At 65.0% G+C, this 115,343-nt stretch carries 99 protein-coding genes and 1 tRNA gene (1 of these 100 running past the window's edge); 49 read left to right on the forward strand and 51 right to left on the reverse strand.

From position 1 onward, the window contains the following. Nucleotides 1-531 precede the first annotated feature (531 nt). Nucleotides 532-1,017, forward strand: coding sequence for a hypothetical protein (locus RTI28_RS25480; RefSeq protein ID WP_316923051.1), 486 nt, complete (start codon nt 532-534; stop codon nt 1,015-1,017). A gap of 36 nt (nt 1,018-1,053) precedes the next feature. Here RTI28_RS25480 and RTI28_RS25485 read toward each other — a convergent pair whose 3' ends face one another. From RTI28_RS25485 to RTI28_RS25510, 6 genes are all read right to left on the reverse strand, one after another. Then, the gene (locus RTI28_RS25485; RefSeq protein ID WP_316923052.1) at nt 1,054-1,686 is read right to left on the reverse strand and encodes an XRE family transcriptional regulator; all 633 of its coding nucleotides are present in this window, start codon (nt 1,684-1,686) and stop codon (nt 1,054-1,056) included. A 7-nt stretch (nt 1,687-1,693) separates the two neighbouring features. Further along, the gene (locus RTI28_RS25490) at nt 1,694-1,858 is read right to left on the reverse strand and encodes a hypothetical protein (protein WP_316923053.1); all 165 of its coding nucleotides are present in this window, start codon (nt 1,856-1,858) and stop codon (nt 1,694-1,696) included. A gap of 170 nt (nt 1,859-2,028) precedes the next feature. Then, complete coding sequence (locus RTI28_RS25495) at nt 2,029-3,006, reverse strand: DUF6166 domain-containing protein (protein ID WP_316923054.1); 978 nt, start codon at nt 3,004-3,006, stop codon at nt 2,029-2,031. A gap of 113 nt (nt 3,007-3,119) precedes the next feature. Beyond that, the gene (locus RTI28_RS25500; RefSeq protein WP_316923055.1) at nt 3,120-4,178 is read right to left on the reverse strand and encodes an ABC transporter substrate-binding protein; all 1,059 of its coding nucleotides are present in this window, start codon (nt 4,176-4,178) and stop codon (nt 3,120-3,122) included. Nucleotides 4,179-4,253: 75 nt separating this feature from the next. Then, the gene (locus tag RTI28_RS25505) at nt 4,254-5,402 is read right to left on the reverse strand and encodes an LLM class flavin-dependent oxidoreductase (RefSeq protein WP_316923056.1); all 1,149 of its coding nucleotides are present in this window, start codon (nt 5,400-5,402) and stop codon (nt 4,254-4,256) included. Between the two features lie 532 nt (nt 5,403-5,934). Then, the gene (locus tag RTI28_RS25510; RefSeq protein WP_316923057.1) at nt 5,935-6,117 is read right to left on the reverse strand and encodes a hypothetical protein; all 183 of its coding nucleotides are present in this window, start codon (nt 6,115-6,117) and stop codon (nt 5,935-5,937) included. On the opposite strand from RTI28_RS25510, the gene RTI28_RS25515 reads away from it, so the two are divergent. From RTI28_RS25515 to RTI28_RS25525, 3 genes are all read left to right on the forward strand, one after another. Next, nucleotides 6,116-8,530 (forward strand): hypothetical protein, encoded by a 2,415-nt coding sequence (locus tag RTI28_RS25515; RefSeq protein ID WP_316923058.1) that lies wholly within the window; start codon nt 6,116-6,118, stop codon nt 8,528-8,530. The two genes, RTI28_RS25510 and RTI28_RS25515, sit on opposite strands and share 2 nt — an antisense overlap. A 3-nt stretch (nt 8,531-8,533) precedes the next feature. Then, the gene (locus RTI28_RS25520) at nt 8,534-9,229 is read left to right on the forward strand and encodes a hypothetical protein (protein ID WP_316923059.1); all 696 of its coding nucleotides are present in this window, start codon (nt 8,534-8,536) and stop codon (nt 9,227-9,229) included. A 419-nt stretch (nt 9,230-9,648) separates the two neighbouring features. Then, on the forward strand, nt 9,649-9,969 hold the full coding sequence (locus RTI28_RS25525) for a hypothetical protein (protein ID WP_316923060.1): 321 nt from the start codon (nt 9,649-9,651) through the stop codon (nt 9,967-9,969). Between the two features lie 69 nt (nt 9,970-10,038). Here RTI28_RS25525 and RTI28_RS25530 read toward each other — a convergent pair whose 3' ends face one another. From RTI28_RS25530 to RTI28_RS25540, 3 genes are read right to left on the reverse strand one after another with little or no spacing between them, the layout of a single operon-like run. After that, complete coding sequence (locus RTI28_RS25530) at nt 10,039-11,877, reverse strand: ABC transporter ATP-binding protein (protein WP_316923061.1); 1,839 nt, start codon at nt 11,875-11,877, stop codon at nt 10,039-10,041. After that, a complete protein-coding gene (locus RTI28_RS25535) occupies nt 11,870-13,636 on the reverse strand; it encodes an ABC transporter ATP-binding protein (protein WP_316923062.1) in 1,767 nt (588 codons plus the stop codon). Before RTI28_RS25535 ends, RTI28_RS25530 begins: the two co-directional genes overlap by 8 nt. A gap of 50 nt (nt 13,637-13,686) precedes the next feature. Continuing rightward, nucleotides 13,687-14,904, reverse strand: coding sequence for an acyl-CoA dehydrogenase family protein (locus RTI28_RS25540; protein WP_316923063.1), 1,218 nt, complete (start codon nt 14,902-14,904; stop codon nt 13,687-13,689). A 307-nt stretch (nt 14,905-15,211) separates the two neighbouring features. Here RTI28_RS25540 and RTI28_RS25545 point away from each other — a divergent pair, with 307 nt between their 5' ends. From RTI28_RS25545 to RTI28_RS25580, 8 genes are all read left to right on the forward strand, one after another. Next, nucleotides 15,212-16,276, forward strand: a complete 1,065-nt coding sequence (locus RTI28_RS25545; protein ID WP_316923064.1) for an ABC transporter substrate-binding protein — start codon at nt 15,212-15,214, stop codon at nt 16,274-16,276. A gap of 1 nt (nt 16,277) precedes the next feature. Next, complete coding sequence (locus RTI28_RS25550; protein WP_316923065.1) at nt 16,278-17,012, forward strand: class II aldolase/adducin family protein; 735 nt, start codon at nt 16,278-16,280, stop codon at nt 17,010-17,012. Nucleotides 17,013-17,024: 12 nt separating this feature from the next. Further along, nucleotides 17,025-18,200 (forward strand): LLM class flavin-dependent oxidoreductase, encoded by a 1,176-nt coding sequence (locus tag RTI28_RS25555; protein WP_316923066.1) that lies wholly within the window; start codon nt 17,025-17,027, stop codon nt 18,198-18,200. An 11-nt stretch (nt 18,201-18,211) separates the two neighbouring features. Next, the gene (locus RTI28_RS25560; RefSeq protein WP_316923067.1) at nt 18,212-19,780 is read left to right on the forward strand and encodes an ABC transporter substrate-binding protein; all 1,569 of its coding nucleotides are present in this window, start codon (nt 18,212-18,214) and stop codon (nt 19,778-19,780) included. Further along, the gene (locus RTI28_RS25565) at nt 19,773-20,831 is read left to right on the forward strand and encodes an ABC transporter permease (RefSeq protein ID WP_316923068.1); all 1,059 of its coding nucleotides are present in this window, start codon (nt 19,773-19,775) and stop codon (nt 20,829-20,831) included. The genes RTI28_RS25560 and RTI28_RS25565 overlap by 8 nt, the downstream gene beginning before the upstream one ends. A gap of 13 nt (nt 20,832-20,844) precedes the next feature. Then, entirely contained in the window at nt 20,845-21,663 is an 819-nt protein-coding gene (locus RTI28_RS25570) for an ABC transporter permease (protein WP_316923069.1), read from the forward strand. Beyond that, nucleotides 21,660-23,450: an ABC transporter ATP-binding protein gene (locus RTI28_RS25575; RefSeq protein ID WP_316923070.1), complete on the forward strand. Its 1,791-nt coding sequence runs from the start codon at nt 21,660-21,662 to the stop codon at nt 23,448-23,450. Before RTI28_RS25570 ends, RTI28_RS25575 begins: the two co-directional genes overlap by 4 nt. 446 nt (nt 23,451-23,896) lie before the next feature. Next, nucleotides 23,897-24,892: a methionine ABC transporter ATP-binding protein gene (locus tag RTI28_RS25580; RefSeq protein ID WP_316923071.1), complete on the forward strand. Its 996-nt coding sequence runs from the start codon at nt 23,897-23,899 to the stop codon at nt 24,890-24,892. On the opposite strand, the gene zapE is transcribed toward RTI28_RS25580, so the two are convergent. Continuing rightward, the gene (gene zapE, locus RTI28_RS25585) at nt 24,885-25,991 is read right to left on the reverse strand and encodes a cell division protein ZapE (protein WP_316923072.1); all 1,107 of its coding nucleotides are present in this window, start codon (nt 25,989-25,991) and stop codon (nt 24,885-24,887) included. The two genes, RTI28_RS25580 and zapE, sit on opposite strands and share 8 nt — an antisense overlap. Before the next feature lie 195 nt (nt 25,992-26,186). Here zapE and RTI28_RS25590 point away from each other — a divergent pair, with 195 nt between their 5' ends. From RTI28_RS25590 to RTI28_RS25620, 7 genes are all read left to right on the forward strand, one after another. Further along, a complete protein-coding gene (locus RTI28_RS25590; protein WP_316923073.1) occupies nt 26,187-26,714 on the forward strand; it encodes a spore coat U domain-containing protein in 528 nt (175 codons plus the stop codon). A 32-nt stretch (nt 26,715-26,746) separates the two neighbouring features. Further along, on the forward strand, nt 26,747-27,274 hold the full coding sequence (locus RTI28_RS25595; protein ID WP_316923074.1) for a spore coat U domain-containing protein: 528 nt from the start codon (nt 26,747-26,749) through the stop codon (nt 27,272-27,274). Nucleotides 27,275-27,292: 18 nt separating this feature from the next. Beyond that, the gene (locus RTI28_RS25600; RefSeq protein ID WP_316923075.1) at nt 27,293-27,826 is read left to right on the forward strand and encodes a spore coat U domain-containing protein; all 534 of its coding nucleotides are present in this window, start codon (nt 27,293-27,295) and stop codon (nt 27,824-27,826) included. Nucleotides 27,827-27,829: 3 nt separating this feature from the next. Next, nucleotides 27,830-28,330, forward strand: coding sequence for a spore coat U domain-containing protein (locus RTI28_RS25605; protein ID WP_316923076.1), 501 nt, complete (start codon nt 27,830-27,832; stop codon nt 28,328-28,330). Nucleotides 28,331-28,370: 40 nt separating this feature from the next. Beyond that, the gene (locus tag RTI28_RS25610) at nt 28,371-29,159 is read left to right on the forward strand and encodes a molecular chaperone (protein WP_401257468.1); all 789 of its coding nucleotides are present in this window, start codon (nt 28,371-28,373) and stop codon (nt 29,157-29,159) included. A gap of 109 nt (nt 29,160-29,268) precedes the next feature. Further along, nucleotides 29,269-31,569: a fimbria/pilus outer membrane usher protein gene (locus RTI28_RS25615; RefSeq protein ID WP_316923153.1), complete on the forward strand. Its 2,301-nt coding sequence runs from the start codon at nt 29,269-29,271 to the stop codon at nt 31,567-31,569. Further along, nucleotides 31,560-32,537, forward strand: coding sequence for a spore coat U domain-containing protein (locus tag RTI28_RS25620; protein ID WP_316923077.1), 978 nt, complete (start codon nt 31,560-31,562; stop codon nt 32,535-32,537). Before RTI28_RS25615 ends, RTI28_RS25620 begins: the two co-directional genes overlap by 10 nt. Before the next feature lie 261 nt (nt 32,538-32,798). On the opposite strand, the gene RTI28_RS25625 is transcribed toward RTI28_RS25620, so the two are convergent. The 3 genes from RTI28_RS25625 to RTI28_RS25635 all read right to left on the reverse strand — a co-directional run bounded on the left by RTI28_RS25625 (nt 32,799) and on the right by RTI28_RS25635 (nt 35,284). Next, the gene (locus RTI28_RS25625) at nt 32,799-33,935 is read right to left on the reverse strand and encodes a M14-type cytosolic carboxypeptidase (RefSeq protein ID WP_316923078.1); all 1,137 of its coding nucleotides are present in this window, start codon (nt 33,933-33,935) and stop codon (nt 32,799-32,801) included. 55 nt (nt 33,936-33,990) lie between these two features. Continuing rightward, nucleotides 33,991-34,500, reverse strand: coding sequence for a sigma factor-like helix-turn-helix DNA-binding protein (locus RTI28_RS25630; RefSeq protein WP_316923079.1), 510 nt, complete (start codon nt 34,498-34,500; stop codon nt 33,991-33,993). Between the two features lie 451 nt (nt 34,501-34,951). Further along, nucleotides 34,952-35,284: a hypothetical protein gene (locus RTI28_RS25635; protein ID WP_316923080.1), complete on the reverse strand. Its 333-nt coding sequence runs from the start codon at nt 35,282-35,284 to the stop codon at nt 34,952-34,954. 161 nt (nt 35,285-35,445) lie between these two features. Between RTI28_RS25635 and RTI28_RS25640 the strand changes: the two genes are divergently transcribed. Then, nucleotides 35,446-36,027 (forward strand): LexA family protein, encoded by a 582-nt coding sequence (locus RTI28_RS25640; protein WP_316923081.1) that lies wholly within the window; start codon nt 35,446-35,448, stop codon nt 36,025-36,027. Between the two features lie 162 nt (nt 36,028-36,189). On the opposite strand, the gene RTI28_RS25645 is transcribed toward RTI28_RS25640, so the two are convergent. From RTI28_RS25645 to RTI28_RS25660, 4 genes are read right to left on the reverse strand one after another with little or no spacing between them, the layout of a single operon-like run. After that, complete coding sequence (locus RTI28_RS25645; protein WP_316923082.1) at nt 36,190-38,151, reverse strand: acetyl/propionyl/methylcrotonyl-CoA carboxylase subunit alpha; 1,962 nt, start codon at nt 38,149-38,151, stop codon at nt 36,190-36,192. Beyond that, the gene (locus RTI28_RS25650) at nt 38,148-38,966 is read right to left on the reverse strand and encodes a gamma-carboxygeranoyl-CoA hydratase (RefSeq protein WP_316923083.1); all 819 of its coding nucleotides are present in this window, start codon (nt 38,964-38,966) and stop codon (nt 38,148-38,150) included. The genes RTI28_RS25645 and RTI28_RS25650 overlap by 4 nt, the downstream gene beginning before the upstream one ends. Nucleotides 38,967-38,969: 3 nt before the next feature. Beyond that, nucleotides 38,970-40,574, reverse strand: a complete 1,605-nt coding sequence (locus tag RTI28_RS25655) for a carboxyl transferase domain-containing protein (RefSeq protein WP_316923084.1) — start codon at nt 40,572-40,574, stop codon at nt 38,970-38,972. Between the two features lie 11 nt (nt 40,575-40,585). After that, a complete protein-coding gene (locus tag RTI28_RS25660) occupies nt 40,586-41,749 on the reverse strand; it encodes an isovaleryl-CoA dehydrogenase (protein ID WP_316923085.1) in 1,164 nt (387 codons plus the stop codon). A 199-nt stretch (nt 41,750-41,948) separates the two neighbouring features. Between RTI28_RS25660 and RTI28_RS25665 the strand changes: the two genes are divergently transcribed. Further along, nucleotides 41,949-43,622, forward strand: a complete 1,674-nt coding sequence (locus RTI28_RS25665; RefSeq protein WP_316923086.1) for an AMP-binding protein — start codon at nt 41,949-41,951, stop codon at nt 43,620-43,622. Between the two features lie 434 nt (nt 43,623-44,056). On the opposite strand, the gene RTI28_RS25670 is transcribed toward RTI28_RS25665, so the two are convergent. Next, complete coding sequence (locus RTI28_RS25670; RefSeq protein WP_316923087.1) at nt 44,057-44,224, reverse strand: hypothetical protein; 168 nt, start codon at nt 44,222-44,224, stop codon at nt 44,057-44,059. Between the two features lie 135 nt (nt 44,225-44,359). Between RTI28_RS25670 and RTI28_RS25675 the strand changes: the two genes are divergently transcribed. The 6 genes from RTI28_RS25675 (at nt 44,360) to RTI28_RS25700 (ending at nt 56,083) form a co-directional block, all read left to right on the forward strand. Continuing rightward, complete coding sequence (locus RTI28_RS25675; protein WP_316923088.1) at nt 44,360-46,384, forward strand: alpha-1,4-glucan--maltose-1-phosphate maltosyltransferase; 2,025 nt, start codon at nt 44,360-44,362, stop codon at nt 46,382-46,384. 14 nt (nt 46,385-46,398) lie between these two features. Beyond that, entirely contained in the window at nt 46,399-49,713 is a 3,315-nt protein-coding gene (gene treS / locus RTI28_RS25680; RefSeq protein ID WP_316923089.1) for a maltose alpha-D-glucosyltransferase, read from the forward strand. Further along, the gene (gene glgB / locus RTI28_RS25685; protein ID WP_316923090.1) at nt 49,714-51,930 is read left to right on the forward strand and encodes a 1,4-alpha-glucan branching protein GlgB; all 2,217 of its coding nucleotides are present in this window, start codon (nt 49,714-49,716) and stop codon (nt 51,928-51,930) included. A 139-nt stretch (nt 51,931-52,069) separates the two neighbouring features. Then, nucleotides 52,070-52,558, forward strand: a complete 489-nt coding sequence (locus RTI28_RS25690; RefSeq protein WP_316923154.1) for a sigma-70 family RNA polymerase sigma factor — start codon at nt 52,070-52,072, stop codon at nt 52,556-52,558. Then, the gene (locus tag RTI28_RS25695) at nt 52,555-53,544 is read left to right on the forward strand and encodes a FecR family protein (RefSeq protein WP_316923091.1); all 990 of its coding nucleotides are present in this window, start codon (nt 52,555-52,557) and stop codon (nt 53,542-53,544) included. Before RTI28_RS25690 ends, RTI28_RS25695 begins: the two co-directional genes overlap by 4 nt. A gap of 67 nt (nt 53,545-53,611) precedes the next feature. Further along, a complete protein-coding gene (locus RTI28_RS25700) occupies nt 53,612-56,083 on the forward strand; it encodes a TonB-dependent siderophore receptor (RefSeq protein ID WP_316923092.1) in 2,472 nt (823 codons plus the stop codon). 63 nt (nt 56,084-56,146) lie between these two features. Here the strand turns inward: RTI28_RS25700 and RTI28_RS25705 are convergent, their stop codons facing one another. From RTI28_RS25705 to RTI28_RS25735, 6 genes are all read right to left on the reverse strand, one after another. Further along, nucleotides 56,147-56,575 carry a hypothetical protein gene (locus RTI28_RS25705; RefSeq protein ID WP_316923093.1) on the reverse strand — a complete coding sequence of 143 codons (429 nt, stop codon included), beginning with the start codon at nt 56,573-56,575 and terminating at the stop codon, nt 56,147-56,149. A gap of 80 nt (nt 56,576-56,655) precedes the next feature. Then, nucleotides 56,656-57,060 carry a hypothetical protein gene (locus RTI28_RS25710; protein WP_316923155.1) on the reverse strand — a complete coding sequence of 135 codons (405 nt, stop codon included), beginning with the start codon at nt 57,058-57,060 and terminating at the stop codon, nt 56,656-56,658. A gap of 111 nt (nt 57,061-57,171) precedes the next feature. Continuing rightward, a complete protein-coding gene (locus tag RTI28_RS25715) occupies nt 57,172-57,582 on the reverse strand; it encodes a hypothetical protein (protein ID WP_410479044.1) in 411 nt (136 codons plus the stop codon). A gap of 128 nt (nt 57,583-57,710) precedes the next feature. Then, the gene (locus tag RTI28_RS25720; protein ID WP_316923094.1) at nt 57,711-58,139 is read right to left on the reverse strand and encodes a hypothetical protein; all 429 of its coding nucleotides are present in this window, start codon (nt 58,137-58,139) and stop codon (nt 57,711-57,713) included. Nucleotides 58,140-58,637: 498 nt separating this feature from the next. After that, nucleotides 58,638-59,564 (reverse strand): DUF6402 family protein, encoded by a 927-nt coding sequence (locus RTI28_RS25730; protein WP_316923095.1) that lies wholly within the window; start codon nt 59,562-59,564, stop codon nt 58,638-58,640. A 5-nt stretch (nt 59,565-59,569) separates the two neighbouring features. Then, nucleotides 59,570-60,181 (reverse strand): PAAR domain-containing protein, encoded by a 612-nt coding sequence (locus RTI28_RS25735; protein ID WP_316923096.1) that lies wholly within the window; start codon nt 60,179-60,181, stop codon nt 59,570-59,572. 602 nt (nt 60,182-60,783) lie between these two features. Here RTI28_RS25735 and RTI28_RS25740 point away from each other — a divergent pair. Then, complete coding sequence (locus RTI28_RS25740; protein WP_316923097.1) at nt 60,784-63,222, forward strand: hypothetical protein; 2,439 nt, start codon at nt 60,784-60,786, stop codon at nt 63,220-63,222. A 78-nt stretch (nt 63,223-63,300) separates the two neighbouring features. On the opposite strand, the gene RTI28_RS25745 is transcribed toward RTI28_RS25740, so the two are convergent. After that, nucleotides 63,301-65,007: an amidase gene (locus RTI28_RS25745; protein ID WP_316923098.1), complete on the reverse strand. Its 1,707-nt coding sequence runs from the start codon at nt 65,005-65,007 to the stop codon at nt 63,301-63,303. A 305-nt stretch (nt 65,008-65,312) separates the two neighbouring features. Beyond that, nucleotides 65,313-65,387 (reverse strand) — tRNA-Gln (locus RTI28_RS25750). Between the two features lie 382 nt (nt 65,388-65,769). Between RTI28_RS25750 and RTI28_RS25755 the strand changes: the two genes are divergently transcribed. Together RTI28_RS25755 and RTI28_RS25760 are read left to right on the forward strand one after the other, a co-directional pair. After that, nucleotides 65,770-66,396, forward strand: coding sequence for a LysE family translocator (locus RTI28_RS25755; protein WP_316923099.1), 627 nt, complete (start codon nt 65,770-65,772; stop codon nt 66,394-66,396). A gap of 126 nt (nt 66,397-66,522) precedes the next feature. Next, nucleotides 66,523-67,392, forward strand: a complete 870-nt coding sequence (locus RTI28_RS25760) for a helix-turn-helix domain-containing protein (protein ID WP_316923100.1) — start codon at nt 66,523-66,525, stop codon at nt 67,390-67,392. Between the two features lie 217 nt (nt 67,393-67,609). Here RTI28_RS25760 and RTI28_RS25765 read toward each other — a convergent pair whose 3' ends face one another. The 3 genes from RTI28_RS25765 to RTI28_RS25775 are packed head-to-tail and all read right to left on the reverse strand — an operon-like array spanning nt 67,610 to nt 71,412. Then, a complete protein-coding gene (locus tag RTI28_RS25765) occupies nt 67,610-68,905 on the reverse strand; it encodes an FAD-binding oxidoreductase (RefSeq protein WP_316923101.1) in 1,296 nt (431 codons plus the stop codon). Nucleotides 68,906-68,919: 14 nt separating this feature from the next. Further along, the gene (locus RTI28_RS25770) at nt 68,920-70,005 is read right to left on the reverse strand and encodes a polyamine ABC transporter substrate-binding protein (RefSeq protein WP_316923102.1); all 1,086 of its coding nucleotides are present in this window, start codon (nt 70,003-70,005) and stop codon (nt 68,920-68,922) included. 48 nt (nt 70,006-70,053) lie between these two features. Then, nucleotides 70,054-71,412, reverse strand: a complete 1,359-nt coding sequence (locus tag RTI28_RS25775; RefSeq protein ID WP_316923103.1) for a glutamine synthetase family protein — start codon at nt 71,410-71,412, stop codon at nt 70,054-70,056. Nucleotides 71,413-71,635: 223 nt separating this feature from the next. Between RTI28_RS25775 and RTI28_RS25780 the strand changes: the two genes are divergently transcribed. Then, entirely contained in the window at nt 71,636-72,262 is a 627-nt protein-coding gene (locus RTI28_RS25780) for a hypothetical protein (RefSeq protein WP_316923104.1), read from the forward strand. 93 nt (nt 72,263-72,355) lie between these two features. Here the strand turns inward: RTI28_RS25780 and RTI28_RS25785 are convergent, their stop codons facing one another. From RTI28_RS25785 to RTI28_RS25815, 7 genes are all read right to left on the reverse strand, one after another. Then, on the reverse strand, nt 72,356-74,551 hold the full coding sequence (locus RTI28_RS25785; protein ID WP_316923105.1) for an OsmC domain/YcaO domain-containing protein: 2,196 nt from the start codon (nt 74,549-74,551) through the stop codon (nt 72,356-72,358). A 99-nt stretch (nt 74,552-74,650) separates the two neighbouring features. Further along, the gene (locus tag RTI28_RS25790; protein WP_316923106.1) at nt 74,651-75,229 is read right to left on the reverse strand and encodes an HD domain-containing protein; all 579 of its coding nucleotides are present in this window, start codon (nt 75,227-75,229) and stop codon (nt 74,651-74,653) included. A gap of 83 nt (nt 75,230-75,312) precedes the next feature. Continuing rightward, nucleotides 75,313-75,870, reverse strand: coding sequence for a helix-turn-helix transcriptional regulator (locus tag RTI28_RS25795; RefSeq protein WP_316923107.1), 558 nt, complete (start codon nt 75,868-75,870; stop codon nt 75,313-75,315). Between the two features lie 18 nt (nt 75,871-75,888). Beyond that, entirely contained in the window at nt 75,889-76,359 is a 471-nt protein-coding gene (locus RTI28_RS25800; RefSeq protein WP_316923108.1) for an arsenate reductase ArsC, read from the reverse strand. A 16-nt stretch (nt 76,360-76,375) separates the two neighbouring features. Beyond that, nucleotides 76,376-77,659 carry an arsenic transporter gene (locus RTI28_RS25805; RefSeq protein WP_316923109.1) on the reverse strand — a complete coding sequence of 428 codons (1,284 nt, stop codon included), beginning with the start codon at nt 77,657-77,659 and terminating at the stop codon, nt 76,376-76,378. Nucleotides 77,660-77,674: 15 nt separating this feature from the next. Beyond that, nucleotides 77,675-78,019 (reverse strand): metalloregulator ArsR/SmtB family transcription factor, encoded by a 345-nt coding sequence (locus RTI28_RS25810; RefSeq protein ID WP_042126726.1) that lies wholly within the window; start codon nt 78,017-78,019, stop codon nt 77,675-77,677. 113 nt (nt 78,020-78,132) lie between these two features. Continuing rightward, a complete protein-coding gene (locus RTI28_RS25815) occupies nt 78,133-78,546 on the reverse strand; it encodes an NUDIX hydrolase (RefSeq protein ID WP_316923110.1) in 414 nt (137 codons plus the stop codon). Between the two features lie 89 nt (nt 78,547-78,635). Between RTI28_RS25815 and RTI28_RS25820 the strand changes: the two genes are divergently transcribed. Next, nucleotides 78,636-79,718 carry an XAC2610-related protein gene (locus RTI28_RS25820; RefSeq protein WP_316923111.1) on the forward strand — a complete coding sequence of 361 codons (1,083 nt, stop codon included), beginning with the start codon at nt 78,636-78,638 and terminating at the stop codon, nt 79,716-79,718. On the opposite strand, the gene RTI28_RS25825 is transcribed toward RTI28_RS25820, so the two are convergent. The 4 genes from RTI28_RS25825 to RTI28_RS25840 form a co-directional block, all read right to left on the reverse strand. Beyond that, nucleotides 79,712-82,138, reverse strand: coding sequence for a TonB-dependent siderophore receptor (locus RTI28_RS25825; protein ID WP_316923112.1), 2,427 nt, complete (start codon nt 82,136-82,138; stop codon nt 79,712-79,714). The two genes, RTI28_RS25820 and RTI28_RS25825, sit on opposite strands and share 7 nt — an antisense overlap. A gap of 103 nt (nt 82,139-82,241) precedes the next feature. After that, entirely contained in the window at nt 82,242-83,180 is a 939-nt protein-coding gene (locus RTI28_RS25830) for a FecR domain-containing protein (protein ID WP_316923113.1), read from the reverse strand. Nucleotides 83,181-83,183: 3 nt separating this feature from the next. Continuing rightward, nucleotides 83,184-83,684: a sigma-70 family RNA polymerase sigma factor gene (locus RTI28_RS25835; RefSeq protein WP_316923114.1), complete on the reverse strand. Its 501-nt coding sequence runs from the start codon at nt 83,682-83,684 to the stop codon at nt 83,184-83,186. A gap of 536 nt (nt 83,685-84,220) precedes the next feature. Further along, complete coding sequence (locus RTI28_RS25840) at nt 84,221-84,664, reverse strand: MaoC family dehydratase (RefSeq protein WP_316923115.1); 444 nt, start codon at nt 84,662-84,664, stop codon at nt 84,221-84,223. A gap of 112 nt (nt 84,665-84,776) precedes the next feature. On the opposite strand from RTI28_RS25840, the gene RTI28_RS25845 reads away from it, so the two are divergent. From RTI28_RS25845 to RTI28_RS25855, 3 genes are all read left to right on the forward strand, one after another. Beyond that, on the forward strand, nt 84,777-85,307 hold the full coding sequence (locus RTI28_RS25845; protein ID WP_316923116.1) for an RNA polymerase sigma factor: 531 nt from the start codon (nt 84,777-84,779) through the stop codon (nt 85,305-85,307). Further along, nucleotides 85,304-86,134: a FecR family protein gene (locus tag RTI28_RS25850; RefSeq protein ID WP_316923117.1), complete on the forward strand. Its 831-nt coding sequence runs from the start codon at nt 85,304-85,306 to the stop codon at nt 86,132-86,134. Before RTI28_RS25845 ends, RTI28_RS25850 begins: the two co-directional genes overlap by 4 nt. Before the next feature lie 100 nt (nt 86,135-86,234). Then, on the forward strand, nt 86,235-88,634 hold the full coding sequence (locus tag RTI28_RS25855) for a TonB-dependent siderophore receptor (protein WP_316923118.1): 2,400 nt from the start codon (nt 86,235-86,237) through the stop codon (nt 88,632-88,634). Nucleotides 88,635-88,778: 144 nt separating this feature from the next. Here the strand turns inward: RTI28_RS25855 and RTI28_RS25860 are convergent, their stop codons facing one another. The 3 genes from RTI28_RS25860 to RTI28_RS25870 form a co-directional block, all read right to left on the reverse strand. Further along, nucleotides 88,779-89,927: a GGDEF domain-containing protein gene (locus RTI28_RS25860; RefSeq protein ID WP_316923119.1), complete on the reverse strand. Its 1,149-nt coding sequence runs from the start codon at nt 89,925-89,927 to the stop codon at nt 88,779-88,781. A 225-nt stretch (nt 89,928-90,152) separates the two neighbouring features. Further along, a complete protein-coding gene (locus tag RTI28_RS25865; RefSeq protein WP_042126753.1) occupies nt 90,153-91,388 on the reverse strand; it encodes a saccharopine dehydrogenase family protein in 1,236 nt (411 codons plus the stop codon). Between the two features lie 26 nt (nt 91,389-91,414). Next, complete coding sequence (locus RTI28_RS25870) at nt 91,415-92,512, reverse strand: carboxynorspermidine decarboxylase (protein ID WP_316923120.1); 1,098 nt, start codon at nt 92,510-92,512, stop codon at nt 91,415-91,417. Nucleotides 92,513-92,889: 377 nt separating this feature from the next. Here RTI28_RS25870 and RTI28_RS25875 point away from each other — a divergent pair, with 377 nt between their 5' ends. From RTI28_RS25875 to RTI28_RS25905, 7 genes are all read left to right on the forward strand, one after another. Continuing rightward, on the forward strand, nt 92,890-93,333 hold the full coding sequence (locus tag RTI28_RS25875; RefSeq protein ID WP_316923121.1) for a hypothetical protein: 444 nt from the start codon (nt 92,890-92,892) through the stop codon (nt 93,331-93,333). Between the two features lie 16 nt (nt 93,334-93,349). Continuing rightward, complete coding sequence (locus RTI28_RS25880) at nt 93,350-94,537, forward strand: NnrS family protein (RefSeq protein WP_316923122.1); 1,188 nt, start codon at nt 93,350-93,352, stop codon at nt 94,535-94,537. 157 nt (nt 94,538-94,694) lie between these two features. Next, nucleotides 94,695-96,167: a DUF262 domain-containing protein gene (locus tag RTI28_RS25885; RefSeq protein WP_316923123.1), complete on the forward strand. Its 1,473-nt coding sequence runs from the start codon at nt 94,695-94,697 to the stop codon at nt 96,165-96,167. Continuing rightward, nucleotides 96,164-98,116, forward strand: a complete 1,953-nt coding sequence (locus RTI28_RS25890; RefSeq protein WP_316923124.1) for a DUF262 domain-containing HNH endonuclease family protein — start codon at nt 96,164-96,166, stop codon at nt 98,114-98,116. The genes RTI28_RS25885 and RTI28_RS25890 overlap by 4 nt, the downstream gene beginning before the upstream one ends. 171 nt (nt 98,117-98,287) lie before the next feature. Next, nucleotides 98,288-99,508 carry a putative DNA modification/repair radical SAM protein gene (locus RTI28_RS25895; protein WP_316923125.1) on the forward strand — a complete coding sequence of 407 codons (1,221 nt, stop codon included), beginning with the start codon at nt 98,288-98,290 and terminating at the stop codon, nt 99,506-99,508. Then, on the forward strand, nt 99,499-100,353 hold the full coding sequence (locus RTI28_RS25900) for a TIGR03915 family putative DNA repair protein (protein WP_316923126.1): 855 nt from the start codon (nt 99,499-99,501) through the stop codon (nt 100,351-100,353). Before RTI28_RS25895 ends, RTI28_RS25900 begins: the two co-directional genes overlap by 10 nt. A gap of 144 nt (nt 100,354-100,497) precedes the next feature. Then, nucleotides 100,498-101,199 (forward strand): YafY family protein, encoded by a 702-nt coding sequence (locus RTI28_RS25905; RefSeq protein WP_316923127.1) that lies wholly within the window; start codon nt 100,498-100,500, stop codon nt 101,197-101,199. 8 nt (nt 101,200-101,207) lie between these two features. Here RTI28_RS25905 and RTI28_RS25910 read toward each other — a convergent pair whose 3' ends face one another. Both RTI28_RS25910 and RTI28_RS25915 read right to left on the reverse strand, forming a co-directional pair. Continuing rightward, nucleotides 101,208-101,954 (reverse strand): sulfite exporter TauE/SafE family protein, encoded by a 747-nt coding sequence (locus RTI28_RS25910; RefSeq protein ID WP_316923128.1) that lies wholly within the window; start codon nt 101,952-101,954, stop codon nt 101,208-101,210. Between the two features lie 216 nt (nt 101,955-102,170). Further along, on the reverse strand, nt 102,171-102,440 hold the full coding sequence (locus tag RTI28_RS25915; protein ID WP_316923129.1) for a hypothetical protein: 270 nt from the start codon (nt 102,438-102,440) through the stop codon (nt 102,171-102,173). A gap of 241 nt (nt 102,441-102,681) precedes the next feature. Between RTI28_RS25915 and RTI28_RS25920 the strand changes: the two genes are divergently transcribed. Continuing rightward, nucleotides 102,682-103,131, forward strand: a complete 450-nt coding sequence (locus RTI28_RS25920) for an NUDIX hydrolase (RefSeq protein ID WP_316923130.1) — start codon at nt 102,682-102,684, stop codon at nt 103,129-103,131. Then, nucleotides 103,124-103,666 carry a cysteine hydrolase family protein gene (locus RTI28_RS25925; RefSeq protein ID WP_316923158.1) on the forward strand — a complete coding sequence of 181 codons (543 nt, stop codon included), beginning with the start codon at nt 103,124-103,126 and terminating at the stop codon, nt 103,664-103,666. The genes RTI28_RS25920 and RTI28_RS25925 overlap by 8 nt, the downstream gene beginning before the upstream one ends. 162 nt (nt 103,667-103,828) lie before the next feature. On the opposite strand, the gene RTI28_RS25930 is transcribed toward RTI28_RS25925, so the two are convergent. Then, on the reverse strand, nt 103,829-104,698 hold the full coding sequence (locus RTI28_RS25930; RefSeq protein WP_316923131.1) for a LysR family transcriptional regulator: 870 nt from the start codon (nt 104,696-104,698) through the stop codon (nt 103,829-103,831). Between the two features lie 147 nt (nt 104,699-104,845). Here RTI28_RS25930 and RTI28_RS25935 point away from each other — a divergent pair, with 147 nt between their 5' ends. From RTI28_RS25935 to RTI28_RS25945, 3 genes are all read left to right on the forward strand, one after another. After that, nucleotides 104,846-105,565 (forward strand): AzlC family ABC transporter permease, encoded by a 720-nt coding sequence (locus RTI28_RS25935; protein WP_316923132.1) that lies wholly within the window; start codon nt 104,846-104,848, stop codon nt 105,563-105,565. After that, entirely contained in the window at nt 105,555-105,863 is a 309-nt protein-coding gene (locus RTI28_RS25940) for an AzlD family protein (protein WP_316923133.1), read from the forward strand. Before RTI28_RS25935 ends, RTI28_RS25940 begins: the two co-directional genes overlap by 11 nt. Nucleotides 105,864-106,090: 227 nt before the next feature. After that, the gene (locus RTI28_RS25945) at nt 106,091-107,770 is read left to right on the forward strand and encodes an MFS transporter (RefSeq protein WP_316923134.1); all 1,680 of its coding nucleotides are present in this window, start codon (nt 106,091-106,093) and stop codon (nt 107,768-107,770) included. A gap of 123 nt (nt 107,771-107,893) precedes the next feature. Here RTI28_RS25945 and RTI28_RS25950 read toward each other — a convergent pair whose 3' ends face one another. Further along, on the reverse strand, nt 107,894-109,114 hold the full coding sequence (locus RTI28_RS25950; protein ID WP_316923135.1) for an MFS transporter: 1,221 nt from the start codon (nt 109,112-109,114) through the stop codon (nt 107,894-107,896). A gap of 144 nt (nt 109,115-109,258) precedes the next feature. Here RTI28_RS25950 and RTI28_RS25955 point away from each other — a divergent pair, with 144 nt between their 5' ends. Continuing rightward, nucleotides 109,259-110,032, forward strand: a complete 774-nt coding sequence (locus RTI28_RS25955; RefSeq protein ID WP_316923136.1) for a helix-turn-helix transcriptional regulator — start codon at nt 109,259-109,261, stop codon at nt 110,030-110,032. A 109-nt stretch (nt 110,033-110,141) separates the two neighbouring features. Next, nucleotides 110,142-110,774, forward strand: a complete 633-nt coding sequence (locus RTI28_RS25960) for a hypothetical protein (RefSeq protein WP_316923137.1) — start codon at nt 110,142-110,144, stop codon at nt 110,772-110,774. A 37-nt stretch (nt 110,775-110,811) separates the two neighbouring features. Here RTI28_RS25960 and RTI28_RS25965 read toward each other — a convergent pair whose 3' ends face one another. From RTI28_RS25965 to RTI28_RS25980, 4 genes are all read right to left on the reverse strand, one after another. Next, the gene (locus RTI28_RS25965; protein WP_316923138.1) at nt 110,812-111,354 is read right to left on the reverse strand and encodes a hypothetical protein; all 543 of its coding nucleotides are present in this window, start codon (nt 111,352-111,354) and stop codon (nt 110,812-110,814) included. Nucleotides 111,355-111,520: 166 nt separating this feature from the next. After that, nucleotides 111,521-112,801, reverse strand: a complete 1,281-nt coding sequence (locus RTI28_RS25970; RefSeq protein WP_316923139.1) for a di-heme oxidoredictase family protein — start codon at nt 112,799-112,801, stop codon at nt 111,521-111,523. Beyond that, nucleotides 112,798-114,084 carry an ABC transporter substrate-binding protein gene (locus RTI28_RS25975; RefSeq protein ID WP_316923140.1) on the reverse strand — a complete coding sequence of 429 codons (1,287 nt, stop codon included), beginning with the start codon at nt 114,082-114,084 and terminating at the stop codon, nt 112,798-112,800. The genes RTI28_RS25970 and RTI28_RS25975 overlap by 4 nt, the downstream gene beginning before the upstream one ends. Beyond that, a protein-coding gene (locus RTI28_RS25980) for a TonB-dependent receptor (protein ID WP_316923141.1) crosses the window boundary here: on the reverse strand, nt 114,071-115,343 show its 3' portion. 770 nt of this gene lie beyond the right edge of the window; only the last 1,273 of its 2,043 coding nucleotides appear in the window; its start codon lies beyond the right edge, outside the window — the gene reads right to left on this strand; its stop codon occupies nt 114,071-114,073. The genes RTI28_RS25975 and RTI28_RS25980 overlap by 14 nt, the downstream gene beginning before the upstream one ends.

The raw sequence follows: 115,343 nt of genomic DNA on the forward strand, positions 1-115,343 counted from the left end.
GGGCTTCGGGTCAGAGTGAGAGGTGGATGGCGACTATGCTCCCACACGTGCTCTAGGGCACCGCCGGCATCCAGTCTGCCATCCACCGCTCTCACACCTTGATTTTAAGAGGTCCTGAAGACACAAGCGGGCATTGCCCGCGATGGCGTCCGCCCGGACAACACTTTCGCCAGTGCCGTCCTCATCGCTGGCAACGCCAGCTCCCACAGGTCTTTGGGGCTGCCCAGGCCGACGTTGAGCGGCGTACTCGGCGTTTATTTGCCGGCCGCTTAGATCGAATATGCATCCAGGTTATGAGCTTGGATTTTCCAGCGATATCCATCCTGTGGTTTTCACCGTCAAGCTGGCCTCGGCGTCTTCGATTGCTTCGCTATCGTCGTCATTGCATCCGTTAGTCCTGTCATCTGCCCCTGAAGACTGTCACGACAGCCCCGCCCGCTGCTGTTTCGCCATCTTGCCGCCATCCGGGCCGGCCCTAGAATCGCCCCCATCGAATCCACCCCCTCTCGTCAACTTGTAAAGGACTTCACCATGATGAACGCAATGCAGATGCCGATGAACACCACCATGCCGATGATGCCAATGACCGGCATGCCGATGATGATGGCCACCATGACCTGCGAAATGGTCGAGGACGGCATGCTCTGCACCATGAAGCCAGCCGCCGGCATGGACATGGCGATGTTCCGCAACAGCGCGGACATGATGGGCATGATGATGAACTGCGGCATGCCGATGATGATGCAGTGCGGCAACCTGATGCTGATGGGCATGAACCAGATGACCCAGCCGATGATGAGCATGCCCATGAACGGCATGATGATGCCGATGATGAAGTGCATGATGGAATGCAACGTCATGGCTGACCGCATGACCTGCAAGATGATGCCGATGGCCGGCATGAGCATGGAGATGATGAACAACTGCTGCATGCTGATGATGAAGATGATGAGCGACTGCAGCATGCCGATGATGATGAGCTGCAACGGCATGCCGGTAATGTGCTGCACCTGCTGATCCGTGTGCCGCGGGGACCGCTTTGCGGTCCTTGCGCTATTCCGGGTGGGTCACCACCAGGTAGGCCACCGCCTCGCTGTCCACCGGGTTCCGGTAGCGGTGGGGCTGGTCGGCATAGAAGACGATCGAATCACCGGTCGCCAGCAGAAAACGCTCGTCGTTGACGCTGATCTCCAGCGCCCCCTGGGCCACCACCAGATTCTCCCGCACCCCCGGCGCATGCCCGGCGGAGTGCTCCTCGGCCAGCGGGCTCAGCCGCAACTCGTAGAATTCCGCCTGATGCGCGGCATCCACCGGATACAGCGCGCGGCTGACGAAGGCGCCACTGGCGCTGACCAGGCGTTTGCTGTCGCGGGCCGGCAGCACCGTCACGCCGGCACATTCGTTGTGGTCGAGAAACGCCGCCACCGACACCTTCAGCCCGCTGGCGATCTTGCACAGCACGCGGATCGACGGCACGCTGCGGCCCGACTCGATCTGCGCCAGCATCGCCCGGCTCACTCCGCTGGCGCGGCCCAGGGCATCCAGGGACAGCTGGCGCTTGCCGCGCAGGCGTTGCAGATTGCGCGCGACCCGCTGGCCGATACCGTCATCATCGGCACCGGCGGCTTCCGGCAGGGTCAGGGGCGGCTCGTCGGAGGTCACGAGAAAGCTGGTCGGGGTATTCATCTTCGTCTCACGCCTGGCGCGGCGTTTTCGTCGCGGATGCCGCGACACTCCCGGGCTGCCCGGCGAAACCGGCCTGTTGCGCGTACATCGCCCACAGCAGACGACCCTGTTGCTGGGCTTGCTTGCGTTTGCGGTGGAGGGTGAAGTCGATGACGGTGGCGGCGTGGCTCATGGTGGATTCCTTGTCTAAGACCGGAGACATGGGCTGAGACTACGGACTTCCTTTTAGAACCAGAAATAATGATTTTTTATTTGGTAATTCTTTTCGGGAATTAGTGCTGTGCGGCGGCGAGCACGCTGGCTCGCTCCGTTGTTCGATCGCACCCGGCCTGCTTCTCCTGCTCAGGCCGTGTCTGCATCCGCAGTCGATGGCAGGTACCTGGCGTACTTCTTCAAGGTCTCCTCGTAGAGCGATTTCAGAGGCCCATCCAGGTCTGTCTCCCTCACCGGATAGGGGATGTAGCTCAGCGCGCAGAGGATCATCGGTGTGTCGATCACATGGTCGGAGGTATTGAATCGTTCGAGGCGATCGATGAGATAGTCCGTCACGGCATTGATTTCATCGCGCGTGGGGATATCCCCGGCCATGAAATGGGTGAGGATCGAGGCGGCGAGCAGCATCGGCCCGGAGCCGGAGTAGCCCCATTCGAAATAGCTCAGGGTGGGTACCACATCCTTTCTCGGCTCCAGGGGCCTGGCTTCTTCACCGACCTTGTAGATCACCGTCGGGCAGCCATGGGGGCGGGTCAGGATATAGCTTCCCGCCGTGTCGCCGAGCATCCGCGTATCCGAGCGGCTGGCGATGAATCCGCGCCAGATCAGGTTCTCGATGGAACCGCGCAGTTCCCTGATGCCCTCGACGATCTTCTCCTTGATGTGCTTTCGCCCCAGGTTGCGGAAATCCGCGTAGGACCGCTCCTCGGTCAGTGAAAAGCAGTAGTGGTCCTGCTGGCGGTCCTTGTACCAGTGCTTCTGGATCTCCTCGGCGCTGAAGAAATAGTGGACGTGCTCCTCCTGCTCATCGTTGCTGTGCAGAAAGGCGAAGTAACCCTTGCGGTAGGGGTGTTGCGGATCGTCCACATAGCTCCTGTGGATCCTGACCTGGTGCTTTCCCTCGAAGTACTTGGACTGTATGTAGCCCAGTTCGACGGTACGGTCCCTCCTGGCAATGGCCTCCGCGCTCGACGCCATGCGCTGCTGCACGATCAGATCGGCCGAGTCGGCATCCACCGAGCGGGTGAGAATCCAGAAGTGATCCGAGAGAAAAGCCCTGGTGCGTGCTTCTCCCTTGTAGCCATTTTCGTCTTGTTTGTAGGACATGCGCCTCCCGAACTCCCTATCGACGTGGGGGGCACAGGGTAAGGCGCAATGTCCGGGATGGAAACCGGGTCAGCGACTTTCCGGCTCGCGCACGGCCCGGGCCGGTGCCTGCTTCAGGTCGCCACCCGCGACGTCGAGCCGATCACCGCCTCCAGCACCCTGAAGTCGATCCACTCACGCACATCGAAATGCCGCGGAATGAACTGCCAGCGATAGAGAAAATCGGTGAAGTCCTGCAGTGCGCCGATCGAGCGGCTGTCCAGCGTCGTGCGCAGCCGTCGATGGGCATCCTCGCCATAGGCTGCCGCCACCCAGTATTCGCTGGTGTTCAGCTCCCGCGCCAGGTAGCGGCGGGTTTCGTCGGGGTTGGCCCAGGCCCATTGCTCGGTACGCAGGAGCACGTCGACGATGCGTTTGCAGGCACCGAAATGGTGGTTCAGCAGGTTGGTGTCCACCGTCAACGTGCGCGGCGTGCCGTTGTTGGCGCGCACCAGCGGGTCGGGGTGCGAGCCGGTGTCGATGACCACGTGCAGGCCCAGTTCGTAGGCCAGTTGCAGCGCCGTGGCGCCCTTGAGGAAGATCGCGTCGATATCGCCGCGCAGCAGGCCGATCAGCTCGTTGTTGCGTCGGCTGATGCGGGTGCCGCCGAGGTAGACCCCGGAACCATGCACCTGGGTGATCTGTTCGTCGCTGTGGGTGCCGCCGTAGGGGTAGTCCACCAGTTCGACGTCGGCGACGCTCAGGCCTTCCAGGCGCAGGGCGTTTTCCAGGCCGCGCAGGGCCTGGGCGCGGGTGAAGTCGATCTGCACGTTGGCCCACTTCGGCAGGCCGAAACGGCGGTTCTTCAGGTCGCGGACGTTCTTCACGCCGCTCTCGGCGGTGGTCAGGATCAACTGCACTTCATCCGCCCAGCTCAGGCCCAGCACGCGGGTCTGTACCCCGGCGGAGTAGGCCCAGATCGCCGGGATATTGCCGCCGTGACGCACTGAGTTGGGCAGGTGATGGTCGTAGTGGGCCTCGCGAACTTCCCGTTCGCTGGATTCGCGCAGCGACTGGATCGAAGTGCCCAGCGGCGCGAAGGCTTCGGCCAGGCGCCCGCTCTGCACGGCGATGCCGAGGCCGGTGGGCACCGGGCTGTGGGTGTACCAGAGGGTGTCGAGGGGATTGCTCATGGGGTGATCGTGTCCTTGAGAGATGGCCGTCTGTGCGGCCAGCTGGAATGGCGGCCCGTCCGTGCTGGGCCGAGGTCAGGCGCTGGCCTTGAGCGCCGGGGCAGGCCGTTCGCGCAGCAGCGGCAGCACTTCCTGGCCGATGCGCAGGGCCTCTTCCAGGTGCGGGTTGCCGGCGAGGATGAAGGTGGAGAAGCCGGCATCGCGGTACTCGGCCAGGCGTTCGGCGATGTTCTGGTGACTGCCCACCAGGCCGACGGTGGGCCCGGGCTTGGCCTTGGCGAAGCCGGCCCAGAGGTTGGGCCCGAGGATCAGTTCGTCGAAGCCCTGGATATTCTGGTGGTAGGCGCTCTGGCGTGCGGCGCCGACCGAATCGCTGGCCCGGGTGAAGGCGCTCGAGACTGCGCTGGGCTTGCCTTCCAGGCGCTCGAACTGGCGGCGCAGGTCGGCCCAGGCGGCTTCTTCGGTTTCGCGGGCGAACAGGTCGACGCGCAGCCCGAAGCGCACGCTGCGGCCTTGCTTGTCGGCCAGTTCGCGGACCCGCTCGATATGCGGCCTGAGCTTTTCCACCGGCTCGGCCCAGTTCAGGTAGACGTCGGCGTGGCGCGCGGCGACGTCCAGCGCGGGGTCGGAGAAGCCGGAGAAATACACCGCCGGCTTGCGCTCGTTGCCCAGGCCCGGCGGCAGGGCGCCGTTCTCCAGGCGGTAGATGTCGCCTTCGTAGCTGAAGCGCTCGTTGCGCCACAGGCCGTCGATGATGTCGAGGAATTCGCCGGTGCGTCGGTAGCGCTGGTCGTGTTCGAGGAAGTCGCCCTGGGCGCGCTGGCTGGTGGGGTTGCCGCCGGTGATGATGTTCCAGTCCAGGCGGCCATGGCTCAGGTGCTGGAGGATCGCGGCCTGCTGCGCGGCGTAGGCGGGCAGGGTCCAGGTCGCCTGGAACGCCACCAGGAAACGCAGGCGCCGGGTTTCCCGGGCCAGCGCCGCGGCGACGATCCACGGCTCGGGGCCGGTGGGCAGCAGCGCGCCTTCGAAACCGGCCAGTTCGGCGGCCTTGGCCACCTGGGCGATGTAGTCGATGTAGGTGAAACCGTCAGGTGTGCCGTCGGCCAGCAGGCCCGGGGCGATATGCCCGTGGCGGGCGGCGAAGCTGCCGCGGTTGTGCTTGTCGGTGGTGAGTTGCGGGCCGTCGGTGCCCAGGGGCAGACGCCAGAAGAATTCGGTGGTCATGGCGGGTCCTCGGTGAAAGTGAAAAGGGGGTTTGCAACCGGCATGCCACGCTGCTTTCGCCGGCCTCATCGCTGGCAAGCCAGCTCCCACAAGGTCCGTTGCAGGCCCGAAATACGGGCACGACGCGGTCCCTGTAGGAGCTGGCTTGCCAGCGATGAGCCCCTCAGGATCGACACATCGTTCAGCCAGGTGCTGCCACAGCAGCAACTGATACGCAGCTAAATGTCCCCAGTGCAACACTGGCACACGGATATATCTTGGATATATGTAGGAAATTACTTATTTACCCAAGGGCGTTTCTGAAAGTTGGTTTTCAGCTCTGCAGCTACTTGAATTTTATTGTTTGGATAGTTCAAGTTTCGCCGCTGTTCATGGGTAAAGACTTCCTTCGCAGGCTGAGAAGCCGGGGCGGAGCGTTCGCTCTTTCGCCTGCCGGTGGTTCCGAAGAAGGAGGGTTGCTTACATGCTGGATCGCTTGTCTGATTTTTTCTTTGGTAAAACAAGAAAGGAAACTTGTATCGAAGAAGTTTCCTCATTCCCGCAGCAAGGCCCTTTCCTGACCGACTTCCCCAGTCCGCTCAAGCCCGAACCACAAGCCGAACCCGAACTGCTGACCCGCAACTGGAGCCATCCGTTCGGCGATCGTTCCAACCCGTTGCAGCAACTGACGCACCTGGCCAAGGCCGCCGATGGTTATTACCCGATCGGTGTCCATGGCAGTTGGCACGGCGGCGTGCATTTTCGATGGTGGTACGGCCGGGGCGCTGGACCAATCGCGGGTGCTGTGCCTGGCGGACGGCGAAGTCGTTGCCTATCGCATCCCCACGCAGACACCGACCACCCGCTATTTCCCCATCCCCAATACCCCGCTCGACGCACCGTCCGCCTCCGGTTTCGTCCTGGTGCGCCACCGCATCCAGGCCCCCGCCATCGAGGGCTGCGACGAGACCCCGCCGGCGCTGACGTTCTACAGCCTGTACATGCACCTGCAGGACTGGGCGGCGTATGAGGACCGCGCGCTGGAGCGACCGGCGTTCTGGGTGGAGAGCGAGGCCAAGTGGGTCAAGGAGGGGAAGGACGCACCCGATATCAATCGTAAAAACCAGCGTGGTGTCTGGGTAGCGCATCGCATGACGGAATGGCGGATCCTCGATTTCCTGCCAGCGGGCACTCAGGTCGAAATTTCCGGCAACGGCCACTACCGAGAGTTGAAGGGGACCCTGGGGCCGAGCTCCCTGCTAGACGAAAACGGTGCGTTGCAGGGGTATGTGGCTGCTGCCTATCTCGGGCAGCGTGCCGGCGACATGCTGGAAATCACCAGAACACTCAATGTCCGCGCCGAGCCCCACGCGGGAGGAGCGGTACTGGGCCAGTTACCGGCGAGGACGCTGGTGGAGATCAGTGGTTCGGGCGATTTCGTCAAGCTGGAGCGCATCGAGCAATATGTTCCGATCACGGCACTGCGCAGCGAATACATCCCGGCCCTGCGCGACCAGGTCTTCGTCCCGGAGAAGCCGATACCGATCAAGGCGGGCGAGCTGATCGGCCATATCGGCCCTTACCAGCACGCCAAGGACAGCCAGCCGCGGCACAAGCTGCACCTGGAGGTGTTCTGCACCGACTACTTGCCCAAGTTCCTCTACGCCAGCCGCGCGTGGGCCGAGCGTCTGCCGGCCAAGGAACGTACCTGGCTGAAGATCGCCAAGGGCTCCCTCGCGATCATTCGCAAGCCCGAGCACGGCAGGCGTTTTCCCGCCTTCGTCGAACCGCACCACGTCGTCGATGCCGATCTGCTGGTACCGAAAAGCCTGATCGACAACCTGCCTGCGGCCAACAAGATCCATCAGCCTGAACCCGGTGGTGGCAAGAAGCGCAACTGGTACTACCTCGAAGGCCTGCTCAACGATGAGCAAGGCAATATCGTCGATGGCTGGGTCGCGGAAATCATCGGCGAAACCCCGTGGGTCAGCCCATGGCACTGGGATGGCTACGAGGTCATCCACAACAGTCCTTCGCAGACCCTGGGTATGGCCTATCGCCTGTCGCTGGACAAGAAAACCAGCGAGGAAGACCTCGCCCGGCTGAAACCGAGTGCGGACCAGTGGGAGCAGGGCGAACTGCAAAGCCGCCTCTACGCCATCATCGACCGCAATCGTGATCGCAAGCTATCCACCGAGGAAATCCGCACTGCCCTGAGCATTCCCGCCCATGCCCAGGCGCTGTCGAGAATCGTGCTGGAGTGTGAAAGCGAGTGGTATTACCGCCAGGAGAAGTGGGATGCCCTGGATCAGATCTTCGGGCATACCACGTCGGCGCCGATCTTGAACTGGATGGCGGAGAAGGAGCGGATCAAGGCGTTGAGTTGGTGGGGGGATGTGGCGCAGGTGCTGAAGTTTCCGATGGACGCGGTGCACTTTCTGCATCCGATTGGTTTGTTTGGGCATCTTTCATCAATAGGTCCCAGTACCGCCGTTTACTATATTTATCATGACGGACTTATCGAGCGAACACCTCCCGCCGACTTTGAAACGGATAAGGCGGGTGCGCATTATATTTATATTGATAGTGCAGGGCAAAAACATGATTTCGGCAGGTTCTCGGGAGTGAAAGCTACCCGCTGGATCAGGAGCGGTCTGAAGGGCAGTGAAGAAGTTTACTTGGTCGATGCATCGAGCCTGGGTGACAATCCGGCGAGGAAATTTGGCTTTCGTTTTGTGGATACTCAGCGCCGTTATCTCAGTCAGTCAGCTTTGGCAAGCTTGATTGGAGCTTTGATGGATGTTGGATATCAAGATGTAGCGTCGACCGGATTCAGTATGTCTGATGGTTCGTCTGGGGTTAGTAAGTCTCACATTAACGGTGAAAATGGAGATTTCAGATTTTTGCGAACGGACGGAGATTGGCGCGTGCCGACTCACCTTAATAGAATCGCTGGTGTCAATGCTTTGGATGAAACCAGGCAGGCAGCTTTCAATAATGCGCTGTACAAATTTGGATGGCATACACAACTGGCCTGGAAGTACTTGAAGAACGGTGAGTACAGGCTGCTCTCAAGGACTCAGCACTTTCCCAATCATCAGCATCATTTGCACGTGGGTAAGTACAGTCCTAACATTAGGGAGCGATGAGTCGTGCGGTCTTGTGTCGTGGTTTTAATTTTTGCTCTTTTTTCTGGTCTGGCGGATGCTCAATCGCAGAGAGAGTACGGCAAAAATTACAAAAATGAAGGCTCGTCGCATATTGAAGATAAAACGGATTGCGTAAGAAATATAGAGTCTAGGTTCAGCCCCAGAGCGCCTGCTCGGCTCAGTGCATTTAGGGTTTTCAACCGATATCCCCCAGTGGCTTCCATATTGCGACCGGATACAGTGAGCTTCTTGGGGAAAAGGATTGTTGGTCTGGACGGTGCTTGCCTTGAAAGACCCTCCATAAAATTTAATGTCCTAGAGCAGGATGGAAATCTTCGAGAGGGTACACCTGATGATTTAAGTGTTTATAAGTTGTGGCGGGTCGAGAAAGGCTTCTTTGCAGCTTATATGTACAAAAAATACGAGGTCGGTGATGGTGAGGGCGAGTCAATCGTGCTCGCTCTTGTTCGTTATGATTCGTTTGGCATGATCGTCAATTTAATTGAAGAAGTTTCGTCGTGGTACGAGTACGAGGGTGCGATACGCTTGCGTGACGCGCTCCTTGGCGATGATTCGTTGCGCCTTTTTGAGACTGTCTATGATGTTGAAGAAGTGGATGAGCAAGGAAATGTGGTTAAGTACTCGAACAATCGCCCCTCGATCTCGCTGGAGATCACTTTGGTCGAACCTGATCGTTGAGTTCGACTTTATCTAGATAACCTGGCTAAGTGTGTATAGCTATTCGGGGCGCCGATCTGCACCGTATACCGTGGTGTGCATGATTTGAGCGGAATATCGGAGGGAACCATGAAGGCAGTAGCTTTTCTTTTGGCACTTCTAACCTTGCTATTTGCAGGGTTAATACACTCAGATCCCGTAACGCAATATGAATAGAATGAGGGGCACCGCTACGCCGTTTTGAAAATACTGGACTCTGGTAGACTGGTCAGATTGTTTCGAGGGAGAGACGATGATGGCGGAACGTTCGAAAAAATAGAACCTCCCCATTTCTCAGAGGACCACAAGTACCTTCTCTTTAGCCAGGTTGACTCAGGCGAAGTCATCGGACCGGATGACCTGCCGCTGTACACGAGGTTGCCTACTGCGGAATCGTCAACATGCGTACAGGATGCTTGATAGCAAGAGAAACGGGTGAGTTTTGCGGTGGGTCATTTACGAAAGAAGGCGGGTGGGATAACCCAACTTACCCTGACTTTGATCTGGAGGCGCAATCGCCACGAGCGTGGGACTACGCAAAGGGAAGGTCGGTACCCCATGGAGGAACACTCGCATCGCTGGAAAATCTTTTGCTGTGTGATCCGCCTGATCGAGAGAATCTCGACGCTTATAAAGCCATTTCAGAAAAAAACATTTTCGGTGCGGACGCCGAAACCCTTGATAGTTTAAGAACCATTTTGGAGAAGCTCGGAGGTTCGTGAAAACGATGGTCATACTGTGCAACTGCAGTGAATACACGTCAGTTGCACAGTTGGCATGGCCGCTCTCCCTCAGGTCACCATCAACTCCCCCCGCTGCTCATAACTCCGATACAACCCCGCATAAGCGCCATCCGCCGCCAGCAACTGCGCATGCGCCCCTTGCTCCTGCACCTGCCCCTGGCGAATCACCACGATGCGGTCGGCATCGCGGATGGTCGCCAGCCGATGGGCGATGATGATCGCCGTGCGCCCCTCGCACAGCCGCCGCAGCGCCTGCTGGATGCGCCGCTCGGTATGCACGTCGACCGCCGAGGTGGCTTCGTCCAGCACCAGCACGGCGGGGTTGGCGAGGTAGGCGCGGACCAGGCAGACCAGCTGGCGCTGCCCATGACTGAGATGACTGCCCAGGGTGCCCACCTGCGTCGCGTACTGATGCGGCAGGCGCTCCAGCACTTCGTCCGCGCCCAGTTCCCGCGCCGCGGCGATCAGGCTGGCATCGTCCGCCCCCGGCGCGGCCAGGCGCAGGTTGTCGAGGATGCTGCCGGCGAACAGCACGTTGTCCTGCAGCACTACGCCGACATGCCGGCGCAGTTGCTGCTGGCTGAGGTGGCGGATATCGACGCCGTCCAGCTTCACCGCGCCTTCGTCGACTTCGTAGAAGCGCGTCAGCAACTGCACCAGGGTGCTCTTGCCGTGCCCGGACGCGCCGACGATGGCCAGCACCTCGCCGGCGCGAATGCGCAGGTCCAGGCCGTCGATCACCGGCCGCGCGGCATCGCGCTGGTAGGCAAAGCGCACCCGCTCGAAATGCACCTCGCCCTGCACCCGTGGCAGCGGTAGCGGGCGCGGTGGGTCGAGGATCTCCGGCGCGGTGTCGAGCAGCAGGAAGATCCGCTGCGCCGAGGCCGAGCCGGTGGCATAGCGTTCGAACAGGTCGGTCAGCTCCTGCAACGGCCCGAGGAACAGCATCACGTAGAACAGGCTCTCGCCGATCTGCCCCACGCTCACCTTGCCCTCGGCCAGCGAGTAGCCACCCACCAGCACCAGCACGGCCATGCCGGCGGCGGCGAGCAGCGCGGTGAACGGGGCGAACCAGCCGGAGCGCAGGCTGCCGGTGATCAGGGCGCTGTTGAAGTCGTCGAGCAATTGCCGGTAACGCCGCTGGTTGTCGCCTTCGCGCCCGCTCTGCTGCAACAGGCGCACGCCGCTGACGCTTTCCACCAGGTGCGCGGTGAAGCGGCTGCGCTGTTCGGCGACTTTCGCCCAGTTGCGCTGGGCCACGCGCTTGAACGCCCAGGTGGCGAGAAACAGCAGCGGCACGCTGCCGATCAGGGCGAAGAAGAACAGCGGCTCGATCAGCCACAGCATCAGCGCCGCCAGGCTGCAGCGCAGCAAGGCCCCGAGCAGTTCCGGCGGGCCCTGGATCAGCAGCGGTTCGAGGGCGTCGACGTCGCGATCGGCACGGGACAGGATGCGCCCGGCGCGGGTGCGGTCGAAGTAGCCGATGCTCAGCGCCTGGACATGGGCGAACACACGCACGCGCAACTGGTTCAGCACCTCGATGGCGGCGCTGCCGGCGAGGTACTGCGATACGCCGGCGAGGAGGAAGCGCCCGAGCCAGCTGGCGGCCAGCCCGGCGCCGAGCCAGAGCACCAGCGGCAGGTCGAGCAGCCAGGCATTGCCGTCGTGGATCAGGCCGCGGTCGAGCAGTTCGCGGACGAACCACGGGCGCAGGAACACGGTGAATACCAGCAGCAGTTCCAGGCCGATGACCCAGGCCACCTGGCGGCGCACCGGCCTCAGCAGCGGCAGCAGGCGTTGCAGCATGCCGCGGTCGAGGGCCTTTTTCGCCAGGCGCTCTTCGATCTCGATATCGCTCATGGCGGTGTTGCCGGCGTTTTTAGTCATGCTCGATCCCCAGCAGGTCACGGTAGGCCGGGTTGCGTCGCAGCAGTTCGCGGTGCGGGCCGCTGTCGACGATGCGACCCTGGTCGAGCAGCAGCACGCGGTCGGCGCGCTGCACGGTGGAGGCCTTGCTGGCGATCAGCAGCAGGGTCGGCCCGCCGGGGCGGCGCAGGTTGTCCAGGACATGCCGCTCGCTGATGGCGTCGAGGGCGCTGGTGGCGTCGTCCAGGCACAGCAGGTCCGGCGCGGCGAGCAGCGCGCGGGCCAGGCACAGGCGCTGGCGCTGGCCGCCGGAGAGGGTCACGCCGCGGTCGCCCAGCGGGCTGTCCAGGCCTTGCGGCAGGCGTTCGAGGATGTCGTCGGCGCTGGCCCGGTGCAGGGCGTCGAGCAGTTCGGCATCGCTGGCCTGCGGCGCGCCGAGGCGCAGGTTGGCGGCCAGGCTGTCGGCGAACAGGAAGCTCTCCTGGGGCAGCACGTGCACGCGCCGGCGCAGGTCGGCGAGGTCGACACCGCGCACATCCTGCCAGCCACCGCGGCCATTGCCGATCAGCACCTGCCCGCTGTCGGCGTCGCTCAGGCGCGGCAGCAGGCTGGCCAGCAGGCTCTTGCCGGTGCCGGTGGCGCCGACCAGGGCGACCACTTCACCCGGTGCCAGGCTGAGCGAGCACTGGCGCAGGATGTCGCGCTGGCTGCCGGGGGCGGCGACGCTGACGTTGTCCAGCTTCAGCCCCAGCGGCCCTGGCGGCAGGCGCCGCGGGCCGCTCTCGATCAGCGCCGGGGCGTCCAGCAACTGCCAGATGCGCCCGGCCGAGGCGCGGGCGTCGGCGAAGGTCTGCATGACCCGGCCGATGCCCTCGATGCGAAACACCAGGGTGGTGGCGATCAGCAGCGAGGTGACCAGTTCGCCGATGCCGATGTGCCCGGCGGCCACCAGTTGCGCGCCGATCACCAGGATCCACACGTGCCCCAGGGCCACCACCGCCTGTGGCAGCGGAATCCGCGAGCTGGACCATCTCAGGGCCTGGCGGGCGAGGCCGGTGAATTCGCCGACCTGGGCGGCGAAGCCGTCGATGCGCTGCTGTTGCAGGCCGAACGACTTGATCACCCGCACCGCGCCGATGCCTTCGGCCAGGTCCTGGTTGACCCGGTCGTAGGCGCCACCGACGGCGCGGTCCAGTTCCACCAGGCGTTCGGTCTGCAGGACGAAGATGTACAGGCCGAGCAGAGTCAGCAGCAGCGGACCGAGGGCCAGCAGCGGGTGATACCAGCCGAGCAGGCCGACCGTGGCCAGCACCACCAGCGGGGTTTCCACCAGCTGGCGCCAGAAACTGACCAGGGCATCGCGGACCTTGTCGGCGTCGCGGGTGGTGCGGGTGACGATCTCGCCCATGCCGTGCTGCCAGTGGTAGCCCAGGTGCAGGCGCAGGACCTGTTCGAGGATGCGCGCGCGCAGGCGGGTCAGCAGTTCCTGACCGAGGATCAGCGAACCCAGGGCCGCCGCGTACTGCAGCACGGCGCGGGCGAAGGCGACGGCGAGAATGGCCCAGAACCACTGCCAGGCCACCCGGGCGTCGAGGCCGCCGTCGTCGAGACGGCGTACCGCGACCCCGGCGGTGACGTCGTTGAGGGCGTGGCCGATCAGCCATTGCTGCCAGACCAGGCCCAGGTTGATAAGCACGAAAAGCCCGGCGACCAGGGCGAAACGCCAGGGCATTTCGCGGTAGATCGCCAGGCTGCGCAGCAGCGGATATCGATGGCTCATGAAGGACTCGAAACGGGACGAAGAAGCGCGGGCAGCCCCGCGCGATGGAGTCAGCGGCTGGCACCGGCCTTCTGCTTGGCGGTGAGGATGGCGGTGTATTCGCCCGGATCGACGCCGTTGAGGTAGTAGTTGCCGACATGGTGCAGGCGCCAGCGGATCGGGTCGTGGGTGGTGTGCACCCGGGCGTTGCGCCAGAAGCGGTCGAGGTTCCACTTGCTCAGCGAGGCACTGGCGCCGAGCAGGGAGAAGATGTCGCTGGAGATCTTCAGCGAGGCGCCGTCGGAGTGGGCGCGGGCGGTGGCCACGGCGAGGATCAGTTCGTCCTGCAGGGCCTTGTTGTCCGGGTCGCGCTCGTGGGCGTCGAAGGTCCGCGCGGCATCGCGCAGCAGCGATTCGGCGGCGCGCAGGGCCACCGCGTACTCGCCGATCTGGCGGATGATGTGCGGTTCGTCGCTGGCCCGTTCCACCTCGCTCTCGACCCATGGCCGCGCGTGCTGGTTGAGGTAGTCGATGCCGGCCTGCAGGGCGCCGGCGGCGATGCCGGTGTCGATTGCGGCGTGGAGGATCTGCGGGAAGGTCAGCCCGGTGCGCTTCATCGGCCCCTGGCGGCGCAGGACGTAGCGTTCGTCCAGCTCGATATTGTCGAAACGCACGGTGCCGCTCACCGAGTTGTGCTGGCCGAAGGCGTCCCAGTCGTCGACCAGGGTCAGGCCCGGGGTGTCGCGGTGCAGCAGCACGCCGGCGCCGCCGTCGTCGCTGGCGGCGGTGAGGGAAATCCATTCGGCCAGGTACGAGCCGGTGGAGTAGAACTTGCTGCCGTTGAGCACCAGCACGCCGTCCTCGCGGCGCTCGACCCGGGTCTTGAGGGCGAACTTGTTCTTCCCGCCGACTTCGGCCAGGGCGTTGCCCAGGCGCTTGCCGGCCAGCACGTCGGCGAGCAGGCGCTGGCGCACCTCGTCGGGGTAGCCGCTGAGCACGCCGCGCAGCATTACGTTGTGGATCTGCAGCAACTGGCCGACGCCGCCATCGGCGCGGGAAATGATGCGCACCGTCTCGACGATGGTTTCCACCGAGGCGCCAAGACCACCATCGGCCTCGGGTACGCCGATGGCGGTCAGGCCGCTGCTGGACAGCAGTTCGGCCTGGCGGCGCGGCAGGCTGCGGTTGTTCCGCGGATCGGCGGCGATGGCGGCGATCTCGCCGGCCACTTCATGAGCGACGGTAATGGCCTGGGCTTGGCTTTCCAGGCGGCGGGGCAGGGTAGTCACGATCAACGCTTCCTTGAATGAACAGGTGCGCGGACTTGAGCAGGTTCTGTGCCAGTGCCCTGCAAGCCTTGCCGGCCGTGGCCTGCAGCGATTTTGCGAAATGCCGTTGCTGCTCCAGCAGCAGTTCACGGGTGGTTGTTGCTCAGGCAGCAGCAGTGACGCTGCGCGGGTGTTGGCAGATCAGCAATCGGCTTCCGACGAGAATGTAAAACCCAATGAAATCAATGGTTTGACGAGTTGGCACGGGCGCTGCAATAGCCCAGGCAAAGGCCACCCGGCCCGTTCGATCCCCTGATGGAGCCTGTTCATGTCACTTGCCGCTACCTTGCCGTCGCTCACCCCGGCGCCCCTGGAGCAACTCTGGTTCACCCGCTGCCCGGTGCCTACCGCATCCGGCATCGCCTACACCCTCGGCTGGCTCGGCGAGGAGTTCGCCGCCGACGGCCTGCCGCTGCTGACCCTGCAGGAAGCCCGCCAGCTCGGGCATCACCACTACGATCACCAGTTGCCCGGGCTGTTTCGCGAGGGCGGCAACGTCCCGGCCCTGGCCGCCCGCGCTGCCGGTTCGCCGAGCCGGCTGATCGGCCTGACCTGGATCGAGGAATGGCAGACCATCCTGGTCCGTCCCGGCTCCGGCATCCGCAGCGCCGCCGACCTCAAGGGCAAGCGCCTGGCCCTGCCGGCCTGGGGCGCCAATCGCCCCGGCAGCATCGCCCGGGCCATGAGCCTGCATGGCTACAAGGGCGCGTTGAGCCTGGCCGGCCTCGGCTTCGACGACGTGACCCTGGTGGAAGTGCCGCTGCACGACCAGGAGCAGGCGCCGAATCCGAACGAAGGCCTGCAGCGCCTGTGGTCGGGCCTGGATTATCTGGTGCGCGGCGAGGTCGACGCGGTCTACGTCAAGGGCGCCTCGGCCGCCGACGCGGCGCGCCGCCTGGGCCTGGAAGTGGGCATCGACCTCGACCAGATCGAAGACCCGCGCTACCGCATCAACAACGGCACGCCGCGGCCGATCACCGTGCACCAGAACCTGCTCGACGAGCACTTCGACCTGGTGGTGCGCTTCCTCGCCCAGACCCTGCGCGCCGCCGACTGGGCGCGGGACAACCGTGACGGCGTGCTGCGCATCCTGCAGGACGAGACCCGCGCCGGCGCCGCCGGGGTCGACCAGGCCTACCGCGGCGACTTCCACACCACCCTGGCCCCGGACCTGTCCGAACAGCGCCTGGCCTTCCTCGACCTGCAGAAGACCTTCCTCAACCTGCATGGCTTCCTCGAAGCCGACTTCGACCTGGCCGACTGGGTCGACCACCGCCCGCTGCAGGCCGCCCGTGAACTGCTCGCGCAACGCAACCAAGACAAGGACCGCTGAGATGACCGTACTGACCACCGAATCGCTGATCGATGCCGAGCTCAAGGACTTCGTCGAGGAAGTCACCCGTGAGGCCGGCGAGGCCTTCCGCGTCTACCGCGAGACCAACACCATCACCGCCAACGGCACCGTCGGCTTCATCGAGCGCGTGCCGGGCCGCGAGCTGCTGGTCTCGGTCAACTACCCGGGCCCGTGGAACTACCACAAGCCACTGAAGGCCAGCGTCACCGACTTCGCCGGCAACCTGCTGCTGGGCCAGGGCAAGGGCGGCCTCAATCGCTATACCCGACTGTTCCAGCAGCAGCCGCAGATCACCACCGTGTCCCATGTGCACAGCCCCTACCTCGGCGCCTGGGCCCAGACCCAGCGCACCCTGCCGTTCCACTACGTGCCGGTGCAGCGCTTCCAGCTGGCCCGCGAACTGCCGGTGTACATCGACCGGCGCCAGGACGAAGTGGACTTCATCCTCGACAGCCTGGCCGAAAACCCCTTCACCCCGGCCATTCTCGAAGCCAACGGCGGCGCCACCGTGTGGGGCAACCAGGGCCTGCGCCAGACCGCCGAGTTCATCCTGCTGCTGGAGGAGGGCGCGCAACTGCAACTGCTCGCCGAATCCCTCGGCGGCTCGCGCCCCTACGGGCCGGGGGTGCTGACCCAGCAATGGACCATGAGCAAGCTGCTCGACCAGGCCCGTGAACTGGGCCTGGTGCCCGCCAACGACAGCCCCCGCGGATAAGGACATTCGATCATGGCAGTGAAGATTCTCTGGTACCTCACCAGCCCCGACGGCCCCTATCCGTGGGAAGAGAAAGGCCGCTGGAGCACCGATTTCAACCACCTCAAGCACCTCGCGACCAGCGCCGATCGCCTGGGTTACTACGGCTCGCTGCTGGGCACCAGCCCCAACGAGAGCCTGGCCGTGGCCGCGGCGCTGATCGACGCCACCGAGCGCCTGCGCTTCCTGGTGGCGCAGCACCCCGGCGAGGTGTCGCCGGCGGTGCTGGCCAAGTGGGCGCTGACCTTCGACGAGTTCTCTGGCGGGCGCCTGCTGTTCAACGTGGTCAACGGCAGCGATGCCGGGCTGGCGACCCTCGGCGTGCATTACCCGCATGACGAGCGCTATCAGTTCAGTCTCGAATACTGGCGCGCGTTCCAGGCCATCTACGCCGGCAGCACCGAGGGTTACGACGGCCAGTTCGTCAAGCTGGCGCCGCGTCCGGCCGCTGCCGCGCGCCATCCGCTGGGGGGCTGGCATCCGCCGAAGCGTCTTTCCGTACCGTTGTGGGGTGCCGGCACCTCCGACCCGGGCGTGGCCCATTCGGTGCAGTTGCTCGACGTCTACCTGAGCTTCGCCGACACCCCGCCCAGGCTCGGCGCCAAGTTCCGCAAGGTTGCCGCCGAGGCGGCGAAGATCGGTCGCGAGCTGACCTATGGCACGCGCCTGCAGATCATCGTCCGGGAAACCGAGGAAGAAGCCTGGGCCCACGCGCAGAAGCTGCTGGACAACACCTCGCTGGCCACCGCCCGCGCTGCCATCGAGCGCCAGTTGCCGCCGGGGCAGACCCTGGACAGCTTCCACAGCGACGACCCGCGCATCCAGGCCAACGTCGAGGCGATTCGCCAGGGCCGCCTGCCGAGCGCCCGCGACCTGGAGATCTACCCCAACGTCTGGACCGGTCCGAGCCTGTTCGGCTTCAACCTGCTGGGCCCGGCTGCCGGTACCTACCTGGTGGGCAGCGCCGAGCAGGTCGCCGAGCGCATTCGCGAGTACGAGGCCCAGGGCACCAGCGCTTTCATTCTTTCCGGCTTCCCGCTGATCGATGAAGCGCACCGGGTCGCCGACCTGCTGTTCCCCCTGCTCGATCTGGACCACGGCTTCGAGGTTCCGCGCCTCAACGCCCGCACGGCCGCCGAACCGGCCTGAGGAAGTACCCCATGCGCAACGAATTTTCCCGCCGGGTGTTCCTCGGCAACAGCCTTGCCGTCGGCGGCGGCCTGCTCCTCGGTTCCAGCCTGCTCAGCGGCTGCGGTGGCGGTGATCCGGCCGCCGTGGTGTCCACCGCCGTACCCGGTACCCCGGTGCGCGGCGGGCGCCTGCGGGTCGGCATCATCGACGGCGACCAGGCCGGCAACCTCGACGCGCACAAGCCGTCCGGCGGCGGGATCATTCGCGGCTGGGCGCTGTACAGCAAGTTCTGGGAATGGAACGACGACGTCAGCACGCGCCTGGGCCTGGCCGAGTTCGCCGAGCCGAATGCCGATGCCAGCGCCTGGACCATCCGTATCCGTCCGGGCCTGGAGTTCCACAACGGCAAGACCATCAGCTCCGACGACATGCTGTTCTCGATCCTGCGCCTGACCGACCCGAAACTGGCCTCGCCCTTTGCCGGGCTGGTCGGCGCCATCGACCGCCAGGCCCTGCGCAAGCTGGACGAGCGGACCATCGAGATCCGCTTCAAGGAAGGCCGCAGCTTCTTCCCCCTGGACGAAACCCTGATCGCCTTCGGCGGCATCGTGCCCACCGATTACGACCCGAACAACCCGGTGGGGGCGGGGCCGTACCGGCTCAAGCGCTTCGTGCCGGGCCAGCGGGCGCTGTTCACCCGCTTCGAAAACTACTTCAAGCCCAACCAGCCCTATGCCGACGAGCTGGAAATCATCGAATTCAAGGACCAGGTGTCGCGGGTCGCGGCCCTGCGCGCCGGGCAGATCGACATTGCCAGCGGCATCCAGGCCGAGCACAGCGCGCTGATCAAGGCCGATCCGCGCCTGCAACTGGTAGCGTCGCCGACCACCTCGTTCAGCGGCTTCAACCTCAACACCGCCAAGGCGCCGTTCCAGGACGAACGGGTGCGCCAGGCCTTCCGCCTGCTGGCCGACCGCCAGGAACTGGTGGGCCGTGGCCTCAACGGCTTCGGCCGGGTCGCCAACGACCTGTATTCGCCCCAGGACCCGACCTACAACCACGCCATCGCCCAGCGTCCCTACGACCTCGACCAGGCCCGTTCGCTGCTGCGCCAGGCCGGCGCCAGCGACCTGCGCCTGGAGCTGACCACCACCGCCAATGAAGTCAACGCCGCCCTGGTCTTCGCCCAGCAGGCGAAGAAGGCCGGCATCGAGATCAAGGTCACCCCGGTGGACAATTCGGTGTTCAACGGCCCGCAGAAGGAGCAGTGGCTGGTGTCGCCGTGCTCGACCCCGGCCCGCGGCTTCCTCGCCACTGGCCTGCACAACGACGCGCCGCTGGCGATCTACAACCGCAGCAATTTCCGCGACGAGCGTTTCTCCCAGCTGTTCACCCAGGCCCTCGGCCAGCCCGACCTGGCCCTGCGCCGCGAGCTGGTGCACGAAGCGCAGACCATCCAGCACCAGCGCGGCGGCCTGCTGATCTGGGGCTTCACCGACGTGCTCGACGCCGCCTCGAACAAGGTCGGCGGCCTGCACGGCGAACAGACCACCTTCGCCTCCTGGCGCTTCGACAGCCTGTGGTTGAACCATGCCTGAACCTATCCGCACCTCCCGTCTGCCCGCCTGGCTGCCGTGGTTCCTCGGGCGCCTGGGCTATGGCCTGCTCACCGCCTGGGTCATCAGCCTGGTGGTGTTCGTCGCCACCCAGGCGCTGCCGTCGGATCCTGCGCGGGTGATCCTCGGTCCCGAGGCGCCGCTGGAGAGCATCCTCACCCTGCGCCAGCAACTGGGCCTGGACCGGCCGATCCTGGTGCAGTACCTGAGCTGGCTGGCCCAGGTGCTGCGTGGCGATCTCGGTGTCTCGCTGGACTCCGCGCAGCCGGTGGCCGACCTGCTGTTGATCCGCTTCGGCAATACCCTGGCGCTGCTGCTCGGGGTGTTGCTGCTGGTGGTGCCGCTGGCCCTGGTGATCGGCGTCGGCCTGGCCCTGCGCCGCGACTCGCGCCTGGACCGCTGGGGCCTGGCGAGCCTGATCGTGCTCAAGGCCACCCCGGGCTACCTGATCGCCATCGGCCTGGTGCTGCTGTTCTCCATGCCGCATTTCGACCTGCTGCCGGCGGTGTCGCTGATCGACCCGGACCGCCCGCTGTGGCGGCAACTGGATTACCTGGCCCTGCCGACCCTGGCCCTGAGCCTGTCGGCGCTGCCGTACCTGGCGCGGCTGGTGCGCGCGTCGATGATCGAGACCCTGGATTCCGACTACGTCGGCGCCGCACGCCTGCGCGGCATCCCGGAACGGCGCCTGGTCTGGTGCCACACCTTGCCCAACGCCCTGGTACCGGCGATCCAGGGCGTGGCCCTGACCCTGCGGGTCTTGATCGGCGGCGCGCTGCTGGCGGAAGTGGTGTTCAGCTACCCCGGTGTCGGCACCTTGCTCAACAGCGCGATCCAGATGCGCGACCTGCCGCTGATCCAGGGCGCGGTGCTGGTCATCACCCTCGGGGTGGTGGCGATCAACCTGCTGGCCGACCTGCTCACCGTGCTGCTCACCCCGAAACTGCGCACGGCGCGCCGCGCCGGGCTGATCCAGCGCAATCGCCGTGGCATCCAGAGCTGGTGGCGGCGTCCCGCGGCCAAGGCCCCTTGATAAGGAATGTTCTATGTTCAGCGCACGATTCTGGCGTGAACCCTCGATTCGCCGTGGCGCCCTGGTGACCCTGGCGGTGGTCTTGCTGGCCCTGTTCGGGCCCTGGCTGGCGCCCCATGCGCCGACCGACATGTTCGGCGGCGTGTATGGCGCGCCGGCGGCCGGGGCGCCGCTGGGGCATGATTTCCTCGGTCATGATGTCTGGTCGCGGCTGCTGGCCGGTGGCCTGTCGATCCTCTGGATGTCGGTGGCCGCCGCCGCCCTGGCCCTGCTGGTGGGCAGCGCCCTGGGCATGCTCGCCGGGCTGTCGCGCCAGCGCCTGGACCAGGCGATCACCTGGCTGGCGGATATCTGGCTGGCCTTTCCCGACCTGATCCTGGTGCTGCTGATCGTCTCCATGCTCGGCCGCGAACCGTGGCTGATCGTGCTCACCGTAGCCATCGCCTTCACCCCCGGGGTGATCCGCCTGGCCCGTGGCAGCGCGGTGGCGGTGGCCAGCCAGGAGTTCGTCGAGGCGGCGCAGATGATGGGCTTTTCGCGCACGCGCATCCTCCTGCGCGAGATCCTGCCCAACGTGCTGACCCCGCTGCTGGTGCACTTCGGCAACATGCTCACCTGGGGCATCGGCATGCTCTCGGGTCTGAGCTTCCTCGGCTACGGCGTCGCGCCACCGGCGGCGGACTGGGGCCTGATGATCAATGAAAACCAGGCCGGCCTGCTGATCCAGCCCTGGGCCGTGCTGGCCCCGGCGCTGCTGATCGCGGTGTTCGCCTATGGCACCAACCTGCTGGCCGAAGGCATCGCCCGGTACAGCGCGGGAGCGCGCACATGAATGCATTCGTTCTTTCCACGCCGGCGCAGGCGGGCATCGCGGCCTTGCAGGTCGAACGGCTGCGGGTCGAGCTGGACAGCGGCGCCGATGTCATCGAGCACATCGACTTCAGCCTGGCGCCGGGGGAGATCCTCGGCCTGGTGGGCGAGTCGGGTTCCGGCAAGACCACCCTGGCCACGGCCTTGCTCGCCCATGCGCGCCGCGGCGCACGGATCAGCGGCGGGCAGGTACGGGTGGCGGGGACCGACCTGCTGGCCCTCGGCGGCGAAGCCTTGCGGCGTGCCCGCGGTGGGTTGATCGGCTATGTCGCGCAGGACCCGGCGCTGGCCCTGAACCCGGCGATCCGCATCGGCAAGCTGCTGCTGGAAACCCTGCAGGCCCATGAGCCGGGGCTGGACCGCCAGGCACGGGAGCTGCGCCTGCAGCAGACCCTGGTGGATGTCGGCCTGCCGGGGGAGCGCGAGTTCCTCCGGCGCTTCGCCCATCAACTGTCCGGTGGTCAGCAGCAGCGGGTGATGCTGGCCCTGGCCTTCGTCCTGCGGCCGAAACTGATCGTCCTCGACGAGCCGACCACCGCGCTGGACGTCGGCACCCGCGCGCACATCCTGCAAACCGTGCGCAGGCTGTGCAAGGAGCAGGGCGTGGCGGCGGTGTACGTGTCCCATGACCTGGGCGTGATCAAGGACCTGGTGGACCGGGTGATGGTCATGTACGCCGGGCGCATCGTCGAAGTCGCCAGTCGCGAGCGGCTGTTCGAGCGCCCGGCGCATCCGTACACCCTCGGCCTGCTCGCGGCGATTCCGGAAGTGGGGCGCCAGCGGGTGCTGCGGGCGATCGCCGGGCATGCACCGGCGCCTGGCCAGCGGCCGTCCGGCTGCAGCTTCGCGCCACGTTGCTCGCGGCGCACGGCGGCGTGCGCGACGGCCGAGCCGGCATTGCAGGTGCTGGAAGGCACGCAGCAGGTGGCGTGCGTGCATCCGCAACTGACCGCCTTGCCGGCGCCGGAGGCGGTGCCGCTGCGCGTGCTGGCGCCGGCGCGCGAGCCCTTGCTGGAACTGCGCGAGCTGAACCTGAGCTATGACCGCCAGGTGCTGTTCGACCTGTCGCTGCAGGTGCATCGCGGCGAGTGCCTGGCGGTGGTCGGCGAGTCCGGGTCGGGCAAGACCAGCCTGGCGCGGACCCTGGCCGGGCTGGGCGATGGCGGCATCGGCCAGCTGCGTTTCGCCGGTCAGCCGCTGAGCCTGCTGGCGCGCAAGCGCGCAGCGGCGACCCGGCACCGCATCCAGTACATCTTCCAGAATCCCTACCGTGCCTTGAACCCGCGGCAGTCGGTGTTCCAGTGCCTGCAGGCACCGCTGGAGCATTTCTTCGGGCTCAAGGGTGCGGCCTGCCGCGAGCGGATCGAGGCCGCGTTGACGCGGGTGGCGTTGCCGGTGGAAACGGCGGGCAAGTATCCCCATCAGTTGTCCGGCGGCGAGCGTCAGCGCGTGGCGATCGCCCGGGCGCTGGTGTGCGAGCCGGAGGTGCTGATCTGCGACGAAGTGACCTCGGCGCTGGACGTGTCGGTGCAGGCGGCGATCCTGGCGTTGCTGCGTGAGCTGCAGGAGGAGGGCATGACCCTGGTGTTCGTCACCCATGATCTTGGCGTGGTGCGGGCGATTGCCGACCGGATTGTGGTGGTCAAGGACGGGCGGATCATCGAGGAGGGCGGCAGTGCCGAGGTGCTGGATCGGCCTGGTAGCGACTATGTGAAAGGGCTGGTGGCGCAGGCGAAGTTCCAGCGGTGATTCCTTGTGAATCGCGTCAGGGCTGCCAGGTGCCTGTCGTGAGGTTTGCAGCGCTCTTGAGATCGAGCGCCGCCCGCGCGGCGCATCGCGGATGAATCCGCTCCCACATTTGTTGCAACGTGCCATGGCCTGTGGGATTTGGGTTGTCAGCCTTTGTTTTTTCGGCGATGTATCGCGGGGAGGCTGTTGGGCACGACTCGGTATCGAGACGAACCAACAAGGCGGTCAACCATGGCCTGACAGACATAGGTACGTTGCAACAAATGTGGGAGCGGATTCATCCGCGATGCGCCGCGCGGGCGGCGCTCGATCTTGAGGGCGCTGCAAGACTCAAGGCCGGCACCTGGTGGCCTTGATGCGGTTCCCCGACAAGCCTTCGAAGATGTGTAGATACCCATGCAGCGATAGGGCCGGTACCGGCTACATCTACCTGGAAACATGCCCCCATGACCCGCTTCACCCCCGAACTGCAAACCGCCACCCCCCTGCACCTGCGCGGCATCGGCAAACGCTACGGCGATCTGGTCGCCCTCGAGGACATCGACCTGCAGGTCCAGCGCGGCGAGATCTTCGGCATCATCGGCCGCAGCGGTGCCGGCAAGTCCTCGCTGCTGCGCCTGATCAACCGCCTGGAAAGCCCCAGCGCCGGCCAGGTGCTGATCAACGGCGAGGACATCGCCCGTCTGGATGCCGGGCAACTGCGCCCCCTGCGGCGCCAGGTGGCGATGATCTTCCAGCACTTCAACCTGATGGCTACCCGCAGCGTCGCCGAAAACATCGAACTGCCCCTGCGCATGGCCGGCGTGCCGGCGGCCGAACGGGCGCGGCGGGTGGAGGAGCTGCTGCAACTGGTGGGCCTGAGCGAGCGCCGCGCGGCGTACCCCGCGCAACTCTCCGGCGGGCAGAAACAGCGGGTCGGCATCGCCCGGGCGCTGGTCCTCGAACCGCAGATCCTGTTGTGCGACGAAGCCACCTCGGCGCTGGACCCGGAAAGCACCCAGGCCATCCTGCAACTGCTGCGCGATATCAACCGCCGCCTGGGCCTGACCATCGTGCTGATCACCCACGAGATGGAAGTCATCCGCGACCTCTGCCACCGCGTCGCGGTGCTGGAGCGCGGGCGGGTGGTGGAGCAGGGCGAGGTGTGGCGGGTTTTCGGCGATCCGCAACATGCCGTCAGCCGCATCCTGCTGGCGCCCTCGCAGCACGAGGAAGCGATCGACGTGGCCGGCGAGCAGGTGCTGGACCTGCACTACACCGGCGCGCGCGGGCTGGAACCGGACCTGGCGGCACTCACTGCGGCGCTACCCGGCGTGCGCTTGTTGCAGGGCGGGGTGGAACGGATTCAGGGCCGCGCGCTGGGACGCCTGCGGGTGGCGGTGCCGGGGGACGGGCTGGCGCGGGCCCAGGGCCTGGCGGATCGGGTCGAAGCGGTCAGCTGATCGCAGTGCCCGGCGGCGGTCCGATCTGTCGCAACTGGCCCAGGCGACTGCGCGTTCGCGCCAGGTCCGCGACGCTGCCCCCCAGGCTCTCGGCCAGGGGCCGCGCGCCGATCAGCAGCAATGGCCGGTCGCGGTCATACAGCACGTCCACCAGGTTGATGAAGCGCTGCTGCGCCGCGATGCTGCAATCCTCCAGGTTCGGCAGGCCCTCGATGGTCCAGTGCTCGAAGCGCGGGATCAGTTCCAGGTAGTCGATCACCGCCGTGGCCTGCTCGCAGAGGCCGGCGAAATCGAAGACCACGCTGCGTTCATCGCGCACCCGCGCGGGCAGCCGGCGTTTGTTCACCTCCAGCACCAGCGCCTGCGCAGGTTCGGCGAAACCGAGCGCGTCCAACTGCTGCACAGTGCCGGGCCAGACGTAATGCCCCTGGCTGAAGCGCTGCTGCCGGCCCGCGTCGGGGAGGGCGCGATAGTCCTGCTCGCCGCCCACTTCGAGGACCTGCATGCGCGCCTCGATCAAGCGGATCACCGGCTCGAAACGCTGGTGATACAGCGGGTTGGGCAGCAGCCCCGCAGGCGGGTAGTTGGAGGTCACCAGGACCAGGATGCCGCGGGCGAACAGCGCCTGGTACAGGCGCGTGAGAAGCATGGCGTCGCCGATATCGTGGACATGGAATTCGTCGAAGCACAGCACCCGGCAATCGCCGAGCAGGTGGTCGAGGCTCAGCGCCAGGGCATCGTCCTGGTGACGGTGGTCGAACATGCCCTGGTGCAGGCGGGCGAAGAAATCATGGAAATGCAGGCGGCGCCTGGGCACCTCGCCGAGGGCGCTGTAGAAGCCGTCGAGCAGCCAGCTCTTGCCGCGCCCGACCTGGCCATACAGGTACAGGCTGCGCGCCTGGCCGCTGGCAAGCCGGGTGGCCTGTTCCGCCATCGCCGCGATCACGCCTTGCTGACCCGGGCTCAGGGTATAGCCCTGCTCGCGCGCCTTCTCGGCGAAGAAGCGCCGGACTGCGCTGCCCGCGGCCTGTTCGGGCGCGGCGCGGGAGGTCAGGCGCTTGTGCAGGGCGCGCAGGGACGAGCGGATCCAGGCAGGCAAAACGGGGCTCCTCGACGAGGGTGGGATGATGGGGGCGGCAATATTAACCAGATAGTGAAAAAGGTCGCCAGCCGGACTGACGTGGCTCGCGGATAATTCCTATACAAAGTCTGTACATTTCTTAATCTGCTGGCAGCATTTTCCTCGGCTGCTACCCTCAATTTCAGATCACTCCTGCAAGGACAGGGAGGGAAGGTGAAGGGACGATCACTGCTGGCGCTGGTGGGACTGTGTACGGCGCAGAGCGTGGCGGCCACGGATTTTCTCGTCGAAGTGCGCATCGACGTGCAGCGCGGCTGCCTGCTGATCCATGAAACCCGCAGCGCCTCTGGCGAGGCTCTCGGCATCCTGGATTTTGGTCACAGCCCGCGCCTGGACGATCGCGCCGGGCCCCTGACCAGCCAGTTGCTGGTGCAGCGCCCGCCACGGCTGGAGTGCAATCCGGATACCGCCTATCAGGTCGAGGTCGACGGCGGCCTGCACGGTGGCACCGGCGAGGTGCGCTATCTGGTTTCCGCCGATCCCCGGGCCAGGCCCATTCCCTACCGGCTGTTCCGCGATCCCGCCTGGCGTGTGCCGCTGGCGGTGAACATCGCCCAGCAGGGCCGGGTGCCGGACAGCGGTTCGGTGGAACTGCCCTTGTACGCGCGTATCGACACGCAAGCCGAGCTTCCACGGACGGGACGCTATTCGGATCTACTGAAAGTGACCGTCACCTGGTGACGGTCGAGGGTACTGCTTAGGGAGCGAGCAGCATGCACACAGCCCGCATTCTTCTGCTGAGCCTGGGACCGCTCCTGCTCAGCACCAGCGCCCAGGGCGCCATGAGCGGTCAGATCCAGGCGCGGCTGGTGATCACCTCCGCCTGCCAGGTCAGCAACGATCCGACGCCGCAGGCGCCCGCCGGCGGTGTGCTGGATTTCGGCGCGCAGGGGCCGATGTGGGACAACCCGCTGCGTGCCGCCCTCGACAATGCCGCCGGCAGCGGCAACCTGCAGGTCAGCTGCAACCCGGCGGTGCGCGCCTTCAGCGTGACCATCAATGGCGGCAGCAATCCCGATGGCGCTACCCGCCGCCTGAGCAATGGCGGCGTGCTCATTCCCTATCAACTGTCCACCGACCCGGCCGGACGTTCGAACTACGGCATCGGCCAGCAACTGAGCTTCTCGGTGAGCAGTGCGGCGCAGATCCCGATTCCCATCTACGGCGTCGTCGTAGCCAACCCCAAAGCCCTGCCCGCGGGCGTCTATCGCGACACCCTGACGGTGACGCTGGACTGGTGACAGTCAAAGGAGTGAACCATGCAAGCCAACCTTTACCGTTTCCTCTTCGCTGGCGCTGCCCTGGTCTGCGCCGCCCAGGCCCAGGCGGCTAGCGTCACCGGCAATATCAACGCCTCGCTGGTGCTGATCTCCAGTTGCCAGGTGAATGGCTCGACGGCGACCACCGGGGTCAACTTCGGTGCGCTGAACTTCGGTACCCAGACCGCGCTGTTCACCGAGGCCGGTGCCCAGGTGCTGGCCGGGGGCGGCGGTGCCATGAGCATTCTCTGCTCCAACGGTGCGATTCCGGTGATCAAGGTCGGCGTCGGTGCCCATGACGGCCTGTCCAGCGGCGGCACCCGGGCGCTGGCCGACGGTTCCGGCAACTTCGTGCCCTACGACTTCTACACCGACGCCGGCTTCGCCACGCTGCTGCCGATCAACGGCACCATCACCCTGCCCACCAGCAGCGGCGCGGCGCAGACCGTCAACCTGTACGGCAAGGCGGTGGGCAAGGCCGGGCTGCCACCGGGCACCTACAGCGACACGGTGGCGGTCGAGCTGAGTTTCTGAGCCATGCACGGGCGTCTGGCACTGGGCCTGGCGCTGGTCGCGGCAGTCGTGCCGGCAACGCTGGACGCCGCCACCAGCAGCACCTTCCTGGTCAACGCGACGATCCAGGCCGGCTGCCTGGTGGTGGGCGGCGTGAGCAACTACGGCAACCTGGATTTCGGCAGCTATTCGGCGCTGTCCACGGCCGCCGCCACCACTGCGCTGGGCGGCACCACGGTGACGCTGCAATGCACGCCGGGGACGACCCTGAACATGGCGGTCGACGGCGGGCAGAACAATAACGGCAGCCGCAACCTCAAGCGCGGCACCGGCAGCAACCTGCAGGTCTACCAGCTGTTTCGCGATGCCGCCTTCAGCCAGGCGCTGGGCATCAACCAGAGCGTGGCGGTCAGCTACAGCGACCCGACCGCGATCAAGCTGCCGATCTATGCCCGCGCGCAGTTGAGCGGGGCGCTGCCGGCGGGGACCTACACCGATGTGCTGCAAGTGACACTGACCTGGTAGGCGAACCTGCCGGGCGACAAGAACAACACAGGAGGCTGGCATGGCAATGGACGCTCGGCGTCGCGGCCCGGGGATGGCGTGGTTGGCGCTGCTTCTGGCGTGGTGGGGAGGCATGGCGCAGGCCGCGACCTCGGTACTGATCTGGCCGATCGATCCGGTGATCGAGGCCGAACAGAAGGCCGGTGCGTTGTGGCTGGAAAATCGCGGCAGCGAAGTGGCCAACCTGCAGATCCGCATCTTCGCCTGGCGCCAGGGCGAATTCGACGACCAGTACCAGAACCAGCGCGAGATCATCGGCAGCCCGCCGCTGGCGAAGATCGCCCCGGGACAGAAGCAGCTCATCCGCCTGACCCGCACCGGCACCTCGCCGGTCGGCCAGGAACAGGCCTACCGCATCATCATCGACGAGATCCCGCCGGCCGTGCCGCCCAGCCAGGAGACCGGCAAGGCGCAGGCGGCGATCCGCTTCCAGATGCGCTACTCGGTGCCGCTGTTCGTCTATGGCGAGGGCCTGTGGGGCAAGCCCGATCCGCAGGGCCAGCGCGACAGCGCCGGGGTCGGCAAGCCGCAGCTGAGCTGGCGCCAGGTCTCGGTGCAGGGCCAGCCGTTCGTCGAGATTCGCAACAGCGGTCCGGTGCATGCGCGCCTGACCGACGTGGTCATGCACCAGGGCGGGCAGCGGCGCCCGGTGGTGGAAGGCCTGCTTGGCTACGTGCTGCCCGGCGCCAGCATGCGCTGGCCGGCGCCCTTGCAGGCGTCGGCGGCGACCGTGCTGCAGGGCCGCGTGAATGGCGGCGAAACCGCTCAGACCATCGGTCAGGGGCATTGAAGTGAGCGGATAGATCAGGGACCAGGGGCCGGAGTAGCCCCGTCAAGGGTGGGAACAGTGCGTGAAGGGATTTCTGGCCAGTACCCGTCGTCTGGCGCTGGCGAGTGGCATGACGGTAATCGCGATGGCGCCGTTGCTGGCTGGCGAACTACCGCCGCCACCCAGCGGTCAGGAGGCGATCAGCGATGCGCAGTTGTATCTGGAACTGGTGGTCAACCAGATGAGCAGCGGTAACGTGGTGCCCGTGCAGCAGCGCTCCGGCCATTTGTACGTGGCCGCCAGCGACCTGCGTGCCGCCGGCATCCAGTTTCCCGTGCCGGTGCCGGAGGAGGTGGCGCTGGACAGCATCGCCGGGCTGCACAGCGACTACGACAGCCAGGCCCAGCGCCTGCTCCTCGAGGTGCCGCTAGGCTGGCTGCCGAACCAGCGGATCGGCGGGCGCTCGCTGTACCCGCGCAGCGAAGCGCGCAGCAGCTTCGGCGCGCTGTTCAACTACGACCTGTACCTCAACGATACCGACGACGTCGGCACCAGCCTGTCAGCGTGGAACGAATTTCGCCTGTTCGACAGCTGGGGCACGTTCTCCACCACCGGGCAATGGCGCCAGCAGATCAGCGGCGAGCGCTTCGACGACAGCCAGCGCGGTTTCCTGCGCTACGACACGACCTTTCGCTACACCGACGAGGAGCGCCTGCTGACCTTCGAAGCCGGCGACGTGGTCAGCGGCTCGCTGCCCTGGAGCAGTTCGGTGCGCCTGGGCGGGGTACAGCTGTCGCGGGATTTCTCGGTGCGCCCGGACCTGGTCACCTATCCCTTGCCGGCGTTCGCCGGGGAGGCGGCGGTGCCGTCGTCGCTGGACCTGTTCATCAACGGCTACAAGAGCGCCAGCGCCGACCTGCAGCCCGGGCCCTATACCCTGACCAACGTGCCGTACATCAACGGTGCCGGCGAGGCGGTGGTGGTGACCACCGATGCCCTTGGCCGCCAGGTGTCCACCACCTTGCCGTTCTATGTCACCAGCACATTGTTGCAGAAGGGCCTGAGCGACTTCTCGGTGGCCGCCGGCAAGCTGCGGCGCAACTACGGGATCAGCGATTTCTCCTATGGCTCGGCGCTGACCTCGGCCAGCCTGCGCTATGGCGTGAGCGACAGCTTCACCCTGGAAAGCCATGCCGAGGCGGGCGAGTCCCTGCTGCTCGGCGGCCTGGGCGGCAACCTGCTGCTGGGCAATTTCGGGGTGGTCAACGCGGCCTTGAGCCACAGCAGCTTCGAAAGCCGCGGTGGCCGGCAACTGAGCCTCGGCTACCAGTACAACAGCCAGCGCATCGGTTTCAGCTACCAGCGCCTGGAGCGCTTCGGCGACTACGCCGACGCCTCGCTGCTGGACAGCCCCTACAGCCGCCTCAGCCAGCGCAGCGAGCAGGTCACCCTGAGTCTCAACCTGGACCGCTACGGCAGCCTCGGCGCCGGCTATTTCGATGTACGCGCCGCCGACAGTTCGCGCACGCGCCTGGTCAACCTGAGCTGGAGCAAGTCGCTGTGGGGCAGCGCCAGCCTGTACCTGTCGGCCAACCGCGAGGTGGGTGGCGGGCAATGGGCGACCCAGGCGCAACTAGTGATTCCCTTCGACTTGTACGGCACCCTCAGTTTCAGCGCCGAGCGCAACCAGAGCGGCGAGAGCGTGCAGCGGGTCAACTACAGCCGTGGCGTGCCCAGCGCCGGCGGGGTCGGCTTCAATATCGGCTATGCCGGTGGCGACCAGCAGGCCTACCGCCAGGCCGACCTGACCTGGCGCCTGCAGTCGGTGCAACTGCAGGCCGGCACCTACGGCAACAGCGACGGCATGACGCGCTGGGCCGACGCCAGCGGCTCGGTGGTGTGGATGGACAACGGGCTGTTCGCCGCCAACCGCATCGATGACGCCTTCGTCGTGGTCAGCACCAACGGCTTCGCCGACATCCCGGTGCGCTACGAGAACCAGACCGTGGGGCGCACCAACGGCAAGGGCCAGTTGCTGGTGCCGTGGAGCAGCGCCTACTATCGCGGCAAGTACGAGATCGACCCGCTGGAGTTGCCGGCCAACGTTCGTGCCGAGGACGTCGAACAGCGCGTGGCGGTGCGCCGCGGCGCCGGCTACCTGCTGAACTTCCCGCTGAACCGGGTGCTGGCGGCCAGCGTCGAGCTGGTGGACAGCGAGCACCGCGACCTGCCCCTGGGCAGCCAGGTCACTCACCAGCAGAGCGGTTCGCTGGCGGTGGTGGGCTGGGACGGGTTGGTGTATCTGGAGAACCTCGCCGAGCAGAACACCCTGCGGGTCCAGTTGGCCGGGGGCGGCACCTGCCAGGCGCAATTCAGCCTCGCCGGCGGGCATGACGACGTGCCGCTGATCGGCCCGCTGGTGTGCCGGTGATACGCGGCCTGGCGCTGCTGCTCCTGTGCCTGCTGGCGACGCAGGCGCGGGCGCAATGCGCGGTGGTGCAGGCGACCAGTGCGGCCTTTGGCAGTGTCGCGTCGACGCTGGTCAACACCACGCAGCAGTCCACCTCGACGACCAACGCCGGGCTGCGCTGCAGCGGAGCGCTGGTCAGCCTGTTGCGTTCGGACGACTTCTTCAAGCTGACCCTGACGCCGCAGGGCGGCACCACCGGCATGGTCGGCCCGACCGGCGACGTGATCAAGTACACCCTCTATGCGGACAACACCACGGCCTACCCGATCACCCGTGGCCAGCCCTTCGACTTCGCCCGCCATGGCATTCTCGAAGCCCTGGGCCTGCTTGGCAGCATCGTGCCCAGCACCGTGCCGCTGTATCTGAAGACCCTCACCGGGAGCAACGTCGCCGCTGGCACCTACACGGAAACGTTCACCGTGTTCTGGGACTGGGACTATTGCTACGGCATCGGTGTCGGCGGCCTGTGCCTGGGCCGGCAGACCACCAGCGGGACCACCAGCATGAGCGTCAGCCTGACGGTGACCGCCGACTGCCAGATCACCACGCCGACCATCAACTTCGGCACGGCGCCGGTGGTCGGCGGTTTCTCCACGGTGAGCCAGAGCGTCAGCCTGTCCTGCACCAAGGGCAGTGCCTACACCGTGGGTTTGAACGATGGCTTGTACGTCTCGGGCGGGCGGCGGCGAATGAAGTCGACCACGGCCAGCAACTATCTGGCCTACGACATCTTCAAGAGCGCCGGCAGCGTGCGCTGGGGCTCGGTGACCAGCGCCCGGCGCGCCAGCAGCGATGCCGACATCAACCCGGGCAATGGCACCGGGACCGGCAGCCAGGTGTTCAACTACAACGCCAGGGTCTACACCGACCAGGCCACGCCGCCGGCCGGTGCGTATCAGGACAGTGTGATTCTTGATGTGGCGTTCTGAGGGCTTGTGGGGGGCTGAGGTCTGGGACCGCTGACGCGGTCCTTTCGCGGGCAAGCCACGCTCCTACGAGGGGAGTGTCTGACTGAGTCAGCGCAGTTCGCGGACCATCTGGCCGACGACTGTGGCGTTCTGAGGGCTGTTGCCTTCGTAGGAGCGCGGCTTGCCCCGCGCCAGCGGTCCCGATGGCAGTGAGGTCTGGGACCGCTGGCGCGGTCCTTTCGCGGGCAAGCCACGCTCCTACGAGGGGAGTGCCTGACTGCGTCAGCGCAATTCGTGAACCATCTGGCCAATGGCATCCAGCACCGACGAGGCCAGGGCCTTCGAGCGCTTGCCGGACCAGCCGGTGACTGCGTCCGGGGCATCGTTGTGGTCCTTGAAGGGCATCTCCAGGGTCAGCGACAGGCAGTCATGGGCCTGGCCGACGGCATTGCAGGCCAGGGTCAGGTTGGCGTCGCCAGGAGCATTGCGCGGGTAGCCGTGGACGTCCTGGAAGTCGCGGGTGAGGCCGCACAGGGTCTTGCGGAAGCGTTCTTCCAGGGCGGCAATGCGTGGGCTGTAGCCAGGGTTGCCCTCGCACGCGGCGGTGAACACATGGGGGATCTCCTCGTCGCCGTGGGCATCGAGGAACAGGTCGACGCCATACAGCTTCATCTGCTGCTGGGCGAACAGCACCTCCGGGGTCTGGTCGGCACTGGCGTTCTGCCAGGCGCGATTGAGGTCGTGGCCGCGGGCGTTGGTGCGCAGGTGGCCGCGGAAGGCGCCATCGGGGTTCATGTTGGCGATCAGGTACAGGTCGGCGGCCGCCAGCAGACGCTGGAGGGTGGCGTCGTTCTGTGCGACGCGGTCGATCACGCCTTCCATGAACCACTCGGCCATGTGCTCGCCCGGATGCTGCTGGGCGATGATCCACACCTTGCGCTTGCCCGCGGCACCATCGCCGACCCGCAGCAGGGGAATGTCGCGGCCCTCGACGCTGCGCCCGGTGGCCAGCAGGCTGACCCCGGGCAACTGCCGGGCACGTTCGATCAGCTGGTTGTGGCGGGCACGGGAATAGGGTTCGAAGTAGGCGAACCAGGCCTGCGCTTCACGGGCCTGGAGGCTGAAGTGCAGGGCCTTGCCGTCGAAATGCGAGGGGACGCGGAACCAGTTCTGCTGGTCGTAGGAGGCAACCGCCTGATAGCCGTCCCAGGCCTTGTTGTAGGAGGACTCGCCAGCGTTCTCCAGGATGAAGGCGTGGGTCTGTCCCGGGGTCAGGCCGCTGGCCTTGAAGTGGAACCACTGGAAATGCCCGCTGTGGGTGTCGTTACGGATCGCCAGGCGAACCTGCGTGGGATGGCTGGCATCCCGCACCAGGATATTGCCGGAGTCGAAGTCGCAGTCGATGCTCAATGCGGTCATTGCCAGGTTCCTGTGTAGAGTTCTTGTAGCCGGTCACTCTACACAACCTGGCGGGTTACCAGAAACCCAGTACCAGCAATGCCGCCAGACCCAGGCCCATGGCCACGCTGCAGCCACCCAGGGAGAACGCCGCGCGGCCTTGCCGGTACCAGCGGCTTTCGCCCAATTGGCGCGCCGGGACGAGCAGGGCGCGCCAGCGCAGTTCGGTGGCATGGAAGGCCACCGGGTGCTCGGGCGCCGAGTCCAGCCAGCGGCGGAAGTCGATGCGTTCGCTGGCGGTGACCTGCGGGCTCTGCAGGCGCACGTACCACTGGCCGGCGACACGGGCGAGCGCGTCGGGCCCGGGCAGGGTGTATTGCAGGACCTGGTTCATGTGGTGCTCGACATTGCTGTCGGGCAGGTCCAGGCGCTGGGCGATGGCGGCGTAGGAGAGTTGATCGAGGCGGTTCAGCAGGAACACCTGCTGTACCCGGCGTGGCAGCTTCTTCAGGCGTTGCAGCAAGACCGCTTCCGCGCAGTCGGCGCTATCGGCGTGGTGATCCAGAGGCAGCAGCAGACGGGTCATGGTTCCAGCTCCTTGCGGGGAAACGGAGGCGGGGGGTAGGGGGCATCTTCCCTGATGCGTTGCCGAGCTTAATCGTAACGAGATTGATTCTCAAGTGCTATTTTCAGCAAAGCTTTGTTACGGGGTTACGGCGGCGATAGTCCTTTGCTATCATCGCCACATCAAGTAACACACCGCCTTCATTAGCCTGAAGAGCCAAAAAAAAGACCCGGCAAAAAGCCGGGTCAAAAACCGTGATTAGCCTGATGAGGAGATAATCTGAGAGTCCGACCTAAGGGCTCCAGGTTATCCAACCAGTCTCGCGACCAGTTGCGTCCAATAATAATCGTTCTCATTTTCAAGTCAAATGAATTTTCGGTAATTTTACGAAAATTCTTCCTCGCTATCCCTGGAACCCAGCTATTTCGGGCCTTTCAGGCTGTGTTATTCCTCCTTTTCGCCCCTCCCTGCGTTATTCCTCAAGCGGATCCTCCGGCTCGCTGGCCGTCTGCCCCTGGCTGTGCTCGATCAGCGCGCGGGCCAGATTGATCAGGTGCATGATCAGCAGCGCCTGGTCCTGGGCCTTGTCGCGCAGCTGCTGGGCGCCTTCCCAGGCGGTGCAGGAGGCGTGGCGCAGCAGCCAGGTGGCCTGCTCGAAGGCTGCCTCCGCGGACAGCCCGGGGCGGGCGACCACCAGTTGCATGTCCTGCTGTACCGGCGAGGCCTCGGGCGCGGGGTTGAAATAGTAGTCCAGGGCACGGCGGGCGGCATCGTTGTCCAGTTGGCTGAAGGTGGGCGCGCTCATCTATACGGTCTTCCTTGAAGAATTGAAGGGATACCGGGGAAATATAGTACCCAGAGTATTTTTATCGGGATCTTAAATACTACAATTTATGTATTGAGCGAGAATAGGCAGTCCGTATCGTGCCTGCGATGGAAAAATGGATCGCACTAATCAAGAAACGGATGCGTGAACTCAAGCTCACGCAGGAAAAGCTCGCCGAGCGGGTAGGGGTCACCCAGGGTGCCGTCGGCCTCTGGTTGCGCGGCGAGCGTGAGCTCACCCTCAAGCGCATGAACCAGATTCTGGTCGCCATCGAATTGCCGCACATGCAGATGACCGCGACCTCCATGCTCGCCGAGGAACCGGCCAATTACGGCCTGCCCACCACCTTTCGCTACCCGCTGTCGGACTGGCAGCGCCTGGCCGCGATCGCCGAGGACGCTCCGGGCGCGCAAGAGATCACCGACTACAAGGCGCTGGGCACGGCGTTCTGGTTGCGCGTCGAAGGCGATGCGATGACCGCGCCGACCGGCCTGAGCATCTCCGCGGGGATGCTGGTGCTGGTGGATACCGGGGTCGAGGTGCAGGTGGGGCGCCTGGTGATTGCGCGGGTGCCGGGCAACAGCCTGGGATTGCTGCGCCAACTGGTGGTGGAGGGCGGCCAGCGTTTTCTCAAGCCGCTCAATCCGAGCTATCCGATCACCCTGTGCGGTGAGGATTGCGAATTGCTCGGGGTGGCGATTCAGGCAGGGATCCGCTTCTGAAACCCCGCAATGGCTGTTGACGTGATGGGAACCCTGTAGGCGCTGGTTCGTCGTGTGACGAACCACTGCGAAGGACCGCGAAGCAGTCCTGACAGTTGTCAGGGACCGCTGCGCGGTCCTTCGCAGGCAAGCCAGCTCCTACAGGGTCCATTCGCGGGCAAATCAGCCCGCGTTTTCCTCCAGCGCTACCAGCACGCTGCCTTCACTGACCATCTCGCCTTCCTGGCAATACAGCGCGGTCACGGTCCCGGCATGCGGGGCGCGGATGCTGTGCTCCATCTTCATGGCTTCCAGCACCACCAGTTGGGTGCCGGCTTCCACTACCTGGCCCGGCTCCACCAGTACCCGGACGATGCTGCCGTTCATCGGTGCGGTGAGACCGCCCTGGTGGCCATGGCTGGCCTCGGCTTCGGCGATCGGGTCGTAGGCGGTGATCGCCTGCAGTTCGCCATCCCAGCGCAGGTACAGGGTGTCGCCGCGACGGATCGCCAGGTGCTGGCGACGCAGGCCGCCGTCATCCACGCGCAGTTGCTCGCCGTCGAGGATGAAGCTCGAAGCCGCCGTGCGATCCAGGCCCAGCGCCTGCTGCTCGCCATTGCAGCTCAGGTGCAGGCTGACATGCGCGGGGATGCCGGCGCGGAAGCCCTGGCGCGAAGCCCATGGCGAATGCGCGTCGTCCTGGCGCCGGGTTGCCGGCAGGCCTTGTACCCAGGCTTGCGCGGCGGCCTGCCAGAAGTCGGCGGGCAGGGCGCGCGGTGCCGGCAGCAGGTCGTCGTGGTAACGCGGGATGAAGCCGGTATCCAGCTCCGCGGCAGCGAAGGCCGGGTGCGCGAGGATCCGCCGCAGGAAGGCGATGTTGCTCTTCACCCCGCCGATGGCGAACTCGTCGAGCATGGCCAGCAGGCGCAGACGCGCCTGTTCGCGGTCTTCGCCCCAGGCGATCAGCTTGCCCAGCATCGGGTCGTAGAACGGCGAGACGTCGTCGCCCTCGGCGACCCCGCTGTCCACCCGACGCCCGTCGCCGGCCGCGCTTTCGCGGTACAGCGCCAGCCTGCCGGTGGCCGGCAGGAAGTCATTGGCCGGATCCTCGGCGTACAGGCGTACCTCGATGGCGTGGCCATTGAGCGGTACCTGCTCCTGGGTGATCGGCAGCGCTTCGCCACGGGCCACGCGGATCTGCCAGGCCACCAGGTCGAGGCCGGTGATGGCTTCGGTGACCGGGTGCTCCACCTGCAGGCGGGTGTTCATCTCCATGAAGAAGAACTCGCCACGGGCATCCAGCAGGAACTCCACGGTGCCGGCGCCGACATAGCCGATGGCCTGCGCGGCGCGCACCGCGGCTTCACCCATGGCCCGGCGCAGTTCGACGCTGAGGCCCGGGGCCGGGGCTTCTTCCACCACTTTCTGGTGACGACGCTGGATCGAGCAGTCGCGCTCGTTGAGGTACAGGCAGTTGCCGTGCTGGTCGGCGAACACCTGGATCTCCACGTGGCGCGGCTTGAGCACGTATTTTTCCACCAGCATCCGCGGATCGCCGAACGACGATTGCGCTTCACGCTGCGCCGAGGCCAGGGCTTCGGCCAGCTGGCTTTCCTGCTCGACCACCTTCATGCCCTTGCCGCCACCACCGGCGGTGGCCTTGAGCAGCACCGGGTAGCCGATCTTCTCGGCGGCGGCGCGGAAGGTTTCCAGGTCCTGGGCCTCGCCGTGGTAGCCGGGCACCAGCGGCACGCCGGCGGTTTCCATCAGGGCCTTGGCCGCCGACTTGCTGCCCATGGCGTCGATGGCGCTGGCCGGTGGGCCGAGGAAGATCAGCCCGGCCTCTTCGATGGCGCGGGCGAAGCCGGCGTTCTCCGAGAGGAAGCCGTAGCCGGGATGGATCGCCTGGGCGCCGCTGGCTTTTGCCGCGGCGATCAGCTTGGCGATGACCAGGTAGCTCTCCGCCGGCTTGGCGCCGCCGAGGTCGACACGGATATCGGCCTCGCGGCTGTGCCGCGCTTCACGGTCGACCGCGCTGTGCACGGCAACGGTGGTGAGGCCGAGGGATTTGGCGGTGCGCATCACCCGACAGGCGATCTCGCCACGGTTGGCGACCAGCAGGGTGGTCAGCTCGGGACGGCTCATGGGCGGGGCTCCTTGGCGGATGGTTCGGCCTGCCAGGCCGGTGGACGTTTTTCCAGGAAGGCGCGCAGGCCCTCCTGGCCTTCCGCACTGACGCGGATCCGGGCGATGGCGTTCTCGCAGTAGCGACGCAGGGCCGGGGTCAGTTCACCCGGGCCGACTTCGCGCAGCAGCTCCTTGCTGGCGCGCATGGCCTGCGGGCTGTTCAGCAGCAGGTTGGCGATCCAGTCTTCGAGGCGTTCTTCCAGTTCCGCCGCCGGGTAGCTTTCCGAGAGCAGGCCCAGCTCGCGCGCCCGGGCGCCGCTGAAACGCTCGGCGGTCAGGGCATAGCGACGCGCGGCGCGCTCGCCCATGGCCTGGACCACGAACGGGCTGATCACCGCCGGGGCCAGGCCGATGCGCACTTCCGAGAGGCACAGTTGTGCATCGTCGGCGCCGATGGCCATGTCGCAGCAGCTGACCAGGCCCAGGGCACCGCCGAAGGCCGCGCCCTGGACCACGGCCAGGGTCGGCAGCTTGAGGCGGCCGAGGTTGTACATCAGTTCGGCCAGCTCGCGGGCGTCGTCGAGGTTGCGCTGGTAGTCCAGTTCCGCGCTCTGCTGCATCCAGGCCAGGTCGGCGCCGGCGCTGAAGTGCCGGCCGCGACCGCGCAGGACGACGAAGCGCAGACCGGCGTCGGTGGCCAGCTCATCGATGGCGGCGATCAGCTCGCGGATCATCTGCGCGTTGAACGCATTGTTCTTGTCCGCGCGGCTCAGCCACAGGGTGGCGAAGCCGCGGGGATCCTTGATCAGTTCGATTGTGCTGAAGTCGGTCATCGGTCACATCCGGAAAATGCCGAAGCGGGTGGCTTCGATCGGCGCGTTGAGGGCAGCGGACAGGGCCAGGCCAAGAACCTCGCGGGTCTGCGCCGGGTCGATGACGCCGTCGTCCCACAGGCGGGCGCTGGAGTAGTAGGGGTGGCCCTGATGCTCGTACTGGTCGAGGATCGGCTGTTTCAGCTTCGCCTCGTCCTCGGCGCTGAACGGATGGCCGCTGCGCTCGCTCTGCTCGCGCTTGACCTGGGCCAGCACGCCAGCGGCCTGTTCGGCACCCATCACGCCGATCCGCGCGTTCGGCCACATCCACAGGAAGCGCGGGTCGTAGGCGCGGCCGCACATGCCGTAGTTGCCGGCGCCGAAGCTGCCGCCGATGATCACGGTGAACTTCGGCACTTTCGCGCAGGCCACCGCGGTGACCAGCTTGGCGCCGTGCTTGGCGATGCCGCCGGCTTCGTATTTCTGCCCGACCATGAAGCCGGTGATGTTCTGCAGGAACAGCAGCGGGATGCCGCGCTGGCAGGCCAGTTCGATGAAGTGCGCGCCCTTCTGCGCGGCTTCGGCGAAGAGGATCCCGTTGTTGGCGATGATCGCGATCGGGTAGCCATGCAGGTGGGCGAAGCCGCACACCAGGGTGGTGCCGAACAGCGCCTTGAACTCGTCGAACTGCGAGCCGTCGACCAGGCGGGCGATGATCTCGCGCACGTCGAACGGCTGCTTGGCGTCGGCCGGGACCACCCCGTACAGCTCGTCGGCGGCGTACAGCGGGGCGATCGGCGCACACTGCTGCAGTTCGCCCTGCTTGTGCCAGTTGAGGTTGGCCACGCAGCGGCGGGCGATGGCCAGGGCATGCTCGTCGTTGTCGGCGTAGTGGTCGGCGACACCGCTGGTCTTGCAGTGCACGTCGGCGCCACCGAGGTCTTCGGCGCTGACCACCTCACCGGTGGCCGCCTTCACCAGCGGCGGGCCGGCGAGGAAGATGGTGGCCTGCTGGCGCACCATGATGGTTTCGTCGGACATCGCCGGCACGTAGGCGCCGCCCGCGGTGCACGAACCCATGACCACGGCGATCTGCGGGATGCCCTGGGCGCTCATGTTGGCCTGGTTGAAGAAGATCCGGCCGAAGTGCTCGCGGTCCGGGAACACCTCGTCCTGGCGCGGCAGGTTGGCCCCGCCGGAGTCCACCAGGTACAGGCAGGGCAGGCGGTTCTGCTGGGCGATGGCCTGGGCGCGCAGGTGCTTCTTCACGGTCAGCGGATAGTAGGAGCCGCCTTTCACCGTGGCGTCGTTGGCCACGATCATGCACTCGACGCCTTCCACACGGCCGATACCGGCGATCACGCCGGCGGCGGGCACGTCTTCGCCATACACCTCGTGGGCGGCCAGTTGGCCGATTTCAAGGAACGGCGAGCCCGGATCGAGCAGGCGGTCGATGCGGTCGCGCGGCAGCAGCTTGCCACGCGAGGTGTGCCGCTCCTGGGCCTTCAGGCCACCGCCTTGCTGGACCTGGGCGAGCAGGTTGCGCAGGGCGCCGACCTGTTCCAGCATCGTCGCGCTGTTCTGCGCGAAGTCCGGCGTGCGGGTGTTCAACTGGGATTTCAGAATCATCGTGGAGCCCCTCAGCGCGTCTCGTTGAACAGTTCGCGGCCGATCAGCATGCGGCGGATCTCGCTGGTGCCGGCACCGATCTCGTAGAGCTTGGCGTCACGCAGCAGGCGTCCCGCCGGGAACTCGTTGATGTAGCCATTGCCGCCCAGGATCTGGATCGCTTCCAGGGCCATCTGGGTGGCGCGCTCGGCGGTGTAGAGGATCACCCCGGCGGCGTCCTTGCGCGTGGTTTCGCTGCGGTCGCAGGCCTGGGCCACGGCGTACAGGTAGGCGCGGCTGGCGTTGAGCTGGGTGTACATGTCGGCGATCTTGCCCTGGATCAGCTGGAACTCGCCGATGCTCTGGCCGAACTGCTTGCGGTCGTGGATATAAGGCACCACCAGGTCCATGCACGACTGCATGATGCCGGTCGGGCCGCCGGCGAGGACCACGCGCTCGTAGTCCAGGCCGCTCATCAGGACCTTCACGCCGCCGTTGAGCTTGCCGAGGATGTTCTCTTGCGGCACCTCGACGTCGTCGAAGAACAGTTCGCAGGTGTTGGAGCCGCGCATGCCCAGCTTGTCGAACTTGTTGCTGCGGCTGAAGCCTTTCCAGTCACGCTCGACGATGAATGCGGTGATGCCGTGCGGGCCCTTGTCCAGGTCGGTCTTGGCGTAGATCACGTAGGTGCTGGCGTCGGGACCGTTGGTGATCCAGGTCTTGCTGCCGTTGAGGACGAAGCGGTCGCCGCGCTGTTCGGCGCGCAGTTTCATCGACACCACGTCGGAACCGGCGTTGGGCTCGCTCATGGCCAGGGCGCCGACATGCTCGCCGCTGATCAGCTTGGGCAGGTACTTGAGTTTCTGCTCGTGGGTGCCGTTGCGGTTGATCTGGTTGACGCAGAGGTTGGAGTGGGCGCCGTAGGAGAGGGCGACCGAGGCCGAGGCACGGCTGATTTCTTCCATGGCCACCACGTGGGCCAGGTAGCCCAGGCCGGCGCCGCCGTATTCCTCGCTGACGGTCACGCCGAGCAGGCCCATGTCGCCGAATTTGCGCCACATGTCGGCGGGGAACAGGTTGTCGTGGTCGATCTGGGCAGCGCGGGGTGCCAACTCGCTGGCGGCAAAGGCCTGGACCTGCTCGCGCAGCATGTCGATGGTTTCACCAAGGGCGAAGTTCAGGGAGGGATAAAGCATGCTCTGGCACCTTCTATTGTTTGTTCTTGGGTAGGGCGGTCTGGCGTCGATCGCGGGTGGCATCTCACCTTTACGTTAACGTAAACCTGAGGGCCTTCGCTGTCAATCATCACTTTGACCTTTACGTTAACGTAAATTTAAGCCAGAGTAGTTTCCGCCCCGATCAGCTCCCAAGAACAAACACAAATTAGGGATCGCCATGAATCAACCGAGCTACACCCAGGGCCGCCAGGACAAGTCCTTGCTGGCCATGACCATCGGTCAGGCGTTCGACCGCACGGTGTCGCGCTTTGCCGAACGCGAGGCGCTGGTGGTTCGCCATCAGCAACTGCGTTACACCTGGGCCGAACTGGCCGCGGCCGTCGACCTGCATGCGCGTGCGTTCATGGCCCTGGGCCTGAAGACCGGTGACCGTCTCGGCATCTGGTCGCCCAACTGCGCGCAGTGGTGCATCGCCCAGTTCGCCAGCGCCAAGGCCGGGATCATCCTGGTCAACATCAACCCGGCCTATCGCACCAGCGAGCTGGAATATGCCCTGAAGCAGTCGGGCTGCCAGTGGCTGATCTGCGCTGGCGCGTTCAAGAGCTCCGACTACCACGGCATGATCGGCGAACTGCTGCCGGAGCTGGCGCACCAGGCGCCAGGCCAGTTCAACAGCGAACGCCTGCCGGACCTGCGCGGCGTGATCAGCCTGGCCGCCGAACCGCCGGTGGGCTTCCTGCCGTGGAGCAGCCTGGCCGAGCACGCCGAGCGGGTCAGCGTGGCGGATTTCGACGCCCGTCAGCAAAGCCTGCAGTTCGACGATGCGGTGAATATCCAGTACACCTCCGGCACCACCGGCTTCCCCAAGGGCGCCACCCTCAGCCACTACAACATCCTCAACAACGGCTACATGGTCGGCGAAAGCCTGGGCCTGACCGAGCATGACCGCATGGTGATCCCGGTGCCGCTGTACCACTGCTTCGGCATGGTCATGGGCAACCTCGGTTGTGTTACCCACGGCAGCACCATGATCTACCCCAACGATGCCTTCGACCCGGCGCTGACCCTGCAGACCGTGGCCGACGAGCGCGCCACCGCGCTGTACGGCGTGCCGACCATGTTCATTGCCGTGCTCGACCAGCCGCAGCGCGCCGACTATGACCTGTCCAGCCTGCGCACCGGGATCATGGCTGGCGCCACCTGCCCGATCGAAGTGATGCGCCGGGTCATCAGCGACCTGCACATGAGCGAAGTGCAGATTGCCTACGGCATGACCGAGACCAGCCCGGTGTCGCTGCAGACCGGCCCGGACGACGAACTCGAACTGCGCGTGACCACGGTCGGCCGTACCCAGCCGCAGCTGGAGAGCAAGATCGTCGACGAGCATGGCTGCGTGGTGCCGCGCGGGCAGATCGGCGAGCTGTGCACCCGTGGCTACAGTGTGATGCTCGGTTACTGGGGCAACCCCGCGGCGACCGCCGAAGCCATCGACCCGGCGGGCTGGATGCACACCGGCGACCTGGCGAGCATGGACGAGCAGGGCTACGTGCGCATTGCCGGGCGCAACAAGGACATGATCATTCGCGGTGGCGAGAACATCTATCCGCGCGAGCTGGAAGAGTTCTTCTTCACCCACCCGGCGGTGGCCGATGTGCAGGTGATCGGTATTCCCTGTGATCGCTATGGCGAGGAGATCGTCGCCTGGGTCAAGTTCCACCCGGGCCACAGCGCGACGGCGGAAGAACTGCAGGCCTGGTGCAAGAACCGCATCGCCCACTTCAAGACGCCGCGATATTTCCGTTTCGTCGAGGAGTTCCCGATGACGGTGACCGGCAAGATCCAGAAGTTCCGCATGCGCGAGATCAGCATCGAGGAGCTGAAGCGCGGTTGACCCGGCCCAGGCGCCTGTCTTGAGTCCTGTGGCGCTCTGAAGATCGAGCGCCGCCCGCGCGGCGCATCGCGGATAAATCCGCTCCCACATTTGTTGCAACGTGCCATGGCCTGTGGGATTTGGGTTGTCAGCCTTTGTTTTTTCGGCGATGTATCGTGGGGAGGCTGTTGGGTTCGACTCGATATCGAGTCGAACACAAAAGGCGGTCAACCATGGCCTGTCAGGCATAGGCACGTTGCAACAAATGTGGGAGCGGATTCATCCGCGATGCGCCGCGCGGGCGGCGCTCGATCTCACAGGCACTACACTTGTCATGGCAAGCACTTGGCAGCCTTGATGCGATTTTCCCAAGCCTATCGCTGGCAAACCCCCACAGCGACTTCCCCCAGTCTGGAGAAATCCCTCCCCCCCAGGCCAGATTTCCCGCAACCCGTCTACTCTCTACCTTTCACCGGCGGCTCCTCGCTCGGCGGATCCCCCACCGTGGGCGGTACCGTCGGCTTGACCGGCACGCCTTCGGGTTCGTCCTGGGGCACCGGTGGTGGCAGGTTCGGGTCGTCGATATTCGGATCGGGCGTTTGCGCCGGGATAGGGATGCTCATCGGGCTTTTCCTCGCGTTCAACAAGACACACCTGGATTGGACTGCCTTCCCCCGACTTCGCTCATTTTTTATTGAACCCCCGCGCCGGCCATTGCTCTCAATCCTTACCGCCACGTCGTAACGGAGCGATGATCGATGACCCGCAACGAGCCTTTCGAAACCGAGCGCATGGCCGCTGGCGACAATCCCGCCGACGAGCCCCTGAGCCTGTCCCAGGCATTGTTGCTGCCGCGGGTGGTGATCGAGGACACCACCCCGGTGATCGACGCCGGGCTGTACCCGGTGAAGACCGAAGTGGGCAAGACCGTGACCGTCGCCAGCAAGGTCTACGCCGATGGCCATGACGTACTGGCCGTCACCCTCAACTGGCGCAAGGCCGGCAGCCGGCTCTGGCACAGCCAGCCTATGCGCCTGCTCGGCAATGATCGCTGGGAAGCCGCTTTCTCCGTCGGCGAGATGGGCCGCCACCTGTTCCTCATCGAGGCCTGGATCGACGCTTACGCCAGCTATTGCCACGACCTGGAAAAGAAATTCACCGCCGGCGTGGATGTCGCGCTGGAGCTGGAAGAAGGCCGCCTGCACCTGGAGCACGGTGCCGAGCGCAGCGGCAATTCCCTGCGCGAGCAGCTGGCGACGCTGGTCAAGCGCCTGCGCAAGGGGCTGCCCGCCGCGGCCGAGGTCGAATTGCTGCTGGCCCCGGACACCCGCGCGCTGATGGCCCAGGCCGACCCCCGCGGCTACCTCAGCCGCAGCCCGGAATTCCCTCTGGAAGTGGAACGCGAGCGCGCTGCCTTCGCCAGCTGGTACGAGCTGTTTCCCCGCTCGATCACCGACGATCCCCAGCGCCACGGCACCTTCGACGATGTCCATGCGCGCCTGCCGATGATTCGCGACATGGGCTTCGACGTGCTCTATTTCCCGCCGATCCACCCCATCGGCCGGCAGTTTCGCAAGGGCCGCAACAATGCGCTGAGCGCGGAGGAGGGCGACCCGGGCAGCCCCTACGCGATCGGCAGCGCCGAGGGCGGCCATGAGGCGATCCACCCGCAATTGGGCAGCCGCGAGGATTTCCGCCGCCTGGTCGCCGCCGCCGCCGAGCATGGCCTCGAGATCGCGCTGGATTTCGCCATCCAGTGCTCCCAGGATCATCCCTGGCTCACGGCGCATCCGGGCTGGTTCTCCTGGCGGCCGGACGGCAGCATCCGCTACGCGGAAAACCCGCCGAAGAAATACCAGGATATCGTCAACGTCGACTTCTACGCCGCCGATGCCGTGCCGGCGTTGTGGCTGACCCTGCGCGACGTGGTGCAGGGCTGGGTCGACGAGGGCGTCAGGCAGTTTCGCGTCGACAACCCGCACACCAAGCCGCTGCCGTTCTGGCAGTGGCTGATCGCCGATATCCGCAGCCGTCACCCGGAGGTGATCTTCCTTGCCGAGGCCTTCACCCGGCCGGCGATGATGGCGCGCCTCGGCAAGGTCGGCTACACGCAGAGCTACACCTACTTCACCTGGCGCAACACCAAGGCGGAAATCCAGGAGTACTTCACCAGCCTCGACCAGCCGCCCTGGTCGCTGTGCTACCGGCCGAACTTCTTCGTCAACACGCCGGACATCAACCCGTATTTCCTGCACCACTCCGGACGCGCCGGCTTCCTTATCCGCGCCGCGCTGGCCAGCATGGGCTCGGGCCTCTGGGGCCTGTACTCGGGCTTCGAGCTGTGCGAGTCGGCGCCGATTCCCGGCAAGGAGGAGTACCTGGACTCGGAGAAATACCAGATCCGCCCGCGGGACTTCACCCAGCCCGGCAACATCATTGCCGAGATCGCCCAGCTCAACCGTATCCGCCGCCAGCAGCCCGCCCTGCAGAGCCACCTGGGGGTGCGCTTCTACAACTGCTGGAACGACAACATCGTGTATTTCGGCAAGCGCAACCCGGACGACAGCTACGTACTGGTGGCGATCAGTCTCGACCCGCACAACGCCCAGGAGGCGCACTTCGAGCTGCCGCTCTGGGAGCTGGGCCTGGACGACAACGCCGTCACCCGTGGCGAAGACCTGATGAACGGCCATCGCTGGGCGTGGTACGGCAAGACCCAGTGGATGCGCATCGAGCCCTGGCATCTGCCATTCGGCATCTGGCGCCTGGACAGAGCCCACTAGAAAGGAACTCAAGCATGGTGAAGAAAACCCGTCCCGCGGCCTTCATCGATGATCCGCTCTGGTACAAGGACGCGATCATCTACCAGATCCACATCAAGTCCTTTTTCGATTCCAACAACGACGGTATCGGTGATTTTCCCGGCCTGCTGGCCAAGCTCGACTACATCGCCGACCTGGGGGTCAACACCCTCTGGCTGCTGCCGTTCTATCCCTCGCCGCGGCGCGACGACGGCTACGATATCGCCGCCTACAAGGCCGTGCACAGCGACTACGGAAGCATGGCCGACGTACGCCGCTTCATCGCCGAGGCGCACAAGCGCAACCTGCGGGTGATCACCGAGCTGGTCATCAACCACACCTCCGACCAGCACCCCTGGTTCCAGAAGGCCCGGCGCGCCAAGCGCGGTTCTGCGGCGCGGGATTTCTATGTGTGGTCGGACAGCGACACCAAGTACGACGGCACGCGGATCATCTTCCTCGACACCGAGAAGTCCAACTGGACCTGGGACCCGGTGGCCGGCCAGTACTTCTGGCACCGCTTCTATTCGCACCAGCCGGACCTCAACTTCGACAACCCGCAGGTGATGAAGGCGGTGCTCGGGGTCATGCGCTTCTGGCTCGACCTGGGCGTCGATGGCCTGCGCCTGGATGCCATCCCGTACCTGATCGAGCGCGACGGCACCAACAACGAGAACCTCCCGGAAACCCACGCGGTGCTCAAGCGCATCCGTGCCGAGATCGACGCCAACTACCCCGACCGCATGCTCCTGGCCGAGGCCAACCAGTGGCCGGAAGACACCCAGCTGTACTTCGGCGAAGGCGATGGCGACGAGTGCCACATGGCCTTCCACTTCCCGCTGATGCCGCGCATGTACATGGCCCTGGCCCAGGAAGACCGCTTCCCGATCACCGACATCCTGCGACAGACCCCGGAAATCCCGGCCAACTGCCAGTGGGCGATCTTCCTGCGCAACCACGACGAGCTGACCCTGGAGATGGTCACCGACCGCGAGCGCGACTACCTGTGGAACTACTACGCCGCCGATCGCCGCGCGCGGATCAACCTCGGTATCCGCCGCCGCCTGGCGCCGCTGATGCAACGTGACCGCCGCCGTGTGGAACTGCTCACCAGCCTGCTGCTGTCGATGCCCGGCACGCCGACCCTGTACTACGGCGACGAGATCGGCATGGGCGACAACATCTACCTGGGCGACCGCGACGGTGTGCGCACGCCGATGCAATGGTCGATCGACCGCAACGGCGGCTTCTCCCGCGCCGACCCGGCGCGCCTGGTGCTGCCGCCGATCATGGATGCGCAGTACGGCTACCAGACGGTCAATGTCGAGGCCCAGGCCGAAGACCCGCACTCGCTGCTGAACTGGAATCGCCGCCTGCTGGCGGTGCGCAAGCAGCAGAAGGCGTTCGGGCGCGGCACGCTGAAGATGCTCACGCCGAACAACCGGCGCATCCTCGCCTATCTGCGCGAATACACCGGGCCCGACGGCACCAGCGAAACCCTGCTGTGCGTGGCCAACGTGTCGCGCGCGGCGCAGGCGGTGGAGCTGGACCTGGCGCCGTTCATCGACCGCGTGCCGGTGGAGATGCTCGGCGGCTGCGCGTTCCCGCCGATCGGCCACCTGCCGTTCCTGCTGACCCTGGCGCCGTATGGTTTCTACTGGTTCCTCCTCGCGCCGAAGGACCAGATGCCCAGCTGGCATGTCGAGGCCGCGCAGCCGCTGCCGGAGTTCACCACCCTGGTGGTGAAGAAACGCATGGAAGAGCTGCTGGAAGCGCCGGCACGGCAACTGCTGGAGCAGTCCATCCTGCCGCAGTACCTGCCGAAACGCCGCTGGTTCGCCGGCAAGGACAGCGCCATCGACAGTGTCCACCTGGCCTATGGCGTGCGCTTCGGCACGCCGACCAGCCCGGTGCTGCTCGGCGAGCTGGAGGTGCACAGTGGCGGTCAGCAGCGGCGCTATTTCCTGCCGTTCGGCCTGGTCGGCGAAGAACAGATCCACAGCGCCTTGCCCCAGCAACTGGCACTGGCGCGCGTGCGCCGCGGACGCCAGGTGGGCTTCATCACCGATGGCTTCAGCCTGGAAAGCTTCGTCCACGCCGTGCTCCAGGCCTTCCAGCAGGGCGCCCGGCTGGCGGGCAGCGACGGTGAGCTGCGCTTCGAGTCGACGCCCCAGCTGGCCGAGCTGAACCTGAGCGACACCTCCGAGGTGCGCTATCTCTCCGCCGAGCAATCCAACAGCTCGGTGGTGGTCGGCGGCAGCCTGGTGCTCAAGCTGATCCGGCGGGTCAACGGCGGCATCCACCCGGAACTGGAAATGGGCGCCTACCTGACCGCCGCCGGTTTCGCCAATATCTCGCCGCTGCTGGGCTGGCTGAACCGTGTCGATGCCCATGGCGAACCACACCTGCTGGCCATCGCCCAGGGCTACCTGAACAACCAGGGCGACGCCTGGGACTGGACCCAGAACAACCTCGAACGGGCCATCCGCGACGAACTGGAGCCGCCGCAACTGCACAGCGAAGGGCACGTCGCCGATGCCCTGGACGACCTCACCGGCTTCGCCGCCTTGCTCGGCCAGCGCCTCGGCGAAATGCACCAGGCGCTGGCCCAGCCCACCGACGACGAGGCGTTCAAGACCCGCACCAGCGACCGCAGCGACAGCCAGCGCTGGGGCGAGCAGATCGCCGCGCAGTTGCGCACCGCGCTGGACCTGCTGGTGCAGCACCGGGACGAACTCGACGGGCAGAGCCAGGCCCTGGTCGACGACCTCGAACAGCAGCGCGAGGGCCTGCTGCGCGAGGTCGGCCAGCTGGCGCAGCAGGCCGAAGGTGGCCTGGTGATGCGCGTGCACGGCGACCTGCACCTGGGCCAGGTGCTGGTGGTGCAGGGCGATGCCTACCTGATCGATTTCGAGGGCGAGCCAGCGCGCCCGCTGGACGAACGCCGTGCCCGGCACAGCCCGTACAAGGACGTCAGCGGCGTGCTGCGCTCCTTCGACTATGCTGCGGCGATGGCGTTGCGCGGTGCCGCGGGCGCTGCCGCGCTGGCAGACAACCAGCAGGCGCGGCAGCGGGTCGCCAGGCGCTACCTGCATGCGTCACGCCATGCCTTCGTCCAGGCCTATGGCCTGGCCACCGCCAGCCTGCCCCATGCCTGGCGCGAGGAGGGCGGCGAGCAGGCCGCGCTGGAACTGTTCAGCCTGGAGAAGGCGGCCTACGAGATCGCCTATGAAGCGCAAAACCGTCCAAGCTGGCTGGCCGTGCCTTTGCATGGTCTGCATGGGCTTATCAGTACCTGGGGAGAGCAGTAGATGAGCGTGCACAAGAAGGAATACGGCGGACTGGGCCGCGGCGACATCGACGACCTGGTCAACGCCAGGCATGTCGATCCGTTCGCGGTGCTCGGCGCGCACGCCGATGGTGCGGGAGGCACCTGGCTGCGCGCCTACCTGCCGGAGGCGCTGAGTGTCCAGGCGCTGGCCGGTGCCAGCGACGAGATCATCGCCGAGCTGCAGCAGGGCAGTGTGCCCGGGCTGTTCACCGCGCACCTTGGGCATGGCGTCGGGGCCTACCGCTGGCGCATCCACTGGGCCGGCGGCGAGCAGATCAGCGAGGACCCCTACAGCTATGGCCCGCAATTGGGCGAGATGGACCTCTATCTGTTCAGCGAGGGCAATCACCGTGACCTGGCCAACCGTCTCGGCGCCCAGCCGGTGACGGTGGACGGCGTCGACGGGGTGCGTTTCTCGGTGTGGGCGCCGAATGCCCGGCGGGTGTCGGTGGTGGGCGATTTCAACAACTGGGACGGCCGTCGCCATCCCATGCGCCTGCGCCACGCCAGCGGTGTCTGGGAGCTGTTCGTCCCGCGCCTGTACGCGGGCGAAACCTACAAGTACGAAGTGCTTGGCCACGATGGCGTGCTGCCGCTCAAGGCCGACCCACTGGCCCGTGCCAGCGAACTGCCGCCGAGCACCGCGTCGAAGGTCGCCGGGCCCCTGGCCCACCAGTGGCAGGACCACGACTGGCTGCGCGAGCGCGGCGAACGGCAGGGCGTCAACGCGCCGCTGTCGATCTACGAACTGCATGCCGGCTCCTGGCAGTGCGAGCTGGACGAGACGGGCGAGGTCAGCCGCCTGTACAACTGGCGCGAGCTGGCCGAACGGCTGATTCCCTACGTGGGGGAACTGGGCTTCACCCATATCGAACTGATGCCGATCATGGAGCATCCGTTCGGCGGCTCCTGGGGCTACCAGCCGCTGTCGCTGTTCGCGCCGACCTCGCGCTACGGCAGCGCGGAAGACTTCGCCGCCTTCGTCGATGCCTGCCACCAGGCGCGCATCGGCGTGATCCTCGACTGGGTGCCGGCGCATTTCCCCACCGACAGCCACGGCCTGAGCCGCTTCGACGGCACCGCGCTGTACGAGTACGACAACCCGCTGGAAGGCTTCCACCAGGACTGGGACACGCTGATCTACAACCTCGGCCGCACCGAGGTCCACGGTTTCATGCTGGCCTCGGCGCTGCACTGGCTGCGCGAGTTCCATATCGATGGCCTGCGCGTCGATGCGGTGGCCTCGATGCTCTACCGCGACTACTCGCGCAAGGCCGGCGAATGGGTGCCCAACCGCCATGGCGGACGGGAGAACCTGGAGGCCATCGATTTCCTCCGCCATCTCAACGAGGTGGTCGCCGTGGAGGTGCCGGGGGCGCTGATCATCGCCGAGGAGTCCACCGCCTGGCCGGGGGTCAGCCAGCCGGTGCAGCAGGGCGGCCTGGGCTTCTCGTACAAATGGAACATGGGCTGGATGCACGACACCCTGCATTACATCCAGAACGACCCGATCCATCGCCAGCACCATCACAACGAGATGAGTTTCGGCCTGATCTATGCCTATTCCGAGCATTTCATCCTGCCGATTTCCCACGACGAAGTGGTCCACGGCAAGCGCTCGCTGATCGACAAGATGCCTGGCGATCGCTGGCAGAAATTCGCCAACCTGCGCGCCTACCTGGCGTTCATGTGGTGCCATCCGGGCAAGAAGCTGCTGTTCATGGGCTGCGAGTTCGGCCAGTGGCGCGAGTGGAACCACGACAGCGAGCTGGACTGGTACCTGCTGCAGTACGGCGAGCACCTGGGCGTGCAGCGCCTGATCGGCGACCTCAATCGCCTGTACCGGGAGGAGCGCGCGCTGCACGAGCAGGACTGCCAGCCCCAGGGCTTCCAGTGGCTGATCGGCGATGACGCGCACAACAGCGTCTACGCCTGGCTGCGCTGGAGCGCCAGCGGCGAACCGCTGCTGGTGGTGGCCAACTTCACCCCGGTGCCGCGCGAGGGCTACCGGATCGGCGTGCCGTTCGGCGAGCGTTGGGACGAGGTGTTCAACAGCGATTCGCAGCGCTATGCCGGGTCGAATTTCGGCAATGAAGGGGTGGTGGAGGGCAGTGCCGTGCCCAGTCATGGGCAGCCGCTGTCGCTGGCCCTGAACCTGCCGCCACTGGCGCTGCTGATCCTGCGGCCGGCCAGCTAGGGTCGGCTACGGGCGTTTAGTCATCGGCACCGCGCGAGCGGTGCCACTATTCTCTTCTTTCACAATCGCTCGCAAATGAGATAGATTCCCAGTCCCATTCGTTCCCGAGCCTGCCACCGTGGCCGATTCCAACAAGCTGATGCACGACGTCTACAGCGAACACCACGCCTGGGTGTACGGCTGGCTGCGCAGGAAACTCGGCTGCGCGCACAATGCGGCGGACCTGGCCCAGGACACCTTCCTGCGCATCCTCTCGTCCCGCGATGCGCTGCTCCAGGCCAGCCAGTCCCGTGGCTACATCGCCACCACCGCGCGCAATCTGCTGATCGACCGCGCGCGTCGCCAGCGTCTGGAAAAGGCCTATCTGCAGCAGCTCGGCCTGCTCGCGCTGGATCACCCCGGGGTGCCCGGGGCCGAGCGGATCTGGGAAACCCTGGAGGCGCTGGAGCAGATCTGCAATCTGCTCGACGGCCTCGGCGCCAAGCCGCGCCAGGCGTTTCTCCTGCATTACCTCGAAGGCCAGCCGCAGGCCGTGGTGGCCGAGCAACTGGGCATCAGCGTGCGCATGGTGCAGAAGTACCTGGTCCAGGTGCTGCTGCACTGCCAGCAACTGCGCGAGCCGTCATGAGCCAGGCCGATGACCTGGCCTGCCAGGCCGCCGAGTGGCTGGTGCAGCTCAGCGCCGATGATCCCGCCGAACGCGAGCGTGCCGAACGCCAGTTCCAGCGCTGGAAGCGCCTCAGCCCGGCCCACGCCGAGGCGGCGCTGGGCATGGAGCGGATGCTGGCGAGCCTGCGCGGCATGCGCCAGGAACCGGGCAGCGAGCGGCGCCTGAACCACCTGATCGAGGACGAGCTGCGTTTCAGTCAGCGCAGCCGGCGCAGCAAGCGTTTCGGCGCGGCGCTGGGCATCGGCATTTTGCTGTTGGTGCCGGGTTGGCTGGGCTGGCAGCACTACCCGAATGCCTTGCTGTTCGCCGATCTCGACAGCGCCACCGGGCAGTGGCGGGAAACCCGTCTGGAAGATGGCAGCCGCCTGACCCTGGCCGGCGGCAGCGCGGTGGACCTGCATTTCACCCCGAGCGGGCGGGAAGTGCGCCTGCTGCGTGGCGAGATCCGTGTCGAGGTCGCCGCCGACCCGCAGCGGCCGTTCGAGGTGGTCACCACGGACGGCAGCATTCGTGCCCTGGGTACCCGTTTCCTGGTCGACAAGCAGGCCGCGGGCACTGCGCTGAGCATGCTCGAATCGAAGGTCCTGGCCCGTTCCGGCGAGGCGGCGGTCGAGGCGGTGGTCAGCGCCGGGCAGCAGGTGCTGATTCGTCGCGACGGCCTGGACAGCACCCACGCCATCGATGCCCAGGCCACCGACCAGGCCTGGCAGCAGCACCGCCTGGTGGCCCGCGGCTTGTCGCTGACCCAGGTGCTGGCGCAACTGGAACGGCAGTACGCCGGGGTGCTCAGTTACGACCGCGAGGCGCTGGCGCGGATCGAGGTCTTCGCCTCGCTGCCGCTGGACAATCCGCAACGGGCGTTGCAGTTGCTGGAGGCCAGCCTGCCGATCGAAGTCAGCCGCCTGACGCCGTGGCTGACCCGGGTAAGCCTGCACGAGGAGTGAGACCAGGGAAAAATCTGCGCACCTTGCGGTTCGCCTTTTTCCCGATGGTCCGTTGAGGTTCATGAGAATGAAACTCGACACAGGGAGACGCTTCACCATGCCGCAACCACGCATCCGCACCCGGATCAAACCGCTGCTCCTGGCCGTCCAGCTGGCCTGCGCGCTGCCGCTGGGCATCGCTGGCCAGGCTTACGCCGCCGCCACGGTCGCGCAGTACGACATCGCCCCGGGTGCGCTGGGCGACGTGCTCAGCCAGTTCGCCGCCCAGGCCGGTATCGACCTGGCGCTGGATGGCCGCCTGGTCTCGGGCCTGCGCAGTGCCGGCCTGCAGGGCCAGTACGCGGTGGAGGACGGCCTGCGGCGCCTGCTCGCCGGCAGCGGCTACGGCTTCGCCCTGACCGGCGCCGGCTATGTGCTGGTGGCGCAGCCGCAGCAGGGCGCGCTGCAGCTGGACGCCACCAGCATCACCGGCATGAGCGCCGAGCAGAACCCCCGGGGCCCGGTGGAGGGCTACCTGGCGACCCGCGCCAGCAGTGCGACGAAGACCGACACAGCGTTGCTGGAAACCACCCAGAGCATCTCCGTCATCACCCGCGACCGCATGACCACCCAGGGCGCGCAGAGCGTCAGCGAAAGCCTCGGCTACACCGCCGGGGTGCATGCCAACGTCGCCGGCAACAACCCCACCGACAACACCATCATGGTCCGCGGCTTCCAGCAACTGAACAGCAACGCCTACACCGATGGCCTGCGCAACAACCAGATCGGCTACTACGCGCCGGAGCCCTATGGCATGGAGCGCATCGAAGTGCTCAAGGGCCCGGCCTCGGTGCTCTATGGCCAGGGCTCGCCTGGCGGCACGGTGAATTTCGTGTCCAAGCGCCCGACCTTCGCCGCCCACCGTGAAGTGGGTTTCTCCGGCGGCAGCAACGATCGCCTGCAGGCTTATACCGATGTCGGCGACGTGCTGGATGAGCGCAAGACCCTGGCCTGGCGCTTCGTCGGCCTGGGCCGCGATGCCGACAACAGCATCGACGGCATCAAGGATGACCGGGTCTACCTCGCGCCGAGCCTGACCTGGGCGCCGGATGAGGACACTTCGCTCACCGTGCTCGCCTCGTACCAGCGCAACAAGAACCTGTTCACCAGCAACCTGCCGTATTCGCTGTTCGACGGTTCCAACCCCAATGGCCGGGTGCCGCGTCACCGTTCGTTGAACGAGCCTGGCTTCGATGCCGAGAAATCCGAGCAGACCAGCCTGGGCTACGAGTTCACTCACACCCTCGACGAGCACTGGAGTCTGCGCCAGAACGCGCGCTACACCCATTTCACCGGCTACGAGGACCAGCTGTTCCGCAACAGCGGGGTGATCGCCAGCACCACCATCAACCGCTACTACCAGCTGCGCGACTACGGCAACGACAACTTCGCCCTCGACAACCAGTTGCTCGGCACCTTCGACACCGGTCCGTTCAGCCATACCCTGCTGGCCGGCGTCGATTACCAGCACAGCCGGCGCAGCAACGCGGTGCAGACCGGCAATGCCCCGGCGATCAATATCTATGCGCCGGATCGCAGCGTGACGATCGATACCTCGCGCTACACCAGCCTGATGGACGTCGCGGAAAAGTCCCGGCAACTGGGGACCTACCTGCAGGACCAGATCAAGCTCGGCAACTGGGTCGCCTCCCTCGGCGGGCGCTACGACTGGGCCAGCCAGGACACCGACACGCGCACCTTCAGCACCGCCAACGGCCGGACCACGGTCAACCCGCAGCGGGTCGACGCCGAGGACTTCACCGGCCGGGTCGGTCTGGGCTACCTGTTCGACAGCGGCCTGTTCCCCTACGTCAGCTACACCGAGTCGTTCGTCCCGACCGCCGGCACCGACCGCAGCGGCTCGGCCTTCGAGCCGGAAACGGCCAAGCAGTACGAAGTGGGTGTGAAGTACCAGCCGACCGGCACGGACAACTACGTGACCCTCTCGGCCTTCGACCTGCGTCGGCAGAACGTGCTGACCACCGATGTCTCCGCGCCGAGCTACAGCGTCCAGGAAGGCGAGGTGAGCTCGCGCGGACTGGAGCTGGAAGGCGTGCTCAAGCCGCTGGCCGGACTCAACGTGATCGCCTCCTGGACCCTGAACAAGGTCGAGGTGAGCAAGGACAATCCCAACGTCGCCGGCATCAGCAACAAGGGCAAGACCCCGGTACGCACCCCCGAGCACCTGGCGTCGCTGTGGTCCGACTACACCGTGCAGGGCGGCCTGCTCGCCGGGCTCGGCTTCGGCGCGGGGGTACGCTACACCGGGTCCACCTACGGCGATGCGCAGAACACCTTCAAGGTCCCGGACTACACGGTGGTCGATGCGATGGTCAGCTACGACTTCGGCAAGGCCGATCCGCAGCTGGACGGGCTGAAGGCGCAGGTGAACGTGAAGAACCTGACGGACAAGTACTACGTGGCGGGGTGCTTTGCTACGGTCGGGTGTCTGCTGGGGACGGAGCGGACGGTGACGGCGGATTTGACTTACAGGTGGTGAATGCAAACCCGGCTGCCATTGTGCAGCCGGGTTCTATCGACGTGGAGTCACAGCTGGTTTCGGTCAGGGATCGCTCCTCTTCTGCGGTTTGGCACCGATACAGTCGCGGATGCTTGGGCCTACATAGGTCATTCCTACCCAGACACCGCCGCCACGGTCCCAACTCAAGCGACCTCCGGAAAATGCCAGGTCGTAAATCACGGTTTCGCCAATGAGCTGGCCGTTGAAGGTGCCATATAGACGGTAGAAACCGGGCATTTCCCAACCGCGAAACCAATGAACCTCGCCATCGTCGTTGGGTGCAGCTTCAGGGTGAAAAAAGTCGGGTAGCAGCCAGAACGGCTTGAACGTTTCGAGGCGAGAGCATCCGTTTGGACTCAGTTCGGAGTCGCCCAGGGAAGAGGCGAGACCTTTTTCCCACCATTCGGAGGCGAACCAGAGTCCGACTAAGGAAATGCATGCCGAGAGGGTTGCCAGAAATTTCTTTTTCAATGTTTCACACTTTGACATGAGCCATTGCCCTCAAAACTGGCTGCGTGGTGCAGGACAGATTTGAAGGCATATTGTGAGATTCAATCGTCTTGGGTAGGCCTGTCGAAAATGCAGTCCTTTGCATTCGGACCGACAAAAATCATTCCCACGTAAACACTACCGGTAACTCCCCAATCTATGTCGCCACTGGCTTGCTCCAGATCATAGATGTTGCTTTCGCCAAGAAGTTGTCCACTGCGGTTGTCGAACAGGCGATAGAACCCCGGATATTCCCACCAGGGTAGCCACTGGGGTTCGATGTCTTCATTTGGGTCAGCCTTCCTGTGGAGGATTTTTGGAAGTAACCAGAGTGGTTTGAATGTCTCAAGGCGATAACAGCCGTTTGGGCTGACGACGGGGCTGCCCAAAGGACTTGCCAAAGACTTTTCCCACCATTCGGACGCGAACCACAGGCCGGGCACGACAATGGCTAGAATGGGTGCCATTTTCCAAGTCAAGTTCAAGATGGTTCTTCCATGTCAATGACGTTGTCGAGTCTCTGCCACCGGATGTCAGAATATAGGGCATGGTCACCTCCCATGAGATCGGAGCCTGTGCTACGGATCATTCCGCCCCGGCTGATCTCCAATGCAGTCCGGTACGTTCGGTCCCAAGTTGATCATCCCGGCATAAACCCGGCCCGATCCTAGCCCCCAAGTCAAACGCCCACTCGCATAGGCAAGGTCATAGATTTCACTTTCGCCAAGAAGGGCTCCGGTTCGATTGTCATAAAGACGATAAAAGCCGGGGTATTCCCACGATGGAAACCAATAAGGTTCGACGTCGCCGTTGGGGTCAGGTTCTCGATGAAACATGTCCGGCAATACCCAGAACGGTTTGAATCTCTCAACGCGATAGCAGCCGTTGGGGCTGATGGTGGGAGAGGCAAGATGGGTCGCAAGTCCTTTTTCCCACCATTGAGATGCGCTCCATATAACGGCTACGGGGGCGCTGACCAAAAGAGTTATTCGGAGGTGTTTTTTTAGCTTTTTAATTGTTATGAGTATGATCCGGTGCTCCCTGTGTTTGATAACTCAAATCCGGCTGCGTTTCGCTTGGCCGGGTTGAGGTTGCTGGTGAGCCAGTGGCAGTCCACCTACAGATTGCTTGGGCTGTCAGGCTGTTTTTCGAGGCAGTTGGAGGCAGCCTTGCCGAGGTAAGTCAAGCCGACGTATACATCGCCGGAACGATGCCAACTCAAACGGCCACCGGAAAACGCCAAATCGTAGATTACCGTTTCTCCTATCAGTAGGTTGGTGTGGTGGTTGTACAACCGGTAGAAACCGGGTAGTTCCCAAGTGGGGAACCACTCGGCCTTGCCGTTTTCATTAGGTGCAAACTCACGATGTAGTTTGTCAGGCAGTAACCAGAACGGTTTGAAGGCCTGTACTCGTGAGCATCCATCCGGGCTTATCTTTGCCTCTCCCCATGGAGAGGCAAGACCTTTCTCCCACCACTCGGAGGCGAACCAGAGTCCGACTAAGGAAATGCATGCCGAGAGGGTTGTCAGAAATTTCTTGTTCAATTTTCCACACTTTGACCTGAGCATTGCCCTCAAACCTGGCTGCGTGGTGCAGGACAGATTTAAAGGCATGTCGTGAGATTCAATCGTCTTGGGTAGGCCTGTCGAAAATGCAGTCCTTTGCATTCGGACCGACAAAAATCATTCCCACGTAAACGCTCCCGGTAACTCCCCAATCGATGGAACCACCGGCTTGTTCCAGATCGTATATTCCGCTTTCCCCAAGAAGCTCTCCACTGCGGTTGTCAAATAGACGGAAAAATCCAGGGTATTCCCACCCTGGTGGCCACTCGGGTTTCGTACCTTCGTTTGGGTCAGCTTTTCTGTGGAATATATTGGGAAGTAACCAGAGTGGTTTGAATGTCTCTAGACGATAACAGCCGTTTGGGCTAATCACTGGAGAGGAAACTGCCGGAGCCAAGTGCTTTTCCCACCATTCAGATGCTAGCCAGAGCCCGGATGTTACGATCGCGAGTATGGAGGTAATTCTGAAGAGCCGGTTCAAGAGACGATACTCAAATCAACGATTTTGTCGATTTTTTTCCACAGAATGTCAGAGTACAGGACATAGTCACCACCCATGGCGGTTTTGTTCCGGTATTTCCGGAAATCATCGTTTTCCACTAGAGCAATTGCATCAGTTGACCATTTGTAAATTGACTGTCCACTGGGTAGCGCTGCTCTCAGCATTTCTGCCTTGGTCAAAACCCGGTCCGCAGTCCATATGCCTAAAAACTGGAAGCCGTTAAATTCGTAGTTGTCTCTGATATATAGGCCGATGTGCTCGATTTTGAAATGTGGCTTTGTGTTTCCTGTGATAGGGTCCTCTACGTTAAATGTCTTTCCTACGACTCCAATTTTTACAGTGGAAAAACCGAGTGCGCCGTACATGTCATCCAATACGTCAAACTCATCACCTAGTCGCGAGAAGTTAACCTGCGATACGCCATCCATCTCTTTGGCTGTCATATCTGTTGATCCTAGCTTGAACGAAGCCTCATTGCGCCATCCTGCCTTTTCGAGTTGGACCTTCAATCGCTTTGCAGTATTTGGAGTCGACAATCTTGATTCGGCAACTGCTACGGCCTCTCTACAGCGTTGGAAATTCATTGCCCAGTCCATTTTCACAATATGTTCATCGCACTGAGCATTATTCAGATGCGCTGGATCAGGTTGGGTTTGTGTCTGCTTCCACGCCTCCGGCATCTGCCACCCCGGACTATCGAACCACCGCTGCATCAACGCAGCCGAGGTATGCCAGCCCATCTTCCTCATCGCCACCGGCACCTTGGTCAGGGGCAGTGCATTGATCACGATCTGCTTGGGCTCGTGGTAGCGCCCGGGCCGGGTGTCGAGCGTGGCGTTTTCCAGGAGGAACAGGGCGTCCGGCCCCAGTGCGGTGGTTTGCTGGAAATCTTTCAGGGACATGGCGATCACTCCAGGACAGGCGACGGGGCGCTGGTAGCGAGTTGCAGGCGGACAGGCTCGGTGCTTTCGCAGATATGGCTGTAGCCTTCGTCGTTGAGCCGGCTCTGGCCGACGGGCTTGCCGTGGTGCAGCAGCAGGTAGTCGTGCGTCGCACAGGCTGTGCCGTGCTGGTTGATGAGCTGGATGGCGCCGCCACACGACCGGGTGATGGCCTCCGGGCTGCCTGGCGGGGGCACGCTTTGCGGCGTCGAGGCCGGGCTGGGGGCGGAAGGCGCTGCGGATCGACCGCTTGGGGCAAAGGAAGATCGCGCAGGTGATGCCGAGGGTTCAGGCGCCCTGCCCACATAGGTACTGTGCGTGTGGGTGTGATACAGCCTGGCCCGGCACGGGCAGCCGCTGACGCTGTCCAGCGTGCCCGCCACGGGGATGCCATTGCTGGTGATCCACCACACGCCACCCTGAATCGTGTAGCTCTTGCCGGTGACGCCACAGGTGACGGCATCACCCTGGCGGGCATGGGCGATGCCGTACATCAGGATCTGAGTGTCGGAGCCGGTGATCAGGCCGCCGCAACTGGTCTTGTCGCCCTGGCGAAGGAAAAAGCCCTTCTGTGCCATTGTGGTCTTTCCTCATATTGGTCGGTTGGCTCGTACAGGAGTACGAGCGATGACCTGCAATGACCTTTCCTTGTGTCTGAAGGCATGACAGGCGAACCGGGCCGAGGATGAGGGGTTGGCTCAGGGAATTAAGTAGGAATGATCTGATAGAGCAGGGGAAAAGGATTCTCTTTCGGGGATGATTTCCGCAGGCGGCAAGGTCGGTCCGCAACGGGATGGGCTCAAGGCACAGTGAACGTGAAGAACCTGACGGACAAGAACTGCGTGGCGCGGTGTTTTGCCACGGTCGGATGTCGGTTGGGGACGGAGAGGAGGGTGACGGCGGATATGACCTGTCGCTGGTAAACCTGTCGGACTGCTCAGGACCTGGCGTGTTTCAGGTTTTTCGACGTTCGCTGCACGTTCATATCCGCCACTACTAAGTACGCAGACTTTATTCAACGCTGGGAGGTATGAGAGCTGCCCTGAAGGAGCGTGTCACTGCTGCCTTTGACAGGGGGCGCGGATACTGATTTAGTGCGCGTGCCATCATTGTGGCATCACTGGTGGTTGCCCGAATTTTTTCGGTATCCAGATGGCAGTCTCCTTGGAGGGAGCAAGTCATGAGTAAAGAAATATCGTTTCCCGATGACTATGGTCATGTCCGGATTGGCAGCACCATAGACTACTTGACCCGGGAGCTCGCGCCGACCATGCGAGCGTTCGAAATGGGCAAGCTCAAGGCATTGGGTCTGTTGACGTCGAACACGCCGGTTGCGCGCATGACAACCATCGCCAACACCTTCGGCAGTGCGGATGCCAGCAGCTGGAGTACCAGCGTCGACGCCAAGCTCAAGATCAAATCGCTTATCTGCAATACCGAACTCGGGTTTCATACCGACCAGGCCGCGGGAGATGCGAGTACGTCCTCCGGCATGACCCTCGATGTCATCTATGAAGTGTCCGGGCTGGAAATCGTTCTGCTGCAGAGCGCCACCGCCCAGCAGTTGTACCAATGTTCGACAGAGAAGTTTCAGGACGACTACAAGGCAATTACCGAGGCGGCCGATATCTATCAATGGTTAGAGGCGCAACAGAAGTTCCGCATGAACTTTGGCGACGGTTTCGTCAGCAAAATCAAACTGACCAGTTTTGCCAGCGGTTCGCTGGAGTTCAGCTACCGTTCGCATCAGGAAAGCAGCAGCCAGAAATGGGGCGGCAGTTTTTCCATCAATGGCCCGTTCTCCGCTGCCAGCGCCAGCGCGGAGTATGCACGCAGCGTCAACAGTGCCCGTTCCGGTGGGGAATTGCGCTCCTCGGCCTTTGGTCTCCCGGCTGACAGTCCGGCCCTGAACTGGGTCAAGAGCGTGATCGACAACTACACCGGCAAGGGCATCGATGTATTGCTGGCGGCCCCGCCTGAAAACATCACCTACCCGTCGACCTCGGCCAAGGCCCCGGATATTTCCCTGGTGCCGTTGCCGACCCAGCCGCCGGTTCTGCCTGAAATGAAACTGCGCATCAGCAACGCCAAGGATCTGGTTGATTACCTGAAAGTAAAAAATCATCTTGAACAAAATGGCGGCACTGTCGACTCGCTCGAAACATTCATGGGCTTTGACCAGAGCAAACGGGCACGCCAGGTCGAGGACGCGCAGCAGGACCTGCAAAAGTCTCTCGGCTCGGCCAGGGCCAGCCGCATCGCCGCCGATGCCTTCGCGCTAGGGCACAAGGACGCGGCGCTGCCGGCCCCGGCGTCCTTCGTATCGTCCAGCGCACCGCCCTCCGGGGAGCGTGCCGGCAACGAGCAAGGCGCCGCCGACGATTTCGATCTGGGCGGGTATGCGGTCAGCGGCATGGAGTTCTCCCGCTACGAGGATTTCTTCCCGGCGCTGCGGATCAGGACCGACATGCTCACCCAGACCGGCATCAATGTGGTGAAGGAACAGACCTTCGTGATGATGCAGCAGCTGATCGCGCAGTATCTCAACTACATCAAGGACCTGCCCCAGGCGATTCGCGGCAGCGCGCTGGAGGGTGCCAATGCCGGCAAGTTCGCCAATCTGGTTAAGACCTACGCGACAACATCGCGCAATGCCATCAAGGCATCGATGCTCGATGCACAAGGATTCACGTCGACGCACCTGGATAACCTGCACCGCGGGTTCTTTGCCAGCTTGAAGGCAGAGTTCGGCAACATGGTGGACGAGCGCAACAAGCAGGATCCTGACCTGTACATCCTCAACCGTTACTTCCTGGAGCATTTCGACATTCTGTCGAAGGCGCCTTTCGGTTTTGCACTCAACGTGCACAACGACCACATCCCGTATGGCGATGCGTTGCCGTCGAAGTACTTCCATCTGCTGCATGATGACCAGGCGCCATTTCTGCAACGCAACCTTCCGTTTCCGGCGCGGCGCCTGCAGCCGACCACGGCGTCTGTCGACAAGTCCTTCCTGGCCGAGAAGTGCCAGCGCTTCATACCGATCATTCGCGTGATCGACAAGAAACCGAAGTTCGTCATGGCGACGTACTTCAACAATCTTTACCCGGCGTCCTACCTCAGCGGTTCCGAGGCAACCTGTATCGGTCAGCCCGGAGGCGGACCCGCCGTACCGGCACCCCCCGTCACTGCCACGGCCGGCTGGGCGGTGATCGCGCATCTCGAGATCTTTGGCTCGCCGTCCTACCAGACCTATACGATCGCGCCGCTGGAGTACGTGATCGGCAGCGGTTACCGAACCAGCATCGCCTGGGAGGAGTTGATGCCTGCATTGTCGGACGACCTCTCGCCGGATGAGGCACTCACCGAAATGAATGTGCCCGAAGGCTATGTTTTCGGCGGTATCGGGTTCTGCGTGGAAAATCCGGGCGCCGCGGACACTGTCTTGAACATGGCCAGGCAGGCGCGGGTGGTGAATGGCAAGTACGGCCAGAACTGCAGTATCGGCTTCATTCCGGTGGGTTACGACACCGCGCGCAGTTGCACGGTGCAGGGCATTCCGATGTGGCGCGAGTTGCCCTTCGAGGCATTGGAGCTGGCTGCCAGGGGCATCTACTGAGCCGGGTGAGTCCTCCCTTGGCCCGGCTGCGCCTGTGCAGCCGGGTTCAGGTTACGGCAGTGCGAAGTGCTGTGAGGCTTACTTGCCCAGCACCGGGGTGCGCGGCGGGATCATCCGCCGATTGCCGGTGGCTTCGAACGCCGCCCCCAGCTTCAGCAGGTTGGCGTCGTCATAGGCCTTGCCGGCGAAGGTCAGGCCCACCGGCATGCCGATATCGGCCATCACGCCCATCGGCACGGTGACGGTCGGCACACCGAGGTGACGGATCGCCAGGTTGCCGTTGGCCACCCAGATGCCGTTGCTCCAGGCGATATCCGCCGACTCCGGGTTGACGTCGGCGTCCGCCGGGCCAACGTCGGCCACGGTGGGGAAGAGCACGGCGTCCAGGCCCTGCGCGTCCAGCCAGTCTTCCAGGTCCTGCTTGCGGGTCTGCTCCAGGCCACGCAGGCCGTCCGGCACGGTCGCAATCTCGTTCCACGGGGTGATGCCGCGCTCGGCCATCTTCACGTACTCGTCCATGCCCGCGGCCAGGTCGCCCTCGCGGTTGGGCAGGGTGCCCGGATCGTGGGGGAAGATCTTCGGTCCGTCGACGTCCACCAGGCGGTTCAGCTTTGGATCGCCGTTGGCCCGCAGGAAGTCGTCGAAGGCCCAGGCGGTCAGGTCCCACAGTTCATGGTGGAGGAACTCCCTGGAAACGATGCCGCGGTTGAACACGGTCGGCGCGCCCGGACGGTCGCCCTCGCAGTTCGACACCAGCGGGAAGTCCACCTCGACCACTTCGGCACCGGCCGCTTCCAGCGCGGCACGCGCCTGTTTCCACAGGTCGATCACCGACGCCCGGGTGTTGATGCGCTGCCCGGTCGGGCCGCCGATGCCCGGCTGCTCCGAGGTACCGGCGGCGTCATCGGCATTGATGTACATCTTCGGCACACCCAGGCGCTTGCCGGCCAGGGCGCTGGCGCCCACCGCCAGTTCGGCGTAGGAGGCCGGGCGCACGGAACTGACGCTGGGGATCGGCACCCAGGGTTGCAGGCGCCACAGGTCGCCGCGGGGGTCGGGGTCTTCGGCGACCACCACCTCGAGCACTTCCAGCAGGTCGGCCATGGTCCGGGCGTAAGGCACCACCACGTCCATGGTCGGCGTCAGGGGCCAGTTGCCACGCACCGAGATCACCCCGCGCGACGGGGTGTAGGCGCACAGGCCATTGTTCGACGCCGGGCCGCGACCGCTGGACCAGGTTTCCTCGGCCAGGCCGAAGGCGGAGAAGCTGGCGGCGGTGGCGGTGCCGGCGCCGTTGGAGGAGCCGGAGGCGAACGGCGCGGTCAGGTAGGCGGCGTTGTACGGGCTTTCCGCGCGGCCATAGACGCCGCGCTGCATGCCGCCGTTGGCCATGGGCGGCATATTGGTCTTGCCCAGGCAGATTGCCCCGGCGGCGCGCAGGCGCTCGATGGTGAAGGCGTCGCGGTAGGCCACCAGCTCGGCGAAGGCCGGGCTGCCGGAGGCGGCGGTCAGACCCTTGACCAGATAGCTGTCCTTGGCGGTGTAGGGAATACCGTCCAGCGGGCCGAGGGTTTCGCCACGGGCGCGACGGGCATCGGAGGCTGCGGCTTCCTTGAGTGCCTCGGGGTTGCGCACCACCACGGCGTTCAGGGCGGTGGCGGTGTCGGCGCCATCGTAGGCATCGATCCGGGCAAGGTAGGCCTCGACCAGCTCGACCGCCGTGGTCTGGCCGGACTCGAGCGCGGCACGCAGTTGGGCAATGGAAACTTCGGTGACCTCGATCATGCAGCTTGCTCCGGTGGCTGACAGGTAACAGGGAAGAGGATTCCCTCACGCAGGGACATCACGCTTTTCAAATTGTTTTCTCGTTGGATACCCCGTTGTGTGGTTTTACACAACGGCTTGGCCTAAAGCGGGTGATATTTTTAACACTTGGCGCTCAACAAGGGAATGGGGCGTGACGCAAACCCAATGAAATAGCCGATGACCAGCACTTTAGCCGGTGAGCGTGTAGAAAAATATGAACAGTGGTTCGCCCTGTGCCAAGGCACTGGAAGCAGAGGAGGGGAGATGAACGAGAAGAGAGAAAATGGCAGGGGCGGCTGGATTCGAACCAACGCATGGCAGGATCAAAACCTGCTGCCTTACCGCTTGGCGACGCCCCTGTTGCGACGGATGAAGGATCATCCTGATGCAGAATCCCGCTGCCGGTGAAAGCGATTTCGCCGTGAACACTGGGGTTCGTCGCGGGATGGGCGGCAATTTAACAATATTTGTTACGTCTGTGAAGCCTTTTTTGCAAAAAAACAGGTTTTAAAACAGCGACTTAGTTTGCGGGCGTGCTGTCGGTCCCGCGCAGTGCCGCCTGGCCGGCCCAACACGGGCCTCTGCGGATCGGCTTCCATTGGCGCCCAGCGTCCGCGGATTGGCGGAATTATCCCCTGCGCGCGAGGCGATAGACCGTGATCACCTCGCAAGCATGTCCTACAGCACATGAGGTACAGTCGGCGGACAACAATGGATGTTTCCCGCGCTGAAGGAGTCGCAATGTTCCCCCTGGATACCTGGTTGACCTACACCGCCGCCTGCCTGCTGCTGGTGATCTCCCCCGGTCCCGACAACCTCCTGGCCATCGGCCGTGGCCTGAGCCAGGGCCGCCTGGCGGCGATCGTCTCCGGGGTGGCATCCGGCGCGGGGATCCTGTTCCACACCACCACCGCGGCCCTGGGCCTGACCCTGTTGATGCAGACCTCGGCCGTGGCGTTCTGGGTGGTCAAGCTGATCGGCGCGGGCTACCTGCTGTGGCTGGGAATCAAGGTGCTGCGCTCGCGCAACCTGATCAACTTCGCCCCGGCGGCCCGCCAGCCGCTGCGCAGCATCTTTCTCACCGGCTTCCTCTCCGCGGCGCTGAACCCCAAGCCTGGGCTGTTCGTGTTGGCTTTCATCCCGCAGTTCGTCAATCCGCAGCTGGGTTCGGTCACCACGCAGATGTTCGTCTATGGCCTGTGGTTCGCCGTGCTGACCGCAGTGGGCTTCGCCCTGATGGGGGTGTTCGCCACCAGCCTGACCAACGCCATTCGCAATCGTCCGCGGGTGGTCAACGGCCTCAATATCGGCGCCGGGGTGACCTTCGTCGCCTCCGGGGTTTCCGTGGTTGCGCTGAGCCAGAAATAACCGCGCCGATCATCATCGGCGCTTTGACTCGGCTCATCCCTGTTTATTATTCTTGACGGCGTTTGGCCCTGCCTGGCGCGGGGCGAGCAACGGAACAGAATTCGAATAAATATCCGGGGTGCGTGCATGACGATCAAGGTACTGGAAGCCCACGAGGTGAACGAACACCGCGTGGCCCTGCCGGGCTGGCAGGAGCAGTACACGCAGATGTCCGCCGGGCGCTTCCACGGGCGCCTGGTGCATGCCGAGAGCGATGCCGTCGAGCTTTACGAGGAGCGCATGAACCTGCGGGTCGAGCAGGAATTCCATGCCCCGGCCGACGCCCTGGTGTTCAGCTTCGACATGAGCGACAACGCCCTCTACCTGCTCGATGGCCAGACCCGTAATGCCTGGGTCACCCCGGAGAACTACCGGGAGGTCGCGGTGGTGCTGAAACAGCCGGCGGCCTGGAACCGTTCCGCTGGCGAGTTCCGCCAACTGGTGCTTCAGCCTTTGCGCCCCGCGGGCTGCAGCGATTTCGCCAGTTCGCTGTGTGGCGTGCTGGCGCAGGCGCTGCAGGGCCATGTCGATGTGCAGGCGCCCGGGTTCGCCCGGCAACTTGCCGACGGCTGTTTCCAGTTGCTCGACGAGGCCATGGAGGTCGGTGCGCGCGGGCGTGCCGAGTGTCATGCGCGGCGCGTGGTGGAGCGGGTCAAGGAAGTGGTCAACGACTGCCCGCAGGACAGCTTCGGTGTGCAGGACCTGGCGGATGCGGCGGGGGTGTCGGTGCGTCATCTGCAGCAGTCGTTCGTGCGTTATGCCGACATGCCGCCGACGGTGTGGTTGCGCAATCGCCGGCTGAATGCGGCGCGGCGCGACCTGCTGGCGGCGGACCCGGCGCAGGTCACCGTGGCCGAGGTGGCGATGCGCTGGTCGTTCTGGCACCTGGGGCGGTTTTCCCAGGCCTACCATGGGTTGTTCGGGGAGTATCCGAAGGCGACCTTGAAGCGGGGATGACCTTTCACTCGCTTGCCCCACACGACTGTAGGAGCTGGCTTGTCGTGTGACGAACCACTGCGAAGGACCGCGCAGCGGTCCCGGTTCCCAATCTGCAGTTGGCAGATGGCCGTTAGGCCTGGCTGTAGATCTGGAACCGGGACCGCTTTGCGGTCCTTCGCAGTGGTTCGTCACACGACAAGCCAGCTCCTACGGTCGTTTGTGGGCGAGCCAGCCCCTAGCCCAGCGCCTCCCGCAGCCGATACCAGAACATCCCCAACGCCAGCAACGGCGAGCGCAGCAGCTTGCCGCCCGGGAAAGTCAGGTGCGGCACCGCGCTGAACACATCCAGTCCCTTGCTCTGGCCAACGGAAATCGCCTCCGCCAGCAGCTTCGCGCTCCAGTGCGTGACATTCAGCCCATGCCCGGAATAGCCCTGGGCGAAATACACGTTCGGGTGTTGCGCCAGCCGCCCGACCTGGGGGAAGCGGTTGGCGGTGATGCCGATCATCCCGCCCCACTGGTAGTCGATACGCACATTGGCCAGTTGCGGGAACACCTTGAGCATCTTCGGCCGCATGTAGGCGCCGATATCCCTGGGGTCGGTGCCCGAGTAATGACAGGCGCCACCGAACAGCAGGCGCCGGTCCGCGGTCAGGCGGTAGTAGTCCAGCCCGACCTTCTGGTCGCACAGCGCCAGGTTCCGCGGAATCAGTTGCGCGGCCACCTCCTCGGACAACGGCTCGGTGACGATCACATAGCTGCCCGCCGGCAGCACCTTGCCGGTGAGGCGCGGCTCCAGCTCGTCGAGGTGGGCGTTGCAGCCCAGCACCAGGGTATCGGCACGGACCCGACCGCGGGCGCAGTGCAGGACCACCTCCTTGCCATGCTCGATGCGCAGCACCGGGCTCTGCTCGAAGATCCTCACGCCCCGCTGGCTGGCCGCGCGGGCTTCGCCGGTGACCAGGTCGAGCGGGTGCAGATGCCCCGAGCCCATGTCGATCAGGCCACCGGCATAGCAGTCGCTGGCCACCACCTGGTGCATGTGCTGCGGCGCCACCAGTTCGGTGGGGTGGGCGTAGCCGGAGGCTGCCAGCTCGTCGTGCTCGGCGCGCAGGGCGGTGAACTGCGCCGGGGTGTTGGCCAGTTCGCAGAAGCCCCAGCGCAGGTCGCAGTCGATGCCGAACTCGGCGATGCGTTCGGCGACCAGGGTCACCGACTCCACCCCGACCCGTTGCAGATAACGCACACCGTCCTCGCCGACATACTTGCCGAAGCCGCTGACATCGTGGCCTATGCCGCGGATCAACTGCCCGCCGTTGCGCCCGCTGGCGCCCCAGCCGATGCGCCGGGCCTCCAGGAGGACCACGGAGTGGCCGCGCAGGGCCAGCTCCAGGGCGGTGTTGACCCCGGTCAGGCCGCCACCGACCACGCACACGTCGGCGCGGATCTCGCCGTCGAGCGCCGGCCAGGGCTGGCTGTCGCGGGCGGTGGCGGCGTAGTAGGACGCCGCATGCTCAGCGTTTCGAATCATGGCAGCTTCCCGCTTCATTGGTTGAACTTGACCTTGCTCCAGCTGCGGGTCATCAGCCGCATGATCTTCGGCGACGGCGCCCTGGAGATGTACAGCTTGTCCAGCACCGCCTGGGGCGGGTAGACCTCGGGGTTGTTCAGGGTTTCAGGGTCGATGAATGGCCTGGAATCGGCGTTGGCATTCGGGTAGCCGACATAGTCGCTGATCCCGGCGATGACCTTGGGCTCCAGCACGTAGTTGATGAAGGCCAGGGCCTGGTCGGGATTCTTCGCGTCGGCGGGAATGGCGATCAGGTCGAACCACAGGTTGCTGCCTTCCTTGGGAATGCTGTAGGCGATCTTCACTCCGTTGCCGGCCTCGCGGGCCCGGTTGGCCGCCTGCAGCACGTCGCCGGAGAAGCCGAAGGCCACGCAGATGTTGCCGTTGGCCAGGTCCGAGATGTACTTCGAGGAGTGGAAGTAGGTCACGTAGGGCCGCAGCTCCAGCAGGCGTGCTTCGGCCTTGGCGTAGTCGGCGGCGTTGGTGCTGTTGGGATCGAGCCCCAGGTAGTTGAGGATCGACGGGATCAGCTCGTCGGCGGAGTCCATGAAGGCCACCCCGCAGGCCTGCAGCTTCTTCAGGTTTTCCGGTTCGTAGAGGGTGGCCCAGGAGTCGATATGCTCGATGCCCAGCACTTGCTTGACCTTGTCGACGTTGTAGCCGATGCCGTTGGTGCCCCACAGGTAGGGCACCGAGTGGCGGTTGCCGGGGTCGTTCTGTTCGAGCAGCTTGAGCAGCGCCGGATCCATGTGCTTCCAGTTCGGCAGCTTGCTGCGGTCCAGTTCGAGGAACACCCCGGCGTCCACCTGGCGGGTCAGGAAGTGGTTGGACGGCACGACCACGTCGTAGCCGGTCTTGCCCGCCAGCAACTTGCCTTCCAGGGTCTCGTTGGAGTCGAAGACGTCATACACCGGCTTGATCCCGGTGGCGTTCTGGAACCCTGCGAGGGTGTCCGGGGCGATGTAGTCGGTCCAGTTGTAGATGCTGACGCTGGGCTGCGCGACGGCTGCCAGCGGCAGCGCCAGCAAGGCGAAGGGTGCAAGACGTTTCAACAGTTTCATGTCGGCTCCTGTCCATCCGTTTTTATTGTGTATGGCGCGCTGGGCGCATCAGACGCTGAGCAGCAGGAACTCCCGTTCCCACGAACTGATCACCCGCTTGAAGTTCTCGTGCTCGGTGCGTTTCACCGCCACATAGCCCTGGACGAACTTGCGCCCCAGGTACTGCTCCAGCACTTCGCAGTTCTCCATGGCGGCGAGGGCGTCCTCGATGGTGATCGGCAGGCGCAGGTTGCGTCGCTCGTAGGCGCGGCCCTGGACCGGCGCGCTCGGCTCGATCCGCTCGACCATGCCCAGGTAGCCGCAGAGCAGGCTGGCGGCGATGGCCAGGTAGGGGTTGGCGTCGGCGCCGGGCAGGCGGTTCTCCACACGCATGGCCTGGGGTTCGGACGGCGGCACGCGCAGGCCGGCGGTGCGGTTCTCTTCGCCCCACTCGACGTTGACCGGGGCCGAGGTGTCGGGCAGGAAGCGGCGGAACGAGTTGACGTTCGGCGCGAACATCGGCAGCACCTTGGGAATGTACTTCTGCAGGCCGCCGATATAGTTGAGGAACAGCGCGCTCATGCTGCCGTCTTCATTGACGAAGATGTTCTGCCCGGATTCGCTGTCCACCACGCTCTGGTGGATGTGCATGGCGCTGCCCGGCTCGTCGGTGATCGGCTTGGCCATGAAGGTCGCCGCGACGTTGTGCTTGAGCGCCGCCTCGCGCATGGTGCGCTTGAACACGGTGATCTGGTCGGCCAGGCTCAGGGCGTCGCCGTGACGGAAGTTGATCTCCATCTGCGCCGGGCCGTCTTCGTGGATCAGCGTGTCGAGGTCCAGGCCCTGGGCTTCGCACCAGTCGTAGACATCCTCGAACAGCGGGTCGAATTCGTTGGCGGCGTCGATGGAGAAGCTCTGCCGGCCGCTTTCCGGACGGCCCGAACGGCCGATCGGGGCTTCCAGGGGAAAGTCCGGGTCGCTGCTGCGCTTGGTCAGGTAGAACTCCATTTCCGGCGCGACGATCGGCGTCCAGCCTTTCTGCGCATACAGGCGCAGGACACGCTTGAGCACGTTGCGCGGCGACAGCTCGACGGGGTTGCCGCGCTTGTCGTAGGTGTCATGAATCACCATCGCGGTGGGTTCGATGGCCCAGGGCACCAGGAAGATCGCCTCGGGATCAGGGCGGCAGAACATGTCGATGTCCGCCTCGTCGAGCAGGTCGTAGTAGATGTCGTCCTCGACGAAGTCGCCGGTGACGGTCTGCAGCAGCACGCTTTCCGGCAGGCGCATGCCGCCTTCGCCGAGAAACTTGTTGGTGGGAGAGATCTTGCCGCGGGCAATGCCGGTAAGGTCGCTGACGATGCATTCGACTTCGGTGATCTGGTGTTGCTTCAGCCAGGTGCTCAGCTGATGCGCGGGGGTGTTCATGCAAACCTCTAGCGGGTTGGTTGGAAGGCACGCGACCGGCAGGCACCGGTGGGCGTCGAGCCTAGTCTTGGCCAGAGGCGGGCAGGGGTTCTATCCGTTTTCCGCAGGAATGGGCGCAGGCTGGTCGTTGCGAGTGCCCGGTGGCCTGGCGCATTCGGCATTGGTGTTCTAGCGTTTACACGCTTTTGCGGTTATCCCCAGCCACGATTAAAGGAATGATCAGATGACCGAACGAAAAGGGACGCACCTCAAGTCCAGCCTGGAGTCGATTTCCGGGGCGAAAGGCGTCTTCGGCGTGTGCTACTCGATTCTCACCTGGAGCGGTGTGGGCAAGGGCTTCGGCCTGTTCAGCCCGTCGACCTGGGGCAAGACCCTCGGCAAGCTCGCCGAGGATGGCCATGCCACCACCTTCCTGATCCACAAGAACCAGATAACCCTGACCGGCATCAGCGATGACGGCTGGGTCTTCGACAGCGGCAGCCTGGCGAGCAAGAGCTGGGCGCGCACCACCGGCAGCGCGACCACCTATGTCTACTACATCGGGGTCAACGGCGACTTCATCAAGAAATACGAGAAGCTGCAGAAGAAGCTCGCCAAGACCAAGACCGCCTACGCCGCGCTGTGGCCGAACATGGTGGGGAGCTCGACCCAGTACCAGAACTGTGTCAGCCACAGTCACTACCTGATGTCGGAACTGGGCCTGGCGCATTGGGCCCACAGCACCAAGGGCTGGTGGGTGCCGTCGGCGAGCAACTGGGTGGAGTGGTTCAAGAGCTTCGCCCCGGTGCAGCGCGATGGCTTTGCCTGGAAGTACAAGAAGTTCGACAGTACCAACACGCACATCCCGTGACACGGGGGCGCCTGGGGCACCGCCGCGCGAGCAGGTGTGAGAAAGCCGGCGCAGCCGCCATCACACCTGGAGTCGCGATCCCTGGCGCTGCGGTCAGCCCCGAGTGGCCGCCCGCGCCGCATGCAGCTTCTTGTAGCTCTCCACCAGGCGCAGGTGCCGGTCCAGCCCTTCCAGCTTCATGCTGGTCGGCGTCAGGCCGTGGAAGCGCACGCTGCCGGCCACCGAGCCGAGCACTGCATCCATGCGCGCCGCGCCGAACATGCGACGGAAATTGACCTCGTAGTCGGCCATCTCCAGCTCGTTGTCCAGTTCCACTTCCAGCACCACGTTCAGCGCCTGGTAGAACAGCCCGCGCTCGACGGTGTTGTCGTTGTACTGGAGGAACATCTCCACCAGTTCCTTGGCGTCGTCGAACTTCTTCAGTGCCACCTGGATCAGGATCTTCAGTTCCAGCACGGTCAGCTGGCCCCATACCGTGTTGTCGTCGAACTCGATGCCGATCAGGGTCTTGATCTCGGTGTATTCGTCCAGTTCCGATTCCAGCAGGCGCTCCAGCAGGCTTTCCAGTTCATCGTCATCCAGGCGGTGCAGGTTGAGGATGTCCTCGCGGAAGAACAGGGCCTTGTTGGTGTTGTCCCAGATCAGGTCGTCCACCGGGTAGATTTCCGAGTAGCCGGGCACCAGGATGCGGCAGGCCGCCGCGCCGAGGTGGTCGTAGGTGGCCATGTAGACCTCTTTGCCCATGCCCTCGAGGATGCCGAACAGGGTCGCGGCTTCCTTGGCGTTGGAGTCCTCGCCCTGGCCGGAGAAGTCCCACTCGACGAATTCGAAGTCGGATCTGGCGCTGAAGAAGCGCCACGAGACCACGCCGCTGGAATCGATGAAGTGCTCGACGAAGTTGTTCGGCTCCATCAGCGCATGGCTTTCGAAGGTCGGCTGCGGCAGGTCGTTGAGGCCCTCGAAGCTGCGCCCCTGGAGCAGTTCGGTCAGGCTGCGCTCCAGCGCCACCTCGAAGCTCGGGTGGGCGCCGAAGGAGGCGAACACACCGCCGGTACGCGGGTTCATCAGGGTCACGCACATCACCGGGAACTCGCCGCCCAGCGACGCATCCTTGACCAGCACCGGGAAGCCTTGCTCTTCAAGGCCCTGGATGCCGGCGAGGATGCCCGGGTACTTGGCCAGTACGTCCTGCGGCACGTCCGGCAGGGCCAGTTCGCCCTCGAGGATTTCCCGTTTCACCGCGCGCTCGAAGATCTCCGACAGGCACTGCACCTGGGCTTCGACCAGGGTGTTGCCGGCGCTCATGCCGTTGCTCAGGTACAGGTTCTCGATCAGGTTGGACGGGAAGTACACGGTCTCGCCGTCGGACTGACGCACATAGGGCAGGCAGCAGATGCCGCGCTCGACATTGCCCGAGTTGGTGTCGTACAGGTGCGAGCCGAGCAGCTCGCCATCGGGGTTGTAGATGGCCAGGCAGTACTCGTCGAGGACCTCCTGCGGCAGGGCGTCCTTGCGTCCCGGCTTGAACCAGCGCTCGTTCGGGTAGTGGACGAACTCGGCGTTGGCGATGTCCTCGCCCCAGAACTGGTCGTTGTAGAAGAAGTTGCAGTTCAGCCGCTCGATGAACTCGCCCAGGGCCGAGGCCAGCGCGCTTTCCTTGCTCGCGCCCTTGCCGTTGGTGAAGCACAGCGGCGACTGCGCGTCGCGGATGTGCAGGGACCAGACATTGGGCACGATGTTGCGCCACGAGGCGATCTCGATCTTCATCCCCAGGTCGGCGAGGATCCGCGACATGTTGCCGATGGTCTCTTCCAGCGGCAGGTCCTTGCCGGGGATGCGCGTGCTGCCCTGCGCGTCGAGGCTCGGCATCAGCAGGGCCTGGGCGTCGGCGTCGAGGTTGTCGACTTCCTCGATGATGAACTCGGGGCCGGTCTGCACGACCTTCTTCACCGTGCAGCGGTCGATGGAACGCAGGATGCCCTGGCGGTCCTTCTCGGAGATGTCCGCCGGCAGCTCGACCTGGATCTTGAAGATCTGCGCGTAGCGGTTTTCCGGGTCGACGATGTTGTTCTGCGACAGGCGGATGTTGTCGGTGGGGATGTCCCGGGTCTGGCAGTACAGCTTGACGAAATAGGCCGCGCACAACGCCGAGGAGGCCAGGAAATAGTCGAACGGCCCGGGTGCCGAACCGTCGCCCTTGTAGCGGATGGGCTGGTCGGCAATCACCGTGAAGTCGTCGAATTTGGCTTCGAGTCGGAGGTTGTCGAGAAAGTTGACCTTGATTTCCATGCGGGTACCGTAGCGGGCGAATCGAATTTGGCGGCCATTATCCGGTTTTTCGCCGGGATGTCTTGTCCTGATTCGCCGCTGGCCGCCGGGTGGCGCCGCTCAGCCCGGGCGCGCCGCGCACAGGCGTGCGCGGGTCGCCTGGTCGAGGATTTCGCGCAGCGCGGCGAGGAACGGGGTGGCGTCGGTGTAGCGCCGGCCGTAGTCGAGATTGAAGGCGTAGTCGAAGTCCGCCGGGTTGTCGCCCTGGGTGTGCTGGAGGATGGTTTCCAGCTTGTCGAGGGCCTTCACCGCCTGGGCTTCCGCGGTCGCGGCGGCCTGGTATTCGTCGAACAGGGCGAGGAAGTCGGCCTGCAGCGCCGGCTCCAGGGACGCGGTGAGGGTCTGCAGGTCCCGGCGTTCGTTGGCGTCCTTGTCACCATGGGCCTGGGCTTCCACCGCTGGAATGTCACCACTCAGCGCTTCGCCCAGATCATGGATCAGGCACAGCTTGAGCACCTTGGCGATATCGACGGGGCCGAGGTCTTGCGCGAACACCAGGGCCAGCAGGGCCAGGCGCCAGCTGTGCTCGGCGGTGCTCTCGCGCCGGCCGCGGGAGGTATGGGCGCTGCGCAGGACGTCTTTGAGACGTTCGGCTTCACGCAGGAAGGCGAGTTTGCCGTGGATACCTTGGCTGTTCATGGGGATGGCCTGTTTTGTGCGCGGGATGGGGCATCCTGCGCGCGCCTGCAGGCAGCGTCCACGCATGAATTATGCGTGGGCGCTCAGAGCGTCTCGACCATTCTCGCCATCGAGCCATCCGACAGGGTCAGCCGCGTCCAGCGACACTGGCTGTGCTGGATCGGCACCAGCAGCGAAGCATTCGCCCCGGTGGCGAACTCCAGCGCCGGCGGCGCGAGGCCAGCGCGCCAGCCGAGGCTGTCGAGGCGGGCCTCCTGGGCGGCGATCTGCTCGGTGACGAAGGGCCACAGCGAGCGCCCCAGCAGTTGCCCGACGGGCACGCTGAATTGCGCGGCACGGGACGGCGAGCAGGCGAGCAGCCGGTGGCTGAGGTCGCAGACCAGGTGCACGGGCTGCGCGCTGGTGTTGACCAGCCGCGCCAGGGCCTGGTCCGCCGCGCTGTCAAGGCGGGCGCGCAGGAGCATTTCGATGTGCGCGCGTTGCTCGGGCTCGGCCTCCTGCACGCCGGACTCCCAGCGCGAGATGGTCGACTGGGAGACCTTGAACATTTCGGCGGCATGGCTCTGCTTGACCCGATGCAGCAGGCGCCAGCGTTTGAGCAGGGGCCCCAGGGCGCAAGGGCGAAGTGGCAGCGGCGTCATGGCATTCCCGGCTCCGTTTCAGAGGGTGGCGATACGTTCCAGCTCACGTTGGATACCGTCGCGGTCGAGGCGTTCGAACGGCAAGGCGAAAAACGCCCGGCAACGGGTCTCGATGCGGGCCAGGGTGGCGTTGAAGGCCGCCTCGATCTGTGCCTCGTCGCCGTCCACCTCGGACGGATCCGCCAGCCCCCAATGGGCCTTCAGCGCCGGCCCGAACCAGAGCGGACAGGCCTCGCCGGCCGCATTGTCGCAGACGGTGATGACGATGTCCGGCGGGTTGTCGGCGAACGCCTCGTTGCCCTTGCTCGCCAGTCCGCGGGTGGCGATGCCAGCGCGCTCGAGGGTCAGCAGGCTGCGCGGCAGGACGGTGCCGCGGGGAAAGCTGCCGGCGCTGACCGCCTCGAATCCGGCCGGCGCCAGGTGATTGAACAGGGCTTCGGACAGAATGCTGCGGCAACTGTTGGCGGTACACATGAACAGGACTCGCATGACAACTCCACTCAGGTCAGAGGCTCAGGCGCAAGGCCAGGGCCGATAGGGTGATCAGCAGCACCGGCAGGGTCAGCAGGATGCCCACCTTGAAGTAATAGCCCCAGGTGATGCGCACGCCCTTGCGCGCCAGCACGTGCAGCCAGAGCAGGGTGGCGAGGCTGCCGATGGGGGTGATCTTGGGCCCGAGGTCGCAGCCGATGACGTTGGCGTAGATCATCGCCTCGCGGACCACGCCGTGAGCCTGGCTGTCGTGGATCGACAGGGCGCCGATCAGCACGCTGGGCAGGTTGTTCATTACCGACGACAGCAGCGCGGCGATCAGCCCGGTGCCCAGGGTCGCGGCCCACAGGCCATGGCCGGCGAGGCGGTCGAGCAGGCCGGTCAGCGATTCGGTCAACCCGGCATTGCGCAGGCCGTACACCACCAGGTACATGCCCAGGGAAAACACCACGATCTGCCAGGGCGCCTCGCGCAGCACGCGGCGGGTTGAGATCACGTGCCCGCGGGCGGCAACGGCGAACAGCACCGCGGCGCAGACGGCGGCCACCGCGCTGACCGGAACGCCCAGCGGTTCGAGGATGAACAGGCCGGCCAGCAAGGCCAGCAGCACCAGCCAGCCGACCCGGAAGGTGGCGCGGTCACGGATCGCCATGGCCGGCAGCTTGACCGCGTCCAGCGCATAGCTGCGCGGGATATCACGGCGGAAGTACAGCCACAGCACCAGCAGGGTGGCGCTTACTGCGGCCAGGTTCACCGGCAGCATCACCGCGGCGTACTGGTTGAAGCCCAGGCCGAAATAGTCGGCGGAAACGATGTTCACCAGGTTCGACACCACCAGCGGCAGGCTGGCGGTGTCGGCGACGAAGCCGGCGGCCATGACGAAGGCCAGGGTCGCCGCCGGCGAGAAGCGCAGGGCCAGGAGCATGGACATGACGATGGGGGTGAGAATCAGCGCCGCGCCATCGTTGGCGAACAGCGCCGACACGGCGGCACCGAGCAGGATGCTGAAGGCGAACAGCCGGCGCCCGTCGCCCCGGGCCCAGCGCGCCACATGCAGGGCGGCCCATTCGAAGAAGCCGGCCTCGTCCAGCAGCAGGCTGACGATGATGATGGCGATGAAGGTGGCGGTGGCGTTCCAGATGATCGCCCACACGGCGGGGATATCCTGCAGCGACACCACGCCGCTGAGCAGGGCGAGCAGGGCGCCGAGGCTGGCGCTCCAGCCCACGCCCAGACCGCGGGGTTGCCAGATGACCAGGACCAGGGTGAAGAGAAAGACGCTGGCGGCGAGCAGCATGACGGCGGTGTGTCCTCAGCAGCAGACGGCGCGCGCGGGGCGGCCATCCATGTTGGCGAGACGGGCATTGTCGGCCTGCAGCCAGCCCGCGTTGGTGTGCCGGGTGACGGCCAGGACCTGGTGGATCCATGCCGGCAATTGCGGGTTGATGCGGTAATAGACCCACTGGCCCTGGCGTCGATCCAGCAGCACGCCGGCGCCGCGCAACTGGGCGAGGTGGCGGCTGATCTTCGGTTGGCTGTCGGCCAGCGCGCACATCAGTTCGCACACGCACAGCTCGCCGTGCTCGACGATCAGCAACGTGGCGCGGGCGCGGGTTTCGTCGGCCAGGCTCTTGAACAGTTCGGGAGGTGTGATCATTGCGGCGGCTTCATATACGGAAACTCAAGTATACGTATATCCATATATATGGCAACCCCGGGCAGCCTGAATGTCCCCGCGGCGGTCGCTCGATGGCCGAGCGCCGCGCTGAATCAGGGGGCTGGCGTGTCGAGCACGTCCAGCACATGGCGCAGGGCGCGGCGAAACAGGGGATGGCATTCGTCGAAGGGCAGGTCGTCGAGCGGCGCCCAGAAAAAGGCGAAGACATGCCCGTTGTCGTCTTCGGTCTGGTGCGACCAGCGTTCCGGCAGGGCCAGGTCCGTCGCGCAGAGATGGAACGACCAGACCTGGTCGCGGTGCCCGGCATTCCAGCAGCCGAGGTCGCGCAGGACCCTGGCCGGGGTAATCCCGGATTCTTCCTTGAGCTCGCGCAGGGCGGCCTGGTCAGGCGCTTCGCCGGCTTCGATGGTGCCCTTGACCAGTTGCACATCGCCCCGCGGATGACGGAACAGCAGGAGGCGCCGGGCGTCGTCGAGCAGGACGACGCAGGCTTTGTTGGGGAGCATGGGGAATTCCTTTTCACTGGAGGATGGGGATTTTGCCAGATTTGCCGCTAGAATCCCCGCTTTCCGCCTCACCAGACAGGAGTCACCCCGTGCGGGCTTCACCTTTCCCGCGAACCCTGGTTCGCCTGCTTGCCTGCGGCCTCGCCGCGTTCGCGTCACTGTCCGCCTTCGCCACTGAAACCTTCGGCGAGCTGGACAGCGCGCATTTCCAGAGCCTGCCACGCGCCACCTACCCACTGGAAAACTTCTCCGAGCGCTACCGCGCGACCCTGGAAATCAGTGACCAGGACGAGGTCTTCCGGCCCGGCATCATCAGCGTCTATGACAAGCAGAGCGGTGCGGCGCTGATCCAGGTGCGCTCCGAGGAGTTGGTGCTGGACCAGCAGACCGGCTCGGAAGAAGTGCGCGCCAATGTCCACGAACTGCCCTATGGCGAACAGAGCGTATTGATCCACCAGGATTTCAACCTCGACGGCATCAAGGACCTGGCGCTGATGGACGGCCAGTTCAGTTGCTACCACGGCCCGTCCTACCAGGTCTTCCTTGGCAGCGCCGACGGTTTCCGCCACAGCGCCGCCTTTACCGAACTGGCGCAGAACTATTGCGGCCTGTTCGAGGTGGACGAAAAGACCCGGGAGATCAGCGTGTTCACCAAGGATGGCTGCTGCTGGCACGAGTTCAGCACCTACGCCCTGGAAAACGGTGAACCGGTGCTCAGGACCCGCAGCGCCATCGGCCACAACGACCCCTCCGGGCTGGTGGTCGAGACCCTTGGCGAGAACCGCGACGGCAAGCTGGTGAGCAGCACCCGGCGCTACTGGAATACCGAGGATCCGCCCACGGTGCTGCTGGCGTTCCGCCTGGCCCCGGCGGGCAAGCGCATCATCCTGTTCGAGAGCCCGAACGATGCCAAACCGGCCTACGTCGCCCTGGACAAGAGCGACGAGGCGGTCCTGCTGTATCCGGAAAAAGACGGCGAGCGCATCGTCTACGATGCCGCCAGCCGCCAGTTGAGTTTCGCCCGTGGCGACACCACCTACCGCATCCTCGGCGACGGCGAGGGCAAGCCGACGAAGATGCAGGTGGAGGTGCGTGGCAAGGTCACCGACCTGAAGCTGCTGCCGGGAGAGGTCGAAGGCTCCCTCGACCAGGTGGCCCGCCTGCTTCAGTAGGCGTAGCGCAAGGTCGTCATGAAGTTGCGTGGCGCGCCATACAGGCCGGCGGCGGTGGTGGTCAGGTACTCCTTGTCGAACAGGTTGTTGACGTTGAGCGTGGCCGACAGCGCCGGGGTGATCTGGTAGCGCGCCATCAGGCTGGTGATGGCGTAGCTGCTCTGCGTGGTGGCGTAGCTCAGGGCGTAGCCGGCTTCGCTCTGCCAGTTGACCCCGCCGCCGACGGTCAGCCTGTCCAGTTGCCCCGGCAGGCGATAGCTGGTGAACAGCTTGGCGCTGTTGCGCGGGATCTCGGTGACGATGCGCTTGTCGTCGGCATTGAAGCTGACGCTGTACGAATAGCCGCCACTGACCTGCCAGCCCTCGCTGATCTCGCCGTTGACCTCGAATTCCACGCCCTCGCTGGTGGTCCCGCTCTCCGCCTTGTAGGCCTGGAAACCGCTGGGTTGCAGGTTGCCGCCATCGGCGATGGCGAGGTTGTCCTGTTCGACGCGGAACACCGCCAGGCTGGTGTTCAGGCGGTCGTCGAGAAAGCCGGCCTTGATCCCCACCTCGTAGCCGGTGCCTTCCTGCGGATCCAGCGGGGTGCCGTTGACGTCGCGGATATTGGCGTTCTGCGGGTTGAAGATCTGCGTGTAGCTGGCGTAGGCGGTCCAGGTGTCGTCGAGGTCGTAGACCAGGCCGGCGTAGGGAATGACGATGCCGGTTTCAGTGCGTTCGGCCTTGGTCACCGCGCCGGTGCGGTACAGCCAGCTCTTGCTGTCGCGGTTCCAGTCCACCACCCGCGCGCCGAGGATCAGGCTGGCGGCATCGCTCAGGTGCCAGCGCGAGGTGAGGTAGGCGGCGTATTGGGTTTCGGTCAGGTCGCTGGCGCCGACCTTGCTGAATACCGGAGTGGGCGTATGGCCGTCCCAGGCGAAGATATTGTCGATGTCCCCGGGGTAGCTGCGCTGCCAGCCGCCATAGTTCGGCGTGCCGCGTTCCTCGATGCGCGACAGGGTCACGCCGCCGATCAGCTCGTGCTCACGGCCGAACAGCTCGAAGCCGCCGGTGAGGTAGGCGTCGATATTGTCCTGGGTCGGCGTCGCCGCCCAGCGCGTCGGCATGATGGAGGCACCGGCGCCGCTGGCCGGGTCGATCTCGCCGTCCATGTAGGCGACCACGGTGTCGTAGTCGTTGCGTGCGTGGCTGTACTCCAGCTTGCCGCTCCAGCCATTGGCGAAGTGGTGTTCCAGCGAGGTGAACAGGGTGCTCTGCCGGCGATCGTAGTAGGCCCAGTCCGGCGAGGTGTTGAACGAGCGCTTGAAGTCGGTGCGCTCGCCCGTGGTGGTGAACAGCGGGAAGCCGGTGCGCATCGGCGCGTTGCTGTTGGTGATCTGGTGGCTGAAGCCGGCGGTGAGCAGGGTGTCCTCGTCGAGGTCGAACTCGCTGATGCCATACAGGGTGGTGAGCTGCTGGTTGAAGCGGTCGATCCAGGCGTGCTGGTCCTTCTGCTCGGCGACGAAGCGGCCGCGCACGTTGCCAGCGTCGTTCAAGGCGCCACCGACGTCCAGGCTCAGGCCGTAGCGGTCCCAGCTGCCGGCTTCGGCGCTGATCAGCACCTGCGGCTCGACGCTGGGGCGCTTGCGGATCAGGTTGATGGTCGCCGACGGGTTGCCCAGGCCGCTGATCAGGCCGGTGGCGCCGCGCACCACTTCGACGCGGTCGTACATCGCGGTGTTCTGCGTGTAGTTGTCCATGCGCGACGAGGTCGGCACGCCGTCGATCTCGAAGTTGCTGATGGCGAAGCCGCGGGACAGGTAGGCGGTGCTGTCGGCGCCGAGGCTCTCGCGGACCACGGTGATGCCGGTGGTGGCGTCGAGGGCGTCGGTGAGGTTGTCGAGCTTCTGGTCTTCCAGCCGCTGGCGGGTCAGCACGGTGATCGACTGCGGGGTTTCCTTGAGCGACAGATTGAGCCGCGTCGAGCTGCTCGACGACTCGCTGGTGTAGGAGCCGGAGCCTTCGGTGGTGGAACCCGGGGCCTTGCCGGAAATGCTCAGGGCGGTGAGTTCCAGGGCCGTGTCGCCGGCCGCGGCGCGGGGCATCAGCACGTAGCTGCCGTTGCTTTCGCGGCGCGCCTGCAGGCCGCTGCCTTCGAGCAGGCGGGCAAGGCCCTCGTCCACCGAGAACTCGCCTTGCAGGCCGGGCGAGCTCAGCCCCTGGGTCTGCTCGCTGGGGAAGGAAAAGGTCACCCCGGCGCGGGCGGCGAACTGGCTGAGGGCGATACCCAGCGGACCCGGGGCAATATCGAAGCGGGCCGTCTGCGTCTGCGCGACGGCCAGGCTCGGCAACGCCACCACGGGGCTGCTGAGCAGCCCCAGCAGGGCCAGGTGGATAGCGCGGGCCAGGGGGCTCGCCGCTTGGGTGACGGAACGGGTCATGCGGATTTCCTTCGGTTGGCGTGGCAAATGTGCGGCAGTGATCGCCGCTTCAGTGCTTGGCCGGATGAGAATGAAAATCGGCAACCCTGGCAGGCAAAGTTTTTCACGCCGCGTCGATGCGCACCCAGTAGCGGGTCAGGGCCTGCACGCGCACGGGCAGGGCGGTGGCGAGGTTTTCCAGCACGGTGTCGGTGTCGTCGAGGCGAAACGCCCCGGTCACCCGCAGGTGCGCCACCGCCTCGCTGCAGGCCAGGTAGCCCGGGCGGTAGCGGGCCAGTTCGGCGACCAGGCGACGCAGCGGCCAGTCGAGGGCCATGAGCACGCCGTGGGTCCAGGCATCGCTGGCGTCGTCCAGGGGGCTGGCGGGGGCGATGCGCTGTGCGTCGAAGCTGGCCTGCTGCCCGGCTTCCAGGCGCAACGCGGTAGTGGGGTTGGCCGCGGCACGCAGTTCCACCGCGTGTTCGAACACCCGCACTTCGCTGCGCCCTGCATGGCTGAACACGCTGAAACGGGTACCCAGGGCGCGCACGCAGCCTTGCGCCGAGTGCACCAGCAGCGGGCGGCGTGCCGGGTCGCTGGCGCTCTGCAACAGCAGCTCGCCGCGGTACAGGCGGATTTCCCGCAGTTCGCTGCCGTAGTGCACGTCCACCGCGCTGTCGGTGTTGAGGATCATCAGGCTGCCGTCGGCCAGCCGCAGCTCGCGGCGTTCGCCCTTGGCCGTGCGGTACTGGGCCATGCGCGAGGACAGCGGTTCGACCGCCAGCAGGCTGGCGCCGCCCGCACCGGCCATGAGCAGCAGGCCGAGGACCTTGTTCACCGCGCGGCGGCGGGCGCGGACATCGGCCAGCGCGGGCAGGGCGGTGTGCGGGGAGAGCAGTGCCAGGCGCTGCTGCAGCTGTTCCACCTGGCTCCAGGCTTCGGCGTGGCGCACATCCTGCGCCAGCCAGAGGCGCCAGGCCTTGCGCTCGTCCTCGCCGGTCGGATCGGCGCTCAGGTTGACGTACCAGGTGGCGGCGGCTTCGAGTACTTCGCGATCGAGCATGGCTCAGCCCTGGGCCAGCAGCAGGCACTGGGTGATCGCCCGAACCATGTGCTTCTTCACCGTGGTCACCGAGACCCCGAGGCGTTCGCCCACCGCCACGTAGCTCAGGCCTTCCAGTTGCACGGCGAGGAAAATCCCGCGGGTGCGTTCGCCGAGCTCGTCGAGCATGGCGTCGATGGCGGTCAGGGTCTCGATGATCAGCAGGCGGGTTTCCGGGGAGATGTCCACGGCTTCCGGGCGCAGGGCCAAGGCATCGAGATAGGCCTGTTCCACGGCGTTGCGGCGGAAGCGGTCGATCATCAGCGCGCGGGCGATGGCGCTGAGGTAGGTGCGCGGCTCGCGGATCGCCTCGACATTGCGCGCGGCAAGGACACGGACGAAGGTGTCCTGGGCCAGGTCCGCGGCATCGCTGGAATTGCCCAGGCGCGTGCGCAGCCAATGGTTCAGCCAGCCGTTGTGTTGCTGGAAGAGGTGGTGCAGGGCGGTGGGGTAGGATGCGGACATGGTGGCCAGAAATGGATATGAGAATGATTCTCTATATTTTTGGCTGAATCGGTGGGAGATAACAAGATGTTGCTGGCGGCGAGGTCTGCTTCGATTGTTCGTGCCTCATCGCTGCATGGGTATTTACACAAATTTGAAGGCTTGCCGAGGAACCGCATCAAGACCGCCAGGTGTCTGTCTTGAATCTTGCCGCGCTCTGAAGATCGAGCGCCGCCCGCGCGGCGCATCGCGGATGAATCCGCTCCCACATTTGTTGCAACGTGCCATGGCCTGTGGGATTTGGGTTGTCAGCCTTTGTTTTTTCGGCGATGTATCGCGGGGAGGCTGTTGGGTACGACTCGGTATCGCGTCGAACCAACAAGGCGGTCAACCATGGCCTGACAGACATAGGCACGTTGCAACCGATGTGGGAGCGGATTCATCCGCGATGCGCCGCGCGGGCGGCGCTCGATCTTGAGGACGCTGCAGGGCTCAAGGCAGGCACCTGGCGGCCTTCATGCAGTTTCCCGCCAGACCATCAAATCTGCACAAGACGATCACCGCCGAAAACACAGTACTTTCGAGGTCAGCCTCTGGCACACCTCATCCCGCTGATTGGTGGTCAGCGACTGCACCACCACCATCCCCCGATCCGGCTTCGAGCGCGACGGGATGATCTCCAGCACGGTGCTGGTGACCTTGAGCACATCCCCCGGCCGGGTCGCCTGCGGCCAACTGATCTCACCGCCGGCGCCGATCACCCCGCGGGCCAGGGGCAGGCTCTGCACCAGCAGCTTCATGGTGATCGCCGCGGTGTGCCAGCCGCTGGCGGCCAGGCCCTGGAAGAAGCTGTCCCGCGCAGCTTCCGCATCGGTGTGGAACGGCTGCGGATCGAACTGCGTGGCAAAGGCGATGATCTGTTCGGCATCCAGCGCATGGCCGTCGCTGACGAACACATCGCCGACTGTCAGGTCATCCAGATACACGGGCGCTGCGGTCATGGTTTTCTCCTGGAACGGTTTCGAGTCGTCCGATATTCAACCCAGATGGCTTGGCAAGCAAATCGTCATGCCTATAATGCGAACCACTTTCATTCGCGTGTCTGTCCCCGTCATGTCCGAATCCTCCTCCAATCCCGAGCTGATCGGGGCCCTGGCCCTGCACTACGATGACCTGGTCGCCTATATCCGCCGGCGCTTCCAGGGCAGCCAGTTCGCCCGCGAGGTAGTCCATGACGTGTGCCTGCAATTGCTGGAGAAACCGCCGCAGCAGCCGGTGAAGCTGCCGTTCGCCTTCCTGCGCAAGGTGTCCTTCAACAAGGCCATCGATCGTCGCCGCGCCGACCGCACCCAGGCTGCCCATATCGAATTCACCGCCGAGGTGCCGGACTGGCATGTCCACGACCTGGACGGCGCCGCCAGCCTCGATTTCGAGCAGCAGCTGCACGCCCTGCTGGCGATCGTCGAGGCGCTGCCGGCGCGGGCGCGCCAGGTGTTCCTGCTGCACCGCATCCATGGCATGGCGCAGAAGGAGATCGCCGCCGAGCTGGGCATCTCGCTGAACATGGTCACCCAGCATTTTGCCCGGGCGATGCAGGCCATCGTGCGCGACTGGGAACCGGCACGCCGGGTGCTGGCGAAATGACCCGGCAGGACAAACCGGCCGGCGATGCCCTGACCCCCTTCGAGCAAGCCCTGCGCGACCGCGTGCCGTCCCGCGAGGCGCTGCTCGCCGAGGCCAAGGCGCAGACCGCGCGCCAGCGCCGGCGCAAGCAAACGCTGGGCGGCGGCCTGTCGCTGCTGGTGCTGGCGACGGGGCTGTGGTTCCTCGATCCGTCCTGGTACAGCGAGGACATCCGCGTCCCGGTGGGCAGCCGCGACAGCCGGCAACTGGCCGACGGCAGCACGCTGATCCTCGACAGCGCCAGCCACCTGCGCATCGAACACCGCCTGCGCAGCCGTCAGTTCGAGCTGTTCGAAGGCGAGGCGACCTTCACCGTGGCCCACGGCCCGCAGCCGTTCATTGTGCGCAGCCAGGGCGTGTCGGTGCGCGATATCGGCACCGTGTTCAACGTGCGCAGCGACAGCCGCGGGGTCGCCGTGGCGGTGGTCGAAGGCGAGGTGGAGGTGTCCAGCCAGGCTTCCCGCGCCAGGCGCATGCAGGCCGGACAACTGATGTTGGCCAACGCACGCCAGTTCAGCGCGATCGGCAGCGTGGACCCGGCGCGGATTACCGCCTGGCAGCAGGGCAAGCTGCGCTTCGACGGCACGCCGCTGCGCGAGGTGATCGTCGACCTGCAACGCTACCGTCAGGCGCCGATCCGTCTGCTCGATGCCCGGGTCGGCCAGCTGCGCCTGTCCGGCGAGTTCGACAGCGCTGCGGTGGAGGCGCTGCTCGATGGTCTGCCGGCGATCCTGCCGCTGAGCCTGGCGCGGGACAGCGATGGCAGCGTTACGATTCGGGCGCGCTAACGGAAAAGAGAATATTTTTCATTTCACACCTCAACATTTGTCCGCTGTCATTCGCCACTCCCTGTGAAGGTCACTTTCGAACCTGCATCTGGGGAGTCAAATGAGCACCATCGCATTCTCGCGCCGCCTGTCGCTGCTGGCCGCCGGCATCACCCTGGCTTCGACCCTGCACGCCCAGGAGGCGCAGCACGCCGTCAACCTGCCGGCGCAGCCACTGGACCAGGCGTTGAACGCCCTTGCCGGGCAGACCGGTGCGCGCATCCTGTTCGCCACCGACAGCGCCGAAGGCCTGCAAGCGCCCGGCGTGAGCGGCGACCTCAGTGTGGAACAGGCGCTGCAGCGACTGCTGCGGGGGACGCGGCTGAAGGTGCAGAAGACCGCCGATGGCAGCTACCTGGTGTCCCTGCCCACAGCGGCCGACAGCGCCGCGGTGGAACTGGGCGCCACCAGCGTCAATGCCAGCAACCTCGGCGCCACCAGCGAGCACAGCGGTTCCTACACCACCGGCAGCATGAGCAGCGCCACCAAGCTGGCCTTGAGCCCGCGGGAAACCCCGCAGTCGGTCAGCGTGGTCAGCCGCCAGCGCATCGAGGACCAGGCCATGACCACCCTGGGCGATGCGGTGAAGTACAGCACCGGCCTGACCGTGACCAAGTGGGGCGGCGAGCGCGAACGCTACAACTCCCGCGGCTTCCAGCTGAACAACCTGATGGTCGACGGGATTCCCGTGCAGTACGACGAGGCCAGCCTGTCCACCGGCCTGCTGGCGATGTACGACCGGGTCGAGGTGGTGCGTGGCGCCTCTGGGCTGATGGAAGGCGCCGGTTCCCCGGGCGGCTCGATCAACCTGGTGCGCAAGCGCCCGACCAGCGTGTTCCAGGGCAGCATCACCGGCGGTGCCGGCAGCTGGGACAACTACCGCAGCGAACTGGACCTGAGCGGGCCGTTGAATGCCACGGCCAGCCTGCGTGGCCGTACCGTGCTGTCGCTGCAGGACAAGAATTCCTTCATCGACGACTACCAGAGCCGCCGCAGCCTGGTCTACGGCGTGCTCGAAGGTGACCTCGGCGACGACACCACGGTCAGCCTCGGCGCGAGCTGGAGCCAGGACAACAACCCCGGCGCCGACTGGAATGGCCGCGGCACCCACCCCGATGGCAGCTTCCTCGACATTCCGCGCTCGCGGCGCATGAGCCCGAACTGGTCGTACTGGGACAAGGACACCCGCACGGTCTTCGCCGACATCACCCAGCGCTTCGCCAACGGCTGGACCGGCAAGTTCGCCGCCACCGCGCTGAAGAGCCAGATGGACATGTTCGGCTCCTACCTGTATCGCCCCGACGAGACGGCCCGGGATCTCGGCTTCGGCTATGGCAAGTACCACTACGAGAACACCCAGACCAGCCTCGACGGCTATGCCAGCGGGCCGTTCAGCCTGTTCGGGCGGACCCATGAACTGGTGGTGGGCGGTAGCTATCGCAACCAGGACATCGACGACGGCCCTGGCGGCTGGCCGATGGGTGGGGTGTACGAGTTCGATCCGCTGAGCTTCGATGGCAAGGCGGTGCCCAAGCCGGCGATCAGCTACGCCTGGTCGCGGGACGGCGAGGTCAAGCAGTCCAGCGTCTACCTCACCGCGCGCTTCAGCCTGAGCGAGCGCCTCAAGCTGGCCACCGGCGGGCGCCTGGACTGGTACGAGTACAGCGTGACCACCCACTCCGGTGACTGGACCGGCCACGACGACTACAAGGCCACCCGTGAATTCACCCCCTACCTCGGCTTCACCTACGACCTGAACGACACCTACACCGCCTACGCCAGCTGGACGCGCATCTTCAACCCGCAGAACTACAGCACCGCCGGCGGCGGCCTGCTCGATCCGCAGGAGGGCAGCAACTCCGAGATCGGCCTCAAGGGCGAGTACTTCGACGGCCGCCTGAATGCCAGCGTGGCGCTGTTCCAGATCGACCTGGAGAACCTGCCGCAACTGCTCGACAGCCAGGCCTGCGACGGTCGCGAATGCTACGCCTCGGCCGGTGAAGTGCGCAGCCGCGGGATCGAGTTCGAAGTGAACGGCGAGGTCCTGCCGGACTGGCAGGTCTCGGCGGGGTATACCTACAACTACGCCAAGCACCTGAAGCGCTCCGACTACAGCCCGATCGGCACCCTCTCCAGCGGTGATCGCTACGCCACCAACCTGCCGCTGAACCTGTTCAAGCTGGCCACCAGCTACCGCCTGCCGGGAGACCTGAACCGCTGGCGCGTGGGCGGCGGCCTGCATGTGCAGAGCGATATCTACACCAGCGCGGGGATCGAGCAGGGCGGCTATGCGGTGACCGATCTGTTCGCCAGCTACGACGTCGACCGGCACCTGACGCTGAGCCTGAATGCCAACAACGTGTTCGACCGCGACTACTACTCCAGCATCATGACCACGGTAGGCGGCAACTTCGTCGGTGATCCGAGGAACTATATGGTGACGGCCAAGTACCGGTTCTGATCCGCCAGTTGTTCAGTCACTGTTCTTGCGGGCCTCATCGCGGGCAATCGGAACGCCGCCCGGCCCGCTCCCACAAGGTCCGCAGCCACACCGAACCCTGTGGGAGCGGGCATTGCCCGCGATGACGCCCGCAAGCCGACCGAGTCAGGTCCGGTCCACCAGCCTGATGCTGTCCCGCCCCCCACGCTTGGACTCGTACAGCGCCGCGTCGCTCTGCTCGATCAGCGTCGCCAGGCTGGCCGGCGGCTGCTCGAAGAGGTTGGCGCCGATGCTCAGGGTCACCGGTCGTGGGGTATTGAAGGTGCTGACGGCTTCCTGCTGGAACTGCTCGCGCAGGGCGCTGCCGAGGGCGACGATGCCTTCGCGGGAGGCATGGCCGAGGAGGATCAGGAACTCGTCGCCACCCAGGCGCGCGGCTAGCGCCTCCTCGGGCAGGCGCTGCATGATCATCTCGCTCAGGCTCACCAGCAGACGGTCCCCGGCCGCGTGGCCGTGGAGGTCGTTGATCAGCTTGAAGTTGTCGATATCGATCAGCAGCAGGGCGCCCGGTTGCTGCGCCGAGACGTTCTCCAGCAGACGCGGTGCGCGGACTTCCAGGGCGCGGCGGTTGTACAGGGCGGTCAGCGGGTCGCGGGCGGCGAGGCGGGCGATGCGCTTCTCGCGGCGGTAGCGTTCGCTGCCGGTCATCGACAGGGCGATCAGCATCAACGCCACGGCACCTTCGACCAGCGACACCTGGATGATCTCGCCGCGGAACGAAGCCAGGTCGAGCAGGGTGCCGGGCATCACCGCGAGCAGCGCCTTGAGGCAATAGAAGGCGCCATGGCCGAGCATCACGTAGCGCAACTGCACGGCGCCAATGCTCAGCGACTTGCCATGGGGGCGCAGGAGCAGACTGGCGCGCAGGGCCAGCACCCCAACCAGCCCGGCGTTGGCGAAGGTCATCACGTTCGACCACCAGGGCGCGTCGGGCAGCGCCAGCAGCGCGGCCCAGAGCACGAAGATCAGGTACCAGGCGCGCGACAGGCGGGTCTCGGTGAAGCGCGCGACACCCAGCAGGAACAGCCAGTGGGCGGTGACCAGCAAACCGTTGGCGAACCAGATGCCGAGCAGCAGCAGGCCGTTCATGCGCATCAGCGCCAGGGTCGAGCCGATGCTGATGGTGGCGAAGCCGGCGCTCCAGAACAGCAGGGAGGATTCGCGCACGCTGCGCCATTCCACGGCCAGATAGGCGGCGGCGGTCGCGGCGAGCACGATGCTGAGCACCAGCAGGGTAGGTGGATCGAGCGTCATGGACTGACGGGCCTTTCTTGTTGACGACGGAATGGGCGGGATTGTAAGCGGTTGAAACGTTTTTCGGAGCACTGCGCTGCGTTTCATCTGCACCCCCTGTAGGAGCTGGCTTGCCTGCGAAGGACCGYSYRGGACCGCTGCGCGGTCCTTCGCAGGCAAGCCAGCTCCTACAGATGAAAAAGGGGCGCCTGTGCGGGCGCCCCTTCTTTTCAGCTCATGAACCCATCAGGCCCACGGACGATCACCGTTCTCGTCCTTGACCCGGGTCGGCAGACCCATCACGTCGAGGGCGTGGAGGAACGGCTCGGCCGGCAGCTCTTCGACGTTGACCATGCGCTGCACGTCCCACTGGCCACGGGCGACCAGCAGGGCCGCGGCCACCGGCGGCACGCCGGCGGTGTAGGAGATGCCCTGGCTGTCGGTCTCGGCGTAGGCTTCTTCGTGGTCGGCCACGTTGTAGATGAAGACTTCGCGCGGCTGGCCGTCCTTGCTGCCCTTGACCAGGTCACCGATGCAGGTCTTGCCGGTGTAGCCCGGGGCCAGCGAGGCTGGATCCGGCAGCACGGCCTTGACCACTTTCAGCGGCACCACTTCCAGGCCTTCGGCGGTCTTCACCGGTTGCTCGGAGAGCAGGCCGAGGTTCTTCAGCACGGTGAACACATTGATGTAGTGCTCGCCGAAGCTCATCCAGAAACGCACGTTGGGCACGTCGAGGTTCTTCGACAGCGAGTGCACTTCATCGTGGCCGGTGAGGTAGAGGTTCTGCGAACCGACCACCGGCAGGTCGTCGGTACGCTTCACTTCGAACATGGTGTTGCTGGTCCACTGGCTGTTCTGCCAGCTCCATACCTGTCCGGTGAACTCACGGAAATTGATTTCCGGATCGAAGTTGGTGGCGAAGTATTTGCCGTGGGACCCGGCATTGACGTCGAGAATGTCGATCGAGTCGATGCGGTCGAAATACTGTTGTTTCGCCAGCGCCGCGTAGGCGTTGACCACACCCGGGTCGAAACCGACGCCGAGAATGGCCGTGATGTTCTTCTGCTGGCACTCTTCGAGGTGTTTCCACTCGTAGTTGCCGTACCAGGGCGGGGTCTCGCAGATCTTGCCCGGTTCTTCGTGGATCGCGGTGTCCAGGTAGGCGACACCGGTATCGATGCAGGCACGCAGCACCGACATGTTGAGGAAGGCGGAACCGACGTTGATCACGATCTGCGATTGAGTCTCGCGAATCAGCGCCTTGGTCGCCTCGACATCGAGGGCATTGAGCGAAAAGGCCTGGATGTCGGCGGGTACCTTGAGGCTACCCTTGGCCTTGACGCTGTCGATGATGGCCTGGCATTTGGAGATGTTCCGCGACGCAATCGCAATACGACCGAGCTCGTCGTTGTGCTGCGCGCACTTGTGGGCCACCACCTTGGCGACACCTCCTGCACCAATGATAAGAACGTTCTTCTTCAATTCTCTATCTCTCCTTATCTGCCAGCTCAGGAAAGGCTGGACAGGTAGTCTTCGAAACCGAACTCACGAACCAGCTCGACGCTACCGTCGAGTTGTTTCACTACGATGGACGGCATTTTCAGGCCGTTGAACCAGTTTTTCTTGACCATGGTGTAACCCGCGGCGTCGACGAACGACAGCCGATCGCCGATGGCCAGCGGACGATCGAATGGGTACTCGCCGAAGATGTCGCCGGCCAGGCACGACTTGCCGCAGACCATGTAGGTGTGCTCGCCGTCGTTGGGGGCCATCTTGGCGTTGAGGCGGTAGATCAGCAGGTCGAGCATGTGCGCTTCGATCGAGCTGTCGACCACGGCAAGGTGCTTGCCATTGAACAGGGTGTCGAGGACGGTGACTTCCAGCGAGGCGCTGTTGGTGATCGCCGCTTCGCCCGGCTCCAGGTAGACCTGCACGCCGTAGGTTTCGGCGAACGACTTGAGGCGTTCGCAGAAGGCGTCCAGGGCATAGCCGTCGCCGGTGAAGTGGATGCCGCCGCCGAGGCTGACCCATTCGACCTTGTGCAGCAGGTGGCCGAAGCGTTCCTCGATGGTGCCGAGCATCTTGTCGAACAGGCCGAAGTCGCCGTTCTCGCAGTTGTTGTGGAACATGAAGCCGGAGATCTGCTCGATCACGCCTTCGACCTTGACCGGGTCCCATTCACCGAGGCGGCTGAACGGACGCGCCGGGTCGGCCAGCAGGTAGTCGGAGCTGCTCACCTGCGGGTTGACCCGCAGACCGCGGACCTTGCCTTCGGACTGCTCGGCGAAGCGCTGCAGCTGGCCGATGGAGTTGAAGATGATCTTGTCGCAGTTGGCGAGCATCTCCTCGATCTCGTCGTCGGCCCAGGCCACGCTGTAGGCGTGGGTCTCGCCGGCGAACTTCTGGCGACCGAGCTTGAGCTCGTAGAGCGAGGACGAAGTGGTGCCGTCCATGTACTGCTGCATCAGGTCGAACACCGACCAGGTGGCGAAGCACTTGAGTGCCAGCAGGGCCTTGGCACCGGATTTCTCGCGCACGTAGGCGATCTTTTCCAGGTTGCCCAGCAGCTTTTGCTTGTCGATGAGGTAGTACGGGGTCTTGATCACTTCGAGGCTCCAGGTAGGCCAGCCAAAAAAAGAGCCGCATTGTGCCCGTACTCGATACATATCGAAAGGGCGGGATGCGCTTTTTGCGCTGTCAATGAGCCGGCTGCCTGCCGTGCTGGCGTTTGGCCGGGTGTCGGGTTGCAAAAATGTTACGCGAGCTGGGCTGGATTGGGTGGACCGCCGGGAAGATGGGGCCCGAAAGGCAAAGCAGATCCCGCAGGCAACGAGACCGATATTAATAGCAGCGCATTACCGCCAAGTGACTAGCCGGTCATTGATCCAGGTCGCCTCGGCGCACCGAGTTCCACCGGCTTGACGAGCGTCAAGCCACGCCGGCCGCGAGCGCGCTAGTCTGCCGGGCACAATGAGGCCCCGACATGATCTATCCCGTTCTGCTGACCCTGCATCTGTTCGCCGCCATCGTGTTCATCGGCACGGTATTTTTCGAAGTGCTGTTCATCGGCGGGATCCGCCAGCAACTGCCGGACCGGCTGATGATGATGCTCGAGCACGCCATCGGCCAGCGTGCCCGCCGGCTGATGCCCTGGGTGCTGCTGGTGCTGTTCGGGGCCGGGGCGGGCATGGTCCGCGAACGCTACCTGGCGCAACTGGCGGCACCGCTGGACTCGCCGTTCGGCACCTTGCTCGGTCTGAAGATCCTGGTCGCGATCAGCGTGCTCGGGCACTTCGTCACGGCGTTGTGGCTGTTTCGCAGCGGGCGCATGACGGCGGCGGCGGTGCGCTTCATCCACGCCAGCGTCTTTACTCATCTGTTGTTGATCGTGCTGCTGGCCAAGGGCATGTTCTATCTGAGCTGGTGAACCGGGGGAGCCCGCCATGCAAGTGATCGACCGCAAGAAAGCCATGGCGATCGCGCCGCTGTGGCGCCTGGCGTTTCGCCCGTTCTTCCTCGGCGGCAGCCTGCTTGCGCTGCTGGTGCTGCCGCTGTGGCTGGTGGCCCTGGGCGGCAAGCTGCAATGGACGCCCGCCGGCGGCTGGCTGGCCTGGCACCGGCATGAACTGCTGTTCGGCTTTGGCCTGGCGATCGTCGCCGGCTTTCTGTTGACCGCGGTACAGACCTGGACCGGCCAGCCGGGCCTCAGCGGCAAGCGCCTGGCGGCCCTGGCCCTGCTCTGGCTGGCGGGGCGCCTGGCCTGGCTGGGGGCGGCACCCTGGCCGTTGCTGGTGCTGCTGGAACTGGGTTTTCCGCTGCTGCTGGCGGCGATCATGGGCCGCACCTTGTGGAAGGTCCGCCAGCAGCGCAACTACCCGCTGGTGGCGCTGCTGCTGTTACTGACCCTGGTAGATGGCATCGCCCTGGCCGGCGTGGTCCAGGGCAACGATGGCTGGCAACGCCAGGGTGTGCTCGGCGGGTTGTGGCTGGTGGCGGCGATGATGGGCCTGATCGGCGGCCGGGTGATTCCGTTCTTCACCCAGCGCGGACTGGGCCGGGCGACGGCGGTGCAGCCCTGGGCGTGGCTGGACTGGCTGCTGCTGGGCGGTGCGGCGCTGGTCGCGGTGTTGTACGCCACGGGCCCGGCGCTGCTGCCTCATGCGCCGGTTGGCGGGCTGTTCGCCGCGCTGGCGCTCGGGCATGGCGTCCGCCTGCTGCGCTGGCAGGATCGCGGCCTGTGGCGGGTACCGCTGCTGTGGTCGCTGCACCTGGCCTATGCCTGGCTGGTGGTGGCCTGCGCGGGCATGGCGCTGTGGCATTTCGGTGTGGCGCTGAACCCGAGCCTGGCCGTGCACTGCCTGACGGTGGGCGGCATGGCCGGGCTGATCCTGGCGATGATCGCCCGGGTCAGCCTCGGCCATACCGGACGCCCGCTGCAGCCGCCCAAGGGTATGACCCTGGCCTTCGTCCTGCTCAACCTGGCCGGGCTCGCCCGGGTGCTGCTGGTGCCGCTGCATACCCAAGTCGGTCTGGGGCTGGCGACGCTGTGCTGGACCCTGGCGTTCGGACTGTTCATCCGCGGCTACGCGCCGATGCTGGTGCGGGCGAGGGTGGACGGGCATCCCGGCTAGATCGACGACGCAGTGCGGCCAGTCGCCATTCTTCGCGCTGTGCCGGGATCATTGTGCAGGACAGTACCTGGCTGCCGGGGTGTCCATATGCCATCATGGCCAGCATGCTGGTCTACCCCCTCCTTTATGCCTTACTGTTCACGGAAGAATTCTGCCTATGACCCAGTCCCTCACGCACCAGGGGCAGATGCCGAGCGGTCTGGTGACGCCTGATATCGTCGTTGCCAGCGTTGATGTCGCTACCTTGCTTGGCGCAAAGCCGATCCTTGGCAGTGATGGGAGTCCGATCAGGGGGCGCCTGATCATTCCCGAATACCAGCGTCCCTATCGCTGGCAGGTCAAACACCTGCAACGCCTGCTCCGCGACCTCAGTGAGTATTTCTCGCCGTCTGCCGACGCAGTGTCTGCAACGCACGATTTCTACCTGGGCAGCATCATTCTCCATCAGTCACGCCCGCCGCACATGCGCTCCGACATCCTCAGCATCATCGATGGCCAGCAGCGCCTGGTAAGCCTGGCGTTGCTGGCATTTGTGCTGAACCAGCGTGATCTTGCCAGAGGCATCGAACTGACCTCTCCAGAGTCCCAGGCATGCGCTCTGCACAATCTGCGCTGGCTCGAGCAACAGCCGTTGCCGGCGGTGGATTTTGCAAAGGTGAACATCACCCTGGTGGTTACCCGCAGTGAGGATGATGCTTATCGATTCTTCGAAACCCAGAATACCGGCGGGGTCCGGCTCGACGGTCCGGCGATTTTGAAGGCCTATCATCTACGGGGAGTGCCGCAGCAGGAACAGGACAATCAAGCGCGTCGCTGGGAGGCCTGGGGAAGCCTGGACGGGACAGTGGATGCCCTGATGAAGGCGCGCCATTGGCAACGGCTCAAGTGGCGCAGTCTTGCCAGTCATCGCCAACTGCAACGCATACGTGAAGAGATCGTCGCGGAACTGGCCGAGCGTACTGGACAGGGACAGGACATTGCCTATCGGACTGCCCGGGTCTGCCACAGGGAGCAAGGCCAATGTCTGCAGATCGACAGCGGATACGCCATGCGTCAGCCGCTCAATGCGGGCACCAATGCCATTCACTACGTCGACTACTTCCATTCGTTGCGCCGTGCATTGCTTGTTCGGCGTGATGAACCGGGTCTAGCCCCTTTTCATGAGTTCTACGACAACCTGGTGGTGCAGGCCAATGGCAGCGAATTCCTGCGCAAGCTGTTTGATTGCGCGGTGTTGTTGTACGTCAGCCAGTTCGGTCGAGGCGGATTGCTGGAGACCGCGTACTGGCTGTTCAGGGTGATTTTCTCGCCACGGCTGACCAATGAAAAAGCTGTGCGTGAGAGCACGGCGCAAAGTTTCGCCGAGCACAATCCTGTGCTGGACTGGATCGTCTCCAGCTACACCCACGCGGAGTTGATCGAGACGTTGCAGGACTTCAGTTATGTCGCTTCCAGGAGGCTGGATGCCAATAGCGTGAAGTACAGGTTCGTGTGTGCGGTGCAGACGTATTTTTCAATGAGTCCACTAACCGCCGGTGAAGCATTGCCGTCCGATTTTGACAGTGAGCTCAAGCAGGCGATCCGGCGCAAACTCCATAACAATGCTGTCAGCCCCGCAGGTGGGAAATGAACGAACGTGTACTTTCCTATGTGCAGACGCCTGCACTGCTGTGCGCTGCCGAAATCACCCTGGTCATTCCCAGCTACCAGCGACCCTACGTCTGGCCAAGTGAGGACGTTGTCGAGTTGCTGGACCAGATCATGCAGGCCTGCGACGCCGCTCAGCCGCATTACTACATCGGGACCATCCTGACTTCCGTCGTTGCACCTCGCGATTCGACAGGGGGCAACACCGTTTACGAAGTCATCGATGGCCAGCAACGCATGACCAGCCTGATGTTGCTGGCACTCGCACTTGCCGAGGTAGCACCAGACACTGAATTGGCAAACTTCATCGTCTGGAACAAGCAGCCACGACTGACCTTCGCCATTCGTGATGAAGTGCAGCGGCAGTTCGCCGCATGGGCGGGGCTTGAGGGGGAAGAGCGAACAGTCACCTCGGAGATCGATGACGCCTACATCAAGCATATTGTTGCGGCGCGAAAGGCACTTTCCGATCACCTGGCGCAGGTGCGTCGCGAGCGAAACAAGGCTTACCTGGCCGAAGTCGCCGGGTTCATCCATTCGAATGTTCGCTGGGTGAACAACATCATGCCCGCGGGCATGGACCTGAATCGACTGTTCTCGACCATGAACAACAGCGGTGTTCAGCTCGAGCACAGCGACATCCTCAAGGCGCGGCTGCTGGCTGCGATCGGAACGCAGAAGCAGCGCTACGACGCGATCTGGCAGGCCTGCGAAAACATGAGCGACTTTTTCGAGCGCAATGTGCGCAAGGTATTCCCGACTGCTGACTGGAAGCGTCTTGGACAGAATGACCTGGCCGAACACTGCACCGCGACCTTTCCCCTGGCGCGCAGTACTGGCAAGGATTCAGCGGCGCTGACGATTGCCCAGTTGGCGAAATCCCCGGAGCTGGATGCGCAATCATCTGAAGTTGTCCAGGAGCCCAGGCAGAACTGTCGCCCGATCATCAGCTTTGCTCTGTTGCTGATGCACGCTCAGCGCATCTTTCTGCATCAGCAACAGCAGAGCGATGTCGAGGTGCGTCTGCATGAAAGCCGGCTCAATGACTACTTTGCCGATTTCATCGATCAGGTTACCGAGAAGCAAGCCAAGGCCTTTATCGAATGCCTGTGGACGGTGCGTTATCAGTTCGACCTCTGGGTGGTGAAATGGCTTGCAGAGGCTGACAGCACGGTTGCGAATCTGCGCCTGACCAATGTCAACAGAAGCAAGCTGGATGATGGCTGGCGCCTGGTGCGCACCCGGCTGGAAAGCAGTGACCTGAGCCAGCTTCAGAGTGTGCGCAATTTCACCGGCGAGCGAAGCGCGCAATATTGGTTGACTCCCTTTCTTGGTGCTCTGGTCGCCGGCAAGGCCAGGACCCAGGCACAGGTTCTGAAGTTGCTTGAGCGTATCGACAATCAACTGTCCCTGGCGCAAGAAAGTCAGAAGGAGGCCAGCTTCAAACTGCTGAGTGGCGATACCCTTGCCATGCGCGGCATCGACAGTGTGATAGCCGACTTGAACAAGCCTGGCGGCACTCGCTTCGAACATTACTGGTTCCAGAAGCTGGAATACATCCTGTGGCGTGAGCGAGACCGCTTCGGCACATATGATGCTGCAAAGCTTGCGACCTACCGGATCACTTCGAAGAACTCGATAGAGCACGTTCACCCGCAACGTGAAGAGTTCGGTGTCGAACTGGCCAAGGAGCACCTCGACAGTTTTGGCAATCTGGTGTTGCTCAGCCCCAGTGAAAACTCTTCGTACAGCAACCAGCGAGTCGGCAAGAAGCGCGAGGACTTCAAGGGCAAGCCGCGCTACGACTCTCTCAAGCTCGCGCACATTTTCAGCGGCAAGGCCGACATGAACTGGGATGTGCCCGACATCGCCCGGCACCAGGCCAGGATGCTCGATCTGATCCGAAATCACTACGCCACGACGGGGGGCTGAAGGCCGCCGTCAAACCGACGGGACTGACCATGTCGCTCGGCAATCCGCTGATGAGCCTGTCTCGACAGAGCCGTCAGGGCTCATCGCCGAGCAATGGTCGATCACTGGTCCTTGCATCCGCGCCAATCTCGAAATACTGTATGGATATTCAGTATTCGGGAAGCCTTCCCCATGCAACTCATCGCCAAGCTCGGCATCCTCGCCGACGCCGCCAAGTACGACGCCTCGTGCGCCAGCAGTGGTGCCCCCAAGCGCAGCTCGAAGGGCCGCGACGGGCTTGGCGCGACCAATGGCATGGGCATCTGCCACAGCTACACCCCGGATGGCCGCTGCGTGTCGCTGCTCAAGGTGCTGCTGACCAACTTCTGCCTGTACGACTGCCAGTACTGCGTCAACCGCCGCTCCAGCAATGTCCCGCGGGCGCGCTTCAGCCCCGAGGAAGTGGTGCGCCTGACCCTGGATTTCTATCGGCGCAACTGCATCAGCGGGCTGTTCCTCAGTTCCGGGATCATCCGCTCGGCGGACTACACCATGGAGCAACTGGTGCGGGTCGCCCGGCTGCTGCGCGAGGAGCACGGCTTTCGTGGCTACATCCACCTCAAGACCATCCCCGACGCCGATCCGTTGCTGATCGAGGAAGCCGGGCGCCTGGCGGATCGCCTCAGCGTCAATATCGAGCTGCCCAGCGATGCCAGCCTCAGGCGCCTGGCCCCGGAAAAGCAGGTAAGCAGCATCCGCCAGGCCATGGGCACCATCCACCGGGGCCAGCAGGCGGTGGCCGGCGAGGCGCGGGCGCCGCGCTTCACCCCGGCGGGGCAGAGCACGCAGATGATCGTCGGTGCCGATGCCTCGGACGACCGCACCATCCTGCGCAATGCCGAGTCGCTGTATCAGGGCTATGGCCTCAAGCGCGTGTACTACTCGGCGTTCAGCCCGATCCCGGACAGCCCCGACAGCGTGCCGCTGGCGGCGCCACCGCTGTTGCGCGAGCACCGCCTGTACCAGGCCGATTTCCTCATGCGCGGCTATGGCTACAAGGCTGGCGAACTGCTCAGCGAGGCGAACAACCTGGCCCTGGATATCGATCCCAAGCTGGCCTGGGCGCTGTCCCATCGCGAGGTCTTTCCGGTCGATGTCAACCGCGCCGAGCCGGCCCTGCTGGCGCGGGTGCCGGGCATCGGCCTGCGCAGCGTGCAGCGTCTGGTGGCGCTGCGCCGCGAACGGCGGGTGCGCTACGACGACCTGATCCAGCTGCGCTGCGTGCTGGACAAGGCGCGGCCGTTCATCGTCACCAGCGACTATCGTCCGGTGCTGGGGGAGATGCGCAGCGGTCTGCTCCGCGCTCGTCTGCGTGAGCCGCAGGCACCGCTGCAGATGGGGTTGTGGGGATGATCGCCCTCGACTGCGACGACACCTTCGCCACCTGGCGCGACCAGGCGCGGGTACTGCTCGGGCATGGTATCGACCCGGCCGAGGTGAACTGGGGCCAGGGTCCGATCCAGGACCTGCTGGCCCTGCCCGATGCACTGCCGCAAGGGCCCGGCCCGTTCAGGGCGCGGGTGCCGGGGCAACTGCTGGAGCAGTTGCAGCTGGCTGCCCGCTATCGCGGTGAACAGCGCTGGAACCTGCTCTACGAAGTGCTCTGGCGCGTGGCCCATGGCGACCGTACCGCCATGCTCGCCGGCGACCGCCTGGGTAGCGAGCTGCAGCGGCGGATCAGACAGGTCACCCGCGAGGCCCATCACCTGCATGCCTTCGTGCGTTTCGTGCCATTGCCGACGCTGCTCGCCGAGCGCCTGCAGCTGGATCTGGTGGCCTTTCACGAACCGGCCCACGACATCCTCGAAAGCGCCAGCGGCCATTTCGCCGAACGCCTGGGGCGCCAGCGCTGGCTGATCGCGACCTCGCGCGATGGCATCCGCTATGACGGCGCGCAGTTCGATTACCGCCGCCAGTGTCCCGAGACGTGGCGGCAGTGGGCGCGGGAGGCGGACGACCCCGATGCCGATCTGTGGCTGACCTATTACCGCCACACCTTCAACCCGGCCCGGGTCAATCCCGACGCCTTGCGCCTTCATATGCCCGGGCGGTTCTGGCGGCATCTTCCGGAAGGGCCGTTGATCCCGCGGCTGGTGGGCCTGGCGCGCCAGGGCAAGCAGCGTGACGGGCAGGCGCAGGAGGTGGCGGAGCAGGGTGGCAAGAAAATCCGATATCCAGCGTCGCCACCAGTTCCGTAGGAGCGTGGCTTGCCCGCGAAGGACCGCATAGCGGTCCCAATTCCGGACAACCCCGTTCCGGGGACCGTGCTGTGGTCCTTCGCGGCGGTTCGGCGTCCCGACAAGCCGCGCTCCTACGAGACGATATTCACGAGGTAGTTTCCCATGCACAAAGCCGATCGCCTGTTCCAGCTGGTCAACCTCATCCGCGTGCACCAGCCGATCACCGCCGAGCGCCTCGCCGAGCGCCTCGGCGTGTCGGTGCGCTCGATCTATCGCTATATCGACGACCTGTCCCTGAGCGGTGTCCCGGTGTATGGCACCACTGGGGTCGGCTACGCCCTCGACGCCGCGTTCGAGATGCCGCCGCTGCGCCTGAGCCGCATCGAGGTGGATGCGCTGACCCTGGGCATGGAAATGCTCGCCGGCAGCGCCGACCCGCAACTCGCCGGCGCCGCGCGGACCCTGCTGAGCAAGGTCTCGGCCACAGCGCCGGAGCAACGCATCGAGCCGCGGCAAAGCCCGGTTCGTGCCCCGGGCAGCATCGATGCCACGACCCGCGGGCACCTCAGCACCCTGCGCCAGGCCATCGAGCACAAGCGCGTGCTGCAGATCACCTACACCAGCCTGGACGGCACTGTGTCGCACCGCCTGATCCAGCCCATCGGCCTGTTCTACTGGGGCGGCAAGTGGACCGTCGGCAGTTGGTGCAGTACCCGCGCGGCCTATCGCGATTTTCGCGTCGACCGCATCGCTTCGATCATCACCAGCGAAGCACCCTGGCACGACAGCCCGCAGATTGCCCTGCGCACCTACATGCGTCATCAATCGAGCCACGGGCGTACCGATAACACGCTGGCAGGATGACCTGCGGATCACGCCAGCAGTCTGGGCAGCGAGGACACCAGCAGGGCGACCCCCGAAGCGGTCAGCAGGCCGAGCACGATCTGGCGGAAACGGGCATCGCTGATGCCGAAGTACAGACGGGTGCCGAGAAAGCTCGGAATCAGCATGGCCGGGGCGACGACGGCGAACATCGGCCACATGTCGCGGGTGACGATGCCCGAGCCGAGGTAGGTGGCCATGGTCACCAGCAGCATCGACAGGTTGAAGTTCTGGATGATCGAGCGCTGGGCATCGCGCTCATAGCCGCGCAGGGTGCACCACAGGGTCGGCAGGGTGCCGGTGAAACCGCCCAGGCCGCTCATGATGCCGCCAGCGAAGCCGACGCCGCCATTGGCTACCCGACCGCCGAAGGCAATCACCGGCAGGCGCCTGGCCATCAGCATGATCGGGCACCAGACCACCAGCAGGGTGCCGAGAATGGCCTTGAAGCAGTCCATGTTCAGTTGCGGCAGCAGGGCCACGCCCAGCGGGATACCGAGCAGGCCGCCGAGGATGAAGGGCGCCAGTTGCCTGAAGTCGAAACCACGGCGCACCGAGAGGGCCGCGACCAACTGGCCGAGCAGGGCACCGAACACCGCCAGGGTTGCGGCCAGCCTGGGATCGAGGACCCAGGCCCAGAACGACATGGCCACCAGGCCGAAGGCGAAGCCGGACAGCCCCTGCACGAACCCCGCGACCGCGGCACCCAGGGCCACCACCAGATACATCGAATCCATCGTTACCCTCCTTGTCATCCGTCAGGTGCCAGCGCGGGCGCCATTATGAGTGGATGAAAGACGATGGGAGAAATTCCAACGGGGCATGTCGATATGACGAATCATCCCGTTGTCCTCTGCAACGGGTATTGGCCGGGCATCGCCCGAGCCTGAATGACAAGGCCGCACGAACCCGAAGGTTCGCGCGGCCTCGATTGCGCTACAGCTCAGTGCCGGTCAGCGTTTCTGCTCGTCCTTGCCGCCACCCTGGCGACCCGGTTGATCCATATCGGTCGAACGGTCGGGTTTGTTGTCGCCCGACATATCCTTGCCACGCTGACCGCCCTCGGCGGTGCGGTCGGTGCCGTGACGTTGCTCGCTGCCGGAAGTCTGGCCACCCTGGCGACCTTTTTCCCAGGCCTTGTCCTTGTCGCTACCGGTTCCGCCAGGCGTACCCGACGTCATGCCACCTTGTTTGCCACCTTGGTTGTCTTGATTGCCAGCCATGATCTTGTCCTCGATGCGGTTGACACAGCTTGGTCTGTGTTCAGTTTCGACGTCGCAGGCGGGAGGCGATGCTCAAAGCATTTTTGAACGATCGGACCAAGGGCGCTAAAGGACCGGTCGGGGGCATTTCGTGTGCAAGACAGCCTGTTGCCAGGGGCGTGCTGGGTGTCGGTTGCCCGTCGCCTCTGGCATCATCGCGCGCCAATCGAACATCGCTGCTGCCCACAAGGACCCTGCTGTCATGCGTGAACGGAAATCAGCCCGGCTCTTGATCGTCGACCCCGAGCAGCGGGTGCTGCTGTTCCACTTCGTGCACACCGACGATGCGCTGGCGGGGCGCTCGCACTGGGCCACGCCCGGCGGTGGCCTGGAGGAGGGCGAGAGCTTTCGCGAGGCGGCGATTCGCGAGTTGCGCGAGGAGACCGGTATCGAGGTCGCCGACGTGGGTGAACCGGTGGGCGAGCGGCGCTTCGTCATGCGCCTGCCCAGTGGCGAGGACGTCATTTCGATGGAGCTGTACTACAGCGTGCGGGCCACTTCGCAACAGCTCAGCCGCGACGGCTGGACCGCGCACGAGATGAAGGTGATGGCGGCGCATCGCTGGTGGTCGGTCGAGGAACTGCGCAGTACCACCGAGACGGTGTATCCGCAGCAGTTGCTGGAGATGCTGGAGCGTGCCCGTGATGCTTGAGGACAACGCCGCACCGCTGATCATCGATATGCAGAAAGGCATCGCCAACCCCGCGGGTGTCCGGCGCAACAATCCCGGCGCGGAGCAGCAGGTCGAAGCCTTGCTGCGAGCCTGGCGGGTGTCGCGGCGACCGGTGGTGCATGTGCGGCATATCTCGCGTGCGGCGGATTCGGTGTTTCGCCCGGGGCAGGTGGGGTGCGAGTTCCAGGAGGCGCTGGCGCCGCTGGGGGATGAGCAGGTGTTCGAGAAGAACGTGCCGGATGCCTTCGTCGCCTCGGGTCTGGAGCGCTGGCTGCATGTGCGCGGGATCCGCCAACTGGTGGTGTGCGGGGTGGCGACCAACAATTCGGTGGAGGCCACGGCGCGCACCGGCGGCAACCTGGGGTTCGAGGTCGTGGTGGTGGCGGATGCCTGCTACACCTTCGATCTGCTCGGGCGGGGTGGCCGGCGTTGGGCGGCGGAGGAGGTGCATGCTATGTCGCTGGACAACCTGGCGCTGGATTATGCGCGGGTGGTGGACACTCGGGATGTGTAGGAGCTGGCTCGCCTGCGAAGGACCGCAAAGCGGTCCCGGTTTGCGGCCGCTGCGCGCCCGTTTCGCGGGCAAGCCACGCTCCTACGGATTTGCTTCTGTAGGAGCGCGGCTTGCCCGCGAAACGGGCGCGCAGCGGCCGCAACATTGCATTCGATCTGGTAATCAGGACACAGCCACCCTGCGCAAGGTCTTGATCAGCAGCCCATACAACTGATCCACCGGCTTCGACCCCTGCGATGCCCGGCTGCGATACACCGCCACCTCCATCGGCTCCAGCGGGCCCAGGCCATGCTCGGCACCGAGGATTTCCAGATGCTCCGGCGCGCTGCAGCGGGTCAGTACCGCCACTGCCAGGCCACTTTCCACCGCCGCGATCTGCCCGGCCAGGCTGGAGCTGTTGTACACCACCCGGTAGTCCCGCCCCTGCAGGGCCAGTGAGTGAATTGCACAGCGCCGCGCCTGGCTGGTGCTTTCATAGGTGGCGATGGGCAGCGGATCACGGCGCCAGACATCGAACTGCGGCGAGCCGACCCAGACCATCGGCTCACGGAACAGCAGGGTGCCGCGCCGCGGATGATCGCGGGACACCAGGGCCAGGTCCAGGTCACCCTGTTCGATCCGGGGAATCAGCGAGGTGGACTGCTCGCAATCCAGCTCGATCTCCACCGCGCCATAGCGCAGGGCGAAACGCTTGAGCACCGGGGTCAGGTAGCGCGCAGCGTAGTCGTCCGGCACGCCGAGGCGGATCCGCCCGGTGAGTTCGTCGCCGTGAAAGGCGTTCTGCGCATCGCTGTGCAGGTCGAGAATGCGCCGCGCATAGCCCAGCAGCACCTGGCCATCGGCGGTGAGGTGCTGCTGGCGCGCATCGCGTACCAGCAACTGGCGACCCAGCGCCGCCTCCAGCTTCTTCAACTGCATGCTCACCGCCGATTGCGAGCGATGCACCTCGGGCGCGGCATTGGACAGCGAGCCGGTGTCCACCACGGCGACGAAACACTTGAGCCAGTCGATTTGCAGGTCCTGCACGGGCACGCTCCGTTGTATTCGATAAGCGAATAGGGTTGTCGCGTAATATGCGCTTTTCGCAATGCTGTGTCTGCGCGATAGTGGCCGGCGTCCGAATGCAGCGTTCGAGTAACCGCGGTCCGCCGGGCGGATCGCCAGAGAAGGAGAGGGATTGTGTCATCGGTTGCCAAGGGCTCCACGGAGCTGGGCTACAACGAGGTGTGGAACGGGTTCCGGCAATTGCTGCCGATCTCGATGTTCGTCGTGGTGTTCGGTCTGGCCTTCGGCCTGGCGGCGGCCCAGGTCGGGCTGGATTCGCCGACGATCATGTGGATGAGCACCCTGGTGTTCGCGGGCGCGTCGCAATTCGCCGCCCTCGATCTGTGGGGCGCGCAGGTGCCGTTGGTGCCGTTGATCGTCGCCGTGTTCGCCATCAATGCCCGTCACCTGCTGATGGGCGCGACGCTCTATCCCTGGCTGCGCGAGCTGCCGGTGGCGCGGCGCTACGGGATCATGCTGGTGGTCTCCGACGCCAACTGGGCGATGTCGATGCAGGCGCTGAGCGCCGGCAAGCCGGGCCTGGGCATTCTCTTCGGCGGTGGCCTGGCGCTGTGGTCGACATGGATTCTCGGCACCTGGCTCGGCCTGTACTTCGGCAACCTGGTCAGCGACCCGGTGAGCTGGGGCCTGGACATGGTCATGGGCTGCTTCCTGCTGTCGATGGTGGTGGGGGGCAAGAAGGACCTGCGCATGCTGCTGATCTGGGCGGTCGCCGCCGGTTCGGCGCTGCTCGCGTACCGGTTCCTGCCGGAGAACAGTCATGTGGTGGTGGGTGCCCTGGCCGGGGGCATTGTCGGTGCGGTGTGGATGGAGAAGCGCAAGGATGAACATTGAAACCAGCGGCCACGGCCCGCTCATTCTGGTCCTGATCATGGCGCTGGTGACCCTGGCGACGCGCTGGGGCGGGGTCTTCGTGATGTCCTTCGTGCCGATCAACTACCGCGTGCAGCAGTTCATCGGCGCCATGTCCGGCTCGGTGCTGGTGGCGGTGCTGACGCCGCTGGCGGTCAGTGGCGACAACGGCGCGCGGGCGGCGCTGGCGAGCACCGCGGTGGTCATGTTGCTGCTGAAGAAGCCATTGCCGGCGATTGCCGCGGGGATCGTCGCGGCGGCCTTGTTCCGGCATTTCTGAGCAATCTCCCGGGGCCTGCTGCACCGCACGGCGGCCCCGCGTGCCAACCGCTGGCTATCTGCCAACCTGCGATTATTCTTACAGCTGCGTGCAACGCGAGGCCGTCCGCCTGTTCCCCGGGCCCGGCGCAGTCCGTATCCGATGTCATCAGCCTTTCGAATGGCCAGAGTGGGTGTGGAAACTTCAGCGGGATGCTCCGGCCTACAAGAACAAGACGGAGAACCTTCATGGCGGTCATCAGCGGCACTTCATCCCCGGGCAGCACGTCCGGCAAGAACATCACCCACGACGAGCGCAAGGTCATCTTCGCCTCGTCCCTGGGCACGGTCTTCGAATGGTACGACTTCTACCTGTACGGGTCCCTGGCGGCGATCATCGCCAAGCACTTCTTCGCCGGGGTCAATGAAACCACCGCGTTCATCTTCGCCCTGCTGGCCTTCGCCGCCGGTTTCGCGGTACGGCCGTTCGGCGCCATCGTCTTCGGACGCCTGGGCGACATGATCGGGCGCAAGCACACCTTCCTCATCACCATCATCATCATGGGCGTGTCCACCGCGGTGGTCGGCATCCTGCCCAGCTACGCCAGCATCGGCGTGGCGGCGCCGATCATCCTGATCACCTTGCGTCTATTGCAGGGCCTGGCCCTGGGCGGCGAGTACGGTGGTGCGGCGACCTACGTGGCGGAGCACGCGCCACCCGGCAAGCGCGGGTTCTTCACCTCGTGGATCCAGACCACCGCCACCCTCGGCCTGTTTCTCTCGCTGCTGGTGATCCTCTCCTGCCGCACCGTCCTCGGCACCGAAGCCTTCGAGGCCTGGGGCTGGCGGATTCCGTTCCTGCTCTCGATCCTGCTGCTGATCGTCTCGGTGTACATCCGCATGCAGTTGCAGGAGTCGCCGGTGTTCAAGCGCATGAAGGAAGAAGGCAAGGCGTCCAAGGCGCCGCTGACCGAGTCCTTCGCCCGCTGGGACAACCTCAAGGTGGTGATCATGTCCCTGCTCGGCGGTACTGCCGGCCAGGCGGTGGTCTGGTACACCGGGCAGTTCTATGCGCTGTTCTTCCTGCTGCAGACGCTGAAGATCGATCCGCAGACCGCCAACCTGCTGATCGCCGGTTCGCTGCTGATCGGCACGCCGTTCTTCATCATTTTCGGCAGCCTGTCCGATCGCATCGGGCGCAAGAAGATCATCATGGCCGGCTGCATCCTCGCCGCGCTGACGTACTTCCCGATCTTCAAGGGCCTCACCGAGTTCGGCAACCCGGACATCTACACCGCCCAGCAGCAGAACCCGGTGACGGTGATCGCCGATCCGGCGCAGTGTTCGTTCCAGTTCGACCCGGTGGGCAAGGCGCGCTTCACCAGTTCCTGCGACGTGGCCAAGAGCCTGCTGGCCAAGCGCGCGATTCCCTATGAAAACGAAGTGGGCGAGCCGGGCGCGGTGGCCCAGGTGCGCATCGGCAACAGCATGCTGCCGAGCTTCGACGGCAGTGCCTTGCCGGCGGCGGAGTTCAAGGCGGCCAACGATGCCTTCACCGCTACCCTGGGCGGTGCGCTGAAGAATGCCGGCTATCCGGAAAAGGCCGATCCGGCCAAGACCAACTACCCGATGGTGCTGTTGCTCCTGACCATCCTGGTGATCTACGTGACCATGGTCTACGGACCGATCGCCGCCTGGCTGGTGGAGCTGTTCCCGGCGCGTATCCGCTACACCTCGATGTCGCTGCCGTACCACATCGGCAACGGCTGGTTCGGCGGCTTCCTGCCCACCGTGGCCTTCGCCATGGTCGCGGCCACCGGGGATATCTACTACGGCCTCTGGTACCCCATCGTCATTGCCGTGATGACCGCGGTGCTGGGTATCTTCTTCATGCCGGAAACCAAGGACCGGGATATCGGCCATAGCTGAAGTCGAGGGTGTTGCCGATGGCCTCATCGCCGGCAACGCCGGCTCCCACAGGGACTGCATACGCCGCGAAACCTGTAGGAGCTGGCTTGCCTGCGATGAGGCCGGCAAGCCTTGCGCCGGGTCTCAGACGCCTTTGGTCGAAGGCAGCAGGATCGTCATGATCCCCAGCAACGGCAGGAACGAGCACAGGGTGTACACCTCGGTGATCCCGCGCAGGTCCGCCAGGTGCCCGAGCAAGGCCGCGCCAATCCCGCCGAAGCCGAACATCAGGCCGAAGAAGATCCCCGCGATCATCCCCACGTTGCCCGGCACCAGCTCCTGGGCATAGACCACGATGGCGGAAAACGCCGAAGCCATGATGAAACCGATGATCACGCTGAGCACGCTGGTCCAGAACAGGTCGGTGTAGGGCAGGGCCAGGGTGAACGGCGCCGCGCCGAGGATCGAGAACCAGATCACCGCCTTGCGCCCGATCCGGTCGCCGATCGGCCCGCCGAAGAAGGTGCCGGCCGCCACCGCGCCGAGGAACAGGAACAGGTACAGCTGCGAACTGGCCACCGACAGGTCGAACTTCTCGATCAGGTAGAAGGTGAAGTAGCTGGTGAAGCTGGTCATGTAGAAGTACTTGGAGAACACCAGCAGGGCCAGGATCACCAGGGCGAAGGTCACCCGGCGCTTCGACAGGCCGTGGGTGGCCTTGCTCCCCTGCTTGAGCTTGAACAGGCTGAGGTGGTTGCTGTACCAGCGGCTCAGCTTGTACAGGACGAACATGGAAAACAGCGCCACCAGGCCGAACCAGGCGGTATGCCCCTGGCCGTAGGGAATGATGATCGCCGCCGCCAGCAGCGGGCCGAACGCCGAGCCGGCATTGCCACCGACCTGGAAGGTCGACTGGGCCAGGCCGAAACGGCCACCGGAGGCCAGGCGGGCGATGCGCGAGGCTTCCGGGTGGAAGGTCGATGAGCCGATACCCACCAGGGCCGAGGCCAGCAGGATCGAACCGAAGCTGCCGACGAAGGCCAGCAGGACGATGCCGATCAGGGTGCAGATCGAACCCACCGGCAGCAGCCAGGGCTTGGGATGGCGGTCGGTGTGGTAGCCGACCCAGGGCTGCAGCAGCGAGGCGGTGAGCTGGAAGGTCAGGGTGATCAGGCCGATCTGGGTGAAGCTCAGGCCATAGCTGCTCTTGAGGATCGGGTAGATCGATGGCAGCACCGCCTGGATCAGGTCATTGACCAGGTGGGCGAGGGCGCAGCCGGCGATCACCTGCATCACCAGCGGACTGCTCTGGCTGCTGCTGGGTGTGGCGGAGAGGGTTGAAGCGGTGGTGCTACTGGCGGACATGCTGGACCTTCCGGAGAGTCACGCGGCACACAAGGGGAAATGTGCTCACAGGGGTTCAGGGTTATGGATGCGGAGCTTATGCTAGGGACCCTCCGCGCGCCTGTCTCGCGTGATTGGGACAACGACTGTCGAGAAACGGGCAAGATGATCAGACCACTGGACGAATTCCTTCGCGATATCGACCTGGCCGACTGGACCCTCAGCAGCAGCGCCACCGATTACCCGGAGAACTGGTACATCCAGCCGCACTGCCACGAGAAGCACCAGCTGATCTACGCCATCGAGGGTGTGATGGTGGTGCATTCGGCGCAGAACCAGTGGACCGTGCCGCCGAGTCGCGGCATCTGGATGCCCAGGGGGCAGGTGCATTCGATCCGCTGCGTTGGCGCGGTGAAGATGCGCAGCGTGTTCGTCCAGGCTGACGTGCCGTGCGAATTGCCCCAGCAGACGTGCGCGGTGAGCATTTCCAGCCTGCTCAGCGAACTGATCAAGGTTTCCGTGGGCATTCGCCATCCCCATGGACCGAATTCGCGGGAGGCGCGGGTGCTGCGCCTGATCCTCGACGAACTGCAGATCCTCCCGACCCTGCCGCTGAACCTGCCGCAGCCGACGGATTCGCGTCTGTGCAGGATCTGCACGGCGCTGCAGCACGACCCTGGCGACAACTCGACCCTGGCCGACTGGAGCGCGCGCCTGGGCCTGGATGAAAAGACCATCCAGCGGCTGTTCCACCGCGAGACCGGCATGACCTTCGGCCAGTGGCGCCAGCAGGCGCGGCTGCTGCTGGCGCTGGAGCGGATTGCCCTGGGTGAGAAGATCATCGAGGTGGCGGGGGCGCTGGGGTATGACAGCCCCAGTGCGTTCAGTGCGATGTTCAGGAAGCACTTCGGGCGTACGCCGAGTCAGTTCTTTCGCTGATTTTTCGGGTGTTCAGGGTAAATGTCCTTTTGCCATCATTGGTGACGCTCTAGAATCCGTGCTCGTACTCCCATCGTGGAGACGTCGTGAATCACTCAAGGAAGTTGTCATGCACATTGGAAAAGCCCTGGGCCTGTCCCTCGCCCTGACGCTGGGCGGCTGCGCCAGCTTTACCTCGGACCAGGTAGCCCCGGTCAATCTGCCTTCGATGGCCAGCTATTCGAACAAGCCGAACGTCTACGTCGATTTCGACTTCTACCAGGGCGAGCCCAATGGCTCGTCGGTGGAAATGCCGCAGGCACGCGACATGCTCCGGCCCAACCTGCAGAAGACCCTCAACGACTCCGGCCTGTTCGGTCGCATCACCCTGGACGAGTTCCAGAAGCAACCGGGTGACTACACCCTGCGCCTGAAGGTCTACAACCACGGCGCCAACGGCGGTCAGATGGTCCTGGCGTTCATCAGCGGTTTCAGCATGATGGTGATTCCGGCGGTGGCGACCGACCAGTACACCATGACCCTGGAAACCGTGGACGAGCAGGGCGCATCGCTGAAGAGCGCGAGCAACCACGACCAGATCAACACCTGGATGGGCATCTGGTTCATCCCGATGATGGGCAAGACCCCGGCCTCGGCGGTCAACGACACCTTCACCCGTCAGGTCAATGCCTTGCTCAAGCAGATGGTGGAAAGCCAGCAGCTGAAGTACTCGACGCTGGAACAGCGCACGCCGCGGGCGTGATGAAAAAAGAGCCGCGAATGCGGCTCTTTTTTTACGCTTACTTCATCGCCTGGATGAACAGCGGATCGCTGTACAGCGACTTCAGCAGGTCCTGCACCATCGGGTTGTAGGCATTGGCCGCGGCCGGAATGGCGATGGGGCCGAAGAAGCTGCTGTTCCAGGTACGGGTCACGTACTTGGTCTCGTCGTATACCACCTGACCGCTCCTGCTCAGGGTAAAGCGCGCACCCAGCTCGCCGTCGCCAGTGGCCATGCCGGCGGTGAGGTTGCTCTTCACCACCAGTACGTCGAGATGACGCTGCGATTTCGCATCGAGCAGGCCGGCGCGGCCCAGTTCGTCGTTGATCGCTTCCTGGATGTGCTGGGGGATGCTGCCGCTGGGCGAGCGCACGGGGTTGGCCCGCACTGTCAGCGAACCCTGGCCGCTGCCGGCCTGAACCTGGGCGCGGTCGACCGCCTGCAGCGGGGCATGTTCCTTGAGTTGCTGGACGTTGGCGTAGCTCGGTTCATAGCTGGTCATGGTTACGCCACAGCCTTGCAGGACCAGGATCAGCGGAACGAGCAGAAGGGATTTCTTCACGGTACTTCCTTGCGTACGAATCGGAGCGTGGATTATCCGGTGATGGCTGTTGGCTATCAAGTCGCTGCGCTGCTCTTGCGGGCCTCATCGCTGCGGCTCGGCGCCCCACAAGCCCGCTCCGACAGGGACCGCGCCACTTCAAGGGCATTGGAGAACGTTCACGGTTTCAGAGGGACTGCAGGAACTGCAACAGCGCTTCACGCTCTTCCCGGGTCATGGCGCTGAACCGATCGCGTGCCACCCCGGCTTCCCCGCCATGCCAGAGTACCGCCTCGCTCAACGTCCGGGCCCGGCCGTCATGCAGATATCCCGCCCCCGGATTGATCCGCTCGATCAGCCCAATCCCCCACAACGGTGCCGTGCGCCATTCCTTGCCGGTCGCGAGAAAGTCCTCGCGGTCATCCGCCAGGCCGTCGCCCATGTCATGCAGCAACAGGTCGGTATAGGGCTCGATGACCTGCGTTCCAGCCTGCACGCGCGGACGATGACAGACAACGCAGCCCGCCGAGGCGAACAGCGCTTCCCCGCGCTGCACCCGCTCTCGATCCCTGCGCTGCGGAGGCGCCAGCTGCGACAGATAGAACTGCAGTTCCATCAGTTGCATTGCGGTCACTTCCGGTTCCCCGCCACTCAGCGCCTTCTGGCAATCGCGCTGCTGCGCCGCGCAGTTCTGCCGCGGATACAACAGTGAGGTGATTCCCAGATCCCCCTGCAAGGCACTGGCGATCTGTTGCATCAGGTCCGGCTGATTGGCCTTGAGCCCGAAGCGCCCGGGTTCCAGGCGCTGGCGCTCGACGCTCCAGACCTGGTTGACCCGCCCGCGTACCCCATCGGCCTTGGGCTCGGCGGCCATGCGCTGCAATTCCTCGGCACTGACCGCTGCCAGCAGGCCCAGGCCGAACACCGGCGTGCCGACCCGCGCCGAGGTTCGAATGTCGCCCAACGGCCCGTAGCCCAGCTCGCTGAACAGCAATTGCGGCCGGCGCAGGCTCAGCGTCTCGCCATCCGCCAGCACGACAGCGTGTTCCTGCCAGCGAATCCGTGCCTGACCCTCACCCCGCACCCCGGGAATCCCCAGTTCGTTGAGCTGGTCGCCGTAGGCTGGATGCGGCCGTGGCCCGCCATGGGCATCCCGCCCCGCTAGCGACAAGCGCACCAGCATGCTGCGCATCGGCGCATCCTCGTCCAGCGGCGCCTGGCCGCGGCCATTCTTCGGATGGCAGGCGATGCAGGTGAGGCGGTTGTACAGCGGCCCCAGGCCATCCACCGCGTCGTCCCGCGACGGCGCGATGACCCAGGCCTGGCGGAACAGCCCGCGGCCCTTGAAGAAGCGCTCCAGCTGCGCCTCGTCGTCGAGGCCCGGCAACGGCCGCGAGAAGGCCTCGCGGTCGGCCCGGGCACCGCTGGAGAGCAGCGCCAGCAGCAGGAGCAGCCAGAGGCGCGTCACAGGCCCATCTCGTCCAGCACGCGCGCCGCTTCGGCATGCCGGGTGGCGGCGTGGAACTGCCAGGCGATTTCGCGTCGACCCAGTTCGTCCTGGTCGCTGACCGGCTGCTGCTCCATGCCGCTGTCCTGACGGGCGCCGAACAGCTGCAGCAGGTCCGCCGAAGCGGCCTGGCCGGCGCTGAGCGGCGGCACGCTGAGGTACTCGCGCACCGCCTGCAGGTCGCGGCCCATTGCTTCGCCGGCATGCACCCGGGCCCACAGCGCGGTCAGGCGCTCATGGGGCTGGCCGAGCCATTGCACGAACAGCGAGGTGACCAGCGCCAGGCGCTCGCGGGAAGCGTCCTGGTAGCGGTAGGGTGCGGCGAACGGATCGTGGTAGCCCGCCGGCAGTTCGGCGTAGACGCTGGGTCGCACCGGCAACTTGCGGATATCCGGGTCGGCCAGCAGCTTCTGCCCGGCATCGGACAACACGAAGCGCACGAACGCCCGTGCGCCCGCCACCTGTTTCGCCTCCCGGGTAATGGCGATATGTGCCGGGTTCAACCCGCCATGGGCCGGATAGACGAAGCCTACCGGCTGGCCGTTGCTCACCGCCGAGGCGACGAAGAAGTCGATGGACAGGCCCACCGCCGCGCGCCCGCTGGCCACCTCGTCGCTGACCAGGGTGCCGCCGCGGCTGACCAGCCGCGACTGTCCGGCTATCTCGCTCCACAACGCCCAGCCACGCTCCCAGCCGTAGGCCTGGAGGACGATATCCAGCAGCACCGGGGCGAAGCCGACCCGCCCCGGATCGGGCAGGGCGATGCGCCCGCGCAGGCGCGTATCGAGCAGGTCGGTCCAGTCCTTGGGTGCCTCGATACCCAGTTCTTCGAGCATCCGTGGGTTGGTGGCGAAGCCGTAGCCGGCCAGTTCCGTGGCCTGGTAGCGGGCCTCGCCATCGCGCAGCGCGGTGGCGCCGATCTTCGCCGGCAAGCCCTCGAGGTCGACCCCCAGGGGTTGCCAGCCACCATCCCTGGCGAGCCGGGCGAAGTTGCCCGGCGACGGTGCCCAGTACACATCGACGCCACCCTGGTCCGCCTGGCGCAGCAAGGGCAGGGCATCGAAGCCCTGGCGCCAGAGGATCTGCAGGCGGTAGTCGGGATTGGCCTGGTCGAAGGCTTCCTCGAAGCGGCTCATCATTTCCTCGGGGTAGCTGGTCAGCACCACCACGGGTTGCGCCGCCGCCGCGAAGGCGCTCGCCGGGCCCAACGCCCAGGCGAGCAGCCATGCCCTACAGCGGAACATTGAACTGCACGAAGTAGTTGCGGCCGATCTCCGGGTAGCCCTCGCTGTACTCGTAGAGGCGGTCGAACAGGTTGCGCACCCCGGCTTCGACCAGCACGTCATTGCTGAAGCGGTAGCCGCTCTTGAAGTTGTATACCGCGTAGCCGCCGGACATCTGCGTGCCGTCCGAAACGTTGTAGCGCTTCGAGGCCGCTTCGGCGCTGCCGGTCAGGCGCCAGGCGTCGTGGTTCCAGGTGGCCGAGGCGAACAGGTTGTGGCGCGGCGTGTCGATCGGGTGCAGCTCGGGATTGCTGCGGTTCTCGCGGTCGAGGAAGGTGTAGCTGGCGCCCAGTTCCCAGGCGCCGAGATCACCCTTCAGGCCCAGCTCGACGCCCTGGTTGCGCGCCTTGGCGATGTTCTGGTACTGCCCGCAGGGCGCTGCGCAATCGAGTTGCGCCGGCACCGTGACCTGCTGGATCGAGTCCTCGATATTGGCCACGAACAGCGCGGCGTCCAGGCTCCATTGCGACGTCAGCGCACCGCTGTAGCCCAGCTCGTAGTGGGTGGCGCGTTCCGATTTCAGGTCGGGGCTGGGGATCACCGTGCCGAAGCGGGTCGAGTAGCGGTCCTTGATGGTGGCGAAGCGGCTCTTGCGCGACACGGTCAGGCGCACCTGGCCGTTGTGCTCGATGTCCAGCAGCGGCCCGGTGTTCATGAACAGGCCGAGCTGGCTGTTGACCGCGTCGTCGCTGCCGGTGGGCTCGTCGTACAGGGTCTTGCGCCGTGGCGAGGTGCTGTTGGTCCCGTAGTTCTCGGCGTCCAGGCTCTTGCGGTAGTTGTACGAGACACCGCCGACGAGGCTGAAGATCTCGTTCAGGCGCAGGGTGTCTTCCAGGGCGATGGACTGGGTCTGGTCGCGGAAATGGGTCTGCGGGTCGCTGCCGTCGCGGGAGCGGTGCACGTCTTCCTTGAAGTGGTAGGCCACGCCCAGGCGGTTGCCCTCGCTGATGGCCAGGTCACCTTCGACGGAGAAACCGCTGGATTCGTCGTCGTACTTGCTTGGGAACCCTGACTGCAGCGCGCCGGGGATGCCGTTGTTGTAGACGAAGCTTTCCAGCGAGTTCTTGAAGGTGTCGTGGTAGACCCGGGTCTTCAGGCCGTGTTCGCCGAAACGGGTGTTGGTGGCGAGGAACAGACTGGTCTTGTCCCACTGCGGCCATTCCCACCAGCGCTTGCGCTGGCCAGTGGCGGGCAGGTCGCCGGCGTAGGGCGGCTGGCCC

The organism is Pseudomonas sp. zfem002 (genome assembly GCF_032621685.1).
Taxonomy (GTDB): domain Bacteria; phylum Pseudomonadota; class Gammaproteobacteria; order Pseudomonadales; family Pseudomonadaceae; genus Aquipseudomonas; species Aquipseudomonas japonica.

Coding starts and splice junctions, on each gene's coding strand:
- RTI28_RS25480 (WP_316923051.1), top strand. CDS start 532: ATGATGAACGCAATGCAGATGCCGATGAACACCACCATGCCGATGATG.
- RTI28_RS25485 (WP_316923052.1), bottom strand. CDS start 1,686: ATGAATACCCCGACCAGCTTTCTCGTGACCTCCGACGAGCCGCCCCTG.
- RTI28_RS25490 (WP_316923053.1), bottom strand. CDS start 1,858: ATGAGCCACGCCGCCACCGTCATCGACTTCACCCTCCACCGCAAACGC.
- RTI28_RS25495 (WP_316923054.1), bottom strand. CDS start 3,006: ATGTCCTACAAACAAGACGAAAATGGCTACAAGGGAGAAGCACGCACC.
- RTI28_RS25500 (WP_316923055.1), bottom strand. CDS start 4,178: ATGAGCAATCCCCTCGACACCCTCTGGTACACCCACAGCCCGGTGCCC.
- RTI28_RS25505 (WP_316923056.1), bottom strand. CDS start 5,402: ATGACCACCGAATTCTTCTGGCGTCTGCCCCTGGGCACCGACGGCCCG.
- RTI28_RS25515 (WP_316923058.1), top strand. CDS start 6,116: ATGGCAGTTGGCACGGCGGCGTGCATTTTCGATGGTGGTACGGCCGGG.
- RTI28_RS25510 (WP_316923057.1), bottom strand. CDS start 6,117: ATGGACACCGATCGGGTAATAACCATCGGCGGCCTTGGCCAGGTGCGT.
- RTI28_RS25525 (WP_316923060.1), top strand. CDS start 9,649: ATGCGTACAGGATGCTTGATAGCAAGAGAAACGGGTGAGTTTTGCGGT.
- RTI28_RS25530 (WP_316923061.1), bottom strand. CDS start 11,877: ATGACTAAAAACGCCGGCAACACCGCCATGAGCGATATCGAGATCGAA.
- RTI28_RS25535 (WP_316923062.1), bottom strand. CDS start 13,636: ATGAGCCATCGATATCCGCTGCTGCGCAGCCTGGCGATCTACCGCGAA.
- RTI28_RS25545 (WP_316923064.1), top strand. CDS start 15,212: ATGTCACTTGCCGCTACCTTGCCGTCGCTCACCCCGGCGCCCCTGGAG.
- RTI28_RS25550 (WP_316923065.1), top strand. CDS start 16,278: ATGACCGTACTGACCACCGAATCGCTGATCGATGCCGAGCTCAAGGAC.
- RTI28_RS25555 (WP_316923066.1), top strand. CDS start 17,025: ATGGCAGTGAAGATTCTCTGGTACCTCACCAGCCCCGACGGCCCCTAT.
- RTI28_RS25560 (WP_316923067.1), top strand. CDS start 18,212: ATGCGCAACGAATTTTCCCGCCGGGTGTTCCTCGGCAACAGCCTTGCC.
- RTI28_RS25565 (WP_316923068.1), top strand. CDS start 19,773: ATGCCTGAACCTATCCGCACCTCCCGTCTGCCCGCCTGGCTGCCGTGG.
- RTI28_RS25570 (WP_316923069.1), top strand. CDS start 20,845: ATGTTCAGCGCACGATTCTGGCGTGAACCCTCGATTCGCCGTGGCGCC.
- RTI28_RS25575 (WP_316923070.1), top strand. CDS start 21,660: ATGAATGCATTCGTTCTTTCCACGCCGGCGCAGGCGGGCATCGCGGCC.
- RTI28_RS25580 (WP_316923071.1), top strand. CDS start 23,897: ATGACCCGCTTCACCCCCGAACTGCAAACCGCCACCCCCCTGCACCTG.
- RTI28_RS25595 (WP_316923074.1), top strand. CDS start 26,747: ATGCACACAGCCCGCATTCTTCTGCTGAGCCTGGGACCGCTCCTGCTC.
- RTI28_RS25600 (WP_316923075.1), top strand. CDS start 27,293: ATGCAAGCCAACCTTTACCGTTTCCTCTTCGCTGGCGCTGCCCTGGTC.
- RTI28_RS25605 (WP_316923076.1), top strand. CDS start 27,830: ATGCACGGGCGTCTGGCACTGGGCCTGGCGCTGGTCGCGGCAGTCGTG.
- RTI28_RS25610 (WP_401257468.1), top strand. CDS start 28,371: ATGGCAATGGACGCTCGGCGTCGCGGCCCGGGGATGGCGTGGTTGGCG.
- RTI28_RS25615 (WP_316923153.1), top strand. CDS start 29,269: ATGACGGTAATCGCGATGGCGCCGTTGCTGGCTGGCGAACTACCGCCG.
- RTI28_RS25625 (WP_316923078.1), bottom strand. CDS start 33,935: ATGACCGCATTGAGCATCGACTGCGACTTCGACTCCGGCAATATCCTG.
- RTI28_RS25630 (WP_316923079.1), bottom strand. CDS start 34,500: ATGACCCGTCTGCTGCTGCCTCTGGATCACCACGCCGATAGCGCCGAC.
- RTI28_RS25635 (WP_316923080.1), bottom strand. CDS start 35,284: ATGAGCGCGCCCACCTTCAGCCAACTGGACAACGATGCCGCCCGCCGT.
- RTI28_RS25640 (WP_316923081.1), top strand. CDS start 35,446: ATGCGTGAACTCAAGCTCACGCAGGAAAAGCTCGCCGAGCGGGTAGGG.
- RTI28_RS25645 (WP_316923082.1), bottom strand. CDS start 38,151: ATGAGCCGTCCCGAGCTGACCACCCTGCTGGTCGCCAACCGTGGCGAG.
- RTI28_RS25650 (WP_316923083.1), bottom strand. CDS start 38,966: ATGACCGACTTCAGCACAATCGAACTGATCAAGGATCCCCGCGGCTTC.
- RTI28_RS25655 (WP_316923084.1), bottom strand. CDS start 40,574: ATGATTCTGAAATCCCAGTTGAACACCCGCACGCCGGACTTCGCGCAG.
- RTI28_RS25660 (WP_316923085.1), bottom strand. CDS start 41,749: ATGCTTTATCCCTCCCTGAACTTCGCCCTTGGTGAAACCATCGACATG.
- RTI28_RS25665 (WP_316923086.1), top strand. CDS start 41,949: ATGAATCAACCGAGCTACACCCAGGGCCGCCAGGACAAGTCCTTGCTG.
- RTI28_RS25670 (WP_316923087.1), bottom strand. CDS start 44,224: ATGAGCATCCCTATCCCGGCGCAAACGCCCGATCCGAATATCGACGAC.
- RTI28_RS25675 (WP_316923088.1), top strand. CDS start 44,360: ATGACCCGCAACGAGCCTTTCGAAACCGAGCGCATGGCCGCTGGCGAC.
- treS (WP_316923089.1), top strand. CDS start 46,399: ATGGTGAAGAAAACCCGTCCCGCGGCCTTCATCGATGATCCGCTCTGG.
- glgB (WP_316923090.1), top strand. CDS start 49,714: ATGAGCGTGCACAAGAAGGAATACGGCGGACTGGGCCGCGGCGACATC.
- RTI28_RS25690 (WP_316923154.1), top strand. CDS start 52,070: ATGCACGACGTCTACAGCGAACACCACGCCTGGGTGTACGGCTGGCTG.
- RTI28_RS25695 (WP_316923091.1), top strand. CDS start 52,555: ATGAGCCAGGCCGATGACCTGGCCTGCCAGGCCGCCGAGTGGCTGGTG.
- RTI28_RS25700 (WP_316923092.1), top strand. CDS start 53,612: ATGAAACTCGACACAGGGAGACGCTTCACCATGCCGCAACCACGCATC.
- RTI28_RS25710 (WP_316923155.1), bottom strand. CDS start 57,060: ATGGCACCCATTCTAGCCATTGTCGTGCCCGGCCTGTGGTTCGCGTCC.
- RTI28_RS25730 (WP_316923095.1), bottom strand. CDS start 59,564: ATGTCCCTGAAAGATTTCCAGCAAACCACCGCACTGGGGCCGGACGCC.
- RTI28_RS25735 (WP_316923096.1), bottom strand. CDS start 60,181: ATGGCACAGAAGGGCTTTTTCCTTCGCCAGGGCGACAAGACCAGTTGC.
- RTI28_RS25740 (WP_316923097.1), top strand. CDS start 60,784: ATGAGTAAAGAAATATCGTTTCCCGATGACTATGGTCATGTCCGGATT.
- RTI28_RS25745 (WP_316923098.1), bottom strand. CDS start 65,007: ATGATCGAGGTCACCGAAGTTTCCATTGCCCAACTGCGTGCCGCGCTC.
- RTI28_RS25755 (WP_316923099.1), top strand. CDS start 65,770: ATGTTCCCCCTGGATACCTGGTTGACCTACACCGCCGCCTGCCTGCTG.
- RTI28_RS25760 (WP_316923100.1), top strand. CDS start 66,523: ATGACGATCAAGGTACTGGAAGCCCACGAGGTGAACGAACACCGCGTG.
- RTI28_RS25765 (WP_316923101.1), bottom strand. CDS start 68,905: ATGATTCGAAACGCTGAGCATGCGGCGTCCTACTACGCCGCCACCGCC.
- RTI28_RS25770 (WP_316923102.1), bottom strand. CDS start 70,005: ATGAAACTGTTGAAACGTCTTGCACCCTTCGCCTTGCTGGCGCTGCCG.
- RTI28_RS25775 (WP_316923103.1), bottom strand. CDS start 71,412: ATGAACACCCCCGCGCATCAGCTGAGCACCTGGCTGAAGCAACACCAG.
- RTI28_RS25780 (WP_316923104.1), top strand. CDS start 71,636: ATGACCGAACGAAAAGGGACGCACCTCAAGTCCAGCCTGGAGTCGATT.
- RTI28_RS25785 (WP_316923105.1), bottom strand. CDS start 74,551: ATGGAAATCAAGGTCAACTTTCTCGACAACCTCCGACTCGAAGCCAAA.
- RTI28_RS25790 (WP_316923106.1), bottom strand. CDS start 75,229: ATGAACAGCCAAGGTATCCACGGCAAACTCGCCTTCCTGCGTGAAGCC.
- RTI28_RS25795 (WP_316923107.1), bottom strand. CDS start 75,870: ATGACGCCGCTGCCACTTCGCCCTTGCGCCCTGGGGCCCCTGCTCAAA.
- RTI28_RS25800 (WP_316923108.1), bottom strand. CDS start 76,359: ATGCGAGTCCTGTTCATGTGTACCGCCAACAGTTGCCGCAGCATTCTG.
- RTI28_RS25805 (WP_316923109.1), bottom strand. CDS start 77,659: ATGCTGCTCGCCGCCAGCGTCTTTCTCTTCACCCTGGTCCTGGTCATC.
- RTI28_RS25810 (WP_042126726.1), bottom strand. CDS start 78,019: ATGATCACACCTCCCGAACTGTTCAAGAGCCTGGCCGACGAAACCCGC.
- RTI28_RS25815 (WP_316923110.1), bottom strand. CDS start 78,546: ATGCTCCCCAACAAAGCCTGCGTCGTCCTGCTCGACGACGCCCGGCGC.
- RTI28_RS25825 (WP_316923112.1), bottom strand. CDS start 82,138: ATGACCCGTTCCGTCACCCAAGCGGCGAGCCCCCTGGCCCGCGCTATC.
- RTI28_RS25830 (WP_316923113.1), bottom strand. CDS start 83,180: ATGCTCGATCGCGAAGTACTCGAAGCCGCCGCCACCTGGTACGTCAAC.
- RTI28_RS25835 (WP_316923114.1), bottom strand. CDS start 83,684: ATGTCCGCATCCTACCCCACCGCCCTGCACCACCTCTTCCAGCAACAC.
- RTI28_RS25840 (WP_316923115.1), bottom strand. CDS start 84,664: ATGACCGCAGCGCCCGTGTATCTGGATGACCTGACAGTCGGCGATGTG.
- RTI28_RS25845 (WP_316923116.1), top strand. CDS start 84,777: ATGTCCGAATCCTCCTCCAATCCCGAGCTGATCGGGGCCCTGGCCCTG.
- RTI28_RS25850 (WP_316923117.1), top strand. CDS start 85,304: ATGACCCGGCAGGACAAACCGGCCGGCGATGCCCTGACCCCCTTCGAG.
- RTI28_RS25855 (WP_316923118.1), top strand. CDS start 86,235: ATGAGCACCATCGCATTCTCGCGCCGCCTGTCGCTGCTGGCCGCCGGC.
- RTI28_RS25860 (WP_316923119.1), bottom strand. CDS start 89,927: ATGACGCTCGATCCACCTACCCTGCTGGTGCTCAGCATCGTGCTCGCC.
- RTI28_RS25875 (WP_316923121.1), top strand. CDS start 92,890: ATGATCTATCCCGTTCTGCTGACCCTGCATCTGTTCGCCGCCATCGTG.
- RTI28_RS25880 (WP_316923122.1), top strand. CDS start 93,350: ATGCAAGTGATCGACCGCAAGAAAGCCATGGCGATCGCGCCGCTGTGG.
- RTI28_RS25885 (WP_316923123.1), top strand. CDS start 94,695: ATGACCCAGTCCCTCACGCACCAGGGGCAGATGCCGAGCGGTCTGGTG.
- RTI28_RS25890 (WP_316923124.1), top strand. CDS start 96,164: ATGAACGAACGTGTACTTTCCTATGTGCAGACGCCTGCACTGCTGTGC.
- RTI28_RS25895 (WP_316923125.1), top strand. CDS start 98,288: ATGCAACTCATCGCCAAGCTCGGCATCCTCGCCGACGCCGCCAAGTAC.
- RTI28_RS25905 (WP_316923127.1), top strand. CDS start 100,498: ATGCACAAAGCCGATCGCCTGTTCCAGCTGGTCAACCTCATCCGCGTG.
- RTI28_RS25910 (WP_316923128.1), bottom strand. CDS start 101,954: ATGGATTCGATGTATCTGGTGGTGGCCCTGGGTGCCGCGGTCGCGGGG.
- RTI28_RS25915 (WP_316923129.1), bottom strand. CDS start 102,440: ATGGCTGGCAATCAAGACAACCAAGGTGGCAAACAAGGTGGCATGACG.
- RTI28_RS25920 (WP_316923130.1), top strand. CDS start 102,682: ATGCGTGAACGGAAATCAGCCCGGCTCTTGATCGTCGACCCCGAGCAG.
- RTI28_RS25925 (WP_316923158.1), top strand. CDS start 103,124: ATGCTTGAGGACAACGCCGCACCGCTGATCATCGATATGCAGAAAGGC.
- RTI28_RS25940 (WP_316923133.1), top strand. CDS start 105,555: ATGAACATTGAAACCAGCGGCCACGGCCCGCTCATTCTGGTCCTGATC.
- RTI28_RS25945 (WP_316923134.1), top strand. CDS start 106,091: ATGGCGGTCATCAGCGGCACTTCATCCCCGGGCAGCACGTCCGGCAAG.
- RTI28_RS25950 (WP_316923135.1), bottom strand. CDS start 109,114: ATGTCCGCCAGTAGCACCACCGCTTCAACCCTCTCCGCCACACCCAGC.
- RTI28_RS25955 (WP_316923136.1), top strand. CDS start 109,259: ATGATCAGACCACTGGACGAATTCCTTCGCGATATCGACCTGGCCGAC.
- RTI28_RS25960 (WP_316923137.1), top strand. CDS start 110,142: ATGCACATTGGAAAAGCCCTGGGCCTGTCCCTCGCCCTGACGCTGGGC.
- RTI28_RS25975 (WP_316923140.1), bottom strand. CDS start 114,084: ATGTTCCGCTGTAGGGCATGGCTGCTCGCCTGGGCGTTGGGCCCGGCG.